We start from the raw sequence: 112,351 nt of genomic DNA on the forward strand, positions 1-112,351 counted from the left end.
ATCCACCGAAGTGGACGGGGTATCAACTTCTGGCGTTGATTTTTGGCACGCTGTTGAGTTCTCAAGGAACGGACGCTTCCTTTGTACTCACCCTCAGTAACACTTACTGGGGCTTTCCTCCGGGCTTTCGTTCTTCGTTCTTGCGTTTCCGACTCTATCAGATTCAGTTCCGCTTGCTTTCCAGGGTCTTCGCTTTCGCGTTTTCCCTTTCCGGCGGCTCCGACTCTATCAGGGCTTTTCCGGCTCCCTGACCACTCACTCGATTCACCGGGAAGGCAATACGAAGAGCAGCACGGATCAAGATCTGCACTGAAGAGGAGGAATCCCGTCCATCGGATGTTCGCGAGAAGTTCACGCGGCACGTCCTGGCGGGAGTCACGACAGTACAGGGCCCTTGGTGCCCAAGCAAATCGATTCAGGCGTATGGTCTAGTCCACTACGTCGTTGCGGTCGCGTGGCGTGCTCTCCCGCAGGGGTTGCACATCGGGCGAACCGGGACGTGTCATGACATACCCTTCTGAAAGTACGTCGCCACAGCACAGATTGTGACGACGACACGTTGAAGCCCCACCCCTGGGAGGCCCCCCATGACCAGCGTGACGTCCCCACTCGCCGGACGCGCCATCGGACTCGCGGCAGTGCCCGATCCGGTGTTCTCCGGCGCAATGGTGGGTCCGGGCACCGCTATTGACCCCGTGCGCGAGCCTTCGGAGGCGGTGGCCCCCGTCGACGGTGTGGTCGTCTCCCTGCACCCGCACGCGTACGTCGTCGTGGACGGCGAAGGGCACGGTGTGCTCACCCACCTCGGGATCGACACGGTCCAGCTCAACGGCGAGGGCTTCGAGCTGCTCGTCAACAAGGGCGACACCGTGACCCGTGGCCAGGCCGTCATCCGTTGGAACCCGCAGGCCGTCGAGGACGCCGGCAAGTCGCCGGTCTGCCCCGTCGTGGCGCTCGAGGCGACCCCGGACTCCCTGTCCGCCGTCGTCGAGTCCGGTGACGTGAAGACCGACGACGCCCTGTTCAGCTGGCAGTGACCTCGTCCGCCTGCACGGGCGGGTCGGACATCCACCGCGGCGGCTGGGCCCGCCGCTCAATCGGAGACGGGTGAAATGGAGACAACGCTGCGAGGCGTCGGCGTGAGCCACGGTGTGGCGATCGGCGAGGTCCGGCACATGGGCACGGCGGTTCTCGAGCCGCCGGCCAAGCAGATCACCGCGGACGAGGCGGAGCGCGAACAGGGGCGCGCCCGCAAGGCCGTGGAGGCCGTGTCCGCCGACCTGATCGCGCGCGGCCAGCTGGCGGGCGGCGAGGCCCAGCACGTGCTGGAGGCCCAGGCGATGATCGCCACGGACCCCGAGCTGATGGCGGACGTCGACCGGCGCATCGCCGTCGGCAGCACGGCCGAGCGCGGGGTGTACGACGCGTTCGCCTCGTACCGCGACCTGCTCGCGGGGGCCGGGGAGTACATGGCCGGCCGGGTGGCCGACCTGGACGACGTACGGAACCGCATCGTGGCGCGGCTGCTGGGCGTGCCGATGCCGGGTGTGCCGGACAGCGACGAGCCGTACGTGCTGATCGCGCGGGACCTGGCTCCGGCCGACACCGCGCTGCTCGACCCGGCGCTCGTCCTCGGCTTCGTCACCGAGGAGGGCGGCCCGACCAGCCACAGCGCGATCCTCGCGCGGGCGCTGGGCGTGCCGGCGATCGTGGCGCTGCCGGGTGCGGGTGAGATCGCCGAGGGTACGGTCATCGCCGTCGACGGCAGCACCGGTGACCTGTTCGTCGAGCCGACCGCGCAGAAGCGGGCCGAGCTGGAGGCGGCGGCCGCCGAGCGCAAGGCCTCTCTCGCGGCCTCGTCCGGTCCGGGTGCGACCTCCGACGGTCACAAGGTGCCGCTGCTGGCCAACGTGGGCGGTCCGGCGGACGTGCCGGCGGCCGTGGAGGCCGGGGCCGAGGGCGTGGGTCTGTTCCGCACCGAGTTCCTGTTCCTGGACGACAGCAAGAAGGCTCCGTCCGAGGAGAAGCAGATCGAGTCGTACCGCAAGGTGCTCGAGGCCTTCCCCGAGGGCCGTGTCGTCGTACGTGTCCTGGACGCCGGCGCCGACAAGCCGCTGGACTTCCTGACGCCGGCCGACGAGCCGAACCCGGCGCTGGGCGTGCGCGGTCTGCGTTCGCTGCTGGACCACCCGGACGTGCTGCGCACGCAGCTGACCGCGCTGGCCAAGGCGGCCGCGGGTCTGCCGGTGTACCTCGAGGTCATGGCCCCGATGGTGGCCGACCGGATCGACGCGAAGGCGTTCGCCGACGCGTGCCGTGAGGCCGGGCTGCAGGCGAAGTTCGGCGCGATGGTGGAGATCCCCTCCGCCGCGCTCCGGGCACGCTCGATCCTCCAGGAGGTCGAGTTCCTGTCGCTGGGCACCAACGACCTGGCGCAGTACACGTTCGCCGCGGACCGTCAGGTCGGTGCGGTGTCGCGGCTCCAGGACCCGTGGCAGCCGGCGCTGCTCGACCTGATCGCCCTGTCGGCGGACGCGGCCAGGGCGGAGGGCAAGAGCTGCGGCGTCTGTGGCGAGGCCGCTTCCGACCCGCTGCTGGCCTGTGTGCTGACGGGTCTGGGTGTCACCTCCCTGTCGATGGGTGCCGCTTCGATTCCCTACGTGCGGGCGACGCTCGCCAAGTACACGCTGGCCCAGTGCGAGCGTGCCGCGGCCGCGGCGCGTGCGGCGGACAGCGCCGAGGAGGCCCGCGTGGCCGCCCAGGCGGTGCTGTCCGGCGAGTAGCCGGGCCAGGTGGTGTCGATCGAGGGGCCTTCGCCGGTGGCGGGGGCCCCTCGGTCGTCTCCTCCCCCGGGGACTGGTCCTAGTGGTGCGGGGTCGGGTCGTCCACCTCGTAGCCGGGGCAGTAGTCGACTCCGGATTCGGGGGCCACGGGGTCACCGGTGTCGGCATCCGTGCAGTAGGCGTTGAACACGGCCGCCGCGGAGAGCGGGACCAGGCGGCCGCGGTCCAGGCGCCAGCCGTGGACCCGGTCGCCGGATCCCTCGGTGGTGCTGCGCAGCACCAGTCCTCCGGGGCCGCCGAGGGCGAGGCCCGCGGCCAGGACGGTCACGAAGTCGAGGCTTTCGCGGCCCTCGATGCGTGGTGGGCCGTCCCGGTCCGCGGCGACCTCGGCGTGCAGGACGGCGACGAGCTGTTCGTCCTGGGCGGGGACGCTGCAGACGAGGTGGTGGTGTCCCGGCCCGGCTCCCTCGACGAGGCGGGTGAGGGCTTCGGTGGCCCGGGTGAATGAGGCGCGGCCGATGTCCTCGCCGCAGTCGGCGCAGCTGCCGACGCCGGCGAGCAGGGTGGTGGCGTACTCCCAGGTGGCCTGGCGGACGGCCTCGTCGACGAGGAGCGGGACGAGCTCGTCGATGGGCTGGCCGGTGTAGGGAAGTACGGTGCCGGCGCCGGCCAGCTCGGCGGTGAAGCGGGTACGGGCCCGGGCGCTGTCCGGGTCGATGCCGTGTTCCCTGCAGAACTCGGCGTACTCGTCGGGGTCGAAGAGGGCGACGGTGGTGTGGATGCCCTGGGCCGCGAGGGACCGGAGCAGGCCGTCGACGTGGCGGAGGTAGTCGGCGTAGTCGTCGTGGCGGCCGAAGGTGAAGCTGCGGTAGCCGCGCATGGCCGCGAAGTCCCCGGCGTCGGCCAGGAGGCCGACGGTGCCGGGGACTTCGCGGCGCAGCATGCGGCGCCGGGTGGTGCGGCCACCGGCCCGGGCGGTCCGGCCGGTGGTTTGACTGGTGTCGTGGCGTGTCCGTGGCATGGCTCCCCCTGAGTGGCGCATTCGATTGCTCACTCACGGTAACCGTGGCCACTGACAGTGACCTCAGCCGCGGGTGCGGGTGCGGGCCAGCTCCTCGTAGAAGTGCAGGAGTTCGAGGTTGTCGACCGAGCCCGGGTTGACCGCCTTCGCCATCGGGGTGCCCTGGAGCAGGCGCTTGACCGGGACCTCGATGCGCTTGCCCGTCAGGGTGTGCGGGATGGCCGGGACCTCGATGACCTCGTCGGGGACGTGGCGCGGGGAGAGCTCCTCGCGGATCGTCGCCTTGATCCGGCCCCGGAGGTCGTCGTCGAGCGTCGCGCCGGGCGCGAGGTGGACGAACAGCGGCATCCAGTAGCCCCCGTTCGGCTCCTCCAGGCCGATGACCAGGGACTCCTTGATTTCGGGGAGGCGTTCGACGGCCTCGTAGATGTCGGCGGACCCCATCCGGACGCCCTGCCGGTTCAGCGTGGAGTCGGAGCGACCGTGGATGACGACGGAACCGCGGTCGGTGATCGTGATCCAGTCCCCGTGGCGCCAGACGCCGGGGAACATCTCGAAGTAGCTGTCGCGGTAGCGGCTGCCGTCCGGGTCGTTCCAGAAGTGGATCGGCATGGAGGGCATCGGGTTGGTGACGACGAGCTCGCCCACCTCGCCGGTCAGCGGCTTGCCGGACGGGTCCCAGGCCTGGAGGTCGGTGCCGAGGCAGGCGGCCTGGAGCTCGCCGATGTGGACGGGGAGGGTGGGGACGGCTCCGGCGAAGCAGCTGCAGACGTCGGTGCCGCCGCTGACGGAGGCGATCCAGAGGTCTTCCGCCACCTCGTCGTGCAGCCAGCGGAACCCGTCGGGCGGGAGCGGCGAACCCGTGGTGGCCACGCACTTCACGGCGGAGAGGTCGAAGTCCCGGCCGGGGTGCACCCCCGCCTTGCGGCAGGCCATGACGTACGCGGCGGAGGTCCCGTACAGGGTGGCCCCGGTCCGCTCGGCGATCCGCCACTGGGCCCCGGTGTCGGGGTAGCCGGGGCTGCCGTCGTACAGGACGACCGTCGTCCCGGTGAGCAGGCCGGAGACGAGGAAGTTCCACATCATCCAGCCGGTGGAGGTGTACCAGAAGAACCGGTCCTCGGGGCCGAGGTCGCAGTGGAGGCCGAGCTGCTTCAGGTGCTCCAGCAGGATGCCGCCCTGGGACTGCACGATCGCCTTGGGCAGGCCCGTCGTACCGGAGGAGTAGAGCACCCACAGCGGGTGGTCGAACGGGACCGGCTCGAAGACGGGCTCGGCGGTGCCGGAGACCAGGTCCGACCAGACGACGGCGCCTTCGGGGGCCGGCGTGCCGAGCAGCGGGATGTGCACGACGGCGCGCAGCGAGGGGAGCTCGGCGCGCAGCTCGGCGACGGTGTCGCGGCGGTCGTGCTCCTTGCCGCCGTAGCGGTATCCGTCGACGGTGAACAGGACCACGGGCTCGACCTGCTGGAAGCGGTCGAGGACGCTGCGGGCGCCGAAGTCGGGGGCGCAGGAGGTCCACACGGCGCCCACGGCGGCGGTGGCGAGGAGCGCGGCGACGGCCTCGGGGATGTTGGGGAGGTAGCCGCTCACCCGGTCGCCGGGGCGTACGCCGAGGGCGCGCAGCTCGGCGGCGAGTGCGCCGACCTGGCGGCGGAGCTCGGCCCAGGTGACGGGGGTCGCCTCGTGGGTCTCGTCCACGTGGAGGAGTGCGGCGTCGTCCGCGCGCGCCGGGTCCTCGGCGGCGCGCAGGGCGTGCTCGGCGTAGTTGAGGGTGGCGCCCGGGAACCAGTGCGCGCCGGGCATCGAGCGGTCTGCGAGGACGGATTCGTACGGGGTGGTGAACCGGACGTCGAACCACTCGGCGACGGCCTGCCAGAAGATGTCGAGCTCGTCGACGGACCAGCGGTGCAGGGCGGGGTAGCCGCCGTCCGCGGGGGCGCCGAACCGGTCCGCCGCCCAGGCCTGGAAGGCGGTGATGCGGGCCGCGGCGATCCGGTCGGGGCCCGGGGACCAGAGGGCTTCCGGCGGGGTGGCTGAGGTCATGGGTCGGCTCCCGGTCAAGTCTGCGGCTCGCGCGTCGTGTGCGTGATGTGTGCGGGGGGGGGTGCGTTCGGCGCCGTCGTGCGGTGGGTGTGCGCGGCGGCCCACAGGGACGATGCCACGTGATCCACCTCCGCACCAGGGGCCTCTTGGACGAGTGAACGGAAGTTGAACGCCGCCCGCTCGCCGGGCGGCCGGTGGCAGGGTGAGCAGCATGAACGGTCGTGAGCTGGCGCGTGCGGTGAAGGAACTCGGTACGGAGCGCGGGCGGCGCGCGTGGCGCTCGGCCTGGCGCCACCGGCGCGCGGACGCGCTGGGGCTCCCGCGCCGGGGCGCGGAGCGGGCCCGCGTGCCGGGTCTGCTGACCGGTACGGAGCCGCGGCCAGGCGGTGGGGTGCTGCGGTTCGCCCGCTCGGAGCTGCTCGTGCGGGTCACGGTCGGCGGCGCGGTGTTCTGGGGCTGGGACGGGGCCGGGCCGACGCCCTCGTACGCGCTGGTCGGCAACGGCCCCGAGCCCGATCCGCGGGCCGCCCTGGAACCGGACACCGGCGGCGGCTGGCGGGTGGTCTCCGAGCGGGTGACGGTGGCGGTGTCCCGGCACGGGGCGATCGAGGTCCGCACGCCCGGCGGGACGGTGCTGCGCAGGGAGCTGCCGCCGCGCTGGTGGGAGCCGGTGGAGCCGGTCGCCGGGGAGCCGGTGGAGTCGCGCTGGCTGCAGCGGTCGGAGGTGCCGGCGGACGCCCGGTTCTTCGGGCTGGGCGGGCGGGCCGGCGGGCCGCGGCTGCGGGACGGGGTGTACCGGCTGTGGAACACGGACCCCAAGGGCGGCTTCGGGCCGGGCGACGACCCGCTGTACATCACGATGCCGGTGCAGATGGTGGTCGCGGACGCGGGGACCCACCTGGTGTTCCACGACAACCCGTGGGACGGGCGGGTGGCGCTGCGCGAGGGCGAGGAGGGCGCCGGCTCGGGCGCGGACCGGCCGGGGACGGGTGAGCTGCGCATGGAGGGCGGGCCGCTGCGGTGCTGGGTGCTGGTGGGGACGCCGGCCCGGGTGCTGCAGGGCTGGTCGGGGCTGACCGGCGGGGCCGCCGTACCGCCCGAGTGGGCGCTCGGGTACCAGCACGCGCGCTGGGGGTTCGGGAGTGCGCAGGAGGTGCGGCGGGTGGTGTCGGGCTACACCGCGCGCGGGCTCCCGCTGTCGGCCGTGCACCTGGACATCGACCACTACGACGGGCACCGCGTGTTCACGGTGGACAAGGAGCGGTTCCCCGACCTGCCGGGGCTGGCGCGGGAGCTGGCGGACCAGGGCGTACGGCTGGTGTCGATCGTCGACCCGGCGGTGAAGGCGGGCGACGCCGTCCACGCGTCGGGCCTGGCGGTGGGGGCGGGCGGGGCCTTCGTACGGGACGCCCGGGGGCAGGAGGTGCGGGGCGAGGTCTGGCCCGGCGAGTGCGCGTACCCGGACTTCACGGATCCGGCGGTGCGCACCTGGTGGGGCGGGCTGTACCGGGAGCGGCTGGAGCAGGGCTTCGCCGGGGTGTGGCACGACATGAACGAGCCGGTGTCCTTTGCTCCGTTCGGGGACATGACGCTGCCCCGTTCGGCGCGGCACGCGATGGACGGGGCGGGCGGGGACCACCGCTGCGCGCACAACGTGTACGCGCTCGGGATGGCGCGGGCGGGCTGGGAGGGGCTGGTCCGGCTGCGACCGGCCGAGCGGCCGTTCCTCTTCTCCCGGTCGGGGTGGGCGGGGATGCAGAGGTACGGGGGCACCTGGTCGGGGGATGTGGAGACGGGCTGGGAGGGGCTGCGGGCCTCGCTGGCGCTGGTGCTGGGGCTCGGTCTGTGCGGGGTGCCGTACTCGGGGCCGGACGTCGGCGGTTTCGGGGGTTCGCCCTCGCCGGAGCTGTATCTGCGGTGGCTGCAGCTGGGCTCGTACCTGCCGCTGTTCCGGACCCACTCGGCGATCTGGGCGGGGCGTCGGGAGCCGTGGGAGTTCGGGCCGGAGGTGGAGGAGCGGGCCCGGGAGGTGCTGGCGGAGCGGGAGCGGCTGCGGCCGTACTTCCTGACGCTGGCCCAGCTGGCGCGGCGGACGGGGGCCCCGTACGTGCGGCCGCTGTGGTGGGGGGCGCCGGAGGACCGGGCGCTGCGGGACTGCGGGGACGCGTTCCTGCTCGGGGACGCGCTGCTGGTGGCACCGGTGCTGGAGTGCGGGGCGGACCGGCGGGCGGTGCGGCTGCCGCGGGGGCGCTGGTACGACACCGCGACGGGGCAGGCGTACGAGGGCCCCGGGCAGGTCCTGCTGGACGCGCCGCCGGGCCGGATCCCGGTGCTGGCCCGCGCCGGGGCGGTGCTGCCGGTGCGCTCCGCCGGCGGCGGGGTCGGCTTGGAGGCGTGGGCTCCGGCGCGGGGGCGCACCGGCGGCGGGGTGGTGATCCGGGATCCGGGGCCGGGGTTCGAGCCGGGCGGGGTCGAGCGGTACGCGGTGCGGTGGGCGGGGGACGCGGTGGTGGTGGAGACGGAGGCCGGGGATCCGGTGGAGGGGGTGGAGGTACGGGGACTCGGACCCGGCCGCGGGGGCCCTTCCGGGGCGGCTCCCGAAGAGGCTTCCGGTCCCTCAGGTCCTTCCGGTCCCTCAGGTCCTTCCGGTCCTTCCGGTCCTTCCGGTCCTTCCGGGTCCGGCGAACGCCTTCCGGGGCGGCTCTAGTTCCGCCCTAGGCCGCCGGAAGATCCTGCTCCTGTGCGGCGCACCTGCCGTGCTGCCGTTGGAGCCGTTCGGTCGGGGGGTCTGTGATGGTCTTGGCGAGCCCGGCGAGGCCCGCGCGGACGCACGTGTCCGGGCTGCGGGCGTTGCGCCGTCCACGCCGATGGGACGTCGCACCGGGAGCCGAAGTCGTGGGCGCCTGCCAGTTGCTCCTGGCGTGGGGGCTGCTCGTCGCGAGCCGGCGGGAACTCCCGGCCGGATCCCTGGTGGTGTTCGGGATCGGGTCGGTCGCCGCGGTGGCGGTGGGATTCCTGCACGGATGGCTGCTCGTCAAGCCGGCCGCGGTACTGGGACGCCTGACGGCCCGTCTGACGGCGTGGCCGCAGCCGGTCGCGGTCCTCGTCCTGCTGGTGCCGGTCTCGGCGCCGCCTGCCCTGCTGGTCCGCGGGTGGCTGAGCGACCACGTGGCGGCGGCTCCCGGATTCGGTTTGCTCTGGTCGGCCGCGGTGGCGAGCGCGCTGCTCCCGATGGCCGCCGGGGCGTGCCTGCGGGTCCGGCCGGTGCCGTTGAAGGCGTTGTGGGGGCGGGGTCTGGCGGTGACGGCGGTCGCCCTGGCGGTGGTGGCGCTGACGGGGCTCGTGCGGGGCCTCGGAGGGTGACCGGCAGGCGGGCTCCCGGATGGATTCCCGCCGTCAGCCGCCGTCAGCCGCCGTAGCGTCCCGCGAACCAGGCCGCCGTGGCCCGGGTGTGGAGGGGGAAGGCCAGTTCCGCCGGCGTGCGCAGGACGTGCCAGCCCGAGGTCTCGTCCGTCGGGGCCGAGGGCGGGAGGGAGGCCGTCGGACGGGGCGGCAGCAGGCCGAAGAGCAGCAGGTGGCCCGCCGGGGAGCTCATGGCGTCGGCCAGGGTGACCTCCGAGGCCGGGGCGTGGATGCCCGTCTCCTCGCGCAGCTCGCGGACGACCGCCTCGCGCCAGTCCTCGCCGAAGTCCATGAAGCCGCCGGGCAGGGCGATGCCCCCGAGGGCCGGCTCGATGGTGCGGGTGATCACCACCAGTCCGGTGCCCGCCTCGTCCTCGACCGGGAGCAGCGTGACGGCCACCGGAAGCGGGTTGCGGTAGGTGACGGCCCCGCAGGAGGCGCAGATGCGGGGCCAGGCGGTCGTGTCGAACGGTGCTCCGCAGGTGGAGCAGTGCGAGTCCCTCTGCTGTGCCGGCATGGGGCGATCGTATGCCAAGGGGTGTGCGGACGAGCGCGGTTGCAGCGCAGGTCCTCGGGCTTCGCGGTCCCTGTCGCCCCGGGCCCCCCGTGAGTACCGTGCCCGCATGACTTTCGCTTCGTACGAGGAGTTCTGGCCCTACTACGTCGCCCAGCACTCCCGCGCCGCCACCCGCTGGATCCACCTCACCGGCACCCTGACGGGGCTCGCCCTGACCGCGTACGGCTTGGCGCGGGGCCGGAGGCGGTTCCTCGCCGCGCTGCCCGTGATCGGGTACGGGACGGCCTGGCCGGCCCATTTCCTGATCGAGGGGAACAACCCGGCCACCTTCGGACATCCGGCGTGGTCGCTGCGCGGGGACGCGCAGATGATCCGGATGATGCTGGCCGGGCGCGACGCGGAGCTGGGCGAGATCGCGCAGAAGTGGCTTGCCGAGAACCCGTGCCAGGACTGCCCGCCCGTGACAGACTTCTGACGATCCGTCAGATGACTGGACCGGCTGGGGAGGGGTTCCCTTGGGACGTACACGCACACCCGTCGTGAGCGGGTGGTTCACCGAGCACGGACCGGAGGGCGGCGGCTTCCGGCTGCTCGGCACCCGGTGTTCCGCCTGCACCGCGGTGTTCTTCCCGCGCGAGGACGCGTACTGCCGCAATCCGCACTGCCCCGGCGGCGGACAGCTCGCCGAGGTGCCGCTGTCCCCGCGCGGCCGGGTGTGGTCGTACACCGACGGGCGGTACCGGCCGCCCGCGCCCTACGCCTCCGATCCGGACGCGCCCTGGGAGCCGTACACCCTCGTCGCGGTGGAGCTGGAGGCCGAGGGGATGGTCGTGCTCGGGCAGACGGCTCCCGGGGTGACGGTCGCCGATCTGGCGGTCGGGATGGAGGTCGAGGTGGTCGGCGGCGTGCTGAACGAGGACGCCGAGACCGGGACCGTGTGGACCACTTGGCGGTTCAGGCCGACGGGAGGCACCGCGTGAGCGCCGACATCGCCGTCCTCGGGGCCGGAATGCACCCCTGGGGCAAATGGGGCCGCAGCTTCGTCGAGTACGGGCGGGCCGCGGCCCGCACCGCGCTGGCCGACGCCGGGCTGGAATGGGCCGACGTCCAGTCGATCGTCGGCGCCGACACCGTGCGCTCCGGCTACCCCGGCTACGTGGCAGGCGCGACCTTCGCCCGGGCCCTGGGCTGGCAGGGCGCACGGGTGACCAGCGTGTACGCGGCCTGCGCCTCCGGCGCCCAGGCCATCGGGGCGGCGCGGGCGCAGATCCTGGCCGGGCTGGCCGACGTCGTCCTGGTGGTCGGCGCGGACGCGGCGCCCAAGGGGTTCTTCGCCCCGGCGGGCGGGGACCGGCCGGACGATCCGGACTGGCTGCGCTTCCGCGTGCTGGGCGCCACGAACCCGGCGTACTTCGCCCTCTACGCGCGCCGCCGGATGGCCGTGTACGGGGACACGCAGGAGGACTTCGCGCAGGTGAAGGTGAAGAACGCCGCGGCCGGCGCCCTGAACCCGCTCGCCCGGTACCGCAAGCCGGTCACGGCCGAGGAGGTCGCGCGGTCGGCGACCGTCGCCGATCCGCTGCGGCTGCTCGACATCTGCGCCACCTCGGACGGGGGCGCGGCGCTGGTCCTGAGCAGCATGGACTTCGCGCGCTCGCGCGGGGTCGGCGATCCGGTGCGGATCCGGGCGGTGTCGACGGTGACGCCGACGTATCCGCGTACGGTCCTCGACCTCCCGGACATCGCCACCGACTCGGTGACCGCCGTACGGCCGGCGCCGGGCTCGTTCCGCTCGTCGATCGCGCGGGCCGCGTACGAGGAGGCCGGGCTCGGGCCGGGAGACCTCTCGCTCGCCGAGGTGTACGACCTCTCCACCGCCCTGGAGCTGGAGTGGTACGAGGACATCGGCCTGTGCGCCGAGGGCGAGGGGGCCAAGCTGGTACGGGAGGGCGCGACGTCGCTCGGCGGGCGGGTCCCGGTCAACGCCAGCGGCGGCCTGGCCTCGTTCGGCGAGGCGGTGCCGGCGCAGGCCATCGCCCAGGTGTGCGAGCTGACCTGGCAGCTGCGCGGCACGGCCGGGGACCGGCAGGTGCCGGGGGCCCGGGCGGGGATCACCGCGAACCAGGGGCTGTTCGGGCACGGATCGGCCGTCGTCGCGGTGCGGTGACGGGAGTCGGCGGAGGGGCCGTCCCGTGACGCCGGCGGCCACGCCGGGGTGACGGCTGCCGCCGGGCGGCGACCCTGAACAGGTGCTGTTGTCGGAACGCTTGACGGCCCCGGGAGGCGGGTTCACACTCGCTCCACAGCCTCCCGGCCGCGCACGACGCCCCGGAGGCCCTCCATCCCCCCATGAGAGCCGCGGCCCGTACCCCAGTCGGCGGGGGTACGGGCCGCCTCCCGTGCGCCGGGGGGCTCAGGTCCCCGCGGTCAGGCTCCGGCGGCGGGCCCGCGCCAGCGACATCGCGTGTTCCACGACCCCCACCAGCACGTCCTTGACGGACTCGCGGTCCCGGGCGTCGCACAGCAGCACCGGTACCTCGGGGTCGAGGTCCAGCGCCTCCCGCACGGTCACCACCGGATGGCGTTCGGCGCCGTCGAAGCAGTTGACGGCGACCGTGAAGGGGATCCCCCGCCGCTCGAAGTAGTCGACGGCGGCGAAGCAGTCGGCGAGGCGGCGGGTGTCGGCGAGGACCACGGCGCCGAGCGCGCCCTGGGCGAGCTCGTCCCACAGGAACCAGAAGCGGTCCTGTCCGGGCGTGCCGAACAGGTACAGCACCAGGTCCTCGCGCAGCGTGATGCGGCCGAAGTCCATCGCCACGGTCGTGGTGCTCTTGCCCTCGACTCCCCCGGTGTCGTCGATGCCGATGCCGGGCTCCGACAGCACTTCCTCGGTCCGCAGCGGTCTGATCTCGCTCACCGCACTGACCAGGGTGGTCTTTCCCACCCCGAAGCCGCCCGCGACCAGGATCTTCAGGGTCAGCGGCTCGACCGGTGACACGGCATGCATGGCACCGGTGCGGCTAGAGCGCCCGAAGGCCATCGATCACCTCACGCAGAATGGATTCATCGGGCAGTTCGGCCGGGGGTACCGGCCGGTTCACATGGATCAGTTCCTCGTCGGCCAGGTCGCCGATCAGGACGCGTACGACCCCGACCGCGAGGTCGAGTTCGGCCGCGAGTTCGGCGACCGACTGCGGCCGCTCCCGGCACAGCCCGAGGATGTGGGAGTGCTCGGGGGACAGGGTCAGGTCCCAGACCGGATCGTCGGCCGCCGGTTCGGCGACGACGAGCGCGATCAGGTCCAGTCGGTGCTGGCCGGCGTGGCTGGTCCGGCCGCGGGTCATGGCGTACGGGCGTACGACGGGGCCGGCCTCGTCGTCGAACCAGTGAGGGTGGGCGGGGTCGTGCGACCGGCCTGGATCGTTCTCGGCCGGATCGTTCTGGCCTGGATCGCTCATACCGTCCGCCTCACCCTCCGGCTGGCAGCCCGGAGCGGGGAGCGGTCGCCAGGTGGTCGCCTACCCGCTTGACCATGAGGGTCATCTCGTACGCGACCTGCCCGACGTCGGAGTCGGCGTCGGAGAGCACGGCCAGGCAGCTGCCGTCGCCGGCGGCCATGACGAAGAGGAAGGCCTCGTCCAGCTCGACCACGGTCTGGCGGACGCTGCCGGACTCGAAGTGGCGGCCGACGCCCTTGGCCAGGCTGTGGAACCCGGAGGCCACGGCGGCCAGGTGCTCGCTGTCCTCGCGGGTCAGGTCCTTCGAGCTGCCGGTGGGCAGGCCGTCGCCGGAGAGGACCACGGCCTTGCGGATGCTGGCGACCCGGTCGACGAGCTCGTCGAGGAGCCAGTTGAGCGGACCGGAGCCGCGGCCCCGGGTGTCGTTGCCGGTCTGCGGTGCGGTCATCGACCGTCCCCCTCGTTCTCGTATCCGGGACCTGTGGCGGCGGAAGTGCCCTCCCCGGTTCCGGACTGCTGCTGTGCCTGCTGGGTGCGGCCCGCCGTCCAGCCGCGCTGGAGTGCGGACATGCGCGTACGTACCTCTTCCGCGTCGCGGTGGACCATCTGGTCCGCGGCGGCTTCGGCGGGCGCGGAGGCCTGGGCGTTCTTCAGTTGGGGCGCCAGGTTGGCCTGGCGGACTCGCTTGGGCAGCCCGCCGGGCCCCTGGGCGGGCGGCTCGGGCTCCGCCGCGGGCTGCGGGACCGCGGTGACCGGGCGGGGCTCCACGCGGCGCCCGTGCTCGGCGACCAGCGTGGGGGCGGGCCTGCGGCGCGGCAGCGGCACCGCGCCCGCGGACCGCGGCCCGTCGGGGCGGGCGCCGCGGACCGGGTCGGGCCGGTGGCTGTCCAGCCGGACCGGGCCGGTGGGGGCCAGCGGCTCCCGCTCCGGGCCGCCCTTGCGGTCGCTGTGCGTCCGGTCGGCCGGGCGCAGGCCCAGCAGGGCGCTGCGCGGGGTGCCGTTCGGCGGGGTCTCGTCGTCGAGGGTGGCCATGGCGGGTCGGCCGCCGATGCCGGTGAGCCCGGCGATCCCGGTGGTGATCTCGTCGAGGGTGGCCGGGTCGTCGAGGCCGAGCACGCCGAGCGGGGCCTCCAGCTCGACCGGGCCGCGCAGTTCCGGGGCGGCCAGCGAACGGCCGGCCGGAGCGCGCTCCACCGCCGCCGGGGCGGGCCGGGCGGGGCCGCGCCCGTTCTTGGCGCCCTGGCCGGCCGCCCGGCCGCCCTTGCCGTCACCGAGGCGCAGGCCGGTGCCGTTGGTCTCGGGTGCCTCGGTGAGCAGGGCCGCCGGAAGGAACACCACGGCGGTGGTGCCCCCGTACGGGCTGGGCTGGAGGACGACCTTGACGCCGTGGCGCTGGGCGAGGCGGCTGACGACGAACAGGCCGAGGCGGTCGGTGTCGGAGAGCTCGAACTCGGGGGTCTCGGCGAGCCGGAGGTTCGCGTCGAGCAGCGCCTCCGGGTTCATGCCGAGGCCGCGGTCGTGGATTTCGAGGGTGAAGCCGTTGGCGACGCGCTCGCCGAGCACCTGGACGGCGGTGTGCGGCGGGGAGAACACCGTGGCGTTCTCCAGGAGTTCGGCGACGAGGTGGGTGACGTCGGCGACGGCGGGGCCGGCTATGCCGAGCCGCGGCAGCCTCCGCACCTCGATGCGCTCGTAGTCCTCGACCTCGGCGACGGCGGCCCGTACGACGTCCATGAGCTGGACGGGCTTGCGCCACTGGCGGGAGGGGGCCGCGCCGGAGAGGATCACGAGGCCCTCGGCGTGGCGGCGCATGCGGGTGGTCATGTGGTCGAGGCGGAAGAGGTCGGCGAGCTCCTCGGCGTCCTCGGTGCGCCGTTCCATGGTGTCGAGCAGGGTCAGCTGGCGGTGGAGCAGGACCTGGTTGCGGCGGGCCAGGTTGACGAACACCTCGGACACACCGCGGCGCAGCTCGGCCTGTTTGACGGCGGCCTCGACGGCGGCGCGCTGGAGGGTGTTGAGGGCCTGGCCGACCTGGCCGACCTCGTCCTTCTCGTACTCCAGGCGCGGGGCCTCGGTCTCGATGTCCACGTGCTCGCCGGCGGCGAGACGGCGCATGACGGCGGGCAGCCGGACGCCGGAGACCTCGTGGGCCTCCTTGCGCAGCCGGGACAGGTCGCGGACCAGGTCGCGGCCGATGCGCACGGACAGGACGACGGAGAAGACGAGGGCGATGAAGCCGAGGACACCGGCGATGGCCGCCTGGACGAGGACGTCCATGGCGACGGGCTGGACGCGCTTCTGGTAGCGGTCGCCGGCGGCGGTGCCCATGGTGGCGAGGTCGTCGAGGACCTTGTTCGCGGCCTCGTCCCACTGCGCGGCGGTGATGCGCGGGTTCTTCCCGGAGCCGCCGCCGATGAACCGCTCTTCGGCGTCGCGCAGCGGCTTGGTCTCGGCGCCGCCCCAGTACTGCTCGAACTGCTCGCGGTCGTCCGCCGGGAGGATGGCCAGGTTGAAGTCGTAGAGCAGGGCGCGGTTGGCGGCGAAGTCGGAGACGTGCCGGACGTCCGCGGGGGTGACGTTGCGCGCGGCGAGGGCGGCGGCGACGACGGCGTCCTCGCGGGAGAGCGTCTCGCGGGCCCGGGTGACGCCGACGAGGGCGCGGCCCTGCTTGTCCATCTCGACGTTCTCGAGGGCGTGGAGGTTCAGCAGGAAGTCGTAGCAGGGGTCCACGAGTCGGCTGTAGAGCTCGAGCGCCTGGTTCGGGTCGAGGGTGTTCTGGTCGACGGAGCGGCGCAGGGCGCCGATGCCGTGGAAGGCGTCGAGGATGGAATCGAGGCGCTGGGCGGCTTCCGGGGCGAGCTCGTCGGAGACCTCGGGGTCCTTGGCGTTCTTGCTGATGCGGTCGACGAGCTCGTCGGTGGCGGCGCGGCGCTTGACGAGTTCGGCGGTGGCGGTGGAGGCGCGGGGGTCGCCGAGGACGACGAGGGTCTGGCGCCGTTCCTTCTGGATGACGCGGACGACGTCCTCGACGGGGTAGCCGACCTTGTCGATGACGTAGGCGACGTCCAGGAGTTCGAGGGCCTGACGGCCGGTCAGCACGGTCGCGAAGCCCCAGAGGGCGGTGAGGGAGACGAGCGGCACAAGGAGCAACGCCACGATCTTCCGGCGGATGGACTTCCCGCGAAAGCGCATGGCCTCCCCAGCCTCCCCCAGCTCAACCCCGTTGTCGGGGGTCGGTGTTCCGTCATTTAAACGGCGTGAGCCTACTACTGCCGGGAAGCGGCTTCGAAGGCGTGTCCGGACGTTTTCGGCCGGGCCTCAGGGCGTAGATCACCCGTTGTCCGACACATCCGGTCAAGTGCGGTCCGTTATGTGGCAGATGACACTTGGTGGGGTGTCAGTTCCCGCAATCGAATGGATGGCTGGAATTCTTCGTTCCGGGATGGGCAGGTGCTGGGGAGAAGTCCGGTGGATACGGGAATCCCTGGGCGGTTTCGAACGTCTAGCTGGTTGAGGGGACGGGCAGGGGGAGCAGGCGATGGGGATGTACGAGGACGACGGGCTCACGGCGGGCGCGCGGGGGCGGTCGCTGTGGGAGGAGGAACCGGCCCGCACGCGGCGGATGCCGGACCCGGTGCGGGACTCGGCGGTGCGGGCGGTGCTGATCGTGGCCGTCACGCTGACGGTGGCGACGGTCACCTTCTTCCTGGTGGTGACCGGCTCCTGGCTGGCCCTCCCGATGTCGCTCTGCGCGATAGCGGGGACGGTGGTGGCCACCTGGGGCGTGCTGGACGTGCTGATCACCCGGCAGATGTGGAACCAGCGGTACGGGGTGGTGTCCGAGCCGAGCAGTACGGCGCGGGGGCGGCGGCGCGAGCGGCGCCGGGCCCGCCGGGAGGCCCGCCCGGAGCCGCGCGGCGGGGCGGGCGGCGGGGCGGGCCGAATACCGCGGGGCGGCGCCGAGGCCGCGGGCCCCCGGCCCGCCGCATGGCCGCCGCCGGGTGCGGACCGGCGCTACCGGGCGAGCTAGCGCGTGTCCGCGAAGTGGCGCCGACCACCCGGAGGGGGCGCCGCGTACCGGGGCGTCGGGGCTTCGGTCAGGAGACGGTCGCGGAGCGGCGGAACATGCGGGTGGCCGTGATCTCGCCGTGGATGGTCTCCTCTTCCGGGGACTGCTGGGGCAGGCCCGGGCGCAGGTGCTCCTCGACGCTGATGTACTTCAGGCCCGCCCGCAGGTCCGCGTCGTTGCGCAGCCGGATGACCAGCGGGAACTCGGCGAGGGCCGTGGTGTCGAACAGGCCCGTGGTGTAGAGGAGTTGTACGCCGAGCGCATCCGAGACGGCCCGCTGGAGCTCCAGCAGGTACGTGGCGTTCGCGCGCCCGATCGGGTTGTCGAGGAACAGCGTGCCCGCGTGGCGGTGCTTGTCGCGGCCGCGGTCGTTGCTGCGCAGCGCCGCCATCGTGCAGTACAGCGCGATCGCGGCGGTGAGCAGCTGGCCGCCGGAGAACACGTCGCCCATCTGGCCCACCGGGACGCGCTCCGCGCGCAGCACCGCGTCCGGCTTCAGGATCTCGACCGAGATGCCCTTGGGCTCCAGGGCCGCCTGCACTCCGCGGAGCAGCAGGGACATGCCGTCGCGGCGGCCCTCGCCGAAGGAGGCGCTGCTGTTCTTCTTCACGGCCGCGCGGGTCGCCTCGTCGATGACCTCGCCGAGGCGTTCCGTGAGGGTGGCCTGGTCCGGCTCCTCGAAGCGGATGCGCAGGAACTCCTGGCCCGACCACTCCCCCAGGCCCTCGGGGAGCTGGGAGAGCCGCTGGGCGGAGCGCAGGGTGGCCAGGGCGGACTCCACCAGTCCGCGCAGCCGGTCGACGATGCTGTCGCGGTTGCGCTCCAGCTGGGCCAGCTCGTCGGTGAGGACGCGCAGCCGCGGTGCGAAGGCCGCCGCCCAGGCCGCGGCGTGCTCGGGCAGGGCGGAGGCGGGCAGTTCGCGGATCTGCTGGCGCGCGGGGGTGCGTACCTGCTCGTAGCGGTTGGAGTTGGCGTGGCGGACCAGAATGTCGCTCGCCTCGCGCACCGCCGCCTCGGCGGCCGAGAGGTCGGCGGCGCAGCCGCGCAGGGAGCGGCGGGCCTCGGCGGCGGACTGCCGGGCTTCCTCCAGCGTGCCCGGGTGGGCCGCCGGTTCCTGCTCGTCGTCGGGGTGGGTGTGGTCGCGCAGCAGGTCCCGCAGCATCGCCGCGGTCTCGTCGAAGCCTCCGGCGCCGTCCTCGGCGGTGCGGTGGGCGCGCAGCAGGTCGGCGTGGGCGGCCCGGGCGGTCTCCACGGCCGCGGTGTGCGCGGCGAGCTGGGCGGTGGCGGTGCGCAGGAGGGCCTGCGCCTGTTCCACGTCCCCGGGGATCAGCTCCTCGGGCAGGTCGGTGTGAGCCTCGCCCTCGGTGGGGGCGTGCCGTTCGGCTTCGCCCCGGAGCCGGCCGAGCTGCTCGCTGGCGACCTGCGCGCGGGTCTCCAGCATCTGTACGAGGGACTCGGCGCGTGCGGCGGCCGCCTGCCGGGAGGGCCCGTCGGCGCCGTCGGTGCCTTCGAGGAGCTGGGCGGCGCGGGTGCGGACCTTGTTGGTGAGCCGGTCGAGTTCGGCGAGGGCGGCGCTCTCGTCGCTCTCGGCGCGGGCCTGTTCGGCGCGCAGGTCGGCGCCGACGCCGACCTTCTCGTAGAGCCGGGAGGCGGCCCGGTAGGCCTCGCGCAGGTCGGGCAGGGGCGCCTTGGCGGCGCCGTCGTCCTCGGGCAGCGGCTCGGGGGCGCCGGCGATCTCGGCGCGCTCGGCGCGCAGCGCGCGGGCGGTGCGGCGGGCGTCGTCGGCGGCGCGCTGGGCGGCGCGGCGGTCCTCGTCGGCGGCGCGGGCGCGGTCCAGGCAGACCTCGGCGCGGGCCTCGGACTCGGCGGCTTCGTCGGCGAGTTCGCGGACCTTCACCTGCCAGCCGGCGCGCTCGCGCAGCCGGAAGGCGAGCCCGGCGAGCGCGTCGGCGGCGCGGCGGGCCCGCTGGGCGGCGTCCTGGCGCTCGTCGCGGACGCGGGCGGCGTCGGCGGCGGCCTCGTCCGCCTCGGCGCGTACGGTACGGGCCTCCGCGAGCTCGGCGTCGGCCTCCTCGGCGAACGCGCGGGCGGCCTCCGCGTGCTGCGCGAGCTCGGCGAGACGGCCCGGCGGGCAGCCGGTGCGCCAGGAGGCGAGACGGGCGGCGAGTTCGCGGTCTCCGGCGAGGCGGGCGGCCAGGTCCCGGATCTCGGTGTCGCGGGCGGTGGCGCGGGTGCGCAGCGCCTGGCGCTCCTCGTCGGCGGCGTGCTCGTCGTGCATGGCCGGGTTCGGCGGCACCAGGAACACCCCGGTGTCGGAGTGGTCGGCGGGCGGCACGGGGGCCAGCAGGGCGGCGGCCGTGCCGACGGCGACGGTCGAGCGGGGCAGCAGCGCGGCCGCGGAGAGGACCTCGCGGGCCCGGGCGTGGGTGTCGGGGTCGGTGATGACCACGCCGTCGACGAGCTCGGGGCGGGCCGCGAGGACGGCCGCGTGGTCGGCCGGGTCCACGGACTGGGCGAGGTAGCGCCAGCCGGGCAGGGCCGGGATGCCGTGTTCGCCGAGGTACTCGACGGTGGCGAGGACGTCCGGGCCGGGGGGCAGCAGCCCGCCGTCGCCGAGCGCTCCGAGGATGCGGGCGTCGTCGGCGGCGGCGGTGCGCAGCTCGAACAGCTGTCGCTCGGCCGCCCCGACTCCGCGGGTGAGCATCTCGCGCAGCTCGTCGGCGTTCCGGTCGAGGTCCGCGACGGTGAGCCCGCCGCCCGCGGCGGTACGGGAGCCGGCCGGGTCCTGCGCCGGCGCGGGGGCGGCCGCGGGCGAGCCCGTCGCGGCGGACGGGCCGGCGGGCGTGCCCGGTTCCGTCGGGGTGCCGGTACGCGGGTGGGGAAGGAAGGTTTCGGGGACCGGCGGGAGGCCCAGGAGCTCCGCCAGGCGGGGGGAGGCGGCCAGGGAGGCGGCCGCCCGGTGCTCGGCGTCGTGCGCGGCCCCGGCCGCGTCGGCGGCGTCCGCGGCGCGGGCGGCGGTGAGTTCGGCGCGGGACTCCGCGGCGGCGGCCTCGCGGGCGGCGTCGGCGGTGGTGCGGGCGGCCTCGCGGGACTCGTCCCAGGCGGCGACGGTGGTCTTCTCGGCGTCACTCGCGGCCAGGGCGGCCCGCGCCGGGTCCGCGTCGGGCGCCGAGTCGTCGAGCCAGCCGGCCCGTACGGCCTCGGCGGTCTCCTGCTGGACCTCCGCGAGCCGGGCGCGCAGGTGCTCGGCCTCGCTGCGGGCCCGCTGGGCCGCCGTCGCGGCGGCGGTGGCGTCGCGGTGCGCGGCCTCGCCCGCCTCCTGGAGGGCGGCGGACCGCTCCTCCTCCTCGTTGGCGACGCGTTCGCCGTTCTCGGCGGCCGTGTGCAGGGCCCGTACGAGCGCGGCGGCGGCCGTCGCGCGGGCGGCGAGCGCCGGGGCGGCGTCGCGCTCGGCCTCCAGGATCGCGGCGGCGACCCGGGCGGAGCGGTCGGACGCGGCGCGGTGGCGCAGCACGATCTCGGCGGCCTGCCACGCGGAGTGCAGGGTGCGGGCTTCGAGGAGCTCGCGGCGCTGGGCGGCGGCGGCCTTGTCGGCGACGGTCAGCGCCAGCGAGGCGTGCCGGTAGGCGAGTTCGGCGGAGACGGCGGCGCTGCGGGTCCGCGCGGACTCGGCGGAGGTGACCGCGTGGGCGGCGCCGGTGACCCGCTGCGCGAGGTCGGCGGCGCGGCCGCGCTCCTCGGCGGCGCGGGCCGACAGCCGCCGGGCGAGGGTGCGCGTACGGCGCTCGGCGCCCGCGTGGACGTCGCGGAGCCGGGAGCGGGTCTCGGCGGCCTCGACGATCTTGGTCAGCAGGTCCACCGAGCCGGCGGTGAAGTCCCGTTCGGCCATCAGCTCGGCACGGCGGCCGAGCTTGTTGCCGAAGCCGTGGACCAGGTCGGCGAGGCCGTCGGTGTCACGGGTGTCGGTGACGGCGCGCAGCAGCAGGTCGGTGAAGTCGGAGTCCTTCTTGACCGCGAAGAGGCCGGCCGCCTCGCCCTCGTCGGCGTTCATCTCACGCTGGTAGCGGAAGAGTTCGGGGTCGAGGCCGAGCTCGGTGAGGTGCTCGTTCCAGCGGTCGTGGATCTCCTCGAAGTACACCTCCAGGTGCGGGTACGCCTTGCCGGCCTCGGTGAGGGCGTCACGGAAGCCCTTCATCGTGCGGCGCCGGCCCCGGGCGCCGGAGGCGCCTTCGACGGGCGGGCGGACGGCGGTGGCCTCGGCGACGGGGAGGTTGTCCAGGCTCAGGCCCGGGCCGGGGCGGAAGGAGTACCAGGCCTCGGCGAACTTGCGCGGGTCGTTGGAGACCTGGCGGCCGCGCCATTCGCTGACCTTGCCGACGACCACGCACTCGCCGGTCTGGGTGTGCTGCCATTCGAGGGCCACGTGGCCGCAGTCGTCGGCGAGCAGGAACTTGCGCAGGACGCCGGAGCTGGCGCCGCCGAGGGTGTTGCGGTGACCGGGGAGCATCACCGAGAAGATCAGCTTGAGCAGGACGGACTTGCCGCCGCCGTTCTCCAGGAAGAGCACGCCCGCGGGCGCCGGGCGGCGCGGCGGGCCGGTGGGCTCGTCCTCGAAGAACTCCGCCTGCGCGGGCGCCGGGTGGGGCACCGGCTCGCCGACTCCGCGCAGGTCGAGCACGGTGTCGGCGTAGCGCGCACCGGCGGGCCCGATGGAGTAGAGGCGGATCCGGGACAGCTCGTACATGGCGGCGGACTCTCGTGAATTCTCGGTACGGAGGGGTACGGAGGGCAGGTCGGGCGGCGGGACTCAGGCGTGGAAGGGCAGGCCGGCGTCGGCGGCGAGCTCCAGGTCGTCGCCCTCGGGCGGCGGCAGGAGGCTGGCGGAGCCGTCGCTGACGGGGACCACGCCGAGTTCCAGGAGCTCGGCCATGGCCGCGCTGCCCGCCATGTCGCGGACTTGGAGCTGGTAGCGGGGGGTGGTGCGGTACGTACCGCCGGCGTCGTCGCCGGTGCGCTGCAGGAACCCGGAGTCCGTGAGGAAGGCGGCGGCCTTGCCCACGATGCCGGTGGTGGAGCCGGCCAGGCGGCGGGCGTCCTTGGTGGCGCCGGTCGCGCTGCGGCGGGCGTAGACCCGCCAGGCGGCCTCGAGGCCGGGGGCGTCGGTGGCCGGGTCGGTGTTCTCGCCGAGCTCCTCGGCGCGCTCCTCCAGCCGGCGGCAGGTCTGCCGGACGAAGGCGTCGACCCCGTTGACGGTGATCCGGCCGATGTAGCCGTCGTCGGCGAGGTCCTCGGGGCGGGGGTAGGCGAGGGCGGCGACGGCGAGGTGGGCGAGGCCGTGCAGGAACCGGTCGGCGGAGTCGGCGGTCGTACGGCGGGCGTAGTCGCCCATCCGGACGGCGAACACGGAGTCCTCGCCGGCGGCGACGGCCATGCCGGCGCGCGGGGACACCTCCAGGACGACGAGGCCGAGGCCGGTGGCGACGGCGTCGGCGAGCCGGCCGAAGGCGGGCTCCTCCCGGTAGCGGCGCAGCAGTTCGGCGTATTCGGCGTCGCGGGCGGGGAGGAGCTTGGGCTGGAGTCCGAACGCGACGAGCCGGGCCGCGTCCGCGGCGTCGGCGGGCGTGACGACCCCTTGGGGGGTCTGCGCGGCGGGGGCGGGCGCGACGGGGGCCGGCGGCGCGTCGGCCTCGCTCCACGCGGGGTGTTCGGCGTGGTGGTCGCTCACGGGTACTGCCTCTCGTGGTGTGCGGTGGTTGCGACGGCGGGCGGATTCGCTCCCCCGCGCCGCTCCTTCCCGCTGTGCTGGATCATGCGGCTCGGCCGTGCGGCGCGGGCGGGCTCCTGCGCCGGGGCGGCGCTCATGCCGCCTCCGTACGGTCCGCGGTCATCGCGGCCGCGTCCAGGAGGGCCGTGCCGACGATCAGGTCCGCGCCGCCGAACTCGGGGTCTTCGAGCTGCGTGCCGTCGTCCACGGCGAAGAGCAGCCGCTCCTCGCCCTGGCGGTAGGCCGTGCCGACGGCCGGGCTCGCCGCGTGGACGGCCAGCAGGGCCACCAGGTACGGCAGGTCGGGGTCGCTGCGCCGGGCCTCGGCGAGCAGGCCCGACAGCCGGCGCGGGGCGTCGTGCGGCAGGTCCAGGAGCTCCATCGCGGCGGCGAGCTGCTCCTCGCTGAACCGGCTGTCGTCCGGGGTCGCGATGAGGTCCGGCTCCGGCATCTCCGCGCCGAGGTGCTCGCGCTCCACCGGCGGTGTCAGCAGTATCTCGACGAGGTCGCAGACGCGCACCGAGACCGGGGTCCGCAGTCCGACCGCCGATGCGAAGAAGGCGTCCGTGACCCGGGAGGCCTGTGCGAGCGGCAGCGGCAGCACGGGCGCCACGAGCTGCCCGTACAGGTCGATCCCGGAGCGCGGCGCGGGGGCCGCGAAGGCCTGCCGGTCCTGCTCGGCGCGGAACAGCGGTCCCGCGTCGAGCAGCCTCGACTGGAGCTGGGTGTGGCGGCGGATGCAGTCCTTGACGATGTCGACGAGCTCGGCGGCGCGCCGCTTGTTGTCGGGCTCCTCGGCCTCGTCGCGGGCCCGCCGGATGTTCGTGAGGATCGCGTTCTCGTGCCGGTAGCGGTCGGCGACGTGGTCGAGGGCCTCCTCGATCATGTCCGGCACGGACTCGAGCCAGTCCACCGCCCGGACGTTGCGCCGGGTCGCGTCCAGCGTGCGGCGCAGGGTCTCCGCGTACTGCACCGTGCGGTAGCGGGCCTGCTCGGCGGCCAGCTGGGCGTCGGCCAGCCTGCCGCGGCTGATCAGGACCTCCAGCTTCACCTCGGCGGCGATCTGAGCGCTGGTGACGTCCGTGTCGAGGGCGCCGACCAGTACGTTGACGGCCTCGTCCGTCGTACGGAGGTAGACCGCCCCGCCGTAGCCGGGGACCTCTTCGATCAGCTTGAAGTCGTAGTCCCGGCGGACGTACACCCCGTCCGGGCCGAAGGTGCCGTAGATCGCGCGGAAGCCCCGGTCGACGCTGCCGACGTTGATGAGGTTCTCCAGCACCCAGCGGGCCACCCGCTCGTGCTCGGCCGCCGGGCGGTCCGGTGCCTGCGCGGCGACGCGCGGCAGCAGCCGGGCCACTATCTGCTCGTGGTCCGCGCCGGTGTCGAAGTCCATGTTGAGCGTGACCAGGTCGATCGCGGCGAGCGCGACCTCCGCCATCGCGTAGATCCCGTACTCGCCGGCGAGATTGGCCTTGCGTACGTCGAGGTCGTGCAGCGGGGCGGTGCAGGCGAGCGCGCGCAGCCGCCGTGCCAGGCCCTCGTCGGCGGCCGGGCCCGGCGCCGGGGAGGGAAGGGGCTTCGGCGGGGCGGGGAGAGTCACGGACAAAGACTAGGCGCTGACACCGACAACATCCCAAACGGCATGGTTCGGCCGGATCGGTCCCGGCAGGCGCCGCCGGTTCCGCCGCTTCCGCCGGTCGGGCCGGACGCGCACTGTTGCGCGCCGCCACGTTCTACGCTCACGGCATGGTTTCCATGATCGCACCTTTGATCGACCTCAACGCCGATCTGGGCGAGGGCTTCGGGCGCTGGACCCTGACCGACGACGAGGCCCTGCTGTCCGTGGTCACGAGCGCCAACGTGGCCTGCGGCTTCCACGCCGGGGACCCGTCCATCATGCGCCGGGTCTGCGAGCTGGCCGCGGAGCGGGGCGTACGGATCGGCGCGCAGGTCTCGTACCGGGATCTGGCGGGCTTCGGGCGGCGCTCGATGGACGTGCCGGCGGGAGAGCTCGCCGACGAGGTGGCGTACCAGATCGGGGCGCTGGAGGTCTTCGCCCGGGCGGCAGGCTCCAAGGTGTCGTACGTGAAACCGCACGGTGCGCTCTACAACCGGACGGTCCACGACGCCGACCAGGCGGGCGCGGTGATCGCCGGCGTCCGGCTGGCGGCCGGGGCCGCGGGCCTGCCCGTCCTGGGCCTGCCGGGCTCGCTGCTGCTCGCCGCCGCCCGGGCGGCGGGGCTCACGGCCGTGCCGGAGGCCTTCGCCGACCGGGCGTACACACCGGCCGGGACGCTGGTGCCGCGCGGCGAGCCGGGGGCGGTGCTGCACGACCCGGAGGCCGTGGTCGCCCGGGCGGTCGCGATGGCGGCCGAGGGGGCGGTGACGGCCGCCGACGGCTCCTCGGTGGCGCTGCGGGCGCGCTCACTGTGCCTGCACGGGGACACCCCGGGGGCGGCCGGGCTCGCGCAGCGCGTCCGCGGGGCGCTGGGCGCCGCCGGGGTCCGGGTGGAGGCCTTCGCGTGAGGCCGCTGGTCGTGGGCGGCGAGGCGCTGCTGATCGAGCTGGACTCGGCGGCGGAGGTCGCGGCGCTCCACGCGGAGCTGCTCCGGCGGCGGGACGCGGGCGAGCTGGGCGCCGTACGGGACCTCGTGCCGGCCGCGCGGACCGTGCTGCTGGACGGTGTGCGCGAGCCGGGCGCGCTGGCGGAGCGGATCGCGCGCTGGGAGGTGCCGCCGCTCGCGGAGACCGAGGGGCCGCTGGTCACCGTCCCGGTGCGGTACGACGGGCCGGACCTGGCGGAGGTGGCCCGGCTGTGGGGGGTCGCCGAGCGGGAGGTGGCCGAGGTCGTGGGGGACACCGTGTTCCGGGTGGCCTTCTGCGGGTTCGCACCGGGATTCGGCTACCTGACCGGGCTGCCGGAGCGCTTCCACCTGCCCCGGCGGGCCACGCCCCGTACGGCCGTCCCGGCGGGCTCGCTGGCGCTGGCCGGCGAGTACGCGGGGGTGTACCCGCGCTCCTCCCCCGGCGGCTGGCAGCTGGTGGGGACGGCGGAGGCGGTGCTGTGGGATCCGGAGCGGGAGCCGGCGGCGCTGTTCGCGCCCGGGGTACGGGTGCGGTTCGAGGAGGTGGCGGGGTGAGCGGCGCGGCGCTGCGGGTGCTCAGGGCGGGGGCGCTGACGACCGTCCAGGACCTGGGGCGACCCGGATACGCGCACCTGGGGGTGGCGAGATCGGGCGCGCTGGACGCGGGGGCGCACGCGCTGGCCAACCGCCTGCTGGGCAACCCGGCGGACGCGGCCGCCCTGGAGACCACGCTGGACGGGGTCGCCCTGCTCGCGCTGGCCCCGGTGACCGTGGCGGTCACGGGAGCGCCGTGCTCCGTACGGGTGTCGGGCCGCGCGGTGGCCTGGGGGGCGCCGGTACGGCTTCGGGCCGGGGCGGAGCTGGAGGTCGGCCGGGCGGAGTCGGGGGTGCGCGGCTACGTCGCGGTGCGGGGTGGTTTCCGCGTGCAGCCGGTCCTGGGCAGCCGCTCGACGGACCTGCTGTCGGGGCTGGGACCGCCCGTCCTGACGGCCGGGACGGTGCTGCCGGTGGGCCCGGCCGGTCCGGATCCGGTCCGCTGGACCGACGTGCCGGCCCTGCCGGGGGCGCCGGGCGAGCTGGTGCTGCCGCTGCGGACGGGGCCGCGTGCGGACTGGTTCGAGCCGGCTTCGATCGCGGCCCTGTGGCGTGCGGAGTTCCGGGTCTCGCCGGCGTCGAACCGCATCGGCCTGCGCACCGAGGCCGGGACCCGGCTGGTCCGCGCCCGCGGCGGTGAACTCCCGAGCGAGGGCATGGTCCTGGGCGCGGTGCAGGTCCCGCCGGACGGCCTCCCGGTGGTCTTCCTGGCGGACCACCCGGTGACGGGCGGCTACCCGGTGGTGGGCGTGGTCCCCGCGGGTCCGGCCCTCGACGCGGCGGCCCAGGCCCGGCCGGGGGTGCCGGTGAGGTTCGTGAGGGCCCGATGACACGTTCGCGGGGGCTCCGGCCGCGTACCGGGTGAGGGGGGGCCGGCCGGGTCCCCGGACGCGGGAGGCGGAGCGCGCGCGCGAGCGGAACCGGCGCGGGGGGCACCGGGCGCACGGCCCGGGCGCGGGAGCCCTGACGCGGCCGGACGGACTCCGGCCCGGCCCCCTCTCGTCAGGGGGCCGGGCCGGGTGTGTGCACGAAGGGCGGCTACACGGCCGATTCCGGGGCGATCCGGCTGCGTACCGCGGACTGGACGTCCTCTTCCTCGGCGGGGTCGGCCGCCAGGCGGCGCAGGCGCGGGGCGACCCGGGCGTCCGCGGTCTCCGCGTGGTGGGCGGCCACCTCGCGGGTGGTCTCCTCGCAGTCCCAGAGGCATTCCACGGCGAAGCCGGCCGCGAAGGAGGGGTCCGTGCTGGCCAGGGCGCGGGCCGCGCGCCCGCGCAGGTGGGAGGAGGCCGTCTCGCGGTAGATGTGGCGCAGCACCGGTGCCGCGCAGCCGATGGACAGCCGGCCGGCCCCGTCGACCAGGGTGAACAGCCGCTGGGCGTCCGGTCCCGAGCCGCGGACCGTCGAGCGCAGGGCGCCCAGTACGAGTGCGGTGTCCTCGGCTCCGCCCCGGGCGGCCAGGAGGGCGGCGGCGGCCGCGCCCAGGGCGTCGGGGCGGTGGACCCACTGGCGGGCCCGGTCCACGGCCGCGGGGCCGCACATGCGCTCGTAGGCGGCCACGGCGGGCTCGTCCCCGGCGGCTTCGATGAGGTCCAGTACGGCCGGGTTCTCCGGCTCGGCGAGGACCAGGTGGTGCAGGGCGGTGGCCCGGGCGGCCTCGCCGCCCGCCCCGGCGGCGGCCGCGAGGATCGCGGAGCGGTCCTCGGGCGCCGCGACGGCGGCGAGGCAGCGGGCGGCGGGTACGTGCAGCGGGGTGCCGCGGCGCAAGCCGTCGGCGGCCCAGTCGAAGACGGCCTGGACCCCCCAGCCGGGGCGGGGCCCGTTCGGGGTGAGCTGGCGCTGCCAGCGGTCGAAGGAGCCCTGTTGGCGGGCCGCGCGCAGGCGGTCGCCGTACTCGGGTGACTCTTCCCACAGACACCAGGGCCGGGGCTCGTAGGCGTCGCGGACGGCGGCGGCCAGCCGCGCCCCGCCCTCGGCGTCGTCCGGGAACCTGGCGAGCACGGGCGCGGCGAGGCCGCGCAGCCCCTCGTCGTCGTCGCGCAGGGCGAGCTCGTCGAGGGCCCAGGCCCAGTTGGACCCCGAGGCGGCGTAGCGGCGCAGCAGCATGAGCGCGTCGTCGCGGCCGTACGAGGCCAGGTGGCCCAGGACGGACAGGGCGAGGCCGGTCCGGTGGTCCGTGTCGTCGACGAGGTCGTCGGCGCTGAAGAGGTGGCTCTCGATCGTGCCGAGGGGGCCGTCGAGATCCAAGTACAGGCGCGCGTAGTACAGCGAGCGGTTCTCGACCTGCCAGTCCTGGCGCGGGTCGCTGACCACGCACTGGTTGAGGGCCGTGAGGGCCTCCGCCCGGGGCGCCGCGAGGGCGTGCAGCGTGCCGTCGCCGCGACCCCGCTGGAGGAGCCCGAGCAGGGTGCCGCTTGGCGCTATGACTGGTTCGAACATGGGAATGGCCTCAAATCAAGCTGGGGACGCAACCGGGAATCGGGATTCACAGGGCCGCGTAACAGCATGTGAGGACGTCCGCCGTCATGTTCCGCTCGATGTAGACCATTGCCTTCTCACTCTCGTCGGTGCTCCGCGACCACGTCGGCCGGGTTTGTGCAGGGGGTGGGTCCGGACACCCGACGTGTCCTGCCCGCTCCTGCCCGTCCGCCGTGTCCGCGAATCGAATCCGTCGCCATGATGACCCAGCCGGTTTGTGCACCGCGACCACATTTACGGCCGCCGTGACCATTCCGTGAGGTGGCGGACCGATCGGACCCTGCCAGGTCACGGGCAAAAACGGACTACTCGGCTCCGAAGAGTTCCAGCAGGTCGGCCTTGGCGAACATGCGGGCGGTGTCCACGGCGGAGGGTGTTCCGGCGGTCGGATCCGCGCCGCCGGCCAGCAGCGCGCGGATGACGGTCTCCTCGCCCTTGAAGACGGCGCCGGCGAGCGGCGTCTGGCCGCGGTCGTTGGCACGGTCGGCCTCCGCGCCGCGGGCGAGCAGGGCCGTGACGGTGGCCGCGTGGCCGTGGTAGGCGGCGAGCATGACGAGGGTGTCGCCGCGGTCGTTCGTCAGGTTGGCCGGCACTCCGGCGTCCAGGTACGCGGTGAGCGTCTCGGTCTCGCCCTGCCGGGCGAGGTCGAAGATCTTGGTGGCCAGCTCGATGACGTCCTCGTCGGGAGCGCCCTGGGAGCCGCCCTGGGTGGGCCCGTGCTCGCTCATCTGTCGTACCGCCTTCCACTCGCTGTTGACGTGAGATTCCCCGGGCCGGGCGGGCAGGGGGGCGTACGGGAACTGCGACCGTACGGGTGAATCGCCAGGGTAGCGCCCGGACCTGCACATACGGGGGCCGGACCGAGGCAAGGATCACGGTCGGCCCCGGTTCGCGGCGGACGCGCCAGCCGGACTGCGCCGGGCAAGTGAAAAAAGCCTGGATTCACCCGTATGCACCTTTTATCGCATTGATACTTCCTGTGAGCCTGGAACAACTGTTGGTGACCGTCCCCACCCACCAGGAGAACTTCTCATGATCCTGTCCATCTCGGGCGTCGTCCTGCTCGGCATCATCGCCTTCCTCTTCTTCAAGAAGGACGGGATGAAGCTGTCGCACGCGTTCGTCTGCGCGCTGTTCGGCTTCTTCCTCGCCGGCTCCGCCATCGCCCCCAGCATCACGGCGAGCACCGCGAGCCTCGCGAGCCTCCTCGGCGGGATCAAGCTCTAGCGCCGCCCCCACGACACCGTCCGCACTACACGACTCCAGGAGACGACCGTGGCCCGGCGCCCGCTCCCCCGCATCCTCGGCAACGGCACCACGTCGCTGGCACGGGGCCGCGACCTTGCTCGCACGGCCGCCGACAGCGCCACGGACGTCCTCCATCCGCTCCTCGTCATCGGGCGCGGCCTGCGCATCCTGGCCGCGGCCGGGCGGCGCAAATGGGCCGACACCCCCAAGGACAAGCGTGGTCCCGCGCTTTTCCTGGGCGCCGCCTGCGTCCTCGTGGTCGCGCTCGCCCCGTACGGCCCGCTGCTCGCCCTGATCACCCTGATGGCGGCGGCGGCCTGGCGGGGACGCGACCGGACCCCGGTGAAGACCGGGCCCAGCGAGGCCGAGACCGAGCGGCTCGGCGCCCTCTACGAGGCGCTCGTGCCGTACTTCTCCATCGCCGAGGACCCCAACCCGCTCTTCGCCCACGGCGGGGAGTGGGACAAGGCCTTCAGCGGCTACGCCTTCGACGAGGCGGGCCGCGTCACCCGGCTCCGGATCCGCTACCCCGCCTACTTCACCGACGGCGAGCCCGCCTCGCGGGCCCGCATCGAGACCCTGCTCCACGCCAAGTCCGGGCGCGGCAGGGAGTACCTCTTCGACTGGGACGAGGAGGGCAACCAGCTCGACCTGACGGTGCTCTCGCCGCTGCCGACCGGCATCGCCGCCCAGCCGTTCGTCACCTCTCCCGGGGAGACCGTGCTCGGCTTCACCGACGCCGGCACCGTGCAGCGCACCCTGCCGGTCCTGGAGGACGACGAGGCCCGCGACGTGCCGCCGGTCATCTGGCGCACCGGCCCCCGCTCCACCGAGCCGCACCTGCTTGCGGTCGGCCGGCCCGGCAGCGGCACCTCCTCCCTGCTGCGCTCGATCGCCCTGCAGGCGCTGCACCACGGGGGCGAGGTACTGATCGTGGAGGGCGGCGGCAGCGGGGAGTTCGCCTGCCTGACGGGGCGTACGGGCGTGCTGGCCGTCGAGTGCGGTCCGGCCGGGGCCCTGGCCACGCTGGAATGGGCCGCCCGCGAGACCGAGCGGCGGCTGATCGCCACGCACCGCGCCCGCGAAGCGGGCAGGCCGGCGCCCGAGGACACCCGGCGGCCGCTGTGGATCCTGCTGGACCGGCCCAGCGTGCTCGCGCACCTCGCGACGGCCGAGGGGGGTCCCGACCCCCTCTCCCAGCTCCAGGTACCGCTGCGGCACGGGCGGGCCGCGCACGTCACGGTCGTGGTGGCCGAGCAGTTCGACCACCTGGAGCTGCTGAACGACGCCGTCTGGCAGCACACCCGGGCCCGGATCGTGCTCGGCCCGGCCGCGACCCAGCAGATCACCGACGTACTGGGGCTGCCCCCGCACACCACGCCGACGGCGCACGTGCCGCCGGGGCGCGGCTACGCGCGGCTCGGCACGGGTCCCGTGCACCGGCTGCAGGTGCCCGCCACGCCGGACCCGTACGACGACGCCACGCACCCGGGACACCGCCAGGCGGTGCTGGAGCTGCTGCCGGGGCGGCAGCTGCCGGGCCCGGGCGGCCCGGGGCGGGTGGCGCCGGCCAAGGCGCTGCACATCGTCCAGCCGCCGGCCCGGGCACAGGGCCCGGCGATCGACGCCGAGGAGCTAGCGGAGTTCGAGCAGTTCGACGACGCCGAGGAGACGCCGGCCGAGACACCGCCGGCCCGCGGCCCCTGGCCGGTGGGTCCCTGAGCCGCTGGACGCCTGGGCCGGTGGGCCCCTGAGGCCCTGGTCCCAGGTCCCCGGGGCTACGCCACGAACGTGCGCGGGGGTTCCGCGGCGCTGCCGGCCGCGCCCGTGCCGACCAGGCGGGCGGCGGCCGCAAGGCGGATCGCGGCCTCCTCCGCCACCGGACCGCCCACGGTGAACGGCAGCCGCACGTAGCCCTCGAAGGCGCCGTCGACGCCGAACCGCGGCCCCGAGGGGACCCGTACGCCGACCCGCTCCCCCACTTCGGCCAGCCGGGAGCCGGACAGCCCGCCCGCGCGGGCCCACAGGGTCAGCCCGCCCCGCGGCACCTCGAACTCCCAGTCCGGCAGCTCCCGGCGGATCGCGGCGACCAGCGCGTCCCGGTTCTCCCGGGCCTGGTCGCGGCGGATCTGCACGGCCTCCTCCCAGCCGCCGGTCCGCATCAGCCAGTTCACCGCGAGCTGCTCCAGCACCGGCGTGCCCAGGTCGGCGTACGCGCGGGCCGCGACGAGGCTGCGGATGACGTCGGGCGCCGCGCGGACCCAGCCGATCCGCATGCCGGCCCAGAAGGCCTTGCTGGCGGAGCCGACGGTGATCACGGAGGATCCGGCCGGGTCGAAGGAGCAGACCGGCCGCGGCATCTCCACCTCCGGGTCCAGCCGGAGCTCGGCCATGGTCTCGTCGACGACGAGCACGGTGCCGGCCGAGCGGGCCGCCTCCACCATGGCGCGGCGCTGGTCGTCCGAGGCGAGCGCCCCGGTCGGGTTGTGGAAGTCGGCGACGACGTACGCGAGGCGCGGCGCGGCGTCGCGCAGCACCTGCCGCCACACGGTCATGTCCCAGCCGGCCAGTCCGTCGGCCATCGCGACGGGCACGAGCCGCACTCCGGCGGCGCGCATGAGCTGGAGGATGTTGGCGTAGGAGGGGGATTCGACGGCGATCCGCTCCCCGCGCCCGGCGAAGAGGCTGCAGATGGCGTCGATGGCGCCCATCGCCCCGGTGGTGACCATGATCTGCTCGGGCATGGTGGGGATGCCGCGCTCGGTGTAGCGGTCGGCGAGCATCCGCCGCAGCGCGGGGAGCCCGGCGGGGTAGTCCCCGTGGGTGTGCGCGTACGGCGGGAGCTCCTCCAGCGCGCCCTGTACGGCCTTGGTGAGCCAGGGCTCGGGGGCCGGGAGCGCGGCGCAGCCGAGGTCGATCATCGAGCCGAGGGACTCCGGCGGCAGCGGCTCCAGGCCCCGGGCGGGCAGCGGGTTCCCGGCCGGCACGGAGGTCCAGCTGCCGGCGCCGCGGCGGGACTCCAGGAAGCCCTCCCCGCGCAGCGCCTCGTACGCGGCGGCGACGGTGGTGCGGGAGAGGGACAGGGAGACGGCCAGCTCCCGCTCGGCGGGCAGGCGCGCGGCGACGGGGACGCGGCCTTCGAGGACGAGCAGCCGGATGCCGTCGGCCAGGGTGCGGTACGCGGGCGGTTTGCGCGTCCCGGGGACGCCGGGGCGCTCCTGCTGGGAGGTGATGAGACGGGCGAGCTGTGCGGCACCCACCGCCGAAGTCCACTCTGCCATGCTGTCCGGTCCACCTTCGTCGAATTGGCCCCGTCCGAACCGCTGTGGGGCCGGTATTGGCTTGCCTGCGCCCCCACAGCCTGTCATGCCGGGGTCCACCCGGACCAGGGGGTGCCACGGCGTTCACCGTGTGGCCACCGCGTCGCCGCCCGGCCGCTCACTCCCCACGGGGCACACCGTGCATACTGCGGCGGGTGACGCACGTACGCCTTCGCCATCCGTATCTGGACCACCCGGCTCCGATCCCCTTCGCGCACCGGGGAGGTGCCGCGGACGGGCTGGAGAACACCGCCGCGGCCTTCCGGCGGGCGGCCGACGCGGGGTACCGGTACTTCGAGACCGATGTGCACGCCACCGCCGACGGGAAGCTCGTCGCCTTCCACGACTCCACCCTCGACCGGGTCACCGACGGGCAGGGCCGGATCGCGGAGCTGACGTGGAGCAGGGTCCGCGAGGCGCGGGTGGCCGGCACCGAGCCGCTGCCGCTGTTCGAGGAGCTCCTGGAGGAGTTCCCCGAGGCCCGCTGGAACATCGACGTCAAGGCCGAGTCGGCCCTGCACCCGCTGGTCAACCTGATCGCGCGGGCGGGCGTCTGGGACCGGGTGTGCGTGGGCTCGTTCTCGGAGAGCCGGGTGGCCCGGGCCCAGAAGATCGCCGGTCCGCGGCTGGCGACTTCCTACGGGGTCCGCGGCGTGCTCGGCCTGCGGCTGCGTTCGTACGCGATCCCGGCCGCGCTGCGGGTCGGGGCGGTGGCGGCGCAGGTCCCGGAGACCCAGGCGGGCATCCGCGTGGTCGACCGCCGGTTCGTGAAGACGGCCCACGAACGGGGCCTGCAGGTCCACGTGTGGACCGTGAACGAACCGCAACGTATGGAGGCTCTCCTCGACCTGGGTGTGGATGGCATCATGACCGACCGGATCGACATCTTGCGCACGGTGCTGGACCAGCGCGGAGCCTGGGCCTGACCTGCCGGGACCGCCGCGTCCGCCCTTCACCTGCCGGACGGGAACGAGGGGGCACCGGTGAGTGCGGAGACCACTGAACAGGGCGCGGGGACCGCGCCGGAGGAGCCGGCGCCGAGCGCGGCCGAACGAAAGCGCCAGCAGCACGGCTGGTACTTCTACGACTTCGCGTGCTCGGTCTACTCCTCGACCGTGCTGACGGTGTTCATCGGCCCGTACCTGACGACGATGGCCGAGGCCGCCCAGGACGCGCAGGGCTATGTCCACCCGCTGGGCATTCCGGTGCGGTCCGGCTCGTTCTTCGCGTACGCCGTCTCGGTGTCGGTGATCGTCGCGGTGCTGGTGATGCCGCTGGTGGGCGCGGCCGCGGACCGTACGGGCCGCAAGAAGCCGCTGCTCGCCGCGGCGGCGTACACCGGCGCGGCGGCGACCACCGCGATGTTCCTGCTGGGCGGCGACCGCTACCTGCTCGGCGGGGTCCTGCTGATCGTGGCGAACGCCGCGATGTCGGTGTCGATGGTGCTCTACAACTCCTACCTGCCGCAGATCGCGGAGCCGCACGAGCGGGACACCGTCTCCTCGCGCGGCTGGGCGTTCGGCTACACGGCGGGTGCGTTCGTCCTGATCCTGAACCTGGTCCTGTTCCAGTCGCACGAGTCGTTCGGGATCTCCAAGGACGCGGCGGTGCGGATCTGCCTGGCCTCGGCGGGCCTGTGGTGGGGGGCGTTCGCGATCATCCCGCTGCGCCGGCTGCGGGACCGGGCGGTGATCCGCCCGGGTGCCGACCATGCGGCGGCCGCCGGGTCGGGGTGGAAGCAGCTCGTCGCCACGTTGAAGGACATGCGGCGCCACCCGCTGACGCTGTCGTTCCTGCTGGCCTACCTGGTCTACAACGACGGGATCCAGACCGTGATCTCGCAGGCCTCCGTCTACGGCAAGCAGGAGCTGGGGCTGGAGGACTCGACGCTGATCACGGCGGTGCTGCTCGTGCAGATCCTCGCCGTGGCGGGCGCGATGGCCATGGGCCGGCTCGCCGTGTCGTACGGCGCGAAGAGGACGATCCTCGGGTCGCTGGTGGCCTGGACCGTGACCCTGGCCGCCGGCTACTTCCTGCCGGCGGGCGCGCCGGTGTGGTTCTTCGCCCTCGCGTCGATGATCGGACTGGTTCTGGGCGGCAGCCAGGCGCTGTCGCGCTCGCTGTTCTCGCACCTGGTGCCGGCCGGCAAGGAGGCGGAGTACTTCTCCGCGTACGAGATGAGCGACCGCGGGGTGAGCTGGGTCGGGCCGCTGGTGTTCGGGATCACGTACCAGGTCACGGGCAGCTACCGGGACGCGATCATCTCGTTGGTGGTCTTCTTCGCACTGGGTTTCGTGCTGCTGGCGCGAGTGCCGGTGCGGCGCGCGGTGGAGGCGGCGGGGAATCCTGTTCCCGAGCGGATCTGAGCGGATCCGGCGGACGGGTCGGCGGGAGGTTCGGAGGCGGGCACGACCCGGATCTTCATACGAATTCCGAACGGATTTCGACGTTGAAGCGAAGGGCCGGTAGTGTACGCCTTTGGCCTGCCAGCCGGACCGTTACTGCGCGCTAAAGAACTGAAGACGTTGGGTGACATCTGCTGCCAGATGTGACAAAACGGGCACTGGTGGGTACAACAAGGGGCGGCACGACGGGCGACGCATCACCCGGAGCGGGAATCTATACCGCCGACCGGACGTTGACCGGATGACGACGACAGCGACACCTGTCCTGTGGGCGACAAGCCCGGGAGGCACGATTCATGAGTGAGCGAGCTCTCCGCGGTACGCGGCTCGTGGTTACCAGCTACGAGACGGACCGCGGCATCGATCTGGCCCCGCGCCAGGCGGTGGAGTACGCATGCCAGAACGGACATCGATTTGAGATGCCGTTCTCGGTTGAGGCAGAGATTCCGCCGGAGTGGGAGTGCAAGGCGTGCGGCGCCATGGCACTCCTGGTTGACGGGGACGGGCCCGAAGAGAAGAAGGGCAAGCCTGCGCGAACGCACTGGGACATGCTCATGGAGCGGCGCACCCGCGAGGAACTGGAGGAAGTGCTGGCCGAGAGGCTGGCGGTCCTGCGTTCCGGCGCCATGAACATTGCCGTGCATCCGCGGGACAGCCGCAAGTCCGCCTGACAGCCGGACGTCCAGTAGAACGAACCCGAGGGCCCCCGCCACGAACTGTGGCGGGGGCCCTCGGCTTGTTCCGTGCGCGGGCTTGTTCCGGTACGCGGGCTTGTTCCGTACGTGGCTCAGGGGGCCAGCGGCGGCCGGTACCCGGCGTCGGGGCCCGGCTGCGGCGGCTGCTGCGGCCCGTCCTCGCGGATGACCTCGCCCTGGACGACCTTGCCGTCGGGGTGGTGGATGCGGGCCTGCTGGAAGGCATCGCCGAAGCTGCCCGCCGGGGCGGCGGCCATCTGGCGCTCCAGGGAGCCGGCCACGCGGCGGCCCGTCCACGCCCGGACGGGCGGCAGCAGGAGGAGCAGGCCGGCCACATCGGACAGCAGGCCCGGCAGCATCAGGAGCAGGCCGGCCAGCATCGTGAGGCCGTTGCCGCTGCCCCGCTGCTGCTTCGCCCCGGGCGCGGGCTGCTGCCCCTGCTGGGCCTGCTGGAAGGTGTCCGCGAGGTTCTTGAAGGCGCGCCGCCCGGCCCGCTTGATGACCACGGCACCGAGCACGATCCCGCCCAGGAGCAGCGCGGCGACGGTCAGACCGCCGGCCGCGCCTGCGACCAGGCTCAGCAGCCAGATCTCCAGGATCAGCCAGGCGGCGACCGCCAGCGGAAGGAAGGTGCGGCCGCGCGAGCGCCGCCGCGGGGCCGTCGAAAGGGGAACGCCGGTCGTCATACCATCCAGTGTGCCTGGGGTGGCGTAAAAGCGGCCTCAGCCGGAGGTACCGGACATCCCCTAGGGGGTTTACGGGGTCCTGGTCGGGCCGGCGTCCGTGCCCTTGGGCTTGTCCTGGCCGGTCAGCTTCGCCGCGTGGGCCTTGAGCCCCCACTGGGTGACCCGCCACAGGGCCTCCACCACGATGTCCTTGCTCATCTTGCTGTCGCCGAACTCACGCTCGACGAAGGTGATGGGCACCTCGACGACGCGGAATCCCTGGCGTACGGCCCGGCGGGCCAGGTCGACCTGGAAGCAGTAGCCCGCGGAGGCCACCTGGTCCAGGCCCAGCCCCTCCAGGGTCTCGCGCCGGAAGGCCCGGTAGCCGCCCGTCACGTCGCGGATCGGGACGTCCAGCATCAGACGGGAGTACACCGAGCCGCCGCGGGAGAGGAACTCGCGGCTCTTGGGCCAGTTGACCACCCGGCCGCCGGGCACCCAGCGCGAGCCCAGGACCAGGTCCGCCCCGGCCAGCGCGGTGAGCAGCCGGGGCAGCTCCTCCGGCTGGTGGGAGCCGTCGGCGTCCATCTCGACGAGGACGCCGTAGTCGCGCTCCAGGCCCCAGGCGAAGCCCGCCAGGTAGGCGGCGCCGAGCCCCTCCTTGCCCTTGCGGTGCAGCACGTGCACGTGGTCGTCGGCGGCCGCCAGCTCGTCGGCGAGCTTGCCGGTGCCGTCGGGGCTGTTGTCGTCCGCGACCAGGATGTGGGCCTCGGGCACCGCGGCGCGCACACGCCCGACGATCGGTCCGATGTTCTCGGCCTCGTTGAAGGTCGGAATGATCACCAAGGCCGTGCCGAGCGGTCCGTGCCCTCGCTGTCCGCCGTCGCTCACTGGGTCCGCCTTCGTGTTCTTGTACGTCCTGTCTCAGAGGATGACTTTAGAACAGTGGCCGGGGCCCGCGGTCCTTCGGGCCGGTCGGACTCCCGCTGGCTGCGGGTCGCCGTGACCGTTGTCTACTGGACCGCGGGCCCCGGCCGGGCCACCTTCCCCCGGGCTCCTGCGGAGCAGGGGGGACCCCCGTCCCGGCGAAACCTTCCCTCGCCCCCGAGGCGCGGGCGCGCTGAGCAGACGGCGCCGCCCGGTACGGACGTCCGGTGGTGGACCCGGCCGAACCTATCCGGGTCCGAGCGCCCGTACCGAACCGAGGCCGACCGGATCACCCCTGTGGCCGTACGAATACCTCCCGCCCGCCGACGACCGTGGCGAGGCACACCGGCAGATCGCGGCCGGGGGTCAGGTCGGGCAGTCCGGGGGTCCCGGAGCGGGGGTCCGTGGACCAGCGGGCGACCCGGTCGTCGGGGGCCTGGACCACCAGTTCGGCTGTCTCCCACAGCGCGTAGTCGGCCGGGGCTCCGGGCACCAGCACGCCCGCGCCGTCCCGGCCGAGGGCCCGCCAGCCGCCCCGGGTGTGGGCCGTGAAGGCGGCCCGTACGGAGATCCGGTGCTCGGGGGTGCGGTGGAAGGCGGCCGCCCGCACGGTGCCCCAGGGGTCGAAGGGGGTCACGGGGGCGTCGGAGCCGAAGGCGAGCGGTACACCGGCCTTGAGCAGGGCGGCGAAGGGGTTGAGCGTACGGGCGCGCTCCGCGCCCAGCCGGTCGGCGTACATGCCCTCCTCGCCGCCCCAGGCCGCGTCGAAGGCGGGCTGTACGGAGGCGGTGAGGCCGAGGTCCGCGAAGGCGGCGATGGTGGCGGGGGTCATCATCTCGGCGTGCTCGACGCGGTGCCGGGCGGCGCGGACGCGGGCGAGGCCGACCTTCTCGGCGGCGGCCCGCACGCCCTCCACGACGGCGGTGAGGGCGGCGTCGCCGATGGCGTGGAAGCCGGCCTGCAGGCCCGCCTCGGTGCAGGCGGCGACGTGCTCGGCCACCTCGGCGGCGTCGAGGTAGCCGGTTCCGGTGTGCCCCGCGTCGGCGTACGGGGCGTGCAGGCAGGCGGTGTGGGAGCCGAGGGCGCCGTCCACGAAGAGGTCGCCGGCGGCGCCGATGGCGCCGAGCGCCTTGGCCTGTTCGAGGTCCCGGTCGGCCCAGTAGCCGAAGACCCGGGGGCCGGGGCGCTCGTGGGCGAGGTTCAGGAGGTCCGCGAAGTCCTCGGCGGAGGAGATGTCGGGGCCGCCGCACTCGTGGACGGAGCCGATGCCGAGGGAGGCGGCCCGGTCGAGGGCGGCCCGCTGGGCCTCGGCGCGCTGGGCGGGGGTGACGGCGGCGAGCGCGGCGCGGCGGACGGCGTGGTGGTCCTCGCGGGTCAGCGGCTCGTCGCCGCGGACGGAGACGGCCGGTACGAGGTCGAGCAGGGCGGTGGTGACCACGGCGGAGTGGACGTCGATGCGGCTGAGGTAGAGCGGTCGGCCGCCGGCGGCCTCGTCGAGCTCCTCGCGGCGGGGCGCGCGGCGCTCGGGCCAGCGGGAGGCGTCCCAGCCGTGGCCGAGGAGCACCCGGTCGGCGGGACGGCGCCCGGCGTACGCGCGGACGAGGCGCAGGGCGTCGGCGAGGGAGGCGGCGCCGGTGAGGTCCAGGCCGGTGAGGGCGAGGCCGGCGGAGGTGGTGTGGACGTGCGCGTCGGTGAAGGCGGGGGTGACGAGCGCCCCGCCGAGGTCGACGACCTCGTCGACGCCCTGTGCGAAGGCGTCGGCGGCGCCTTCGGAGCCCACCCAGGCGATGTGTCCGCGCTCGACGACCATCGCGGTGGCGAAGGGGTCGGCGGGGCTGTGTACCTCGCCCCCGCGCAGGAGTACGGTCCGTTCGGATGCGGGGGCTCCGGCGGCGTCGGCGGAACTGGCGGTGCGGTCGGTCATGCAGTCAGTTTCGCGGGTCCGCGGACCCGCCTCGACCGCGCCCCCGGATACCCGGCGCGAAAGGCGTCACACCCGGGGCGGGCGGGCCTCGTACGGGGTGGAGAGGACGACCGTGGTGCGGGTCGAGACGTGGGCCAGGGCGCGCAGGCGGCTCAGCAGGTCCTCCAGCTCCAGCGGGGTCGCGACCCGGACCTTCAGGATGTAGTTCTCGTCGCCGGCGACGCTGTGGCAGGCCTCGATCTCCGGTACTCCGGCCAGCCGGTCGGCGATGTCGTCCGGCGCGCTCGGGTCGAAGGGCTTCACCGAGATGAAGGCCGTCAGCGGCAGGCCGACGGCTTCGGGGTCGACGACGGCCGCGTACCCGCGGATCACTCCGCGCTGCTCCAGACGGCGTACTCGCTGGTGGACGGCCGATGTGGACAGTCCCGTGGCCTTGCCCAGATCCGTGTAGCTCATCCGCCCGTCCCGTACGAGCAGATCCACGATCTGGCGGTCCAGCTCCTCCATTGCGCTCATAGCCGCTCAACCTAAGGCCCAAGGGCACTCCAGGCACAGTGCTGTCCGCCCACAAGTGGCACCTGCGGCGGGCATGTGACCAAGGCCACAGGGGTATGCAGGCGTACGGCGGGATGTTGTGGTTACTCGTGCCGCGCGGCGGGAAGTGCTTGCTGTGGCCGAGGCCGTGGAAACTGCCCGCCCGGCCCACCCAAGGGGGAGTACATCCATGCTGAACACCAAGCGCGCCGGTCGCACCGAACCGGAGCCCCTCGATTTCGTCGACGCCGAGGACGGTGAGTACCTCGAAGACGCCGACGGGTTCGACGGCTTCGAGATCCACCACGCGATCTGCCCCGACTGCGGCCAGTCGATCGCCCTCGTCGCGGACGAGGAGTACCTGCCGGAGCACGCGCTCTGCCTGACCCCGTGGAACCCGTTCGGGCTCACGGTGTGCGCGGGTACGGGCCGCCCGGCCTCGGACGCGCTGCCGACGGTGGGCACGGGCCAGGGCGAGCCCCAGGAGCTGGAGGTCGTGCTGCTGGACCTGCCGCAGGGCCTGGACTGGCGGACGCAGCCCTTCTCGCACGTCGGCGGCCCCGGTTCGCGTCCCGTGCGGATGCCGGCGCCGACGCTGCTGCCGCAGATGCGGCAGCACGCGCAGGCCGCCTGACGGCCTTCCCGGCCGCGCCCGCCGGATCTACCAGTACGTTCCCCGCACCATCGCCCGGAGGCTGGCGTGGTGCAGGATCAGGCCGTCCGGATCCGCGGGGATCTCGACCTCGCCGAAGTGCGCCTGCCGGTAGGCGATGCGCAGCATCACGATCCCGTGCCGCAGGGCCGCGTACAGGGTGTGGAACTCCATGTCGCGCGGGGTGTGCCCGGTGAGTTCGGCGTACCGGCGCTCCAGGTCGTCGCGGCGCAGGAAGTCCGGCAGGCCGCTCTGGCCGAAGCCGACGGTCAGGTCCTGGAAGAAGCGGTGGAGGTACACGGTCCAGCCGAGGTCGACCTCGCGCGGGGCGTACGCGGCCATCTCCCAGTCCAGGACGGCCACGGGTTCGAATCCGCCGGCCTCGTAGACGACGTTGCCGATGCGTGCGTCGCCCCAGTTGAGGACGGCCGGGCCCTCGTCGTCGGGCCACAGCTCCTCCAGGCGTTCGAAGGCCCGCTCCAGCAGCGGGGACGGCGCGAGTCCGTCGACCACCCAGGCGTAGTAGGCGCGTTGGGCGTCCACGTGGCGGCGCAGCGGGCTTCCGGTTCCCTCGGGGAGGAGGAACTCGGCCTCCTTGGCGGGGAACTGGTCGTGCAGCCGGGCCAGCAGCGAGATGCTCGCCTCCTGGAGCGCGGCGCGTTCGGAGTCGCTCGCGGAGTGCAGCCAGTTGCCCTCGTACGTGTAGGGCATGACGTCGGGCGGGACCCGGCCCTCGGCGCGGGCCATGACGAAGAAGGGCGCGCCGAGCGGCCCGGGGTCCGTCTCCAGCCACAGCACGCGCGGGACGGGCAGGTCGGTGTGGGCGCCGACCAGGCTCATCACGCGGTGCTGGCGGGGCATGTCGTAGGTGGGGAACACCGTGTAGGCGGCCGGGTCGGCGGCGAGGCGCAGGGCGCAGGCGCGGACCGGGGTGTCGGGGTGCTCTATGTCGAAGAGCAGGGTCTCGCTGGACATGCCGTTGGACGCGGGGACGCGGATCCCCGTGACCTCGGCGCCGGGGAGCTCGGCGTGGAGCCAGGCGGCGAGGCGGCGGCCGAGTTCCTCGGGTTCGCGGGTGGAGGTGCGCGGGCGTGGTGCCGGTGCTGCCATGACTTCCCCTTCCTTCTTCTGACTCGGGTACGGGGCGCGCGCCTAGGGGGTGTCCGCGAAGTGGCGCCGCCCGGAGGGCGGTCCCGCGGCGTCCGGTGCGTGCTCTCGGCGTGCCGGGCGGAAGCCCTTGTACTGGACGCACTCGGGATTTCGCCCGGTGCGCCGAGAGCGCGTGCCGGGCGTCGCGGGACAGGCGGGACTTTGCGGACACGCCCTAGGGGGTGTCCGCAAAGTAGCGGCGGCCGCCCGGAGGGCGGTCCCGCGGCGTCCGGTGCGTGCTCTCGGCGTGCCGGGCGGAAGCCCTTGTACTGGACGTACTCGGGATTTCGCCCGGTGCGCCGAGAGCGCGTGCCGGGCGTCGCAGGCGGGACTTTGCGGACACGCCCTAGGGGGCGACGGAGCCGTAGTCGGCGAAGCCGCTCGGGTCGTGGCGGCCGAAGCTGCCGTGTTCGAAGATGCCGAAGCCGGTGCGGCCGTCGAGCGTGAAGCGGGCGGAGTGGTCGGTGACGCCGAAGGCGGCCATGGGGTGGGCGGCGGGGTCGGAGAGGTCGTAGACGCGGCGGTCGGTCCAGCCGCGGCCCTGCCAGGTGCCGTGCTGCCAGTCGGCGGCGGGCGGGTAGCCGGCGCCGACGGCGAGCGGGGAGGAGTTCAGGATCTCGACGCCGAGTTCGAGGGGTTTGCGGGCCGGGTCGGAGAGGTGGACGACGGCGCTCTCGGGGTGGCGGGTGCCGGGGCGGTAGCGGATCTCGGTCTGGGGCCAGCCGAGTTGTACGTCCCGCCGGCCGCTGTCCTCGGGGAAGACCTGGAGGGCCTCGCTGAGGGTGCGGTGGCCGTCGGCTTCCTCCTGGGCGATGACCATGAGGAAGCGGTCCTCGAAGCGGACGGGGATCCAGAGCCAGTGGAAGCCCTCGGGCCGGTGCTCCTCGGCGGCGCGGCCTCCCTCCTCGCCGGGGATGGGCCGCACGCCCCAGCTGCGGTCGCGGGTGCCGGTCCACTCTCCGGGGGTGAGGGTGTGTTCCTCGCCCTTGGCGCGGATGGTGCCGGTGACGTGGCCGGCCTGGACGAAGCGGCGGCCTTCGAGCATGAGGCGGTCGCCGCGCCGCTGGACGTGGTGGGGCTCCCAGACGGCGGGGAACCCGGCGGTCCAGGTGATGTCGTACGAGAGCCCGCCGGGGTCGGCGGGGTCGGGATCGCACCGGAGGGTGATCCGCTTCAGGGGTTCGTCGACGGTGATCCGCAGCGGGCCGACGGAGAGGTTCATCCGGTCGTCGGTGAGGGCGTCGGAGGCGCGGACGGCGAGGAGTTCGTCCCCGGTGCGCAGGGTGGCGTACGCGTCGATGACCCCGGCGTTGGGGTAGACGCCGAGGCCGAGGATGAGGACGGCGCGGCCGGCGTGGTCGAAGACGTGGAAGATGCAGCGGTCGTAGGCGTTCCGGTCGCCGGTGACGAGGTGCTTCATCGACAACGGGGCCTGGTGGACGGGGTATTCGTCGAGGGGTACGGGTCGGTCCGCGGGCATGGCAAACCTCCTGGGGCGGCGGGCTCCGGTGGATATGACGGTACGTCAGATACGGTGCCCGGGGCCAGACTTCTGGCACTCCCTGACAGCCCGGCACGTCTGGCCACGCCTGGCCACGTCGGACGCCGCGCTCCGGGTCCGCCTCGGGAGCTCCGCGGAAAGCCGCGCCGGGGACATCTCGAACGGATACCCGGAGGGCGGGGGCGGTTACCCGTGCGTCGGTGACGCGTTGGCCCGGTATGACGACGCTCGAGACCCCTGGGACACGAACGGGACGTCGGCGGCGTTCGGCGCCGCCCGGCTACGAAGAATCGGTTCCGCGCCAGGAAGAATCGGTTCCGCAGCGTCAGCCGGATCCGCCGATCTACCATGCGCTGCTGTCCCGTTGGGCCGCCGACGGGCGCACCCTGCCGGGCCGCCGCGATCCGGAGTGGTCCCGGGTCGCCGCCTCCCCGATCTGGCCGTCGGGACCGCTCTACGGGGGCGGCCGGTAGGCAGCGGCCCGGAAGGTGCCGCGGGGAGCGGCTGGTGGGGAGCGGCCCGGAGCGGGCGGCCCGCGGGAGCGGCCGGAAATGACCCGGCGCACTCCCTGTGCGCTCCCCGTGCCGCCTCGCTCGGACGGGGGCCCGGCCGCACCCTGGGCGCATGACGGACCCGAAGCGGCTCCTGGCCGAATACCGGCGCGACGGCTTTGTCGTCGTCCCCCCGTTGACCCCGCACGAGATATGGGCTCCCCTGACCGGGGAACTGCCCTCCGTACTCGCCGAGGAGGGCCCGCAGCGGTTCTTCGAGGAGGACGGGACCACCGTGCGCGCCGTCTACGGACTCCACCGCAGAGGCGGTCCCTGGCAGGCGCTGGCCGAGGCGTCACCGCTGACCGCGCTGGCCCGGCTGCTCCTCGGCGAGGACATGTACGTGTACCAGTGGAAGGTCAATCCGAAGGCGGCCCGGCACGGCGACCGCTGGCAGTGGCACCGGGACTTCGACTTCTGGCGGGCCGCCGACGGGATGCGGCGTCCGGCGGCGCTCACCGCCGCCGTCTTCATCGACGAGGTCACCGAGGAGAACGGGCCGCTGCGCCTGATCCCGGGCACGCACACCGACCGCCCGGCGACGGCCGCGCCCTCCGGAGACGACGGGAGCAGCGGCGGCGGGGCGGGCGACTGGGCCTGGATCACGTCGAACCGGAACGCCTACGCCCTCCCGGACCCCTCGACCGAGGAGCTCGCCCGCACCCGGTCCGTGCACGAGGCCACCGGCACGGCCGGCACGGTGGTCCTCTTCCACGGCAACCTGGTGCACAGCTCGGGCCCGAACCGCTCCTCGCGCACCCGCACCCTCGCCCTGATCAGCTACAACGCGGTGTCCAACGCCCCGCCGGCCGACCACCCCGCCGCGCGTCAGGACCTCTTCGTCAACCACGACGCGAAGCCACTGCCGCTCGGGGACGAGGGGTACTAGGGGGTGTCTTGTCGATCACGCCGGGCTCGCGACGCCCGGCACGCACTCTCGGCGCACCGGGCGACATCCCAGTACGTCCAGGACAAGGGCTTCCGCCCGCCGTCGCGACCCCGGCGTGATCGGGAAGACGCCCCCTAGAGCGGGAGGAGGCCTGCCGCGGTCGGGCGGAAGCCGCAGCGGGCGTAGAAGGGCTGCAGGTGGGGCTCGTAGTCCACGTGCAGCCACTGCGCCCCCGACGCACGGGCCGCGTCGGCGGCGGCCCGGACCAGCCGGACCCCGAGTCCGCGGCGGCGTTCGTCCGGGTGGACGGTGGTGTCCAGGATGAAGGCGTGCGCGCCGCCGTCGCCCGCGACGTTGACGTAGCCGACCAGACGTCCGCCGCGGCGGGCGGTGATCCAGGCGGTGCTGCGCTCCAGGACCGGCCCGAACGAGGCGGTCCGGTGGCCCGGCCAGGCCGCGCCGAACAGCTCGTTCAGTTCGGCGTCGGCCAGGGCCGGGCGCACCTCCAGGACGAGGTCCTCCGTCAACGCGACTCCGGGCCCGCCAGGTGGCGGGCGATGACCATGCGCTGGATCTGGTTGGTGCCCTCGACGATCTGGAGGACCTTGGCCTCGCGCATCAGGCGCTCCACCGGGAAGTCCGCCGTGTAGCCGTAGCCGCCGAGGACCTGCACCGCGTCCGTGGTGACGGCCATCGCGGCGTCCGTGCAGAAGAGCTTCGCCATCGCCGCCTGGCGGGAGAACGGCTTGCCCGCGTCGCGCAGCCGCGCCGCCGCCAGGTACAGCGCCCGGCCGGCCTCGATCTTGGTCGCCATGTCGGCGAGCATGAAGCGCAGGCCCTGGAAGTCCGCGATGGGGTGCCCGAACTGCTTGCGGTCCAGGGCGTACGCGAGGGCCTCGTCCAGGGCGGCCTGGGCGACGCCGATGGCGCAGGCGGCGATGCCCAGGCGGCCCGCGTCCAGGGCGGCCAGCGCGATGGTGAAGCCCTGGCCCTCTTCCCCGATGCGGCGGGTGTCCGGGACGCGGACCCCGTCGAAGTGCAGCTGGGCGGTGGGCGAGCCCTTCATGCCCATCTTCTTCTCGGGGACGGCGGCCGTCAGGCCCTCCGCGTCGCCGGGCACCAGGAAGGCGGTGATGCCCTTGGGGCCCTCGCCGCCGGTGCGCGCGAGGACGGTGTAGAAGTCGGCGACGCCGCCGTGGGTGATCCAGGCCTTGGTGCCGGTGATGACCCAGTCGTCGCCGTCGCGTACGGCCTTGGTGGTCAGCGAGGCGGCGTCGGAGCCCGAGGCGGGCTCGGAGAGGCAGTACGCGCCGAGCAGGCCGCCGCCGAGCATGGCGGGCAGGTGGGCCTTCTGCTGCTCCTCTGTGCCGTATCCGGCCAGTCCGTGACAGGACAGGGAGTGCACGCTGACGCCCAGCCCGACGGTCAGGCGGGCCGCCGCGAGCTCCTCCAGGACCTGGAGGTAGACCTCGTACGGCTGCTCGCCGCCGCCGTACTCGCCCGCGTACGGGAGACCGAGCAGGCCGGCTTCGGACAGGAGGGTGAAGATCGCGCGCGGGAAGGTGCCCGCGTCCTCCTCGTCGGCGGCTACGGGGCGGATCTCACGCTGGGCGATCTCGCGTACGAGCGCGAGGAGATCCCGGGACTCCTCGGTGGGCAGCTGACGGTCCACCGGCTGCGGGGCGCGGTCAGTCATGGCGGCGCTCTCCTCCCTCATCAGGCACGGCGGCGGCACGTGAGGTGTGGGACGGGCCGCCGGGTCTCGGTGCTTCTCACAGCCGATACTGCCCTCCCGGATCACGGAAGCGGCAGATCAGTGGCTGCGGGCGGCTTGAGTATGCCCGATCAGGGTCGTCCCGTCACTGGGTCAAGATCACCCGTTGTCCCGAACGCCTCTTCGGGCAGCGGTGGAGGCGGACACTCGGGGACGAACTCCCCGATCACGGTCAGCGTCGCGCGCAGCTGGCGGACGAGGAGGGCGCCGAGCCGGTCCCGGCCGGGCTGCCCCGCGGCGGATTCCGCATCACCGTCCGCCCCCGTTCCCACCTCGGCGTCCCGGGCGCCGATCCACTCCAGCGTGGTCCCCTCGACCCCGGACAGCCAGCCCACCAGCGCGAGCCGGGCGAGCGGCGGGACGGCGCGGCGCCCGTACGCGCCCTCGGCGATGGTGGCCACGAGTTCCTCGCGCACCGCGTCGCGGATGGCGAGCACCTCGGCGTCCGAGCCCACTCCCCCGGTGACGATGGTGCGGTAGGCGGCCTGGTGGTGCTCGGCGTAGTGGAGGTAGCCGTCGATGGTGCGGCGGACCCGCTCGGCCTTGGGCAGGTCCGGTTCCCCGGCGGCGCGGGCGACGAGCTCGGCCACCGAGTCCTCGACGATGGCGAGGTAGTAGCCGCGCTTGCTCTTGAAGTAGTAGTAGATCAGCCCCTTGGCGACGCCCGCCTGTTTGGCGATGTCGTCCATGGAGAGCGCGTCGTACGAGGTGTCGGCGAACAACTTGCGCCCGGTCGCGATGAGTTCGGCCCTGCGGACCTGCGAACGCTCGCTCGCGCCCCGCTGTTGACTATTATTCAAATTCGGCCCTAGCCTCGAACTGCCACAGGATGCCCGCAGTATGGCAGACCTGTCTCATGCACTTCCCCTGCGCACGGACGACGTACGGGAGGCACTTCCATGAGCACGTACAGGGACACGGACGAAGGTGCGGGCGGCGTCACGGACGCGGCCCGCGGACTCGAAGGACGGGTCAGCTGGCGGAAGTCGGCCGCCGTGGCGGTGCCCGCCGTCCTCGCGGTCGGGGCGATGGCCGTGGTCGTGGCGCAGGGCGCGCTCGCCGCGTCGTTCGCCGTCTCGGGGACGAGTTTCCAGGTCTCCTCCTCGAAGCTGAGCAGCAAGGGCCTGGCCTCGTACGTGCAGACGGACCGCTCCGTCGACGGCAAGGGGCATCCGGTCGCGCTGCTCGGCATCGGCGAGGCCACGCTCGCCGACATCTGCCAGGCCGCCGAGGTCGACACCCCGCTGGGCACGGTGGTCTTCAAGCTGACCGCCGGCGGTCCGGCGGGCCGGGTCACGGCGAGCAACCTCGTCATCGACGGCGAGGACCTCGACGGCGACGCGACCTTCGGCACGGCGCAGATCGGCCGGGACGCCTCGACCCTCGACCGGGTGGACGGGGTCAAGGGGGAGCCCGGGAAGTTCGGCCTCCAGGCCGGGGACATCGAGGTCGTCGGGGTGAAATCGCACGCCTGGTCCGCGACCGGCGGGAACTTCCGCCTCAAGGGCATGCGGGTGAGCGTCGGCCTGGACGGCGAGAAGTGCTTCTGAAGCGCCCCCGGATGCCGCCGCCGTTTGCGCGGCAGCGGCGGCGGCTGCGCGCCTGGCGCCGGACCCGGCCCTTCTGGGGCGGGCTGCTGGTCGTCCTGGGCGGGGTCGAGCTGCTGATGGTCCCGCTCTCCCCGCTGACCGTGCTGGTGAGCCTGGGCCTCGGCGGGATCGCGGCGATCGGGATCGGTGCCGCGCTCGTCGTGGCGGGCCTGTTCCTGTGGTTCCTGCCGCAGGCCCGGGCGTACGTCTCCGTCCACGCCCTGCTGCTGTCGGTGCTGTCGTTCCCGGCCACCAACCTGGGCGGGTTCCTGGTCGGCATGCTCCTCGGCATCGCCGGGAGCGCGCTGGCCTTCGGGTGGACGCCGCTGTCGGACGAGGCGGCACCCCGGGCCGCCGCCGGGCAGGACCCCGGCGAACGCGGGCCGCGCGGCACCGGTCCGAGGGCGCTCGCCGCCGTGCTGCCGGTGCTGCTGGCGGCCGCGCTGGCGACCGGGGCCCCGCCGGCCAGGGCGGCCGGCCTGCCCGACGGGCCGCCGACCGCCACCCGGACTCCCCCGACCGTCACGACCTCGCTGTTCGCCCCGCAGGGCTTCGCCTTCGCGGGGGTCACCGAGATCGCGACGGCCGACGGGCCGCTGAGGGTACTGGTGCTGAAGATGGGGGCGGCCTCGCTGGCCGACTACCGGCTGCGCACCCGTGACGGGCGCGAGGAGTACGGGCTGGCCGCCGCGTCCCTCGAACTACGGGGCGATGTGACCCTGTACCTGACGAAGTTCAGCGGCTGCATCGAAGGGCTGCTGTGCGTCACCTTCAGCCCGGACGGGCTGCCCGCTCCCCCGGTGATCCCGCCGTTCGTCTTCATGACCCGGGTCAGCGCGGAGCAGGCGCTGGTCACCTCGGACCTGATCGTCACGGACGGCCTGCGGCTGGAGGCCTCGTAGGCGCGGGTGCGCGGGCATCCGCCCCTTCGGGCCCGCAGGCCCGCGGCTCCGCGGATCAGCAGGTCAGAGCCAGCCCACCTGCGTGACGAACATGGCGACGACGACCACCAGCGTCCAGCCGAGCACGTGCTCGAGCCACTTGGAGTGGTCCTTGGGGCCGCCGGTCCGCACGAGGTTCCGGGCGCGGGCGGTGAGGGAGGCGCTGTATGCGGTCATGCCGTCCAATGTGACAGCGTTCGCGGCTTTCGCGGTAGAGACGAGCGTCACGCGTGGCACGCATCACGCGCCCCGGCGCGCCGCCGGGCCCCGGCCGGCTCGCGGTCGGGGCCCGGTGCGTACGGGGGTCAGGTGGTGCGGTCGCGGCCCGCCATGCCCGCCATGGAGAGCGCGAGCAACAGGGCGACGCCGCCGGTGATGACATTGCTGACGACGCTGCGGGTGGTGCTGACGTCACCGGCGATGACCCACGGAGCCACGATCGTCCAGGCTCCGATGGCGACCGCCGTCCAGGCCATCGCGTGGGTGCGCTCGTACGCGGAGCCGAGTCCGCTCATGCACAGGCAGTACGCCACGCCGGCGATCAGGTTGTTGATCGCCAGCGAGCCGAGTCCGCTGAACCCGGCGATCCAGGGCGAAGCCGCCAGGTACAGGCCCGTGATGAGGGCCAGTGCCTCCACGGCCTGGGCGGCGGGGGTGCTGGTGACCCGCTCGAACCGGGAGCGCATCTCGGCGAGGTCGGGGTGGTGTTCGATGCTGTGGGTGGTCATGGCGGGCCGCCTCCTGTAGAAGCCTTTATGTGCCCTTTACGACCTTATGTTGCGCTTATCTACCTCCACGGTCAACGGAAATTCACGGCAATTCGGTCACAGCACCCCGACCGCCCGCAGGGCCGCGAGTTGGACCACGCTCGGGCGGGCCGGGGCGTACAGATAGCAGACGCCCCCGGAGCCGGACGCCACCTTTCCTGCCGAGTTGTGCCGCTTCGTACGCAACCACGCGTTCTCCCACTCCCGGCGCTTGTACACGCGGCGGACCGCCGTGTCGTCGGGCGAGTTCGGGTCGTTGGCGACCACGTCCCCGGCGGCGGTGAAGCCGACCACGATCATGAGGTGTCCCGCGGTGCCGTAGCCCGCACCCGTCAGCTCCTCCGCCCGGAAGGACTGCGAGGTGATCACCGGGATGCCCGAGCGGACCAGGGCCTCCAGGTCGGCGAGGGAGCGGAGCCGGGTCACGACCCCGGCGAGGCCGGTGTACGTGGCGGCGTACGCGGCGTTGAAGGGCCAGTTGCCGCAGCCCTTGTACGCGCTGTCGTAGGTGGAGCGGGCCGCGTGGCAGACCTGCGGATCGGGGTAGCGGGAATCGACCCAGGCCAGGTCCCCCGCGGCGGGCTTGCGGCCCCAGTACTCGATGGCCATCTGGGAGGAGGTGGGGCTGCACCAGGCCTCGCCGCCGTTGTCGTACTGGGGGTAGCGGCCCTTGTGGACCTCCTGCGAGTAGCGGGGGACCTTCAGCTCGTGGGCCGTGCGCGAGGGGACGGAGGCGGGGACCGTGAACCGGTCCGGTACGTCGGAGACCATCGCTCCGGCCAGCCACACCGTCGGGCCCTGGGCGGCGCCGGGCTTGCGGTGGAGGGTCAGGCGCAGCTGCCAGTGCGCGATCCGCACCCCGTTCGCCTTCGCCGGGGCGTCGACGGCCAGGGTGTCGGTCCACACGGTGGTACTGCCGTCGGTCTGGCCGTCCACGGAGGTGCGGCGGATGTCGCCGTCGCCGGAGGCCCAGCGGCCCATCACGTACCAGGGGGTGGCGGCGCCGCTGCCGTACGTGGCGCGCAGCTCGATCTGGATCCAGGTGCCGGCCGGGGTGTGGGCGTTCCAGGAGGCGATGGCCTCGGTGCCGGGCACGGCGGAGCGGTGCACCGGGGAGGTCCAGACCGCGTACTCCCAGGTGCCCTTCTTCGCGGTGTGCGGGTCGGTGTACTCGGTGTGGCCGGCCGGTGCGTCGATCACCAGGCCGGGGCGGTCGCCGGCGCGGGCGGCGGTGCCGCGGTGGGTGCCGGCCCGCCAGTGCGCGTACGAGTACCAGAACCGGTTGTCGACGGTCGGGGCGGCGGCCGACGCCGCCGCGGCTTCCGCTTCCCGCGCCCCTGCCGGGCCGGGGCGGGCCGGGGGCGTCTCGCCCGCGGCCGAGGCGCGGCCGCCGGGGACGGTGGCCGCCGCGGCCGCCGCGAGCGCGACGGCCAGCAGGGCGCGGCGTGGTGTGGGTGCGGTCATCGGCGTGGCCCCCAGGGGTCGGTGCGGCGGTCGAAGGCTCCACCCTTCCAGTTCCCGCCCGCCGGACGGCGAAGCCACGGCACCGTGTCGGGGTGACGCGGCACCGGGACGGAGCAGGGACCTACTCTGGCCGGGTGGAGCCTCAGCAGTCACTTCAGTCACTCGCGCATGAACTCGCCGCACTGCCCCCGTCGCTGGGCCCGGTCCGGCTGATCGCCGTCGACGGGCACGCCGGGTCCGGGAAGAGCACCTTCGCCGGGCGGCTCGCCGAGGCGCTGGGCGGGGCACCCGTGCTGCACCTGGACGACGTGGCCACCCACGAGGAGCTCTTCGCGTGGCCGGAGCGGCTGCGCGCGCAGGTACTGGAGCCGCTCGCCGCCGGGCGGCCGGCCCACTGGGCCCCGTACGACTGGGTGGAGCGCCGGTTCGGCCCCGAGCGGGTGCTGGAGCCGGTTCCGCTTCTGCTGATCGAGGGGGTCGGGGCCGGGCGGCGGGCGCTGCGCCCGCATCTGGCGCGACTGCTGTGGATGGAGACCCCCCGCGCACAGTCCTGGGGGCGCGGGAGAAATCGGGACGGGCGTGAACTTTCCGACTTCTGGGACGGATGGGAGCGCGCGGAGCTCGCACACTTCGCGGATGATCCTTCGCGCCCCTTCGCCGACACTTTGGTACGCCAGAGCGGTACGGGATACGAGTGGACTTCCGGGGCGGATGCGACCTCCGGAAGGGCCTCTTCCGTTACGGAAGGTGACGGATTCCCCCAGGCCTGAACCCCTCGGGGAATCCGCTCGAGCGGGCCTGCACCGACTCGCTTGACCTGGGCCCCGCACCGGCCTTACGTTCTGAATGCGCGGTCTTTCCAGGCCGCAGCGGACGCGAAGCCCCCGATTGTTCCCCCGTGATCGGGGGCTTCGTTCTGCCCCGGGCCGTCTTTCCGACGGCTCCGCGCGGGCCAGGTCCCCCCGAAATCTTCACCCTGAGTCACCTCGTGCGCCCCTGGCACGCCTCCGACAGGTGTCCGCCGCACCCTACGTATGGTGCTTGGCCGCAGGTACGATGCACCCCTGATTTCATCGGCGCAGTGGACAACTCGCGGGCGCGACGCGGGGGTTGCTGTGCACCACGGGGGCAGGCTTGTGGGGGATGTGATGGATTTCGGCACGCCGGGCACGCACGCCCCGGCCGAACTCGCCTGGCTGCGCGGGGTGGACGCCTGCACCATGGGCGCCTATCCGCAGGCCGAGGAGGAGTTCCGGGCGGCCGTACGACTGGATCCCTCGATGGCCGACGCATGGCTGGGCCTGCACGCGCTCCGGGTGGACACCACGAACGCCTTATTGCGCATGTACGCCCACCGCGACCGCTTCGGCGAGCAGCGGGCCCGCCACCGGCGGACCCTGAACTCCTGGTACTGGCTCGGCTGGTGGGTACAGCCGGTACTGGAGAGCCGGCGGGACCTGCTGCTGGCGCACGCCTCGCACTGGCTGGACGGCCGGCACGTCCCCGAGCTGGACCAGGCGCTGGCCGCGCTGCCGCCGGTGGACACCGACGCGCAGGTGCGGTTCCTGCACGCCTGCCGCTCCTACCTGGTCAAGGACTGGGAGCAGCTGGTGCGGCACACCGAGCCGCTGGTGGACGATCCGCTGCTGGGCATCGAGGCGGGCCTGTTCGGCGGGATGGCCCGGGTCCGCCTGGAGATGTACGGGCAGGCCGAGCCGATGCTGTCGGCGGCGCTGATGCGGTGCCGCAGCGAGCAGCCGCAGCGCAAGGAGCTGCGGTACTGGCTGGCGCGGGCGCACGAGGGGACCGGGCGCAGCGCGGCGGCCCTGCCGCTGTACCGGGCGGTGCACCGGGTGGACCCGGCGTTCATGGACACGGCGGCCCGGCTGACGGCGATCGAGGACAGCGACTACGTGGACGGGGCCGAGGGGTACGCCGGATACGCCGCGTCCGGCTACGAGGGGTACGCGGGCCACGATCTCTCGCCGGTCGGCGGGGACTTCGCGGCGGTGGCCCTCGGCGGCGGCCCCGTCCAGGACGTGGCGGCGGACGGGCAGGCGGAGCAGGACCCGCTGATCTCGCCGGATCCGGACCCGCGGTTCGGGGCTCCGGGCGGTCCGGGCGGGGGCCGGCCGGAGGGCGTGCGCCGCAAGGTGGCGGTGCCTGCGCAGACCGCGCCCGGGGGGCTGCCGGCCGGGCCGGCCGATCCGGCGCTGCTCGCCGAGGCGCTGGCGGAGCTGGAGCGGATGGTGGGCCTGGAGCCGGTGAAACGGCAGGTGAAGGCGCTCTCCGCACAGCTGCACATGGCCCGGCTGCGGGCCGGGCAGGGGTTGCCGGTGCAGCCGCCGAAGCGGCATTTCGTCTTCTCCGGGCCGTCGGGCACGGGCAAGACGACGGTGGCGCGGATCCTGGGGCGGGTCTTCTACGCGCTCGGGCTGCTGGGCGGGGACCATCTGGTGGAGGCCCAGCGGGCGGACCTGGTGGGCGAGTTCCTCGGGCAGACCGCCGTGAAGGCGAACGAGCTGATCGATTCCGCGATCGGCGGGGTGCTGTTCGTGGACGAGGCGTACAGCCTCTCCAACACGGGGTACAGCAAGGGCGACGCGTACGGGGACGAGGCGCTCCAGGTGCTGCTGAAGCGGGCGGAGGACAACCGGGACCACCTGGTGGTGATCCTGGCCGGCTACCCGGCCGGGATGGACCGGCTGCTGGCGGCCAATCCGGGGCTGTCCTCGCGGTTCACGACCCGGGTGGACTTCCCGAGCTACCGGCCGCTGGAGCTGACCGCGATCGGCGGGGTGCTGGCGGACGCCAACGGCGACTGCTGGGACGAGGAGGCCCTGGACGAGCTGCGCAGCATCAGCGGGCACGTGGTGGAGCAGGGCTGGATCGACGAGCTGGGCAACGGCCGCTTCCTGCGCACCCTGTACGAGAAGAGCTGCGCGTACCGGGACCTGCGGCTGGCCGGCTTCCCGGGCGAGCCCTCGCGCGACGACCTGGCGACGCTGCGGCTGCCGGACCTGATGCAGGCGTACGGGGAAGTCCTGTCGGGCCGCGGCCCCCAGGACCGGGACCGGCCGGAGCCGCCGCCGATGTAGCGCTGCCGCCCCGCAGAGGTCCTGCGGGGCGGCAGCGGCTCACACCAGGGCTCTCAGACCCCGGCGGGGCTGTTCTGCCGGGTGCCCGGGCGGCGGGCCGGAACGCGGTGCGCGGGATCGCGCACCTCGCCGACCAGCATCTCCAGGACGTCCTCCAGGGCGACCAGGCCCAGCACCCGTCCGGCCGGGTCCGCGACCTGGGCCAGATGGGTTGCGTCCCGGCGCATGACGCTGAGCGCGTCGTCCAGCGGGAGGGTGGCGGACAGCGTGGTCATCCGCCGCCAGACCCGCTGGGGCACGGCCCGCTCCCGGTCCTCCAGGTCCAGTACGTCCTTCACGTGGACGTAGCCCATGAAGGCCCCGTTCTCGGAGCGGACCGGGAAGCGGGAGTAGCCGGTGCGGACCGTGAGCTGCTCGATCTGGCGCGGGGTCGCCGAGGGGCCGACCGTGACCAGCCGGTCCCGGGCGAGCAGCACGTCCGTGACCGGGCGGCTGCCCAGCTCCAGGGCGTCCTCCAGGCGCTCCTGCTCGCCCGGCTCCAGGAGCCCGGCCTGCTGGGAGTCCTCGACGAGCCGGCCGAGCTGGGCACTGGTGTAGACGGCCTCGACCTCGTCCTTGGGCTCCACCTTGAAGAGGCGGAGCACCAGGTGCGCGCAGGAGCCCAGCGCGCTGGTGACGGGGCCGCACAGCCGGGCGAAGGCCACCAGGCCCGGGCTGAACCAGAGGGAGGTCTTCTCGGGCGCGGCCATGGCGAGGTTCTTGGGCACCATCTCGCCGATGACCAGGTGGAGGAAGACGACGGCGGCGAGCGCCACCGCGTAGCCCAGCGGGTGGATCATGCCCTGCGGGACGTGCGCCGCGAGGAACAGCGGCTCCAGCAGGCGGGCCACCGTCGGCTCGGCGACCGCGCCGAGGGTCAGGGAGCAGACGGTGATGCCGAACTGGGCCGCCGCCATCATCCGCGGCAGGTTCTCCAGCCCGTACAGCACCTGGCGGGCCCGCTTGGACTCCTTGGCGAGCGGCTCGATCTGGCTGCGCCGTACGGAGACGAGCGCGAACTCGGCGCCGACGAAGAAACCATTGGCCAGGACCAGGAGCAGGGCGAACAGCAGTTGGAGGGCGTTCATCGGCCGGCGCCTTCCAGCTGGGCCGGCTGGGCCGGCTGCGGCGACCGGCCGTCCGGGGAGGCCTGCCGGCCGGGCCCGGTGCGCACGGCGCCCGTGTCGATCCGGACGGTGGCGCGGGCGGCCTCGGGGGCGCTCCCGTGCGCGGCGGCGGGGACGCTGCCCAGCCGGACCAGCCGGACGCGTTCGGCGCGGTTGCGGCCGACCTGGCGGACGGACAGCTTCCAGCCGGGCAGTTCGGCGCGGTCCCCGGGGGCGGGGATCCGGCCCAGCAGGTCCGCGACGAGACCGGCGACGGTCTCGTACGGGCCTTCGGGCACCTCCAGGCCTATCCGGCGCAGGGTCTGAACCCGGCAGCTGCCGTCGGCCTCCCAGGAGGGGCGGCCGTCCTCGGCGGGTACGGCGGCCAGTTCGGGGCTCTCGTCCTCGGCGAGGTCGTGCTCGTCGCGGACCTCGCCGACGAGCTCCTCCACGATGTCCTCCAGGGTGACCACCCCGGCGGTGCCGCCGTACTCGTCGACGACGACGGCCATCGGCTGCTCGCTGCGCAGCCGCTCCAGCAGCGGCTGCACCGGCAGGGAGCCGGGCACCAGCAGCGGGGCGACGCAGATCCGGCTCACGGTGGTGCGGGCGCGCTCGGACTCGGGCACGGCGAGGGCGTCCTTGAGGTGGACGACCCCGGTGACCTCGTCGATGCGCTCCCGGTAGACCGGGAAGCGGGACAGCCCGGTGGCGCGGGTCAGGTTCAGCACGTCGGCCGCGGTGGCCGTGTGCTGGAGGGCGCTGACCTTCACCCGGGGGGTCATGACGTGCTGGGCGGTGAGCTCGCCCAGCGAGAGGGTCCGTACGAAGAGGTCGGCGGTGTCCTGTTCGAGGGCGCCGGCCTGGGCCGAATGACGGACCAGGGAGACCAGTTCGCCGGGGGTGCGGGCGGAGGCCATCTCCTCGGCCGGCTCCACGCCGAGCATCCGTACGAGACGGTTGGCGACGGCGTTCAGGCCGGCGATGACCGGCCGGAAGGCGCGGGAGAAGACCTGCTGCGGGCCGGCCACGAAGCGGGCCACCTGCAGCGGCCGGGAGACCGCCCAGTTCTTCGGGACGAGCTCGCCGACGACCATCTGGACGGCGGAGGCGAGCAGCATGCCGATGAAGACGGCGATGCCGGAGACGGCCCCCGCGGGCAGGCCGGTGGCCGCGAGCGGCCCGGCCAGCAGTCCGGCGAGGGCCGGTTCGGCGAGCATGCCGACCACGAGGGAGGTGAGGGTGATGCCGAGCTGGGTGCCGGAGAGCTGGAAGGACAGCTCCCGCAGGGCTTCGACCACCGTGCGGGCACGGCGGTCGCCGTCGGCTGCGGCGCGTTCGGCCTCGGGCCGTTCCACGGTGACGAGGCCGAACTCGGCCGCCACGAAGAAGCCGTTGGCGAGGATCAGGGCGAATGCCGCCACGAGCAGAAGTAGCGGGATGGTCATGCCGCCGCCTCCGTGGGGAGGGCGGCGCGGGTACTACCGGACGATCCGTCCATTGCTGGAGGGAGTCACTCCTCAAGTCGCAGGTGCCCGCGGGCCTCGGGGTCCCGGGGCCGGTGGGAGGGCGTACGGGTGCGCCCCGCCACCAGGGTAGTCACTGAGATCGCCGCCGCAATGGGACGCAGCGGTCGGTTGCGGCTCCGGTGCTTCGCCCGAGAGCCGCTCGAGGCCCGCTCAGGCCCCGTGCGAGGCCCGTTCCACGGCTGTTCGCCGTTGGTTCGGGCTTCCGCTGTCCGGGGTGTGCGGGCCGGGCGTCGGCGCGGCGGGCGCTCAGTGGTGGTGCGGCCCGGTTCCCCGGGCTTCGGCGAGCGCGCGCAGCGCGCGGGCGTCGCCGATGGCCTGCTGCCTGGCCACGCCGGGCTGGATGCCGAGCGCGGGCAGGCTCGTACCGTCGCTGAGGTCCAGGAACACCCACGGGTCGCCCGGGCGGAGGTTGACGCGCAGGATCTGCGCCCACTCCAGGCGGCGGGTGTTGGTCAGGTTCACGACGGTGACGCCCGCCTCGTCCGCGACCACCTTGGGGCGGCTGAGCAGGACGAGTACGGACGAGAGCAGGACGGCGGTGAAGACGAAGCTGACCCGCTCCCCCGGACCGAGGTTCTCCAGCAGCAGGGCGATCGCCGTGATGGTGGCGAACATGGCGAGCCCGACGCCCAGCAGGACGGCCCGGGTACGGGTCGGCCGGAAGGTGACCGGCAGGGCGGGCGGTGCGGGCTGGGCGGCGGACTCGGCCATGATGCGGGAGATGCCTTCGGGAGGGGGCGTACGGGTCGGAAGGACGTACGGGTCAGAGACGGCAGGCGTGGATCGAGGTGGTGAGGATCGCGCGCGCGCCGAGCTCGTACAGGTCGTCCATGATCCGCTGCGCCTCCTTGGCCGGGACCATCGCGCGGACGGCGACCCAGCCCTCGTTGTGCAGCGGGGAGATGGTCGGCGACTCCAGGCCCGGGGTGAGGGCGACGGCCCGCTCCAGGTGCTCCGCGCGGCAGTCGTAGTCCATCATCACGTAGCTGCGGGCCACGAGGACGCCCTGGAGGCGCCGCAGGAACTGCTGGGCCTGCGGGTTCTCGGCGTCGGCGCCGTTGCGGCGGATGACCACGGCCTCGGAGGTGAGGATCGGCTCGCCGATGACCTCCAGGCCCGCGTTGCGCAGGCTGGTGCCGGTCTCGACGACGTCCGCGATGATCTGGGCGACGCCGAGCTGGATGGCGGTCTCGACCGCGCCGTCCAGGTGCACGACGGAGGCGTCGATGCCCTGCTCGGCGAGGTGCTTGGCGACGATTCCCTCGTACGAGGTCGCGATCGTCATCCCGGTGAAGTCCTCGGGGCCCTTCGCGGTGCCGGGCTTGGTGGCGTAGCGGAAGGTCGAGCGGCCGAAGTTCAGCGGGAGGATCTCCTCCGCGCTGGCGCCGGAGTCCAGCAGCAGGTCGCGGCCGGTGATGCCGATGTCGAGCTTGCCGGAGGCGACGTAGATCGCGATGTCCTTCGGGCGGAGGTAGAAGAACTCCACGCCGTTCTCGGGGTCGAGGACCACGAGTTCCTTGGACTCCTTGCGCTGGCGGTAGCCGGCCTCATGGAGCATCGCCGACGCCGCTCCGGAGAGTGAACCCTTGTTGGGGACGGCGATGCGCAGCATGGGGCTTCCTTCAGTGCGTGGATTGCGAAACATGTGGGTGAGCGGCGGGCGGGGGACCCGCGGGACGGGCTGCGGCCTAGAGGTGCGCGTAGACGTCGTCGAGGGAGATCCCGCGCGCGACCATCATCACCTGGACGTGGTACAGCAGCTGCGAGATCTCCTCGGCGGCGGCTTCCTTGCCCTCGTACTCGGCGGCCATCCAGACCTCGGCGGCCTCCTCGACGATCTTCTTGCCGATCGCATGGACGCCCTTGCCGACGAGTTCGGCGGTGCGGGAGGAGCCGGGGTCGCCGGTGGCGGCCTTGAGCTGAAGCTCGCTGAAGAGCTCTTCGAAACTCTTGGAGGGTGTGTTCGCCATGATGGTCCTCAGAATACGGGGTCCCCCGCCACCACTCAGTGCCAGGGTTCGCTGACGGACCGCAGGGTCACAGCGGTCGAGACGGCGGCGATGACCGCTTCGTGTCCCTTGTCCTCGTTCGACCCCTCGAGCCCGGCGCGGTCCAGCGCCTGCTCGTCGTTGTCGCAGGTCAGTACGCCGAAGCCGACGGGGACTCCGGTGTCGATCGACACCTGCACCAGGCCTTGGGTGACGCCCTGGCAGACGTATTCGAAGTGCGGGGTGCCGCCGCGGATGACGACTCCGAGGGCGACGATGGCATTGTAGCCGCGGCCTGCCAGCACCTTCGCCGCGACCGGGAGCTCGAAGCTGCCCGGGACGCGGAGCAGGGTCGGCTCGTCGATGCCCAGTTCGTGCAGGGCGCGCAGGGCGCCGTCGACGAGCCCGTCCATGACCTTCTCGTGCCACTGGGCCGCGATGACTGCGACCCGGAGGTCTCCGCAGTTCCTGACACTCAGTTCGGGTGCGCCCTTGCCGCTCACAGCTGTGCTCCTCGGTTCTTCGCGGTTCGTGGTTCGTGGTGTGTGGTGTGTGCTGCCGGTGGGGTGGTTCGTGCGTGCTTACTGGTTGCCGCAGGTGGTGGCGGTCACGGCCCGGTCCAGCCAGGGCAGGTCGTGGCCCATGCGGTCCCGCTTCGTGCGCAGGTACCGCAGATTGTGCTCCCCGGCCTCCGTGGGCATGGCCACCCGGTCGTTGACCGCGATGCCGTGCCGTACGAGGGCGGCGGACTTGTCGGGGTTGTTGGTCAGCAGCCGGACGCTCTTGACGCCGAGGTCGGCGAGGATCTGCGCGCCGGCGGCGTAGTCGCGCGCGTCGGCGGGCAGACCGAGCTCGAGGTTGGCGTCCAGGGTGTCGCGGCCGCGCTCCTGGAGTTCGTACGCGCGCAGCTTGGACACCAGTCCGATGCCGCGGCCCTCGTGACCGCGCAGGTAGACGACCACACCGCGGCCCTCCTCCTTGACGCGGGCCATGGAGGCGTGCAGCTGGGGGCCGCAGTCGCAGCGCAGGGAGTGGAAGATGTCGCCGGTCAGGCACTCGGAGTGGACCCTGACCACGACGTCCCGGCCGTCGCCGATGTCGCCGTGGACGAGGGCTACGTGCTCCACGCCGTCGACGGTGGAGCGGTAGCCGTACGCCGTGAAGTCGCCGTGGGCGGTCGGCAGGGTGACGGTGGCCTCGCGGCGCACGGTCGGCTCGGCGGAGCGGCGGTAGGCGATCAGGTCCTCGATGGAGATGATCGTCAGGCCGTGCTTGCGGGCGAAGGGGATCAGCTCGGGCAGGCGCAGCATGACGCCGTCCTCGCCGGCGATCTCCACGATCGCGCCGACGGGGCGCAGGCCCGCGAGGCGGGCGAGGTCGACGGCGGCCTCGGTGTGGCCGTTGCGGACCAGGACGCCGCCGGGCTTGGCGCGCAGCGGGAAGACGTGGCCGGGGCGGACGAAGTCCGAGGGCTCGGAGACCCCGTCGGCGAGCATCCTGAGGGTGGTGGAGCGGTCGGCGGCCGAGATGCCGGTGGTCACGCCGTGGGCGGCGCTCGCGTCGACGGAGACCGTGAAGGCGGTCTTCATCGACTCGGTGTTGTTCTGGACCATCTGGGGCAGCTCGAGCCGCTCCAGCTCCGGGCCCTCCATGGGGGCGCAGATCAGGCCGCGGCACTCGCTCATCATGAACGCGACGATCTCGGGGGTGGCCTTCTCGGCGGCGATGACGAGGTCGCCCTCGTTCTCGCGGTCCTCGTCGTCGACGACGACCACCGGCCGGCCGGCCGCGATGTCGCGGATGGCCTGCTCGACGGGGTCGAGCCGGAAGACGGCGTCGAGGACGGCGTCGATGTCGGGCACGGGCTTGAGGGAGGTCATGCCGTTGCTCCTTCCAGGGCCGGGGCGGGGGTGGTGCGCGAACGCTGGTACCAGTCGTGGGCGCCCCAGAGGACGAGCGCGAAGTAGACGACGTAGACGAGGCCGGAGAAGGCCAGTCCGTTGGTGAAGGCGAGGGGGACGCCGACCAGGTCGACGAGGAGCCAGGCGAACCAGAACTCGACGAGGCCGCGGGCCTGGGCGACCATCGCGACGATCGTGCCGACGAAGATGTAGGCGTCGGCCCACGGGCTCCAGGACAGGTTCGGGAAGAGCGTGAACAGCCCGCCGACGGCGAGGGTGCCGAGGGCCGCCCCGGCGAGGAGCAGTCCGCGCTCCGTCCAGGTGGCGGTCCGCACCGCGAGGGTGCCGTCCTGGGCCTCCCGGCGGCCGCGCTGCCAGGCGCGCCAGCCCCAGGCGGCCACTCCGATGACGAGGAGCTGCTTGCCGACGCCGCCGGCGAGGTGGGCGGAGGCGTAGGCGGCTATGAGGATCAGGCCGGACAGGAGCTGGGCGGGCCACGTCCATATGGAGCGGCGCCAGCCGAGGGCGAGGGCGGCCAGGCCCATCAGGTTGCCGATCATGTCGGACCAGATGACCTTCTGGCCGAAGACCGTGAAGGCCTCCGCGTTGAGCCAGGTCAGGGCGGTCACTGCTGATCCTCCTTGGCGGTCAGCGGGTCCACTCCGGCGGCGAGCAGGCGCTCGACGTACTTCGCGAGGACGTCGACTTCGAGGTTGACCGGGTCGCCGGGCTGCTTGAGGCCGAGGGTGGTCAGCGCGAGCGTGGTGGGGATGAGGCTGATGGTGAACCAGTCCGCGGCGGCCTCCACCACGGTGAGGCTGACGCCGTCCACGGTGATGGAACCCTTCTCCACGACGTACCGGGACAGGTTCTCCGGGAGCGAGACCTTGACGATCTCCCAGTGCTCGGAGGGCGTCCTGGACAGGATCTCGCCGGTTCCGTCCACGTGCCCCTGGACCAGGTGTCCGCCGAGCCGCCCGCCGAGGGCCATCGGGCGCTCCAGGTTGACCCGGGAGCCCGCGTGGAGGGCGCCGAGGCTGGAGCGCTTGAGGGTCTCCTGCATGACGTCGGCGGTGAACTCTCCGTCGCCGGTCTCCACGACGGTCAGGCAGACGCCGTTGACGGCGATGGAGTCGCCGTGCTTGGCGCCGTCGGTGACGACGGGGCCCCGCAGGCGGAAGCGGGAGGCCTCCGAGAGCTGCTCGACGGCGGTGACCTCGCCCAGTTCTTCGACGATTCCGGTGAACACTCAGTGCTCCTTGGGGGCGGTGGGGGTGGGGACGGCTTCGGACACGGGTACGGCGGTGATGCGCAGATCGGTGCCGACACGGACGGCCTCGGTGATGTCGAGGCGCACCGCGCGGGTGATGTCGGTGATGCCGGCGTCGGCGAGGGCGGCGGGGCCGGCGCCGAGGAGGGCCGGGGCGAGGTAGCCGATGACGCGGTCGACGGCTCCGGCTTCGAGGAAGGCGCCCGCGAGGGTGGGGCCGCCTTCCAGGAGGACGGAGCGCACGCCGCGGTCGTACAGCTGCGCGAGCAGGTCGTGGACGGCGACGCGGCCGTCGTGCAGGGGCAGCCGGAGCAGGTCGGCGCCGCCCGGCAGGTGCCGGGTGTCGGCGTCCTCGCCGACGACGAGCAGCGTGGGCGCGGCGTCGTCGAGGATGCGGGCGGTCGCCGGCAGGCCGGCGCGGGTGTCGAGGGCGACGCGCAGGGGCTGGGCGGCCCCGTCGATGCCGCGTACGGCCAGGTGCGGGTCGTCGGCGCGCAGGGTGCCGCCGCCGACGAGGACGGCGTCGACCTCGGCACGCAGCCGGTGGACGTCGGCGCGGGATTCGGGGCCGGTGATCCAGCGGCTGCTGCCGTCGGCGGCGGCGCTGCGGCCGTCGAGGGTGGCGGCGTACTTCCAGGTCACGTGCGGGCGGCCCAGGCGTACGGAGGTGAGCCAGGCGGCGTTGCCGGCTGCGGCCTCGGCCTCCAGGAACCCGCCCTCGGCCTTGATCCCGGCGGCACGCAGGGTGTCGGCGCCGCCGCTGGCCTGCGGGTTCGGGTCGGGGACGGCGTAGACCACGCGGGTGACGCCGGCCTCGACGAGGGCCTGGGCGCAGGGGCCCGTACGGCCGGTGTGGTTGCAGGGTTCGAGGGTGACGTACGCGGTGCCGCCGCGGGCGGCCCCGCCGGCGGCGTGCAGGGCGTGGACCTCGGCGTGCGGGCCGCCGGCCCGCCGGTGCCAGCCCTCGCCGACGACGGTGCCCGCGGCGTCGGTGATGACGCAGCCGACGACCGGGTTGGGGCTGGTGGAGCCGAGGCCGCGGGCGGCGAGCTCGATGGCGCGGCGCATGGCCTGTGCGTCGGCCGCGTCGACGGTGCGGGGGGCGTTCTCGCCCTCGCCGAAGGCGTCGTGCGGTGCGTGCGCGGCGTGGTTCGCCACCGGGTCCTCCTGCCTCTGTCGGGCACGGACTCCGGGGCCTGTCGGGATACGACAGATGAAGCGGTACAGCACACGCGGGGACGCCGAGGCCGAAAAAACGGTCCTCCCGGACACATCCGAAGGGATGCGCCGATGAACCGCCGACGGCGGCGTACCGGTGACTGGCCCGCCGCGCACTGCCTCCCATCCGGACTTTCACCGTCGGTCCAGGAATTTCACCTGGTCAACCGGCCGCTGGCTGCGGACGGGTCGCGGACTATACCGCCGGTTCGGAATTACACCGACCCCGGAGTGCGCTGCTTACTGGTACTGCTGCCAGTTTGCCACGGTCGATCGTCGGCCATGCGAGCGAGATGCTGTGGCCTGGGTCACAGGGGGGCGCCGGCGCGGGAATCCGTCAGGTCGGGCCGCCATTGGTCCAGACCTATTGACGGGGTGGTCTAGTCCTCTTAACGTTCCCTTCATCTTCCCCGGGAGACAGCCCGTCAGATGTGCGCACGTCACGGGCCAACACGCACCACCTCTCCGCCTGTTGTGTCCTTTGTGTCTGCCATCCTCCCCTCCCCAGGAGGCACCATGCCGTCCCCCACACGTATGAGAGCGATGCTCCTGGCATCCGGCGCGGCGATCGCCGGGCTGCTGGTCGGCGGGCTCTCCGCGGGCGTCTCGCACGCCGCCGACAACGAGAGCTGTCGCCCCGACGGGCTGTACAAGACGGCCGGCGTCGACGTCCCCTACTGCTCGGTCTACGACTCCGAGGGCCGCGAGAAGATGGGCGCCGACCACCAGCGCCGCGTCATCGGGTATTTCACCGGCTGGCGGACGGGCAAGGACGGCACCCCCGCCTACCTGGCCAACAACGTCCCGTGGTCCAAGGTCACCCACCTGAACTACGCCTTCGCCCACGTCGGCTCCGACAACAAGATCTCGGTCGGCGGCGACAGCCCGAACAACGCCGCCACCGGGATGACCTGGCCGGGCGTGGCGGGCGCCGAGATGGACCCGGCCCTGCCGTACAAGGGCCACTTCAACCTGCTCAACAAATTCAAGAAGCAGTACCCGAACGTCAAGACGCTGATCTCGGTCGGCGGCTGGGCCGAGACCGGCGGCTACTTCGGCGACGACGGCAACCGCGTCGCCTCCGGGGGCTTCTACTCGATGGCCACCAACGCCGACGGCTCGGTCAACCAGGCCGGCATCGACACCTTCGCGGACTCCTCGGTCGAGTTCATCCGCACGTACGGCTTCAACGGCGTCGACATCGACTACGAGTACCCGACCACCATGAAGGACGCGGGCAACCCGCTGGACTGGCAGCTCTCCAACGCCCGCCGGGCCGGCCTCGTCCAGGGCTACGCCGCGCTGATGAAGTCGCTGCGCGAGAAGCTCGACCGCGCGGGCGCCGCCGACGGCAAGCACTACCTGCTCTCCGTCGCCGCCCCCTCCTCCGGCTACCTGCTGCGCGGCATGGAGACGTTCCAGATGCAGAAGTACCTGGACTACGTCAACATCATGTCCTACGACCTGCACGGCGCCTGGAACGAGTACGTCGGCCCGAACGCCTCGCTCTTCGACGACGGCAAGGACGGCGAACTGGCCGCGGCCGGCGTCTACTCCACCTCCCAGTACGGCGGCATCGGCTACCTGAACTCCGACTGGGCCTACCACTACTTCCGCGGCTCCATGCCGGCGGGCCGCATCAACATGGGCCTGCCGTACTACACCCGCGGCTTCAAGAACGTGCAGGGGGGTACGGACGGCCTGTGGGGCAAGGCCCCCGCGACCACCTGCCCGGCCGGCGCGGGGCTGACCAAGTGCGGGGACGGCGCGGTCGGCATCGACAACCTGTGGCACGACCTGGACACCAACGGGGTCGAGTCCCCGGCGGGCTCCAACCCGATGTGGCACGCCAAGAACCTGGAGAAGGGCGTCGTCGGCGACTACGTCACCAAGTACGGGTTCCCCGCGAACACCACGCTGACCGGCACCTACGTCCGCAAGTACGACTCCGCGCTGGTGGCGCCGTGGCTGTGGAACGCCCAGAAGAAGGTCTTCCTGTCGACGGAGGACGAGCAGTCCGTCGCCGCCAAGGCCGACTACGTGGTGGACAAGGGCATCGGCGGCACCATGGTCTGGGAGCTGGCGGGCGACTACGGGTACAACGCCGCCAAGGGCCAGTACGAGATGGGCGACACGCTCACCACCCTGATGTACGAGAAGTTCAAGTCGGCCGCGCCGTACGGCTCGAAGAAGGCGGGGGCGACCGCCCCGCCGGCCCGGGCAGTGGACGTCAAGACGGAGTTCGGCGAGTTCAAGCTGGGCGACTCCAACTACCCGATCACCCCGAAGCTCAAGATCACCAACAACACGAAGAGCACGCTGCCCGGCGGTACGGAGTTCCAGTTCGACTACGGGACCTCCGCCCCGGCCAACGCCTCCGACCAGTCCGGTTTCGGCACCAAGGTGGTCTCCACCGGGCACAGCGGCACCAACGTCGGCGGTCTGAAGGGCGACTTCCAGCGGGTCTCGCTGAAGCTTCCGGCATGGCAGACGCTGGCTCCCGGCGCCTCGGTGGACCTGGCGTTCAACTACTACCTGCCGGTCTCCACGCCCTCCAACTGGACGGTGAACATCTCCGGCACCACCTACGCCCTCGCGGGGGACCTGGCGCGCGGTACGACGCTCGTCGAGCCGGGGGGCCCGACGATCCCGCCGACCACCCCTCCCACGACCCCGCCGACCACTCCCCCGACGACGCCGCCGACCACTCCCCCGACCACCCCGCCGACGACCCCGCCGGGCGGAACCTGCACGAACCCGGCGTACGTCGCGGGCAGCGTGTACACGGGCGGGCAGGTCGTCTCGCACAAGGGCCACAACTGGAAGGCCCAGTGGTGGACGCAGAACGAGGAGCCCGGCACCACCGGCGACTGGGGCGTCTGGAAGGACCAGGGCGCCTGCTGACAGCGCGCACCCGCCGCAGGTGAACGAACGTGAGGACCCGGTGGCCCGGCGGCCACCGGGTCCTCGCACGTGCGGCCGGGGGTGCCCCTCGTAGGCTGCCGCCGTGATCGCACAGGACCCCGCGGCGCTCGCGGACTTCGAGGAACACCGGCCCCGGATGTTCGGGATCGCCTACCGCATGCTCGGCTCCGCCGCCGAGGCGCAGGACACCGTCCAGGACGCCTGGCTGCGCTGGAGCTCCGCAGGGCGCGAGGGCATCGAGCACCCCGGGGCCTGGCTCGCCAAGGTGGTCGCGCACCTGTGCCTGAACCGGCTGGCCTCGGCCCGGGCGCGGCGCGAGGAGTACGTCGGCCCCTGGCTCCCGGAGCCGGTCCTCACCGGCGGCGGGGCGCTGGGTCCGCTGGAGTCGGCCGAGCAGCGGGACGGCGTCTCGATGGCGCTGCTGGTGCTGCTGGAGCGGCTGACTCCGGTGGAGCGGGCGGTGTACGTGCTGCGCGAGGCGTTCGCGTACGGCCACCGGGAGATCGCCGGGCTGCTCGACCTGACCGAGCCGAACTGCCGGCAGTTGTACCGCCGGGCGGCGGGTCGCGTGGAGGCGGGCCGGGCGGAGGCGGGGGCGGCCGCGCCGCGCCCGCGCTTCGAGCCGGACGCGGCGCGGTGGCAGGGCCTGGTGGAGACCTTCCTGGCGGCGGCGCGGGAAGGGGACCTGGCCCGGCTGGAGTCCATGCTGACCGCCGACGTGCGGTACGTGGCGGACGGCGGCGGGATCGTCTCCGCCGCCCGGCGGCCGATCCAGGGCCGGGAGAAGGTGGCGCGGTTCCTGGCGGGAGCGCTGCGCAGGTACGGGGCCGGGCGGCCGGTCCGCCTCGCGGAGGTCAACGGCGAGCCCGCCCTGCTGGTCGGCGGGGGCGCGGTCTTGCAGGTGGAGCTCGAGGACGGGCTGGTCCGCGGGGTGCGGAGCGTGGTGAATCCGGAGAAGCTGGAATTCCTCCAGCGGCAGCTGTCACATTCCCGGGGGCTGTCCGGTCCAGGCTGGTGAACGCATCCCTTCAGGGAAGGAACGGACACCATGAGCACGATCCTCGTCACCGGAGGCACCGGGAACCTCGGCAGGCGGGTCGTCACCCGGCTGCGGGCCGCGGGCCACGACGTACGGGTCCTGAGCCGCAGCGCGAAGGACCACCCGGTCGATCTGCGGGACGGCGGCGGGCTGGACGCGGCGATGGCCGGCGCGGAGGTGGTCGTGCACTGCGCGAGCACCCCGCGCGGCGGTGACGACGTGGCCGCCGGACACCTGATCGAGGCGGCCCGGCGGGCCGGAACGGTCACGAACGTCGTCTACATCTCGATCGTCGGCGTGGACGTGGTCCCGTTCGGCTACTACACGGTGAAGTACGAGGTCGAGCGGATGCTGGAGGCGTCGGGGCTGGGCTTCACGATCCTGCGCACGACGCAGTTCCACGACCTGGTGGCGATGGTGACGGACGCGCTGGCGAAGGTGCCGGTGGTGCCCGTGCCGCTGCCCAAGGGGGTCCGGGTGCAGCCGGTCGCCGTGGAGGAGGTCGCGGACCGGCTGGCGGAGCTGGCCGTCCCGGCGCCGGCGGGCCGGGTGACGGACATGGGCGGCCCGGAGATCCACACCCTGGTGGAGCTGGGCCGCTCGTACCTGGCGGCGACCGGGCGCCCGCGCAGGGTGTTCCCGCTGCCGCTGGCGGGGAAGGCGTACGCGGCCTTCCGCCGCGGCGGCAACCTGACCCCCTCGCACGCCGTCGGCAGGATCACCTTCGCCGAGTTCCTGGCGGCCCGGGCCGCGGGGGCGGCGGAGGCCGGGCGGTGAGCGTGATCGTTTCGGTGGTGTCCATGCCGGAGGGCATCGCGCGGCGCACCCCGGTGGCCGAGGCCCGTGACCGCCTCGCGCAGTCCCGCTTCCTGTTCGTGGACGCGGAACTGCCCGAGGAGGCGCCGCCGGGGGAGCAGCCGATCGCCCACCTGCTCGGTCTGGAGGCCGAGGACCTCGCGTGGCTCGGCCGCGCGAGGGAATCCGCCCGCGCCGAGTTCCTCGGTGACGCCGCCGCGTTCGTCGTCCCCGCGGTCGAGGCGGGCCGGATCGTCCACCTCCACGTCGTGGCCACCGAGCGGTACCTGGTCGCGGTGCACCGGGGGCCGGCCGGGCTGGTCGAGAACCTCGTCGCCCGGTTCCCGCACGAACGGCCCCCCGACGCCGTGGCCACGCTGTTCCTGCTCCTGGGCGAGGCCCTGGAGACCTTCCGGCGGTCCGCCGTCCAGGCCCTCCTGGAGGTGGAGGACCTGGAGGACGCGATGTTCCGGCACCGCAAGCCCGAGCAGCTCTACAGCCTGGCGCGGCTGCGCCGGACCTCGGCGCTCCTGCACCACACGCTGCTCCCCTACCACCAGGCGGCGGAGGAGGCCATCACGCGCCGGGTGCTCAACCGCAACTTCCCCGAGGAGCGCCAGCGGCTCGCCCGGGAGTACCAGCGCGTGTCGAGGCTGGTGCTGACGGACATCGAGGCGCTCCAGGAAGCGGCCCGGCGCGGCTTCGGCACCTACTCCTCGCTGGTGTCCGGCGAGCAGAACGGAGTGATCAACCGGCTCGCGATCGTCTCCACGATCTTTCTGCCGCTGACCTTCCTGACGGGGTTCTTCGGCATGAACTTCGCCTATCTGACGGACGAGCTGGAGAGCCGGAGCATCTTCTGGGCCCTCGCCGTCGGCCTCCAGGTGGTCTTCCTGGCAGGCGCGCTCTACGTGCTGCACCGCACCCGCATCTGGCGCCGGCTCCACGACGACGAGAGCATCGACGACGAGTAGGCCGCCGGACCGGGCCGGTGCGGGCCGCTGCGGCTCCGGCCGGGCCCGTACGGCGCGGCGCGGCGCGGTCAGGGGGCGAAGAGGTCGGCCTGCGCGGCTTCGCGGGCGGCCAGGCGCGCTCCGGTGAGGACCGCCGAGTCGCCCAGGGCCGTGGCCCGGACCTCCATCGGCACGGGGGTCAGCGTCGTCAGCCGGCGGGCCACCGCCGACGCGAGGGCGGTGCCGCCCGCGTGGCCGAGCTCCCCCGCCAGGACCAGGCACCCCGGGTCCAGGACCGCCGCGACCGCCGCCGCGCCCAGCGCCAGCCGTTCCGCCAGGGCGTCGAGGAAGGGCTCCCCCGCCGCCCCCGCCACCGCCTCGTCCACCGGGCCCGTCCAGCCGTGCTCCGCCGCCAGCGCCGCCACCGCGTCCCGGCCGACCAGGGCGTGGAACCCGCCCCCGCAGTCCGTGGCCGACGGGAGCCGTCCCGTACCCGGCACGGGCAGGAAGCCGATCTCGCCCGCTCCGCCGGAGGCCCCCCGACGCAGCCGCCCGTCCAGGACCACCGCCGCGCCGACGCCCGCGCCGAGCCACAGCAGTACGAAGGAGTCCAGGTCCCGGGCCGCGCCGACCCGCTGTTCGGCGAGGGCCGCCAGGTTGGTCTCGTTCTCCACCACCACCGCGGCCGGCAACCGCCGCTGCAGCGCCCCCACCAGGTCCCGGTGCCAGGCGGGCAGTCCGGCCGTACTGCGCAGTTCCCCGGCCGGGGCCACCAGGCCGGGGGCACCGACCACCACCGTGTGCAGTCCGTCCGCGCCCGCCTCCCGGCCGAGGGCCTCCAGCACGTCCACCGCCTCGTCCACCGCGTCCACCGGCAGCGCGGCCTGGGCCAGCGGGCGGCCGAGCAGATCCGCGACGACCGCCGTCGCGCTGTCCGTCCGTACGTCCAGGGCCGCCAGGTAGGCGCGGCGGGCGACGATCCCGTACACCCGGGCGTTGGGCCCGCGGCGCTGCTCCCCCGACTCCCCCACGACCTCGATCAGACCGGCGCCGGTGAGCCGCTCGACGAGATCGGCGACCGAGGGGCGGGACAGCCCGGTCATCGCCTTGAGCTGAGTGGCGGTCAGCGGCCCCTCCTCCTGCAGGAGTCTCAGGGCCAGGCGGTCGTTGATGGCCCGGGCCGTGCTCGGCGACGCGGGCGACGGGGCGGCGGGGGTCAGGGCCTTGGCAGGAGTCACGGCGCCCATCCTAGGTAGCTCCTCGCACCAACCATCAGGCAGGGTCCCTGATAGTTTAATTCCATGACAGGGGAAACAGACCTCAGCCCGGCGCGCCTGCGCCATGCCCGCTTCGCCATAGCCGCCGTCTTCTGCACCCACGGGGCCGTCACGGGCTCCTTCGCCACCCGCATCCCCTGGATCCAGGACCACGCCCAGCTCAGCGCGGGCACCCTGGGCCTCGCCCTCGCCTTCCCCGCACTGGGCGCGGCGGTCGCGATGCCGCTGGCCGGCCGGATCAACCACCGCTTCGGAGCCCGCCCCGCCCTGCGGGGGCTGCTGGTGCTGTGGACCCTCTCGCTGATCCTGCCGAGCCTCGCCCCCAACCTCGCGGCCCTGTGCTTCACCCTGTTCGTCTACGGGGCCACGGCCGGGATGGCGGACGTGGCGATGAACGCGCTGGGCGTCGAGACCGAGAACCGGCTCGGCCGCTCGATCATGTCCTCGCTGCACGGCATGTGGAGCGTGGGCGCGCTGATCGGCTCGGCGGCCGGCACCGTCGCCGCACACGCCGGGGCCGACGCCCGGCTGCACCACCTGGTCGCCGCGCTCGCCCTGACCGCCGCCGGGCTGGTCGCCGTACGGGGGGTGCTCGACCTGCGCAGCGCCCCGGGGGCCCAGGCGCCGCCGCACTTCGCGCTGCCCCCGAAGTCCGCGCTGCTGATCGGCGCGATCGGGTTCTGCGCGGTCTTCGCGGAGGGCGCGAGCATGGACTGGTCGGCGGTCTACCTGCGCGACGTACTGGACACGGACGCCGGCCTCGCAGCCGCCTGCACCACCGCGTTCGCGCTCACCATGTCCCTCGCCCGGCTCGTCGGGGACCGCGTGGTGGACCGGTTCGGGGCGGTGCGCACGGTCAGGGCGAGCGGGTTGCTCGCCACCGCGGGCGGGGTGCTCGTGGTGGCGGCCGGGAATCCGGCCGTGGCGATCGCGGGCTTCGGGCTGATCGGGCTCGGCATCGCGGTGGTCGTCCCGCTGGCCTTCGCGGCCGCGGCGCGCAGCGGGCCGGCGCCGGCCCAGGCCATCGCGGGCGTGGCGACGATCACGTACACCTCGGGGCTGATCGCACCGTCGGCGATCGGCGCGGTGGCGGACGCCACCTCGCTCGTGGTGTCCTTCGGGCTGGTCACTCTGCTCGCGTTCGCGCTGGTCGTGGGGGCGGCCGTACTGCGGCAGAAGCCGGTGGCGGCCGGGTCGGCGCCGGTGGACCGGGACGAACCAGCAGCTGTCCGGCCATAACATTGCGCAGGCTGCTCTGCGGCCCGGATGCTTGATCGGTTCGACGGAAGTGGTGGAGAGAATGGGCCTCGGCGTGGGCTGGACCCTGCACGGAGACGGGCGGACCCCCGCCCCCGGCGCGGTGGTACGGCCGGACGAGCGGCTGTCGTGGCCGCGGACCGCCGGGCTCGGCGCCCAGCACGTCGTGGCGATGTTCGGGGCGAGTTTCGTCGCGCCCGTCCTGATGGGCCTGGACCCGAACCTGGCCATCATGATGTCGGGTGTCGCGACGGCCGTCTTCCTGCTGGCCACGCGGGGGCGGGTGCCCTCGTACCTGGGCTGCTCCCTCTCCTTCGTGGGCGTCGCCGCGGCGATCCGGGCGAGCGGCGGGGACAGCGCGGTCGTCACGGGTGCGGTGTTCGTGGTCGGCGCGGCGCTGTTCCTGGCGGGGCTCGCCGTGCGGCGCTTCGGGGCGCGGATCATCCATGCCGCGATGCCGCCGGTGGTGACGGGCGCGGTGGTGATGCTGATCGGCTTCAACCTGGCGCCGGTGACGGCCTCCACGTACTGGCCGCAAGACCAGTGGACGGCGCTGCTCACCATGCTGGTCACGGGGGCGGCCGTGGTCTGCCTGCGCGGCTTCTGGTCGCGGATCGCGATCTTCCTCGGGCTGCTCTTCGGGTACGGGATCTCCTGGGTCTTCGACCTGCTCTTCGGCAAGATCCACTCGACGGTGGGCGGGGAGGCGGCCGTCGACCACTGGCGGCTCGACCTCTCGGGCGTCGGCGCAGCGGACTGGTTCGGCCTGCCGTCCTTCCACGCACCGCAGTTCGAGTGGTCGGCGATCCTCATCGCCCTGCCGGTGGTGATCGCGCTGATCGCCGAGAACGCCGGGCACATCAAGGCCGTCGGCGAGATGACCGGCGACCCGCTCGACGACGAGCTCGGCACGGCGATCGCGGCGGACGGCGCCGCGTCGATGCTGTCCACGGCGGTGGGCGGTCCGCCGAACACCACGTACTCCGAGAACATCGGCGTGATGGCGGCCACCCGCGTCTACTCGACGGCCGCCTACTGGGCGGCGGCCGGCTTCGCACTGCTCTTCGGCCTGTGCCCCAAGTTCGGCGCGGTCGTCGCCGCGATCCCCGGCGGTGTGCTGGGCGGGATCACCGTGATCCTGTACGGGATGATCGGCCTGCTCGGCGCGCAGATCTGGATCAACGGCGGGGTGGACCTGCGCAATCCGCTGAACCTGGTGCCGGCCGCGGCGGGCATCATCATCGGCATCGGCGGGGTGGAGCTGCGGTTCACGGACAGCTTCGAGCTGGGCGGCATCGCGCTCGGCACGATCGTGGTGATCACGGGCTACCACGCGCTGCGGTACTTCGCCCCCGCGCACCTGAAGCAGCAGGAGCCGCTGCTCGACGCGGGCACGTCGGCGTACGACGGGAACGGCGCGGGCGACGGGGACCAGGGCGGGGCCGGCCGGGCCGGCCGCCCCTGACGGGACCGGCGAGCGGGCGGGTTCGCCCGAACCGGCGAAGCACACGGCCAAGTTCCCCGGATCCGGACCCGGGGCTGCCACGCTGCCCTCCATGGAAGCGGTACTCGCGCGGATGCGCGCCCTGGACGAGCGGCTCCCCGCACAGGACGGTGTGGCCGTCTTCAACCGGGTGTACCTGACGGTGACGGAGACGCTGCACGCGCGCATCTCCCACGGGGAGTTCCCGGCGCCGCGGCGGGCGGAGACGCTGAGCGTGCGGTTCGCGGAGCGGTACCTGGCGGCGGTGGAGGCGGACCGGGCCCCGGCCTGCTGGCGCCCGCTGCTCCAGTACCGCCGCCACCCGGGGGTCCGGCCGCTCCAGCACGCCCTGGCCGGGATCAACGCGCACATCGGGCACGACCTGGCGCTGGCGGTGGTGGCCACCTGCCGGGCCCTGGACTGCGAACCGCGCGCACTGGAGGCGGACTTCGACCGGGTCGGCGACACCCTGGTCTCCCTGGAGGAGCACATCCGGGAGGACCTGATGCCGGGCCCGGACCTGCTGGAGATCGCCGACCCGCTGACGCACCTCCTCGGCTCGTGGAGCCTGGACCGCGCCCGCGGCGCCGCCTGGTCGGCGGCCCGCCTCCTGTGGACCCTGCGCCGCTCCCCCGACCTGGCCGAGGAGTTCACGGACTCCCTTGACGCCGGGGTGGGCCTGGTGGGCCGCTGTCTCCTCACCCCCACCTCCTGAGCGGGGCATGAGAACGGGCCGCCGCCGCGCTCGTGGCGCGGGGGCGGCCCGTGGTCATGGGCGGAGGGACCGGGTGGGTCAGTCCTCCGGGAGTTCGACCGGGGCTATCTCGTCGTAGACGTCGCCCGGGCCGGGGTTGGTGGCGTCGGTGGAGCCGCCGAGGTGGTGCATGACGCCCCAGACCGCGTTCAGCGCCGTCTGGACCGCGCCCTCGGCCCAGCCCGCCGTCCAGGAGATGTCGTCGCCCGCGAGGAAGATGCCGCGCTTGTCCTCGGGGAGGCGGTCCTGCATGAAGTGGGTGAACAGGCGCCGCTGGTAGCGGTAGTGGCCCGGCAGGTTGGCCTTGAACGCGCCCATGAAGTAGGGCTCGTTCTCCCAGGACACGGTCACCGGGTTGCCGATGATGTGGCGGCGGATGTCGACCTTCGGGTAGATCTCGCCGAGGGACTTCAGCATGACCTCCATCCGCTCGTTCGCGGACAGCGGCAGCCACTTCAGGCTGTCGTCGCACCAGGTGTACGAGAGGCAGATGACGGCCGGCGCGTCCGGGCCGTTGTCCAGGAGGTACGTGCCGCGGGTCATGCGGTCCGTCAGGGTCATCGACATGACGTCGCGGCCCGTCTCCTCGTCCTTGTCCAGCCAGAACGGCCGGTCGACGGGGATGAAGAGCTTGGACGACTCCATGTAGTGGGTGCGCTCGATCGCCGTCCAGTGGTCGATCGGGAACAGCGTGTCGTCGCAGGCGATCTTCGACAGGAGCATCCAGGACTGCGCCGTGAAGATCGCGGCGCGGTACGTGCGGATGTCGCCGTCGGCGTCGGTGACCGTGATGCGGTTGCCGGCCGTGCGGTGCAGGCGGGTCACGGCCGGACGCGGGGTGCCGTCGTGCAGGGAGGACAGCGAGGTGCCCTGGGCCCAGTGGACGATCTTCTCGGGCTCGCGCTCCCACAGGCGCAGCGGCAGCTGCTGCGAGCCGCCGACGATGCCGCGGTGGTGGTCGTCCGCCTCGGTGTAGACGACGCGCAGGATCTCCAGGATGGAGTTCGGGAAGTCGGTGTCCCAGCCGCCCGTGCCGAAGCCGACCTGGCCGAAGATCTCCCGCTTGCGGAAGGACTGGAAGGCCTCGGACTTGCAGAGGAAGCCGTAGAAGGTCTCGTCGTCGAGCTTCTCGACGAGCTTCGCCCAGATCTCGCGGATGCGCGGGACGTCCCGCTCGCGCATCGCCTGGTTCATGTCGGAGAAGTCGGCGCCCTCGTCGAGGCAGGCGTTCCACGCGGCCGACACGTCGCGGTAGACCTGCGGGAGGTCGGCGATGGTCTCGGCGTAGTGGGTCTCGCCCTTGAGGTCCACGACCGTCGAGGGGGTGGCCTCGGCGAGCGGGTTCGGGAAGGGCTCGGTGACCAGGCCCACGAGGTCGATGTAGTGCTGGAGCGCGGTGGAGGACGGCGGGAAGCGCATGGCGCCCATCTCCGCGGTCAGGCCCTCGGTGCCGGCGCCCTCGAAGCCCACGGTCCGCAGCCGGCCGCCGATCTGGTCCGCCTCGTAGACGACGGGCTTGAGGCCCATCTTCATCAGCTCGTAGGCGGAGATGATGCCGGAGAGCCCGCCGCCGATGACGGCGACCTCGGTCCCGAGCTCGGTCGCCGGGATCTGGCCCAGGCCGGCGGGGTGGGCGAGGAAGTCGTCGTACGCGTACGGGAAGTCCGGGCCGAACATGGTGATCGGCGGCTGTCCGTCGCTGTGCGGGACGGCGGTGGTGGGCACCGTGGACGTCATGGGGTACGGCTCCTTGCGGGGGTGGGGCAGGGGGGAGGGCGCTGGCGGGGCTCAGACGAGGGAGTCGTAGAGCCCGGGGCGGCGGTCGCGCAGGTACGGGTTGGTCTCGCGCGACGCGCGCAGCAGCTCGGGATCGGCCTCGCCGACCACCAGCTCCTCGCCGCGCCCGGCCCGGGTGCGGGTCACCCCGTCGGGGCTCGCCAGGCAGCTGAGTCCGACGAACTCGAACTCGCCTTCCGGACCGGTGCGGTTGACGTACGCGATGTACATCTGGTTCTCGAAGGCCCGTACGGGGACGAGCTGTTCGGCGACGAACTGGAACGGGTGCATCTGCGCGGTCGGCACCAGGAGGAGGTCGGTGCCGGCCAGGGCGTGGGCGCGGACGTTCTCGGGGAACTCCACGTCGTAGCAGATCATGATGCCGATGCGGAGCCCGTTCAGGTCCGCCTGGACGACGGGGGTGTCGCCGGGGGTGAAGGCGTCCTGCTCGAAGCAGCCGAAGAGGTGGGTCTTGCGGTAGTTCGCGAGCCTGACCCCGTCGGGCCCGATGAGCTGGGCCGCGTTGTACACGGTGTCGCCGTCGCGCTCCGGGTAGCCGTACAGGACGGCCAGGCCGTGGCGGCGGGCGATCTCGCCGATGGCGCGGGCCGACATGCCGTCGGCGGCCTCGGCGAGGTCGGCGACCTCCCGGACCTCCAGCGCGTAGCCGGTCAGGAACATCTCCGAGGTCACGAGCAGCCCGGCACCCGCCTGTGCGGCGCGCTGCGCGGCCTCGTCGAGCGCCTTCAGGTTCTCGGCGGTGTCGCCGAGCCGTCCGGAGCTCTGGAGGAGGGCGGTGCGCAGCGGGGGCATGGGCGTACCTCTGTGGCAGGAGGGGAGTGGGTCCTATTGAAGGTACGTTCACCCGTTCGACGTCGACAAGCCATGACTGTTGCGCTCCGCGCATCGATTCGTTGCGCGTTTTGGGGAGTGGACGGCGATTCGTTGCGCGGGCTCGTGGGTTCCCCTCCTGCCAGGGGCTATGTCTCGGCGCGGAAGGCCGGGTGGGCGCGCAGTCGCCACAGGTCCTCGAGGATATCGTCCGTGTCGTTGCCGATGACGCGGCCGCTCCAGGTGTCGCACAGGGCGGGGACGGCCAGCGCGCCGTCGTAGTGGTGTCCGACGGCCTCGTAGGCCCGGCGCAGTGCGGCGTACGAGGCGGGCGTGGAGAGCACGGTGGTGGCGACGGAGCCCTCCAGGCCGAGCCGGGCGAGGGCGTCCGCGACGCGCACGGAGTCCGGACAGTCGGCGCAGAGGTAGATGCGGTAGCGGTGCGGCACCGGCGAGAAGCCGGCGCCGATGCGGCCGCGCAGGGCGAGGGCCGGACCGGTTCGGGGCAGGACCATGGGCAGCATGACTCTCCTGGGGACGGCGCGGGGGCGTGGCGGACCTCCCGGCGGCGCGGCGCGCGCCGGGTTCACGGAGTCGGTGCGGGGATGCGTACGCGGCGCGGGGAGCCGTGGAACGCACGGTCGCCCTCGCGGGTCGGGCGGGGCCGTCGGGAGGCCGCGCGCGGCGTACGGAGGAGGAGGCTCAGGCGCTCGCGCGGAAGGCGCTGCGCACGCGCAGCAGGTCGATGTGCAGGCGCCGGGTCAGCCACCAGCGACGGAGGATCCGCGTCCGTGCGCGAGCCGTCCTGGCCATGTCCACCGACTCCGTCCCGCCCCTGGGGCATAAACGCGCCCGCGACGGACGCTGACTCTCGTGACCGTCGTCACCAGCAGTCTCGTGGCGGTCCGCGGGGCCGTCAAGAAGGTGGTGGACGGTCACTGCGGCCGTTCCCGAGGGAAGGAGTTCCCGACCCCATGGCGCCCGAAACCGATACGGCCACACCCGTGCACGTCCTCGACAACCCTGTCTGGGCCGCGCTGACCGGCCCGAGCAGTGCCTTCGCCGAGGCCGGGCCGGCAGGGCTCGCGGCCCGGTACGTCGCCGACACCTCGCCGTTCGTCGCGCTCGCCGACCCCGAGGACCCGGCGGCCTGGGCGGATCTGGCCGCGCTGGCCGGCCCGGGTACGACGGTCTGGATCACGGGCCTGCCGACCCCGCCCGCGGGGTGGTCGACGGAGGACTCGATACCGGGCGTCCAGCTGGACGGCGGGGCGGTACAGGCCGGTGCCGCGCCCGAGGCGGTCCGGCTGGGGCCGGCCGACGTGCCGGAGATGCTGGAGCTGGTCGGCCTCACGAAGCCGGGGCCGTTCGCCCGGCGCACCGTCGAGCTGGGCACGTACCTCGGGATCCGGCACGAGGGCCGGCTCGTCGCGATGGCGGGGGAACGGATGCGCCCGCCCGGCTGGTCGGAGATCAGCGCGGTGTGCACGCACCCCGACCACCGGGGCAAGGGGCTCGCGGGCCGGCTGATCAGGGCGGTGGCCGCCGACATCCGCGAGCGCGGCGACCGCCCGTTCCTGCACGCGGCGGCCGCCAACACGGGGGCCGTCGCCCTGTACGAGTCGATGGGCTTCACGCTGCGCCGCCGCCCGCTCTTCATGGGCGTCCGCACCCCGGACGGGGCTGCCTGACGCGCGAGTTCGCGGAGCGGGGCACCGGGGCAGGAGAGCGGGGAAGGGGACGGTCACACGGGCGGGCAGGGGGCCTGGGGCGGGCCCGGCAGGTTTCGCGGGGCGCGCAGCGGTCACACGCGGGGAATCCCATGGAAGCGAAAGGAACCGAGAGGACCTGCGATGAACGACGTCTCACGCCTGCCCGGCACCGCGCAGCACCACTGGCAGTGGCAGCTGCGCGCCGCCTGCCGGAATCTGGGGCCGGGCCGCTTCTACCATCCGGCCGGTGAGCGGGGCGAGGAGCGCGATGACCGCGACGAGGCCGCGAAGCGGGTCTGCGCGGTGTGCCCGGTGCGCGAGGCGTGCCTGGAGCACGCGCTGCGGACCCGCGAGCCCTTCGGCGTCTGGGGCGGGCTGACGGAGGAGGAGCGCCGGGCCCTGCCGGAGCAGACCGGCCGCCGTACCGCCCGCGCCCGCGCGGGCGCGGGGCACCGCTGAACGCCGCCCGCACGACCCCGGACGCGACTGCGCCCCGGCATGGACCATGCCGGGGCGCAGCGGTGTTCGAGGGGGGGCGGCGGTCAGGCCGGTGCGCCCGAGGTGAAGCGGCGCAGCAGCGGGGAGAGGACCAGGACGGACTTGGTCCGCTCCACGAACGGCTCGCCCGCGATGCGCTCCAGCACCCGCTCGAAGTGCCGCATGTCGGAGGCGAAGACCTGGACGACGGCGTCCGCGTCGCCGGTGACGGTCGACGCGGACACCACCTCCGGGTACCGCTCCAGCCCCCGCCGGATGTCGTCCGGCGAGGTGTTGTGGCGGCAGTAGATCTCTATGAAGCCCTCGGTCTCCCAGCCCATGGCGGCGGGGTCCACGCGGACGGTGAAGCCGGTGATGGCCCCCTCGGCCCGCAGCCGGTCCACGCGACGCTTCACGGCCGGGGCCGAGAGGCCGACCTCGGAGCCGATGTCGGCGTAGGAGCGGCGGGCGTCCTCGGCGAGGGCGTGCACGATGCGTTCGTCGAGATCGTTCAGTCGCACTGCGGGTGGATCACTTTTCTGCTGTGGCCACTTCTGCCGTGGCCAGTCGGGAGCGGCGAATGCCGTACAGGAAGTAGACCACGAGGCCGACCGCCATCCAGACACCGAAAGCGATCCACGTCGCCGTCGGCAGGCTGTACATCATGTAGCCGCAGGCGAGGAAACCGAGGATCGGCGTGACCGGGAAGAGCGCCACCTTGAAGGTGCGCGGCATGTCGGGCTTGGTGCGGCGCAGGATCACCACGGCGACGTTGACGAGGGCGAAGGCGAAGAGGGTGCCGATGCTCGTCGCGTTGGCCAGCTCACCCAGGGGGATGAACGCGGCGAGCGCGCCGCAGAAGAGGGAGACGATCACCACGTTGGCGCGGGGGGCGCCGGTCTTCTCGTCGACCTTGGCGAAGACCTTGGGGACGAGGCCGTCGCGGGACATCGCGAAGAGGATGCGGGTCTGGCCGTAGAGGACGGCGAAGACGACGGAGGCGATGGCGACGACGGCGCCGGCGGCGAGGACGACGCCCCAGAAGCTGTCACCGGTGACGTTGGTCATGATCTGGGCCAGCGCGGCCTCGGTGCCCTCGAAGTCCTTCCAGGGCAGTGCGCCGACGGCGACGAAGGCGACGAGGCAGTACAGGACGGTGACGATGCCCAGCGAGAGCATGATCGCGCGGGGCAGGTCCTTCTTCGGGTTCTTGGCTTCCTCACCGGCGGTGGAGGCGGCGTCGAAGCCGATGTACGAGAAGAAGAGCGTGGAGGCGGCGGCGCTGATGCCGGTGATGCCCAGCGGGGCCAGCGGGGCGTAGTTGCCGGACTTGATGCCCATGACGCCGATGCCGATGAAGAGCACCAGGGTGACGATCTTCACCGCGACCATGATCGTGTTGATCCGGGCGCTCTCCTTGGCGCCGCGCATCAGGAAGACCATGGCGAGCAGGACGACGACCAGCGACGGCAGGTTGATGAAACCGCCCTCGCCCAGCGGCGCGGACACGGCGTCGGGGATCGTGACGCCTATGGTCCCGTCGAGCAGCTCGTTGAGGTACTGGCCCCAGCCGACGGCGACCGCCGCGACGGACACGGCGTACTCCAGGACCAGGCACCAGCCGCAGACCCAGGCGATGAACTCGCCCATGGTGGCGTACGAGTACGAGTACGAGGAGCCGGAGACCGGCACCGATCCGGCCAGCTCCGCGTAGGAGAGCGCCGAGAAGAGGGCGGTCAGGCCCGCGATGACGAAGGAGATCGTGACGGCGGGGCCGGCCTTGGGGGCCGCCTCGCCGAGGACCACGAAGATGCCGGTGCCCAGGGTGGCGCCGATGCTGATCATGGTCAGCTGCCACATGGTGAGCGAGCGGCGCAGGGTGCCGCCCTCGCCCTGGCCGCCCTCGGCGACCATCTGCTCGACCGGCTTGCGGCGCAGCAGAGGGTTCACAGGCTTGCGGGGCTCGGAGGTGAGCGGTGGCGCCTGGCCGGTTTCGAGCACGAGGGACTCCTTTGACACTGCGGATGGGGACTGTGGCATCGACCGCAGCGGTCCGGGGCAGGACACAGACAAGGAAGCCTGGGCATGGGGGACCGCCGAGCAGGCGGTCCGCGCCACTCCACGTACAGCGAGTGAGCCTACGAGCAGAGTGATACCGCCCGTAATGCACCATCCTTGCACATTGCCGCACGATCGTTGCGCGGATCTGTCCTGGATGGTCCTTTGTTGCGCACGGATGATCGATCAGTGCGTACGCCCCCTTTGTCTCCTTCGTTGACTCCTCATCAGAACTCCCGCAGCATGCCCGCCGGGACCGACGAACGGAGGCGCGCCGTGAACGCCGAGAACGCCGAGAACACGAAGCACACCGGGAGCACCGGGAGCACCGGGAGCACCGACAGCTCCGGTACGCACTGGCTGGACCCGGGTCCCTTCCTGCGCGGGGTCGCCTGGCTCGACAAGGGACGACCGGTCCGGGCCGACCCGCAGGACGGCATGCGACTGCCGTGGGACACCGGGGAGCGGGCCACCCTGCCGATAGGGGTGCGTCTGGAGTTCACGGCGCACGCCGCCCACGCCGTGGAGGTCCGCTACCGGGCGACCGTGCCCGGCCCCACCGACGCGCTGCGCGACCTCGCGCACGCCTTCGCACTGTGGGACCGGCACGGGGTGGTCCGCGAGGTCTGGAGCGAACCGGCCGCGGAGGCCGTCGTACGGATCGAACTGCCCGGCGGGACCGGCCCGTTCACCCTGCACCCGCCGGAGGGGCAGTCCCCGCTCGTCCTCGGCCTGCGCGGGATCGGCGGCGCCGTCGCCCCGGCCCCGGCCGGCCCGCGCTGGGTGGTGCACGGCGATTCGATCACCGAGGGCTGGTGGGCGACCCGGCCCGCCCACGGCTGGCCCGCGGTCGCCGGGCGGGCGCTGGGCTGGGACACGGTCAACCTCGGGTACGCGGGCGCCGCCCGCGGGGAACTCGCCACCGCCGAGCAGATCGCCGCTCTGCCCGCCGATGTCATCACCCTCGCGTTCGGCACCAACTGCTGGTCCCGCGTGCCCTTCTCGGCGCCACTGCTGTACGAGACCACCCGCGCCTTCCTCGAACTGGTCCGCCAGGGGCATCCGCGGACCCCGCTGCTGCTGGTCTCCCCCGTACTGCGGCCCGACGCCGAGCGCACCCCGAACCGGCTCGGCGCCACCCTGGGCGCCCTGCGCGACGCGATGGAGCGGGCCGCCCGCGAGCGGATCACCGCCGGGGACGACCGTCTCGCCCTGCTTCCGGGCCGTGACCTGCTGGGTCCCGAGCACCTGGCGGACGGGCTGCACCCCAACGACTCCGGACACCAGGTCCTCGGCCTCGCTGTGGTCACGGCTCTGCGGCGCTCCGGGTTCGGTCCGGGGTGAGTGAAACAGCCCACAGGAATCCGCTTGAACAGATCGACCCCGACAGGGCGTGTCCTGAGCACAGTTGCCGACGCACCGGAGACGGGCGGCGGACACGGAGACACCACACGTGGGAGAGATCAAGATGGGCATCAAGCGCGGAACCACCCTGGCCGCCGTCGCAGTCGTCGTCGCCCTGACGGCCACCGCCTGCGGCGGGGACGACACGGCGGGCAACGCCAAGCCGGCCGGGGCCGCGTCCCAGGCTCCCGCCGCCGCTTCCGGCGCCGGCTCCGGCGCCTACGGCGCCGACTACGGTTCCGACTCCGGTGCGGGAGCCGCCGCCGGCGCGGACGCCAAGGGAGCCGGACAGCTGGCGGTCGCCCAGAACGAGCAGATCGGCGCCCTCCTCACCGACAGCGCCGGTTTCACCCTCTACCGCTTCGACAAGGACACCGCCAAGCCGCCGAAGTCCAACTGCGACGGCGACTGCGCGAAGGCCTGGCCCGCCGTCGCGGCCGGCGACGCCACCGCCGCCGCGGGCATGGACGCGGCGCTGCTGGGCGAGGTCGTGCGCACCGACGGCAGCAAGCAGCTGACGGTCGCCGGCTGGCCGGTCTACCGGTACAGCAAGGACACCAAGGCGGGCGAGACCAACGGGCAGGGCGTCGGCGGCACCTGGTTCGCCCTGGCCCCCGACGGCAAGAAGGCCGCGAAGGCGGCCGCCGCCGCACCGGCCGCACCGGCCGGAGCGGGCGAGGCCGCGGGCGCGCTGACCGTGGCCAAGGACCCCAAGCTCGGCGAGCACATCGTCGACGGCAACGGGATGACGGTCTACCGCTTCAAGAAGGACACCGCCTGGCCGATGGCCTCCAACTGCACCGGCGACTGCGTGGCCAAGTGGCCCGTGGTGCCCCCGGTGGACAAGGCCAACGCCAAGGGCATCGTGGAGAAGGGCTACTCGGTCCTGGACCGCCCCGACGGCAAGAAGCAGCAGGCCATCGACTGCTGGCCCGTCTACACCTTCACCGGTGACAAGAAGGCCGGCGACATCAACGGCCAGGGCGTCGGCGGCACGTGGTACGCGGTGGCCCCCGACGGCAAGCTGATCACCACCTCCTGACCACCGGCTCCTGACCGCCGGCTCCCGACCGCTCCCCCCGCCCCCTCCCCCACATCCGGAACCGCGCGGCCCCCTGCCCACTCCCCCCGGCAGGCGGGCCGCGCACCCGTTCCGCCGCGCACCGTTCCGCCTTGGCGCGCTCCTCCATACACTCCACCGCATGCTGCGCGTACTGGCCGTCGACGACGAGAAGCCGCTCCTCGAGGAGCTCCTCTACCTGCTGGGCTCCGACCCCCGGGTGCTCAGCGCCGAGGGCGCCTCGGACGCCACGCAGGCCCTGCGGCGGATCACCAGGGCCCTGGAGACCGGCCCCGAAGGGCCCGACGGCATCGACGTCGTCTTCCTCGACATCCACATGGCGGGACTGACCGGCCTGGACATCGCCCGGCTGCTGGCCGGGTTCGCGCAGCCGCCGCTGATCGTGTTCGTCACCGCCCACGAGGGCTTCGCCGTCCAGGCCTTCGACCTCAAGGCCGTGGACTACGTGCTCAAGCCCGTCCGCCCGGAGCGGCTGGCCGAGGCCGTCCGCCGGGCCTGCGCCCAGCTGGGCCGGACCGCGGCCGCGCAGCCGCCCGAGCCCGCGGGACCCCCGGCCGCTCCCGTCGCCCCGTCCGGTGCGGGCGTCCCGCCGCAGTGCCGCCCCGCCCCCGAGGTCACCGTCGCCGACCGCGGCGCGGACCAGATCGCCGTCGAGCTGGGCGGCGTCACCCGGTTCGTGGCGATCGCCGACATCGCGTACGTCGAGGCCCAGGGCGACTACGCCCGCCTGCACACCGACGAGGGCAGCCACCTGGTCCGCATCCCGCTCTCCACGCTGGAGGAGCGCTGGGCGGCCCGCGGGTTCGTCCGCATCCACCGCCGCCACCTGGTGGCCCTCGGCCGGATCGACGAGCTCCGGCTGGACGCGGGGACCACCAGCGTCCGCGTCGGCTCCGCCGAGCTCCAGGTCAGCCGCCGCCACTCCCGCCAGCTGCGCGACCTGCTCATGCGCCAGGCGACCGGCTAGGGGGTGAGGCACGCCCTGCGGACCACCGACCGTCCGGCGTGCGCGGGCGCCGTTCGTCGCACCGAACGGGACGTACGGCGCCCCAGCGCTGCCGTCGGTCGCACCGCGGCCCCCGCCGCCCGCCGACGACCGGCCCCGGACCTATGGTGGAGCCCGCCGGGAACGAGCTGGGGGGTGCGCATGGCCGAGATCCAGGCGCTGCTCGACGCGCTGGCCGTACTGCCCCGGACCCCGCCCGCCGGCCCCGCCGAGGCCGAACTGCTGCTCGCCCGCCTGCGCAGCGCCGCCGCCCGCTGGGCCGACGTCCTGTACGAGGCCAACGAGGGCGTCCGCCGGCAGCTCCCGCCCCGCGCCGAAGCCGCCCTGACGCTGGCCTTCCGCCGCGCCGAAGACTCGTACGTGGAACTGGAGATCGCCCTGCGCGACTGCGCCGAGCATCGCGACCCCGCGCTCTGACACCCCTTTTCGGCCGGTGGGAGGGGTGGGGATCGGCCCGGTTCGCGCCTGTTGCGGGCTCCGCGGGCCTGCGTAGACTCCGGTATCCCCTCCCCCGGGCGATGAGGACCGAGCCGTGAACCAGACGTACGCGCTGACCGCGGTCACCGTCGTCGTCCTGGTCACCGTGCTGGTGGGCGCGCTGGGCCTGCGGATCTCGCGGACCACCTCCGACTTCTACGTCGCCTCGCGGACGGTGGGGCCCCGGCTCAACGCGGCGGCGATCAGCGGGGAGTACCTCTCCGCGGCCTCCTTCCTCGGGGTGGCCGGGCTGGTGCTCCTGCAGGGGCCCGAGATGCTCTGGTACCCGGTCGGGTACACCGCCGGATACCTGGTGCTGCTGGCGCTGGTGGCGGCCCCGCTGCGCCGATCGGGGGCGTACACGCTGCCCGACTTCGCCGAGGCGCGGCTGGAGTCGCAGGCGGTGCGCCGGGTCGCCGTGCTGTTCGTGGTCGGGGTGGGCTGGCTGTACCTGCTGCCGCAGCTCCAGGGCGCGGGGCTCACCCTGGAGATCCTGACCGGGGCCCCGCACTGGGTGGGCGGGGTGGTCGTCGCGTTCGTGGTGACCGCGGCCGTCGCGGCCGGCGGGATGCGGAGCATCACCTTCGTCCAGGCCTTCCAGTACTGGCTCAAGCTCACCGCGCTGCTGGTGCCCGCCTTCTTCCTGCTCGCCGCCTGGGCCTGGGACGGGGCGCCGCGCGCCTCCTTCGACGCGCCGGCGGTCTTCCGCGAGCACACCGCCGTCACGCTCGCCGAGGACGTACGGCTGACCCTGGACGCGCCGCTCGCGCTGAAGGTCACGGGGCAGGTGGACGGGCGCGGCCACACGGCCGCTCCGCTGACGCTGGCGCCCGGGCAGCACTCCGTACGGGCCGGGGCGCGGCTGGAGTTCGCCGCGGACACCCCGGTTCCGCAGACCCGCGCGACGTCCGGGCGCAGCACTCCCCGCTGGTCCCGGCCGATGGACGGGGGCCGGCCGGCGCTCGGCCTGTACGCGACGTACGGGCTGGTCCTGGCCACCTTCCTCGGCACGATGGGCCTGCCCCACGTCGCGGTGCGCTTCTACACGAGCCCGAACGGCCGCGACGCGCGCCGCACCACGCTGGTGGTGCTCGGGCTGCTCGGCTTCTTCTACCTGCTGCCTCCCGTGTACGGGGTGCTCGGGCGGACCTACGCCCCGGAACTCGCCCTGACCGGGGACGCGGACGCGGCGGTGCTGGTGCTGCCGGAGCGGATGGTGGGCGGAGTGCTCGGCGACCTGCTGGGGGCGCTGGTGGCCGGGGGCGCGTTCGCGGCGTTCCTCTCGACCGCTTCGGGGCTGACCATGGCGGTGGCCGGGGTGCTGCACCAGGACGTCCTGGCGTCGCGCGGGGTGCGGACGTTCCGGATCGCGGTGCTGGTGGCGATGCTGGTGCCGCTGGGCGGGAGCGTGCTGCTGACGGACGTGCCGGTGGCGGACGCGGTGGGGCTGGCCTTCGCGGTGTCGGCCTCGTCCTTCTGCCCGCTGCTGGTGCTGGGCATCTGGTGGCGCGGGCTGACCCCGCCGGGTGCGGTGGCGGGGCTGGTCATCGGGGGCGGGGCGGCGCTGGGCGCGGTGCTGGCGACCCGGGCGGGGCTGCCCCCGGCGGGATGGGTGCACACGCTGATGGCGTGGCCTGCGGCGTGGTCGGTACCGCTGGGATTCCTGACGATGGTGCTCGTGTCGCTGGCCACCCGGTCGCGGATCCCGGCGGGGACGGCGGCGACGCTGGCCCGGCTGCACCTGCCGGAGAGCGTGACGGGTGCGGGGGCGGTGGCGGATCCCGCGGCGGGCGCCGTCTCCGCGGCCGGTCCCGGCGCGGGCCCCGGTCCCGGCGCCCGCGCGGGCGGTGCTCCGTGACCGGAGCGGTGCTCGCGGTCTTGGCCGCGGCCGGTGCGGTGCTGCTGCTGGGCCTGGGCTGGGCCGGCGGCCGGCGGCAGGCCCGGCGCGGCGACCGGGCCGGCGGCCTGGACCTCGGCACGCCGGTGGAGCGGGCCACCTTCCACACCCTGCACACCGCCTCGCTGGCCGCTCCCCCGCTGCGCGCCGGGCTCACCGAGGACGCCGCCCGCAAGGCCGCGAAGCGGCTGCGCTCTCTGCTGGGCACGGAGGCCCTGTGCCTCACCGACCGGCAGTCCGTGCTGGCCTGGGACGGGCCGGGGGCCGACCACCACGAGCGGCGGGCGATGGCCCGGGTCGCCGTCATGCTGGACTCCGGCCGCAGCATGAGCGTGCGGACGGAGTGCACCCGACCCGACTGCCCGCTGAAATGGGCGGTGTTCGCCCCGCTGACCGGCGAGGACGGGGTGCTCGGCGCGCTCGTGGCCTACGGTTCGCGGGAGTCGGCGGTGCTCGTGCGGGCCGCGACGGAGGTGGCCCGCTGGGTCTCCGTCCAGCTGGAGCTCTCGGAGCTGGACCGCTCCCGCACCCGTCTGATGGAGGCGGAGATCAAGGCGCTGCGCGCGCAGATCTCCCCGCACTTCATCTTCAACTCCCTCGCCGCGATCGCCTCGTTCGTCCGCACCGACCCCGAGCGGGCCCGGGACCTGCTGCTGGAGTTCGCCGACTTCACGCGCTACTCCTTCCGCCGGCACGGCGAGTTCACCACGCTCGCCGAGGAGCTGCGCTCCATCGAGCAGTACCTGGCCCTGGCCGGGGCCAGGTTCGGGGACCGGCTGAAGGTGACCCTCCAGGTGGCCCCCGAGGTGCTTCCGGTGGCGCTGCCGTTCCTGTGCCTGCAGCCGCTGGTGGAGAACGCCGTCAAGCACGGGCTGGAGGACTCCACCGAGGAGTGCCTGATCACCATCGCCGCCCGGGACGCGGGCGCGGAGGCGCTGATCACCATCGAGGACAACGGGGTCGGCATGGACCCGGCGGTGCTGCGGCGGATCCTGGCCGGGGAGCACGGCGGCTCCTCGTCGGGCATCGGGCTGACGAACGTGGACGAGCGGATCCGGCAGGTGTACGGGGACGCGTACGGCCCGGTGATGGAGACGGGGGTCGGCGCGGGCATGAAGATCTCGCTGCGCATACCCAAATACCGTGCGGGCGTGCACAGTTCGGGGCCGGGGCCGCAGCCGCCCCGGTACTGAACGGGCCCGCGGCGTGCCATCCTGGCAGCGGCGCGGACCGACTGCCGGGGCTCCCCCCGGCGGCAGCCGGGGAACAGTCTGGGAGGTTCGCCGACGTGCGGGTCGGGCGGGAACAGCGGCGCGAGGAGTTGCGGGACTGGGTGCGCGCCGGTGCGCGGGGCCGCGGCGGCCGGCTGATCGTGGAGGGCGAGCCCGGTGCGGGCCGGACGGCGTACGTGCGCGAGGCGCTGGCCGAGGCGGCCGCGCTGGGCTGCCGGGTGCGCTACGGGGCCGCCGAGCCGTTCGCGGCGGAGCTGCCGCTGCGGGCCGCGCTGGACTGCCTGCACCCCGGGGGCGCCGGCCGGGCGGCCGTGATCTCCCTGCTCCGCGAGGCCCGGCGGGACGGGCAGGGCGGCGGGGCGTGGCTCGCGGCCACGGACCTGCTGGTGTCCGGGGTCGAGGAGTGGTGCGCGCGGGGCCCGCTGCTGCTGGTCCTGGACGACCTCCACCGGGCGGACCCGGCCAGCCTGCTGCTGTGGCGGCGCCTGGGCCGCTCGGCCGACCGGCTGCCCCTGCTGCTCGCGGGGACCCGGAGGCCGCTGCCCCGGCGCCCCGAGGTGGAGCAGCTCTGCGCCGACCTGGGCGCGGGCCCGGGCGGGCACACCGTACGGCTGGAGCCGCTGACCGGGCCGGAGTCGGCCGGGGCACTGCGCCGGATGCTGGGCGCGGAGCCGGGACCGCGGCTGCGGGAGGCCGCCCTGCAGGCCGGCGGCAATCCCGGGCTGCTGCGGGAGCTGACCGCGCGGTGGGCCGGGTTCATCGAGATCACCCGCGACGGCCGGGAAGCCGGCCGGGGCGACGGTACGGGAGACCCCCGCGGGGACGGCTGCGGAGACCGGCCGGCCGACGGCCCGGGAGGCCGGCCGGGGCGGCCCGGACCACCACACGAAGGCCCGGGAGGCCCGGAAGGCCCGCCGGGCGACGACCCCGAGTTCGGTGGCCTCGCCGAACTCACCGTTCCCGAAGCGGAGCTGCCCGAGCCCCCCGACTCCCTTCCCCGGGGTCTCGGCTACCTCTCCCGCGCCGCCTACGCCACCCTGCGGCACGCCGCCCTGCTCGGGCCGGCCTTCACGCCGCGCGAGCTGGCCCTCGTACAGGCCAGGCCCGCCCGCGAGGTGCTGGCCGAACTGGAGGAGCCGCTGCTCGCCGGGCTGTTGGAGGACGCCGGCGAGCAGCTGCGCTTCCGGCAGCCCGCGCTGCGCCGGGCCCTGTACCGCGAGCTGCCCCGGCCCGCCCGCGCCGCCCTGCACCAGGAGGCGGCCCGCGCCCTCGCCGGGGCCGGGCACGATCCGGCCCGGACCGCCGAACAGCTTCTCGCCGACGGGGCGTTGGACCGCTGGGCGGTGCGCTGGGTGGCGGATGCGGCGCAGGCCCTGATCGCGGCGGCGCCCGCGGCCGCCGCCGAACTGCTGGAGCGGGCCGCCGGCCAGGCCGGCCGCGCGGACCGGGAGGCCCTGGAGGGGAGCCTCGCGGACGCCGCGCTGATGCTGCGCCGACCCGAGTCGGCGCAGCTGCTGGCCGCCCTGCACGGCCGGGCCGAGGACCCGGGGGCCCGGGCGGCCCTGGCCTTCAAGCTGGTGTCGGCGCTGATGATCGAGGGGGACATGGCCCGGGCGCTGGCCGTCACCGAGGACGCGCTGGCGGAGCAGGTCCCCTCCCCCGCGCTCCGGCTGCGGCTGGAGGCCTGCCGGGTCCTGGCCCTGGCCGAACGGGGCTCCCCGGCGCAGGCCCGCGTCCTGGCCGTCCCGGTGGTGGCGGAGGCGGCCCGGCTGGGCGATCCGCTGTGCGGGGCGGAGGCCCATCACGCGATGGCCTTCGCCCTGTTCCACCTGGGCCGCGGCCGGGAGTCGCTGCGCCATGTCGCCGAGGGGATCGCCTGGGCCCGGCGCGGCCCCGAGGCCAACGACATGCGACTGCTGCTCCTCGCCAACCAGGCGGAGGGCCATGAGCGGTTCGACGAGCCGGAGCCCGTGGCGGCGGCGCTGCGCGAGGCGAGGGAACTGGCGCTCGCCACCCGCTCGACGGGGCGGCTGGTGGTGACCGAGGCCCTGCAGGCCGAGTTCCACTACCGGCTCGGCGACTGGGACGCGGCGCTCGCCGGGGTGGCCCGGGCGGACGGGCCGCCGGTCTCGGACGGCTGGCTTCCGGTGGTGGTGCACGGTCTGCGGGCGCTCGTACGGGGCCACCGGGACGAGCGCGAGGCGGCGCGGGCCGAGCTGGCGCTGCTCCCGCCGGACGCCTTCGCGGGCCCGGCGGCGCGCCGCTACGGCGGGCACGTCCAGCTGGCCCGGGCCCTGCTGGCGGAGCGGGCGGGCCGCCCGGACGAGGCGGTGCGCGAGCTGCTGCCGGCACTGGCGGACGGCCCGGACGGGGCGAGGGCGTACGAGCGCTCCTGGATGCTGTCGGAGATCGTCCGGCTGGCCCTGGAGTGCGGGGACACGGCGACGGCCCGGGCGGCCGTGGCGGCCTGCCGGCGGACGGCGGCGGCGCTGGCCGAGTACCCGGGTCCGGCGCTGGCGCTGCTGCGCTGCGAGGGCCTGTTCGCCCAGGATCCGCGGCTGCTGGCGAAGGCGCTGGAACGGGCGGAGCGCGGCGGGCGTCCGCTGGTGCTGGGCCACGCGTGGGAGGACCTGGCGGTGGCCCGGGCCTGGCACGGCGAGCTGGCGGCGGCGCGGTCGGCGCTGACGCACGCGGTGGCGGCGTACGAGGTGCCGGGCGCGCGGTGGGACATCGCGCGGGCGGACGCCCGGCTGCGGAGTCTGGGGGTGCGGCGCGGCAGCCGCTCGGCGCGGCGGCGGGCGGCCAGCGGGTGGGAGGCGCTCACCCCGGCGGAGCTGAAGGTGGCCCTGCTCGTCGCGCAGGGCCGCTCGAACCCGGAGATCGCGAGCGCCCTGTTCCTGTCCGCGCGGACGGTCCAGACGCACGTCTCGCACATCCTGGCGAAGCTCCAGGTCCGCTCGCGGGCGGCGGTGGCGGCTCAGGCGGCGGCGCGCCGGCCGGGGCCGCAGGCGCCGCCGGGCCCGGCGGCGGGGCCCGGACCGTAGCCGGGCAGGGCTTCGCGCAGGGCCCGCAGGGCGTAGTACGTACGGGACTTGACGGTCCCGGCGGGGACTCCGAGCGCCTGGGCGGCCTCGCAGACCGACGCCCCGCGGAAGTGGATCTGCACGAGCACCGCCCGGTGCTCGGGGCTGAGTGATCTCAGCGCGTCGCGGACGTCGAGGACGGTGACGGCCCGCTCGGTGCCGTCGTCGGCGACCGGTGCGTGGCTGTCGAGGGCGTCGGGGGCGACCTCGGCGGGGCGGACCAGACGGGCCCGCCGGGCGTCGATGGCGAGGCGCCGGCCGACGGTGTAGAGCCAGGGGCGCAGGGAGGCGTGGCCGCTCTCCAGTACCTCGGGGTGTTTCCAGGCGCGGAAGAACGTCTCCTGGAGGAGGTCCTCGGCGCGGTGCCGGTCGCCGAAGGTGAGGCGGAGGAGGAAACCGTAGAGGGAGGCGCCGTGTTCGCGGTGCAGTCGCGCGAGGGCGAGGGCGTGGGCGTCGGTGCGGCGGCAGAGGGTCGCGGTCACGGGGTGCCCCTTACGGGTCGTTCCGGCTCGGATGACCCGAGCGTGGCGGACCCGGCGCCCGGAGTTATCCGCCGCATGGCGTATCCGCCCGCCGCCTGCGCCGACCGGTCGAACGGTTCGCCGAACGGTCCCCGGACACGCCGGTGGCCCCGGGCCACGTCCGCGGAGGACGGGCCCGGGGCCACCGGGAAAAGCGGGAACTAGCTCCAGCTGGCGTGCAGGGGCTTGCCCTCGGCGTAGCCGGCCGCCGACTGGACGCCGACCACCGCATTCTCCTCGAACTCCGCGAGGGAGCCCGCGCCCGCGTAGGTGCAGGAGGAGCGGACGCCCGCGATGATCGAGTCGATCAGGTCCTCGACGCCCGGACGGGCCGGGTCGAGGAACATCCGCGAGGTGGAGATGCCCTCCTCGAACAGGCCCTTGCGGGCCCGGTCGTACGCGGACTCCTCGGAGGTGCGGTTCTGCACGGCGCGTGCCGACGCCATGCCGAAGGACTCCTTGTAGAAGCGCCCGTCGGCGGACTGCTGCAGGTCGCCGGGGGACTCGTACGTCCCCGCGAACCAGGAGCCGATCATCACGTTCGACGCGCCGGCGGCCAGCGCCATCGCCACGTCGCGCGGGTGGCGTACGCCGCCGTCGGCCCACACGTGCTTGCCGTGCTTCTTCGCCTCCGCCGCGCACTCCAGCACCGCGGAGAACTGCGGGCGGCCCACGCCGGTCATCATGCGGGTGGTGCACATGGCGCCGGGGCCCACACCGACCTTGATGATGTCCGCGCCGGCCTCGATGAGGTCCTTGACGCCCTCGGCGGCCACGATGTTGCCCGCCACGATCGGGACCTGCGGGTCCAGCGCGCGCACGGCCTTGATCGCGTTGATCATCGACTCCTGGTGGCCGTGGGCCGTGTCGATGACGAGCGTGTCCACGCCCGCGTCGAGCAGCTGCTTGGCCTTCTGCACGAAGTCGCCGTTGATGCCGACGGCGGCGGCGATGCGCAGCTTGCCCTCGGCGTCGGTGGCCGGGGTGTACAGGGTCGCGCGCAGCGCGCCCTTGCGGGTGAGGAGGCCGACGAGCTTGCCGTCCTTGTCGACGGCCGGGGCCAGCTTGCGGTGGCCGGCGTCGAGCTTGTTGAAGGCCTCGCGGGGGTCGATGTCGGCGTCGATGAGCAGGAGCTCCTTCGACATGACCTCGGAGAGCTGGGTGAAGCGGTCCACGCCGGTCAGGTCGTGGTCGGTGACGACACCGACCGGGCGGCCGTCGGCGTCGACGACGACACCGGCGCCGTGGGCCCGCTTGGGCAGCAGGGACAGCGCGTCGGCGACGGTCTGGGTGGGCGCCAGCGTGATCGGGGTGTCGAGCACGTGGTGGCGGGTCTTCACCCAGGAGATGACGTCGGTGACGACCTCGATCGGGATGTCCTGCGGGATGACCACGATGCCGCCGCGGCGGGCGACCGTCTCGGCCATGCGGCGGCCCGCGATGGCGGTCATGTTCGCCACGACGAGCGGAATGGTGGTGCCGGTGCCGTCGGGCGAGGAGAGGTCCACGCCCTGGCGGGAACCGACCGCGGAGCGGCTCGGCACCATGAACACATCGTCGTACGTCAGGTCGTACGGCGGCTTCTGGTCATTGAGGAAACGCACGTGCTGAACATCCCAGTCGATCGAAGGATCCGGCTGCGGCCCCGACGGGCGGCCGGGGAAACGCACGTACTTCATTCTCCCACGGCCCGGTGTCGATGCCGCCCCGGCTGATCGTCCAGGACATACCGGGCCGCGTGGTCTGTTCCTACGGGACGGTCCGCCGTTGTCAGGGGACCTTGGTCCTCTCACGATGCACCGGTCCGGGCCGGTGCGCCAGGGGCAGGACCGATCCTCCGTACCGGGCCGCGGTGAACTCGGCGGCGATCGACAGGGCCGTCTCCTCGGGCGTGGCGCCGCCGAGATCCAGTCCTATGGGCGAGCGCAACCGGGCGAGCGCGGCCTGTGGCACCCCCTCCTCGCGCAGCCGCTGCTCGCGCGCGGCGTGCGTGCGCCGCGATCCCATGGCCCCGACGTAGCCGAGGGGCATCCGCAGGGCGAGGGCCAGCAGGGGTACGTCGAACTTGGCGTCGTGGGTCAGGACGCAGACCGCCGTACGGGAGTCCACCCGGCCCGCCTCCCATTCCGCGGCCAGGTGCCGGTGCGGCCAGTCCACGACCACCTCGTCGGCGTCGGGGAAGCGGGCGGGCGTCGCGAAGACCGGCCGGGCGTCGCAGACGGTGACCCGGTGGCCCAGGAAGGCCCCGATCCGGGCGAGGGCCGCGGCGAAGTCGATGGCCCCGTAGACGATCAGCCGGGGCGGTTCGGCGGCGGATTCGACCAGCAGCGTCAGCGGCTGCCCGCACAGCCCGCCCGCGGTGCCCAGTTCGGCGGTGCCGGTCCGCCCGGCCAGCAGCAGGTCCCGTACGTGCACGGCGGCGGCCCGGTCCAGGGCCGCGCCCCCGCCCAGGCAGCCCTCGTACGATCCGTCCGGGTGGACGGCGAGGGCCCGGCCGAGCTGCGGCGGCGGGCCGGAGACCACCCGGGCCAGCGCGGCCCGGGCCCCGCCGGCGGCGGCTTCCAGGACGGATCCGAGGACGGGCCGGACCGGGTCGTGCCCGCGCACCGGGGTGACGAGCACGTCGAGCACTCCCCCGCAGGTCAGGCCGATGGCGAAGGCGTCGTCGTCGCTGTATCCGAAGCGGTGGACCCCGCCTTCGCCGGAGGTGATGGCGTCGAGGCAGAGCTCGTGCACGGCGGACTCCACGCAGCCGCCGGATACGGAGCCCAGGGCGGTGCCGCCCGCGTCGACGGCGAGCGAGGCGCCCGGTCCGCGCGGCGCGCTCCCGGTGACGGCGACCACGGTGGCCAGGGCGAATTCCCGGTGCGCGGCACACCACGCGCGTAGTTCCTCGGCGATGTCGAGCATCAGCGGATGTACTCGCGTCTCGCGCTCTGGCCGGGGATCAGCGGCCGCGGCGGCAGCACGGGCGGCCCGGTCCGCGGGACGGGACCGGGCGCCGCGGCGCGCGGGCGGGGAGCCGGAGCCCCGCCGATGGCGGGCCGGCCGGGGCCGGGGAATCCGTCGGGGACCCGGGCGCGGGCGCTGAGCAGCTTCGACGCGTGGGCGACGCTCGCGAGCGTGGCGTGGTGGTGCCAGCCACGGAAGGAGCGGCCCTCGAAATCACGGATGCCTACGGGTTCGCAGGTCTCGGTGAAATCGAGGGAAACCCGGTCGGTGAGTTTGGCGAGCAGGAAGAGCTGGGCCAGCGGCCGGTCCCCGATGTTGGTGATCCAGAACTCGGAGGGCAGCAGGGCGGCCTCGGTCCAGGCGCCGACGAGCAGCAGCGGGGTGGGCGGCATCGGCACGGGGCGGTCCTCGCCGGGGGTCGCGAGGATGGCGGCCGAGGTCAGCAGGGTCACCGCCCCTTCGGCCCGGCCGTGCCGGGTCCATTCGACGACGCGCCGCTGGGAGCGCAGGGAGTCGATGAGTTCGCGGGCGGGGGCGGTGTGAGGTCCGGGCTTGTGCCGGCCGGCGCCGCCGAAGGAGACGGGCAGCGAGCCGTCGACCTTGAAGACGAAGGGGATGTCCTGCAGGGCGAAGGACTCGATGCTCTGCGGGATGTCGGTGTTGGCGACCTCCATCACCACGGGCCGGCGCTGGAGTTGCCAGGTGGCGGCCATCCGCTGGACGGCGTGTACGGCGTCCTGGGCGGGGGTGAGGGAGCGGGCGGTGTCGGGGATGCCGGCCCGGCGGCGGCGCATCAGCTCGTTCGTCCAGGGCCCCGGGAGGGTGAGGGTCCATTCGACGGGAAAGCTGGCTTCGCTGGAGGCCAGCCAGATGCCGCTGGCCTGCTGGCAGTTGGCGGTGCGGCCGAGCTGGGGGACGAACTGGCGGCCGACGCCGACGGAGCGGTCTCCGGCCTTCTCGATGACCATGGGCTGGACCACCCAGGCCAGCGGGCGCTGGGCGGTGCGCTCGAGGTACTGGGCGAGGGAGCGGCGCACCGGGGTCCAGTCCCAGGGGGACTTGCTGATGAACTGCTGGAGGCTCTGCTCGACGGAACTGGCGCCCGTTCCGGCGATGTTACGGATTGTTTTCTTCCCACTGGTCCGCACCAGGCCGTTGAGATAAACGCGGGCCCAGTTTCGCTGGTCCCGCCGGGGTAAGGACTCGAAGAAAAGAGAGATCAGGACGTCGATCAATTCGGAGATTTCCTTCGTGGAATCCTCCGGCGTGACTACGCGAGCCATCTGGGCCTCCCCCGCGACCACTAGATCCAATACCCTACTTGACCGTACAGAACGGCCGTAGGCCCCGGCGGCTACTTCCTGAGGTCGCTCACAGATTCGAGCCGCTCTTCCTCTACCACGAGGGGGATGGGGATCTGGTTCGCCGCATAGTAGAGAGCGATCAGGAAGTGTGCGGCGAGAGTGAGGGGAGCGGAGAAGAAGGACAGGAGAACGGTCAAGGGGTAGGCCACGGCGCCGAGACCGAAGCGCATGCGGGTGGCCCGGGCGCCGTCCTTGTCCACCCGCTCGTGGAACAGGTGGCCGACCCGCGTGACGTACCACCAGAAGGCCAGGAACGCCAGCGCGTAGGCGACGGTGACCGAACTGTAGAGGACCGCGGCGGCGTTGGCGGAGCCCCCCTCCTCGACGAGGTGCTCGGCCAGCACGGTGGTCGTGTAGGGAATCACCGACACCACCATCAGCACCAGGAGATTCAGGAACAACAGCGGCCGGTCGACCCGCTTCAGGTGGCTGAAGATGGTGTGGTGATTCACCCACATCACGCCGATGATGAGGAAACTCACCACGTATGCGGCATAGTGCGGCCACTGTTCCGCCACCCCGTGCCAGAAGTCCGATCCCTTTTCCTCCGGAACCTTTAGTTCCAGAACAAGAATCGTGATGACGATGGCGAATACACCGTCACTGAATGCCTCGACACGCCCGGTTTCGCGTTCCATGACCTCCCCTTTGCCATTTCACAACCCAAGCCTTCCCGCCGGCGCCGTCCCAGTCTCCGGAGGGGCTTGTACATGCGGGGAGGGCGCTGCCTTCGCCCTCCCCGCACACGCTACCCAGATATCGTTGGTCAGCTGCCGAAACCGGCGGTCTGGCGCCAGATCCGGCCATCGCGGACCACGAGTGTCCCGAACGCGTGCTCCGGCTCCCCGTTCAGGTTCATGATCGCGCGGTAGAAGATCGTGTCCTCGGTCTCGATGTACTCCTGGAGCTCCACCAGGGTCGGCTTCACGGTCAGGTAGCCCGTGAAGGTCTCGCGCACGGCTTCGATGCCGACGGAGGCGCCCTCGAACCGCAACAGCACCGCGTCGTCGGTGTAGTTCTTCATGACCGCCTCGATGTCCAGCGCGGCCAGCGCCTCCATCTGGCGGACGAACACCGGGTGGAGCTTGGAGAGGTCGTACGTGGCCATGTCGACTCCGTTTCAGTGGGTGGAGGTGGGTTCATCAGGTGTTTCGGCGCAGGCGGCGGCCGCGGTGAGCGGCAGCCGGACGACCATCCGGGTCTCGCCGGGACGCGAGCGGGCGGTGAGCGATCCGTGGTGGCGCTGGGTCACGATGCGGTAGCTGAGGTGCAGTCCGAGGCCCGTGCCCTTCCCCACGTCCTTGGTCGTGTAGAAGGGCTCGAAGATCCGCGGCAGGGATTCCTCGGGGATGCCCCGCCCGGTGTCGGCGACCTCCACGACCAGGCACACGCCCTCGGCGCGCACCCGCAGGGTGAGGGTGCCGGCGCCCTCCATGGCCTCGGCCGCGTTGTCGACCAGGTTGGTCCACACCTGGTTCAACTCGCTCGGATAGCCCGTCAGTTCGGGCAGGTCCGGTTCGTACGCGCGCACGATGGTGATCCCGGCGAGCTTGGCACGCAGGACGACCAGCGTGTTCTCGATCCCGTCGGCCACCGCGAAGCGCTGTTCGGGTGCCCGGTCGAGATTGGCGTAATCCCGGGTGGCGGCGACGAGTTGGGAGATCCTGGGACCCGCCGCGCGCAGCTCCGCGGCGAGCGAGCGGATCTCCAGCAGGGCCGCCAGATGGTCCAGGGCGGCGGGCAGGGCCGGCTCGCCGACCCCTTCCAGCCGCTCCAGCAGCCAGCCCAGCTCCAGCCCGAGGTCCGAGATCCCCGAGCCGAGCAGCCCGGGCCGCTCGGTGCCCGCCTCCTCGGCCCAGTCGGCGATCTCCTCCTCGGCGTCGGCCTGGGCGAACGGGTCGGTGGTGACCGGCGGCGGCAGCTTGTCGAGCTCCTCGGCCAGCCGGTCGAGGACGGAGCGCTCCGCGCCCGTCGCCGCGGCGCCCCAGGCCTGTGCGGTCCTCGTGAGGCCCTCCAGGGCCGGCGCCAGCTCCTGCGCGGCCCGGGCCACGGCGGCCGCAGGGTTGTTCAGCTCGTGGGCGAGGCCGGCGGCCAGGGTGCCGAGCGCCTCGACGGTGGCCCGCTTGCGGGCCTGCACCTCCGAGGACTTGATCCGCCAGGCCAGTACGGGGATCAGGACGGCCGCCACCCCGTGGCAGCGGGTCAGCATCTCGAAGAACACCGGTTTCGGGTACGCGACGACGGTGGTCGCCGGCCCGCTCGCCGCGGCGGTGGCCACGTAGGCCCCGTCCGTCAGCAGCGGCAGCTCGCCGGTGAAGCGGTGCGCGGCGGACGGCTTCCCGTCGTGCTCCTCGGCGGCGGCGCTCTCCTCCTCTGTGGAGTGCCGCGTCAGCACCTCCTCCCGGCCGTCGACGACCTTGGTGACGACCAGCCCGCCCTCGAGCAGGACGTGGAAGCCGGAAGCCTCCTCGCCGTCCCGGAACAAGACCTCCCCGTCGGCGAGGACCCGGGGCTCGGAGACCGAGACCAGCCAGTCCAGCTGGTCCTCGGTGAGCCCGGCGAAGATCTCCAGCCCGAGCAGGGCCGACCGCAGCTCGGCGGCGTCCATGTCGGCAGCCTTCATGTGGTGCTCCCTTCGGCCCGGGTGCGGGCGGCCAGCCGCAGCGTGACGAACAGGGCCAGCGCGCAGACCCCGGCGACGGCGGCCATGAAGCCGACCGAGGTGCGGTGCAGACCGTGGATGTTGGTGAGCATTCCGGCGAGCACCGCCGGCACGCTCATGGCGAGGTACGCGAAGACGTAGACGGCGGCGGTCAGTTCGCCGCGGTGCGCCGGCTCGGCGAGCGAGCTCAGGGCCCGGAAGGAGCCGAGGAACGCCGCCCCCCAGCCGCCGCCCAGGACGGCGGTCCCCACGAGGAACACCGGGGCCGAGCGCAGGCCCAGGGCGAGCAGGACCAGGCCCAGCCCGGCCAGCAGCCCGCACAGGCCGAGGACCGCGGTGCGCAGGGCCTCGACGTGGCCCAGCAGCAGCTGGGCCGCGGTGGCGGCACCCGCGAGGAGGGCCACGGTGGCCCCGCCGACCAGGTAGTTGGAGCTGCCGAGCAGCGAGAGGGCCAGGTGCGGCCCGAGCGAGAGGTAGAAGCCGCCGACCGACCAGACGGCGACGATGGTCAGGACCAGGACCGCGAACCGGCCCCGTACGGCGGGCGGGACGTGGATCCGACGGGCGCTGATGCGCATCCGGCCGCCGGCGCGGGCCTCGGGAGCGCTCTCACGCATCCTGAACACCCCCACCAACGTCACCGCGAAGGCGGCGACCAGCAGCAGGTAGCTGAGCACGGTCGGGGCGGGCGCGTACTGCACGAGCAGCCCGGCCCCGATCCCGCCCAGCCCGATGCCCACCGTCGGCCCCGCGCTGTTGACCTGTGCGCCGAGCGCCGGCCGCGAGCGGGGGGCCAGTTCGAGCAGGGCGGCGCCCATGGCCCCGGTGGCCAGGCCCACCGCGAGCCCCTGCACGGCGCGGGCGGCGAGCAGCAGCCCGAGCCCCTGGGCCCCGGCGAACAGTCCCATGGAGACGATCGCCAGGACCAGGCCGACGCCCAGCACGGGGCGCCGGCCCAGGGTGTCCGAGAGGGACCCGAACAGCAGGAGCCCGATCAGCACGGTGACCGCGTACAGGGCGAAGACCACCGTGATCATGCCGGAGGACAGGCCCCACCTCTCCTGGTAGAGCACGTAGAGGGCGGAGGGTACGGACGAGGAGAGCATCAGCAGGACGAGCACCGCCCCGACCACCCAGAAGCCGGAGCCTCTGGGGGCCGCGGCCGCCTGGGCGGCCGGCCCGGCCGGAACCCCCGTGGTCGTCCTGGACAATTCGGCCACTGCGTCAACTCCCCGTGATGGGCGGTCAGGCGAGGGCCTGGTCTGCCCTCTGCAGCGCGCGGGCGGCGAGCACCCCCGCGAGGTGGCCGAGGTACTCGGCCGAGGTGCCGCGCCCGGGGACGAACAGCTCCCTGGGCTCGGCGCGGAAGGCCGCGAGCACGGCCTCGGTCGTGTACGGGCCCCCGCGCAGCCGCTCTTCGACCCCGCGCAGCCGCAGCGGGTGTGCGGTGGCTCCGGTGACGGCGATGCGCGGCCCGCCGGGGGTGATCCGTACGGCGGTGGCGCACACCGGGTAGCGGGTGGCCCGGTCGGCGGCCTTCTCGAAGGCGGCGGCCCGCCCGGCGGCGGGCACCAGCAGTGCGGTGACCACGGTCGCGGCCGGCGCCCCGCTGACCGCGAACTCCTCGGCGGGTACGGTCCACCGCCCGCCGGGGCCGGCCAGTTCGACCTCGGCGTCCGCGGCGATGGCCGCGACCGGCAGGTCGGTGGCCCGCCCCTGGGCGGCGAGGTTCCCGCCGGCCGTGCCGAGGTTGCGGACCTGGGGGTCCCCGTTGGCCCGGGCGGCGGCCGCCACTTCCGGCGCCTCGGCGAGGACCACCGCGTGGGTGGCCAGCTCGGCGAGCGTGGTCAGCGCGCCGATCCGGATCCCGTCGGCCGTCCGCTCGATGCCGCGGAGCTCTTCGAGGTGGCGTACGTCGACGAGCAGCCGGGCGGTGTCCTGCCCGGTGCGCAGCCCGGGCAGGAGGCTCTGGCCGCCGGCCAGCACCCGGGAGCCCCGGGTGCCGCAGAGCAGGGTCAGGGCCTCTTCGAGGCCGACGGGACGGACGTAGTCGAACTCGGCGAGGATCACTGGGCTTCCCCTCTCAGGCGGCGCCAGACCTTCTCGGGGGTGAGCGGCATGTCGATGTGCTGCACGCCCAGGTCGGACAGGGCGTCGACGACCGCGTTGACGACGGCGGCGGCGGGCGGCACGGTGGCGATCTCCCCGGCGCCCTTGGCGCCCAGCGGGTTGTGCGGGGTGGGCGTGGTCGTCTTGTCGAGCGTGAAGAACGGCACGTCCGCGGCGCGCGGCAGGGCGTACTCCGTCAGGTCGGAGCTGAGCAGCCGGCCCTGTTCGTCGTATACGGCGGCCTCCATCAGCGCCTGGCCCAGGCCGTGCGTGATGCTGCCCTCGATCTGTCCGAGGACGATCTTCGGGTTGCCGATGTGGCCGGCGTCGTCGACCGCGGTGTACGCCACCACGGCGGTCTCGCCGGTGAGTTCGTCGACCTCGACGACCGCGACGTGCGTGCCGAAGGGGTAGTTGAAGTCCGGCGGGTCGAAGTGGGTGGTCTCGTCGATGGCGGGTTCGATCTCGTGGGGCAGACCCCAGCCGTACCACATGGCCATCGCCATCTCGGAGAAGGTCTTGGCGTTCTCCTCGTTGCCGTCCTCGTAGACCTTCCCGCCCGCGTAGACGACCGTCTCCTCGGGGACTCCGAGGAACACGGCCCCGGCCTTGACCAGTTTGGCCTTGACCTTCCGGGCCGTGAGGGCGACGGCGGGCGCGGCCATGCTGTAGGAGCGCGACCCGTACGTGCCCTGCCCGTACGGGGCCTTGAGCGTGTCGCCCTCGTACACCTGGACCAGGGCCGGGTCGATCTCGAGCTCGTCGGCCGCGACCTGTGCGAAGACGGTGTGGTGGCTCTGGCCGGTGGAGGCGGAGCCGACGGTGACGGCGACCTCGCCGGTCGGGTGGACGCGGATGTTCGCGCTCTCCCAGGTGCCGCCGAGCATGCCCTCCTGGGACATCCGGGTGGAGGGGCCGACCCCGCAGATCGCGACGTAGGTGGCGATGCCCACGCCGAGCCGCTTGCCGCGGGTGCGGGCCTCGGCCTTGCGGGCGGGCATGTCGGCGTAGCCGGACAGCTCGATCGCCCTGTCGAAGTTCAGCTGGTAGTCCCCGGAGTCGTAGGTCCAGCCGAGGCCGTTGTCGTACGGGAACTTCTCGTTCGGCACCAGGTTCTTGCGCCGGACGGCGGCCGGGTCCATGCCGATCTCGGAGGCGAAGCGGTCGACGAGCCGCTCCATCAGGAAGGCCGCCTCGGCGCGCCCGCTGCCGCGCTGGGCGCCGAGCGAGACGGTGTTGGTGAAGGCGGCGTACACCTCGCAGAAGGCCGCCGGGATGTCGTACATGCCGCTGATGGAGCGTCCCATCAGGGCGGTGGCGACACCGGGGCCGATGGTGGAGGGGTACGCGCCGAGGTTGGCGTAGCTGGTGGCCCACAGGCCGGTCATCCGGCCGTCGCGGGTGCCGGCGAGCACCACGTGCTGGCGGTGGTCGCGGCCCTGGACGGTGGAGTTCATCAGCCCGGTGCGGGTGTCCACCCACTTCACGGGCCGGCCGAGCGCCTTGGAGAGCAGCAGGACCAGCGCCATGTCGGGGTACAGGTACCCCTTGGTGCCGAAGCTGCCGCCGACGGTCGGGGCGATCACCCGGAGTTTGTTGAACGGGATGCCGAGGACCAGCGCGGCGAGCAGGAAGCGGTGGTTGTGCGGGCCCTGGGTGGAGGCGTAGAGCGTGTACTCGTCGGTGGCGGCGTTGTAGTCGCCGACGGCGCCGCGCGGCTCGATGGGGCTGTTGATCGTGCGCTGGTTGACCAGGTCCAGCTCCACCTTGACCTCGGCCTCGGCGAGGGCCGCTTCGGTGCGGTCCTTGTCGCCGCAGGTCCAGTAGGCGTTCAGGTTGCCCGGTACGGCCTCGTGCAGCTGGGGTGCGCCTTCGGCGAGTGCCGCGTCGGCCCGGGTGACCACGGGCAGCGGTTCGTACTCGACGGCGATGGCGGCCAGGGCGGCGGCGGCCTGGCGCGGGGTCTCGGCGACGACCACGGCGATCGGGTCGCCGACGTGCCGGACGGCGTCGCCGGTCAGGACCGGGCGGGCGCCGGGAAGTCCGTACGGGTGGGGCGGGAAGTGGCTCTCGACCCCGCCGGGGATCCAGATGCAGGGCAGCGGCATCACGTCGGTGAAGTCGGCCGCCGTGGCCACCTTCAGCACGCCGGGCATCTGCTCCGCGGCCTTGGTCTCGATGGAGAGGATCTTCGCGTGGGCCACCGGGCTGCCGAGGATCGCCATGTGGGCGGTGCCCGGCAGGTCGATGTCGGCCACGTACGTGGCCTCGCCGCGCAGCAGCTGCGGATCCTCGCGGGCGTCCAGCGGCTGCCCGAGCAGGCCCGATCCCTGGAGGGGTGCCTCCCCCGTCACTGCGGTCATCTCCCTCACCCCTCCTGGCCGGACGCGGAGACGGACACGGACGCCGGCTCGGACACGGACGACGCCGGCCCGGGCCCGGCGGACGCGGAGACGGCGGCGCTCCCGCTGATCTCCTCGGGTATCTCGGTCCGGGCGGCGGAGCAGGCGCGCTGCACGCCCCGTACGACGCTGTGGTAGCCGGTGCAGCGGCAGAGGTTGCCGGTGAGCCACTCGCGGATCTCGGGCTCGGTGGGTGCCTCGCGGTCCGCGGTGTTCTCGACGAGCTCGCCGAGGGCCATCACCATGCCGGGGGTGCAGAACCCGCACTGGGTCCCGTGTTCCTGGCGCAGGGCCTCCTGGAGGCCGCTGAGTTCGCCGCCGCGCGTGGTGACCCCCTCGATGGTGGTCACCCGGGAGCCGGCGGCCGACGCGGTCAGGATCAGGCAGCTCTTGACGGAGCGTCCGTCGAGCTGGACGACGCAGGTGCCGCACTGGCCGGTGTCGCAGCCGACCTTGGTGCCGGTCAGTCCGAGGCCGTCGCGGAGCCGTTCCACCAGCAGTTCGTTCGGCTCGGCCGAGAACTGCTCGGGTCTTCCGTTCACGTTCAGTGAGAGATCCATGCCAGCGCCTGCGCTTCCGTGAGCGGCCGGTTGAAAAGGGGCCCGCCGGGCTGCTGGAGAATTCCCCCGGAGTGCAGCGAGCCGGTGTCGACGGGCGCGAATCCCAAATCCGCGATGATTCCCGCGACGATTTCCTTCGCCTTCTCGTCGTCGCCGGCCGTGAAATGGGCCAGGCGTTCGCCCTGCGATGCGCCGGCGACGGCGAGTGTCTCGAAATGCATGGTGTTCAGGGATTTCACGACCCGGGCGCCGGGATACCACTCGGCGACCAGTTCGCTGGAGGCGCGGCCGCCCAGGTCCAGGGGCTTGCCGCCGCCGCTGAAGGCGTTCGCGGCGTCCACCAGCACCTTGTCCTGTACGGCCGCGGACGGCAGGAGCCCCTGGATGCTCGCGTACGGCACCATCAGCACCAGCAGTTCGGCCCGGTCGGCGGCCTCGGCGGGGTGCGCCGCCGAGGCCGCCTGGCCCAGTTCGGCCAGTAAGGGGCCGATCGAGCGGGGGCCGCGGGCATTGGCCAGTACGACCTCGTGCCCGGCCGCCACCAGGATCCGCGCGAGGGTGGAACCGATCCGCCCGGTGCCGATGATGCCTGTGCGCATTGCCGCTCCTACTCCGTCGGTCTGTCGGTCACCCGGTCACCCGGTCGGTCGGCCGTCCGGCCGGCCGGACGCTCAGTCCATGCCGATCCAGACCGACTTGGTCTGCGTGTAGCTCTCGAGGGATTCCGGTCCGCACTCGCGCCCGTATCCGGAGGCCTTGTAGCCGCCGTACGGCACGGAGGGGTCGTACTGGTTGTAGCAATTCACCCAGACCGTGCCGGCCTTGATCTGGGAGGCCACCCGGTGGGCACGCCGCAGGTCCTTGGTGTGGACTCCCGCGGCGAGCCCGTACGCACTGTCGTTGGCGATCCGGATCGCGTCTTCCTCGGTGTCGAAGGGGATGATCGACAGGACCGGGCCGAAGATCTCCTCCTGGGCGATCCGCATGCCGTTGTCGACTCCGGTGAAGATCGTCGGCAGGAAGTACAGGCCCTGGCTGGAGGCCCCTTCCGGGGTCCAGCCGGTGCCGCCGGTGCGCAGGATCGCGCCTTCCTTCTCGCCGACCTCGATGTACGAGCTGACCTTCTCGAACTGGCCGCGGTGGGCCAGCGGCCCGAACAGGGTCTCCGGGTCGCGCGGGTCGCCGGGCCTCAGGGCCGCGGCCCGGCTCACCAGGCGTTCGACCAGTTCGTCGTGGATGGGGCGCTGGAGCAGCAGGCGCGAGCCGGCGGTGCAGATCTCGCCCTTGTTGTAGTAGATGCCGAAGAAGGCGAGTTCCTCGGCGGCGTCCAGGTCGGCGTCGGCGAAGACGATGTTGGCGGACTTGCCGCCGAGCTCCATCGTCACCTTCTTCAGGGTGCCGGCCGACTTGCGGATGATCGTCTGGCCGACCGCGGTGGAGCCGGTGAAGGCGATCTTGTCGATGTCGGGGTGGCCGGTGAGGGTCTCGCCCAGTTCCACGCCCGGACCGGTGATGACGTTCAGCACGCCGTCCGGGATCTCCGCCTCCTGGAAGAGCTCGGCGATCTTCAGCGCGGTGAGCGGGGTGGCCGGGGAGGGTTTGTGGACGACCGTGTTTCCCGCCGCCAGCGCCGGTGCGATCTTCGTCATCGACAGCAGCAGCGGGAAGTTGAACGGGGTGATGGCGCAGACCACGCCCAGCGGCTCGCGCAGGGTGTACGCGAGCTGCCCGCCGGCCGGGGCCCGCGAGGAGCCGTCGACCCGGGTGACGGCGCCGGCGTAGTAGTGCATGAGCTGGGCGGCCATGGGGGCGTCGACCGTGCTGGAGAAGGCGAACGGCTTGCCCATGTCCACCGTCTCCAGCAGGGCGATCTCCTCCAGGTCGCGCTCGATGAGCTCGCCGACCCGGTTCAGCCGCAGCGCGCGCTCCTGGGCGGACAGTCTGCTCCAGGGACCTTCCTCGTACGCCTGGCGGGCGGCGGCCACGGCCGCGTCCGCGTCGGCGGCGGCGGCCTGGGCCACCGGTACGATCTCCTGTCCGTCCACGGGGCTGATGTCCGGTTCGGTACGGCCGTCCTGGGCCGAGACCCATGTGCCGCCGATGAACAGCTTCCCGGGGTTGGCCAAGGGCTGGTCGCTGAGCGCGCGCTTGGTCATGGCTGCCTTCCGGTGTCGGATGCGGGGCGGTCTATCCCTTGGCGAGCTGTGTCAGGAACGTCTCGGCAAGGGCCTTGGAGGAGTACGGGTTCTGGCCGGTGGTGAGCCTGCGGTCCACGACCACGTGGGAGTCCCAGATCTTCTCGGCCTTCTCGTAGCGCGCGCCGAGCCGGGTGAGCTCGGCCTCGAGGATCAGCGGGAGGCGGCCGGCCATGTTGGTGACCATCTCCTCGCTGTGCGAGAAGGCCGTCATCCGGTAGCCCTCGAACGGCCAGCGGCCTTCGCCGTCGCGCAGCGCGAGCAGCGAGGTGTGGCCGTGGCAGACGGTGGCGAGCGGCTTGTCCTGGGCGATGGCCCAGCGCAGGATCTGGGCGAGCTCGTCGGAGTGGGGCAGGTCCCCGATCGCGCCGTGCCCGCCGCTGACGTAGATGCCGTCGTACTCGGCGATGTCCTTCTCGCCCAGGGATTCCAGGGCGAGGGGGTTCTTGAGCTGGGGGGTGCTCTCGACGACTCTCACGTACTCGGCGGCGTTGGCCGCGTCCTCGTCGGGCGAGCCCTCGGGGCGGACCCACCGGATGAACTGGGGGTCGATGCTGGTCTGGTCGACCGTGGGGGCCCGGCCCCCGATCGTCGCCACGTCCACGGTGTGGCCTGCGGCCTTGAAGAGGGTGTAGGGAACCACGAATTCCTCGGCCCAGAAACCCGAGGGGTGCTGTTCCCCGTCCAACAGGTGGAGCGTTGCCTTGGCCGTCATGACGACGAGAATCTTCATGACTTCTCTCCTTGTTCTGGAATCGCTGCCGATTCAACACGCCCCCTGCAGGGGGCGTAAGGGGGGAGCGTCAGGCGCGCGATACTTCGTGAGGTGCGTCCAACGCGGAGATGATGGTGCGGAATTCACCGACCAGGGGGTGGTCGGGATGGGCTTCGGCGAATATGCGCTCGCCGTACAGGGCGGCCATTTCCGGCACATAAGGAAGGATTCCGGCCAGGGGGGCGCCGTACACCTCCTCGGCACGCCGGCGGATCCGTTCCCCGTCGATGCCCTCGGGGGCCATGCTCATGACCAGAGCACGCCGGCAGGCCAGCCGCCCGGCGAGGGAGATGGTCTCCTCGACCCCGGAGAGGTCGATCCGGTCGGCCCGAGCCATGATCATCAGTACGTCGGCGCTCGCCATGGCGGTCACCGACTCGTTGTTCAGCCCGGCGTGCGTGTCGAGCAGCAGCACGTCGAGCGCGTGGCACTCGACCAGCCGGTCGAAGCCCTCCGGAAGCAGCCCCACGTCGTACCCGGTGGTCATGAGCTCGCGCAGGGCCGCCGTCCCGTTCCGGGCCGGTACGACGTACAGCCCGGGCACGCCGACCTGCTGGGCCGTGGACTCGATCTCGCAGCGACCGAGCAGGTAGTCGGCCAGGGAGGGGCCCGGGCCGAGCCGGAAGAGCAGGTCCAGGGTGGGCGACTGGATGTCCGTGTCGACCACCCCCACCCGGCGCCCCTCGCCCGCGATGAGCAGGGCCAGGTTCGCCAGTACCGAGGACTTTCCGGTGCCCCCGCGGTGCGAGTGCACCACGATGGTCCGGGCCATCAGGCCACCGCCGTACGGCCCGCGGCCTTGGTCCGGTCCGCGTGCGGCCCCCGCGCCGCACGCGGTCGGTGCAGCGCCAGCATGGTGACGTCGTCGTGCTGTTCCGCCGTTCCGGTGTGCTCCCGTACCGCGGTGTCCATGAGGTCGACCACCTCCCTGCCGCTCACCGGGGGGCCGGCGAGCAGCTCCAGCATCCGCTCGTCACCGAGGAAGCTTCCGTCGGGGCAGCGGGCCTCCGGCACTCCGTCGGTGAACACGAACAGGGTGTCGCCGGGGTTCAGCTGGGCGTAGCCGAGCGTGTACACGCAGTCCGGCAGCACCCCGACGGCGGGTCCGGTGACCTCCAGGGCGAGCGGGTCGCCGCCGTCGGCGCGCAGCAGCAGCGGCGCGTTGTGGCCCCCGTTGATGTACACGAGGCTGCCGGTCACGGGGTCGAGCACACCGAAGAACAGGGTGGCGAAGTAGCCCTGTCTCAGGTGGTTGCGGGTCAGGTAGCCGTTGGTGGCGGTGACCGCGTTGAGCAGTGGCGTCGCGCCGACCACCGGGATCCGCCGGCTGCCGCCGGCGCGCCCGGCGGCCACCAGGTGCTGGAGCCCGCTGTTCTCCGCGGTGTGCCGCAGCAGCGAGCGGATCAGCGCCATGAACAGCGCTGCGCCGACCCCCTTGTCGCAGACGTCGGCGACGACGAAGGCGAGGCGGCGGCCGCGGGAGATCTCGAAGACGTCGTAGAAGTCCCCGGCGACCTGCCGGGCGGGCCGGAAGCGGACGTCGATCTCCCAGCCTTCGGGAACGGGCAGCGATTCGGGCAGGAAACCGGCCTGGATCTCCCGGCCGATCTCCAGCTCCTTCTCGTAGCCCATGAGTTCGGCGCGGGCGTCGGCCTCGCGCAGGGTGCGGCCGAGTCCGGCGCGCTCCGAGCAGCTGTGCAGCCGGGCCCCGACGAGGGCGGGCAGGAAGGGCGGTACGAGGTAGTCGTGGCCGAGCCGGACGTGCTCCTCCAGGGCGGCGAACTCCGTCACCGTCCAGACGACCACGATGGGGGCTCCGGCCCAGCGGCGCAGCCGCCGTACCGCGAGGCGCACCGAATCGCCGTCGGCCTCGGCCGGGGCGAGCAGGACGTCGGCGACGGGCAGCTCGTCGAGCGGGCCGCCGCGCAGCTCCGCCAGCGTGCGCGAGACGATCTCCGCGTCCATCGAGCGGATCGCGTCGAGCAGTTCGAGCGGCGGCGGCGGGTACTCGTCGAGGATGATCACGGTCGTGGAGGGCATGGGTCCGTCCCCTCAGCGTTCACAGTCAGCGTGCTGATGTTGCGGCCGTCCCTGCGTACGTAGCTGAATTCGTCCACGCTGGTCAGGGCCAGGTGGATGCCGAGACCGCCGATCCTGCGCCGCTCGGGGGGAACCCCGGGGGCGGGCGGCAGGCAGCCCTCGACGGGGTCGAACGCCGGCGCGGAGTCCGCTATGGAGATCTGCACCCGGCCGGGACCGGAGCGGCCGCGGACGGTGATCCGCCCGTCGCCGCCCCGGTACCCGTGCATCACGATGTTCGTGGCCAGCTCGTCCACGGCCAGCCGGATCCGGTACGCGGGCCCCTTGCCCAGGCCCGCCCGGCCGGCCAGCCGCAGGACGAACGAGGCGATGTCGCCCAGTGCCCCCAGCGTGGCCGGCACCTCCAGCTCCGCGGGCGTCCTCGCCAGTTCGACCATGTCACTCATGCGATTCACTCATCGGAGAGCACGATGCTGCGGTCCAGCCCGGCCGTCCGGATGGTCCGGGACACGGGCTCGATCGCGCCGACCACCTTGATGGTCACGTGGTTCGCCACCTTCTGCTGGGCGAAGACCAGGGACCGCAGTCCGGCGCTGGCCATGTAGCCGACACCGGCCATCCTGATCTCGACCGTTCCGGTGCCGTGCCCGGCGGCCTTCTCGATGGTCTGGTGGAAGTCCGGCGCGGTCTTGGCGTCCAGCTCGCCCGCCAGCTCGATCACGGTGGTGTCGCCCTCGATGCTCAGGGACACGGAAAGCGGCATGTGAGGTCTCCTTCGGCACTGCGGTTGGGCGTTCGGTGGGACCGGGCGGCGGGTGCGGCCGGGGCTACAGCTCGGGATCGGGCGTCCGGCCGACCAGGATCACGACCGAGCGCGGACCGATCAGGTACTTCCCGGCGTTCTCCAGCTCGGGCTCGCCGCCCGGGGTGCGGATGTCGTGCGGGGCCTCGGCCCCGGTGTCCGCGAACAGGTGCCAGCTGCGCCCGTGCGGCAGCGCGGGCAGTTCCAGGTCGTGCGCCTCCCAGTGCGAGTTCATGGCCACGTACACCACGTCGTCGTCCCCGGTGCCGCAGCGGGCCACCGCCAGCAGCCGGCTCTCCGCCGACCAGTCGGGCTGCCAGGCGCGTTCGCCGTGCCAGCTGATGTCCGGCAGTCCGAGGCTCTCGCGGACCTGGCCGGTGGGGTGGGAGGTGGAGCGCAGTTCGCGGTGGCGGCCGCGGAAGGCGATCATCTCCCGGGTGAACCGGAGCAGTTCGGCGTTCTCGTCGACCTGGTCCCAGTCGAACCAGGACAGCTCGTTGTCCTGGCAGTACGTGTTGTTGTTGCCCTGCTGGGTGCGGGCGACCTCGTCGCCCGACAGCAGCATCGGGATGCCCTGGCTGGTCATGAGGATGGCCAGGGCGTTCTTCATCTGGCGCGTGCGCAGCCGGTTGATCTCGGGGTCGTCGGTCGGCCCCTCGGCCCCGCAGTTCCAGCTGGCGTTGTCGTTGCCGCCGTCGTTGTTGCCCTCGCCGTTCGCCTCGTTGTGCTTGTCGTTGTACGAGACGAGGTCGGCCAGGGTGAAACCGTCGTGGGCGGTCAGGAAGTTGACCGAGGCGGAGGTGCCCCGGGTGGAGTACAGGTCGGGCGAGCCGGCGATCCGGGTGGCCAGCTCCCCGGTCACCCCGGGGTCGCCCTTGAGGAAGCTGCGCACGGTGTCGCGGTACTTCCCGTTCCACTCGGCCCAGCGGCCGTACGCCGGGAAGTTGCCGACCTCGTAGAGGCCGCCCGCGTCCCATGCCTCGGCGATGAGCTTGGTGTGCCGCAGGACGGGGTCGAAGGCGAGCAGCTCCAGCAGCGGCGGGTTGGGCAGCGGCGTGCCGTCCAGGGCCCGGCCGAGGATGGCCGCGAGGTCGAAGCGGAAGCCGTCGATGTGGTAGTCGGCGACCCAGTGGCGCAGGCAGTCGAGCACGAAGTTGCGCACGACGGGGTGGTTGCAGTTGACCGTGTTGCCCGTGCCGCTGAAGTTGAAGTAGTACCCCTCCGGCGTGAGCATGTAGTACGTGGAGTTGTCGAGCCCCTTGAAGGAGATCGTCGGCCCCTGCTCGTTGCCTTCGGCCGTGTGGTTGAAGACGACGTCGAGGATGACCTCGATGCCGGCCGCGTGGAGGTCCTTGATCAGGGTGCGGAACTCGTCGCCCTGCATCCCGTAGCGTCCGGTGGCCGCGTAGCCCGCCTTCGGCGCGAAGAACGAGACGGTGTTGTAGCCCCAGTAGTCGAAGAGGTGCTCGCCCGTCTCCGGGTTGGAGCGCATGTTGTCGCTCTCGTCGAACTCGAACACCGGCAGCAGCTCGATGCAGTTGACCCCGAGCTCCTTCAGGTACGGGATCTTCTCCCGCAGCCCCGCGAACGTGCCGGGGGCGGTGACCCGTGAGGAGGGGTGCCGGGTGAAGCCGCGCACATGGGTCTCGTACACGACGAGGTCCTCGGCGGGCAGCCCCAGCGGGGTGTCGTCGCCCCAGTCGAAGTCCTGGAGGCAGACCCGCGAGCGGTACTGGTAGCCGCGGCTGCGGTCCGGCTCCACGCCCCACACGTCTCGGCCGGAGATCAGCCGGGCGTAGGGGTCGGACAGGACCTGGCGGGCGTCGAAGCGGTGCCCGGAGACCGGGTCGTAGGGGCCGTCGGCCCGGTAGCCGTACTCGATGTTCTCGTGGTCGAGGCCGAAGACCGTCATGGCGAAGACGCTGCCGGTGCGGAACTCCTGGGGGAATTCCAGCTCGGCCATCGGCTCGGGCTCTCCGCGCTTGTAGATGACCAGGGTCATGGAGGTCGCCTGGTCGGAGTAGACGGAGAAACTGACCCCGCCGGGGACCACGTTGGCCCCGAAGGGGAACGGTTTGCCGGCGCGGACGCGGTACCCGCCCACTTCGTGGGTCGGGTACGCGTCGACGCGCAGCACCTGCTCGGACCGGGCCTCGCTCATCGCGCGACCGCTGTCTTGAGCGTCGACTTGGCCTTGGACTCGGCGGCCGCCGCCTCGCCGGTCTCGAAGAAGTCGAGGAACCCGGTGGCCGACATGACGAACCGGACTTCCTCGCTCACCCCGTAGAGGGTGACGGCGACACCGGCGTGCTGGGCCTCGCGGTAGACGACGAGCAGGGTGCGCAGGCCCGCGCTGGACACGTAGGTGACGGCCGTGAGGTCGATGCGCAGCGGCCGGCCCTCGCGGACCAGCGGCAGCAGGGACTGCAGCAGCCGGCCGGAGGTCTCACTGTTGATCTCGCCGGTGGCGACGAGGACGGTACCGCCCTTGTTGCGGCGTTCCTTGACGTTCAGAGACATTGCTTTCCCCTCTAGTCGGGGCGCCCCCCGTTGAGCGCTATGAAGTCACCGGGCGCAGCCGGACCTTGACCTTG

Annotated in this window: 102 protein-coding genes and 1 riboswitch (1 of these 103 cut by a window edge); of the genes, 39 read left to right on the plus strand and 63 right to left on the minus strand. The window is 73.4% G+C overall.

The features are described from left to right. The 3 genes from ACFY1T_RS11140 to ptsP form a co-directional block, all read left to right on the plus strand. On the plus strand, window positions 1-251 hold a 251-nt coding region (locus ACFY1T_RS11140), incomplete at its 5' end, for a hypothetical protein (protein WP_390787911.1). A 336-nt stretch (window positions 252-587) separates the two neighbouring features. Then, window positions 588-1,037, plus strand: a complete 450-nt coding sequence (locus tag ACFY1T_RS11145) for a PTS glucose transporter subunit IIA (RefSeq protein WP_390787912.1) — start codon at window positions 588-590, stop codon at window positions 1,035-1,037. Between the two features lie 75 nt (window positions 1,038-1,112). Next, a complete protein-coding gene (gene ptsP / locus ACFY1T_RS11150) occupies window positions 1,113-2,783 on the plus strand; it encodes a phosphoenolpyruvate--protein phosphotransferase (protein ID WP_390787913.1) in 1,671 nt (556 codons plus the stop codon). Between the two features lie 79 nt (window positions 2,784-2,862). Here the strand turns inward: ptsP and ACFY1T_RS11155 are convergent, their stop codons facing one another. Then, entirely contained in the window at window positions 2,863-3,804 is a 942-nt protein-coding gene (locus ACFY1T_RS11155; protein ID WP_390787914.1) for a hypothetical protein, read from the minus strand. Between the two features lie 63 nt (window positions 3,805-3,867). After that, entirely contained in the window at window positions 3,868-5,850 is a 1,983-nt protein-coding gene (locus tag ACFY1T_RS11160; RefSeq protein ID WP_390787915.1) for an acetoacetate--CoA ligase, read from the minus strand. A 211-nt stretch (window positions 5,851-6,061) separates the two neighbouring features. Here ACFY1T_RS11160 and ACFY1T_RS11165 point away from each other — a divergent pair, with 211 nt between their 5' ends. Next, the gene (locus tag ACFY1T_RS11165) at window positions 6,062-8,557 is read left to right on the plus strand and encodes a TIM-barrel domain-containing protein (RefSeq protein WP_390787916.1); all 2,496 of its coding nucleotides are present in this window, start codon (window positions 6,062-6,064) and stop codon (window positions 8,555-8,557) included. 188 nt (window positions 8,558-8,745) lie between these two features. Further along, complete coding sequence (locus ACFY1T_RS11170; RefSeq protein ID WP_390787917.1) at window positions 8,746-9,213, plus strand: hypothetical protein; 468 nt, start codon at window positions 8,746-8,748, stop codon at window positions 9,211-9,213. 43 nt (window positions 9,214-9,256) lie between these two features. Here the strand turns inward: ACFY1T_RS11170 and ACFY1T_RS11175 are convergent, their stop codons facing one another. Further along, window positions 9,257-9,769 (minus strand): NUDIX domain-containing protein, encoded by a 513-nt coding sequence (locus ACFY1T_RS11175; protein WP_390787918.1) that lies wholly within the window; start codon window positions 9,767-9,769, stop codon window positions 9,257-9,259. A gap of 106 nt (window positions 9,770-9,875) precedes the next feature. On the opposite strand from ACFY1T_RS11175, the gene ACFY1T_RS11180 reads away from it, so the two are divergent. From ACFY1T_RS11180 to ACFY1T_RS11190, 3 genes are read left to right on the plus strand one after another with little or no spacing between them, the layout of a single operon-like run. Continuing rightward, the gene (locus tag ACFY1T_RS11180; RefSeq protein ID WP_030871939.1) at window positions 9,876-10,244 is read left to right on the plus strand and encodes a DUF962 domain-containing protein; all 369 of its coding nucleotides are present in this window, start codon (window positions 9,876-9,878) and stop codon (window positions 10,242-10,244) included. A 40-nt stretch (window positions 10,245-10,284) separates the two neighbouring features. Then, on the plus strand, window positions 10,285-10,749 hold the full coding sequence (locus ACFY1T_RS11185; protein WP_390787919.1) for a Zn-ribbon domain-containing OB-fold protein: 465 nt from the start codon (window positions 10,285-10,287) through the stop codon (window positions 10,747-10,749). Beyond that, a complete protein-coding gene (locus ACFY1T_RS11190) occupies window positions 10,746-11,936 on the plus strand; it encodes a lipid-transfer protein (RefSeq protein ID WP_390787920.1) in 1,191 nt (396 codons plus the stop codon). The genes ACFY1T_RS11185 and ACFY1T_RS11190 overlap by 4 nt, the downstream gene beginning before the upstream one ends. Window positions 11,937-12,182: 246 nt before the next feature. On the opposite strand, the gene ACFY1T_RS11195 is transcribed toward ACFY1T_RS11190, so the two are convergent. Genes ACFY1T_RS11195 through ACFY1T_RS11210 form a run of 4 tightly spaced genes read right to left on the minus strand, consistent with a single transcriptional unit; the run spans window position 12,183 to window position 16,419 of the window. Further along, window positions 12,183-12,809 (minus strand): ATP/GTP-binding protein, encoded by a 627-nt coding sequence (locus tag ACFY1T_RS11195; RefSeq protein WP_030871931.1) that lies wholly within the window; start codon window positions 12,807-12,809, stop codon window positions 12,183-12,185. After that, window positions 12,790-13,227: a DUF742 domain-containing protein gene (locus ACFY1T_RS11200; RefSeq protein WP_030871927.1), complete on the minus strand. Its 438-nt coding sequence runs from the start codon at window positions 13,225-13,227 to the stop codon at window positions 12,790-12,792. Before ACFY1T_RS11200 ends, ACFY1T_RS11195 begins: the two co-directional genes overlap by 20 nt. 10 nt (window positions 13,228-13,237) lie before the next feature. Then, entirely contained in the window at window positions 13,238-13,675 is a 438-nt protein-coding gene (locus ACFY1T_RS11205) for a roadblock/LC7 domain-containing protein (RefSeq protein ID WP_030871925.1), read from the minus strand. Then, window positions 13,672-16,419: a nitrate- and nitrite sensing domain-containing protein gene (locus ACFY1T_RS11210; protein ID WP_390787921.1), complete on the minus strand. Its 2,748-nt coding sequence runs from the start codon at window positions 16,417-16,419 to the stop codon at window positions 13,672-13,674. The genes ACFY1T_RS11205 and ACFY1T_RS11210 overlap by 4 nt, the downstream gene beginning before the upstream one ends. Window positions 16,420-16,765: 346 nt before the next feature. On the opposite strand from ACFY1T_RS11210, the gene ACFY1T_RS11215 reads away from it, so the two are divergent. Next, a complete protein-coding gene (locus ACFY1T_RS11215) occupies window positions 16,766-17,257 on the plus strand; it encodes a hypothetical protein (RefSeq protein ID WP_390787922.1) in 492 nt (163 codons plus the stop codon). 67 nt (window positions 17,258-17,324) lie between these two features. On the opposite strand, the gene ACFY1T_RS11220 is transcribed toward ACFY1T_RS11215, so the two are convergent. The 4 genes from ACFY1T_RS11220 to ACFY1T_RS11235 form a co-directional block, all read right to left on the minus strand. After that, on the minus strand, window positions 17,325-22,040 hold the full coding sequence (locus ACFY1T_RS11220; protein WP_390787923.1) for a hypothetical protein: 4,716 nt from the start codon (window positions 22,038-22,040) through the stop codon (window positions 17,325-17,327). Window positions 22,041-22,103: 63 nt separating this feature from the next. Further along, entirely contained in the window at window positions 22,104-23,021 is a 918-nt protein-coding gene (locus tag ACFY1T_RS11225) for a hypothetical protein (protein WP_390787924.1), read from the minus strand. Beyond that, window positions 23,018-23,158 (minus strand): hypothetical protein, encoded by a 141-nt coding sequence (locus ACFY1T_RS11230; RefSeq protein ID WP_390787925.1) that lies wholly within the window; start codon window positions 23,156-23,158, stop codon window positions 23,018-23,020. The genes ACFY1T_RS11225 and ACFY1T_RS11230 overlap by 4 nt, the downstream gene beginning before the upstream one ends. Beyond that, complete coding sequence (locus ACFY1T_RS11235) at window positions 23,155-24,660, minus strand: hypothetical protein (protein WP_030871913.1); 1,506 nt, start codon at window positions 24,658-24,660, stop codon at window positions 23,155-23,157. Before ACFY1T_RS11235 ends, ACFY1T_RS11230 begins: the two co-directional genes overlap by 4 nt. 167 nt (window positions 24,661-24,827) lie before the next feature. On the opposite strand from ACFY1T_RS11235, the gene ACFY1T_RS11240 reads away from it, so the two are divergent. The 3 genes from ACFY1T_RS11240 to ACFY1T_RS11250 are packed head-to-tail and all read left to right on the plus strand — an operon-like array spanning window position 24,828 to window position 27,069. After that, on the plus strand, window positions 24,828-25,586 hold the full coding sequence (locus ACFY1T_RS11240) for a LamB/YcsF family protein (protein WP_390788288.1): 759 nt from the start codon (window positions 24,828-24,830) through the stop codon (window positions 25,584-25,586). Continuing rightward, entirely contained in the window at window positions 25,583-26,200 is a 618-nt protein-coding gene (locus ACFY1T_RS11245) for an allophanate hydrolase subunit 1 (RefSeq protein WP_390787926.1), read from the plus strand. The genes ACFY1T_RS11240 and ACFY1T_RS11245 overlap by 4 nt, the downstream gene beginning before the upstream one ends. Beyond that, window positions 26,197-27,069, plus strand: a complete 873-nt coding sequence (locus tag ACFY1T_RS11250) for a biotin-dependent carboxyltransferase family protein (RefSeq protein ID WP_390787927.1) — start codon at window positions 26,197-26,199, stop codon at window positions 27,067-27,069. Before ACFY1T_RS11245 ends, ACFY1T_RS11250 begins: the two co-directional genes overlap by 4 nt. A 208-nt stretch (window positions 27,070-27,277) precedes the next feature. Here ACFY1T_RS11250 and ACFY1T_RS11255 read toward each other — a convergent pair whose 3' ends face one another. After that, a complete protein-coding gene (locus ACFY1T_RS11255) occupies window positions 27,278-28,675 on the minus strand; it encodes a HEAT repeat domain-containing protein (RefSeq protein ID WP_390787928.1) in 1,398 nt (465 codons plus the stop codon). 344 nt (window positions 28,676-29,019) lie between these two features. Next, window positions 29,020-29,442, minus strand: a complete 423-nt coding sequence (locus ACFY1T_RS11260; protein ID WP_390787929.1) for an ankyrin repeat domain-containing protein — start codon at window positions 29,440-29,442, stop codon at window positions 29,020-29,022. A 304-nt stretch (window positions 29,443-29,746) separates the two neighbouring features. Between ACFY1T_RS11260 and ACFY1T_RS11265 the strand changes: the two genes are divergently transcribed. Together ACFY1T_RS11265 and ACFY1T_RS11270 are read left to right on the plus strand one after the other, a co-directional pair. Next, entirely contained in the window at window positions 29,747-29,941 is a 195-nt protein-coding gene (locus ACFY1T_RS11265) for a hypothetical protein (RefSeq protein WP_030162614.1), read from the plus strand. A 48-nt stretch (window positions 29,942-29,989) separates the two neighbouring features. Next, a complete protein-coding gene (locus ACFY1T_RS11270) occupies window positions 29,990-31,684 on the plus strand; it encodes a hypothetical protein (RefSeq protein WP_390787930.1) in 1,695 nt (564 codons plus the stop codon). Between the two features lie 56 nt (window positions 31,685-31,740). Here the strand turns inward: ACFY1T_RS11270 and ACFY1T_RS11275 are convergent, their stop codons facing one another. Further along, on the minus strand, window positions 31,741-33,243 hold the full coding sequence (locus ACFY1T_RS11275; RefSeq protein WP_390787931.1) for a PLP-dependent aminotransferase family protein: 1,503 nt from the start codon (window positions 33,241-33,243) through the stop codon (window positions 31,741-31,743). A gap of 194 nt (window positions 33,244-33,437) precedes the next feature. On the opposite strand from ACFY1T_RS11275, the gene ACFY1T_RS11280 reads away from it, so the two are divergent. The 3 genes from ACFY1T_RS11280 to ACFY1T_RS11290 all read left to right on the plus strand — a co-directional run bounded on the left by ACFY1T_RS11280 (window position 33,438) and on the right by ACFY1T_RS11290 (window position 36,358). Next, complete coding sequence (locus tag ACFY1T_RS11280) at window positions 33,438-34,208, plus strand: glycerophosphodiester phosphodiesterase family protein (protein WP_390787932.1); 771 nt, start codon at window positions 33,438-33,440, stop codon at window positions 34,206-34,208. A gap of 57 nt (window positions 34,209-34,265) precedes the next feature. Next, on the plus strand, window positions 34,266-35,648 hold the full coding sequence (locus ACFY1T_RS11285; protein ID WP_390787933.1) for an MFS transporter: 1,383 nt from the start codon (window positions 34,266-34,268) through the stop codon (window positions 35,646-35,648). Between the two features lie 335 nt (window positions 35,649-35,983). After that, window positions 35,984-36,358, plus strand: coding sequence for an RNA polymerase-binding protein RbpA (locus tag ACFY1T_RS11290; protein WP_007262928.1), 375 nt, complete (start codon window positions 35,984-35,986; stop codon window positions 36,356-36,358). 116 nt (window positions 36,359-36,474) lie between these two features. Here the strand turns inward: ACFY1T_RS11290 and fxsA are convergent, their stop codons facing one another. The 4 genes from fxsA to ACFY1T_RS11310 form a co-directional block, all read right to left on the minus strand. Beyond that, window positions 36,475-37,068: an FxsA family membrane protein gene (gene fxsA / locus ACFY1T_RS11295; protein ID WP_390787934.1), complete on the minus strand. Its 594-nt coding sequence runs from the start codon at window positions 37,066-37,068 to the stop codon at window positions 36,475-36,477. A gap of 69 nt (window positions 37,069-37,137) precedes the next feature. Further along, window positions 37,138-37,938 carry a polyprenol monophosphomannose synthase gene (locus ACFY1T_RS11300; protein ID WP_390787935.1) on the minus strand — a complete coding sequence of 267 codons (801 nt, stop codon included), beginning with the start codon at window positions 37,936-37,938 and terminating at the stop codon, window positions 37,138-37,140. 325 nt (window positions 37,939-38,263) lie between these two features. Beyond that, window positions 38,264-39,898 carry an amidohydrolase gene (locus ACFY1T_RS11305; RefSeq protein ID WP_390787936.1) on the minus strand — a complete coding sequence of 545 codons (1,635 nt, stop codon included), beginning with the start codon at window positions 39,896-39,898 and terminating at the stop codon, window positions 38,264-38,266. A gap of 66 nt (window positions 39,899-39,964) precedes the next feature. Next, window positions 39,965-40,405 carry an Lrp/AsnC family transcriptional regulator gene (locus ACFY1T_RS11310; RefSeq protein ID WP_030162595.1) on the minus strand — a complete coding sequence of 147 codons (441 nt, stop codon included), beginning with the start codon at window positions 40,403-40,405 and terminating at the stop codon, window positions 39,965-39,967. Between the two features lie 217 nt (window positions 40,406-40,622). Between ACFY1T_RS11310 and ACFY1T_RS11315 the strand changes: the two genes are divergently transcribed. Next, window positions 40,623-41,066, plus strand: coding sequence for a hypothetical protein (locus ACFY1T_RS11315; RefSeq protein WP_390787937.1), 444 nt, complete (start codon window positions 40,623-40,625; stop codon window positions 41,064-41,066). A 27-nt stretch (window positions 41,067-41,093) separates the two neighbouring features. On the opposite strand, the gene ACFY1T_RS11320 is transcribed toward ACFY1T_RS11315, so the two are convergent. Both ACFY1T_RS11320 and ACFY1T_RS11325 read right to left on the minus strand, forming a co-directional pair. Continuing rightward, window positions 41,094-42,194: a phosphotransferase family protein gene (locus ACFY1T_RS11320; RefSeq protein ID WP_390787938.1), complete on the minus strand. Its 1,101-nt coding sequence runs from the start codon at window positions 42,192-42,194 to the stop codon at window positions 41,094-41,096. A gap of 385 nt (window positions 42,195-42,579) precedes the next feature. Next, on the minus strand, window positions 42,580-43,713 hold the full coding sequence (locus ACFY1T_RS11325) for a hypothetical protein (RefSeq protein ID WP_390787939.1): 1,134 nt from the start codon (window positions 43,711-43,713) through the stop codon (window positions 42,580-42,582). Between the two features lie 645 nt (window positions 43,714-44,358). On the opposite strand from ACFY1T_RS11325, the gene ACFY1T_RS11330 reads away from it, so the two are divergent. Then, on the plus strand, window positions 44,359-45,174 hold the full coding sequence (locus tag ACFY1T_RS11330) for a phytanoyl-CoA dioxygenase family protein (RefSeq protein WP_390787940.1): 816 nt from the start codon (window positions 44,359-44,361) through the stop codon (window positions 45,172-45,174). A gap of 134 nt (window positions 45,175-45,308) precedes the next feature. On the opposite strand, the gene ACFY1T_RS11335 is transcribed toward ACFY1T_RS11330, so the two are convergent. The 3 genes from ACFY1T_RS11335 to ACFY1T_RS11345 all read right to left on the minus strand — a co-directional run bounded on the left by ACFY1T_RS11335 (window position 45,309) and on the right by ACFY1T_RS11345 (window position 47,748). Continuing rightward, a complete protein-coding gene (locus ACFY1T_RS11335) occupies window positions 45,309-45,701 on the minus strand; it encodes a GNAT family N-acetyltransferase (RefSeq protein WP_390787941.1) in 393 nt (130 codons plus the stop codon). Continuing rightward, on the minus strand, window positions 45,698-46,870 hold the full coding sequence (locus ACFY1T_RS11340; RefSeq protein ID WP_030871859.1) for an acyl-CoA dehydrogenase family protein: 1,173 nt from the start codon (window positions 46,868-46,870) through the stop codon (window positions 45,698-45,700). The genes ACFY1T_RS11335 and ACFY1T_RS11340 overlap by 4 nt, the downstream gene beginning before the upstream one ends. A 149-nt stretch (window positions 46,871-47,019) precedes the next feature. Further along, window positions 47,020-47,748 (minus strand): TetR/AcrR family transcriptional regulator, encoded by a 729-nt coding sequence (locus tag ACFY1T_RS11345; RefSeq protein WP_390787942.1) that lies wholly within the window; start codon window positions 47,746-47,748, stop codon window positions 47,020-47,022. A 99-nt stretch (window positions 47,749-47,847) separates the two neighbouring features. On the opposite strand from ACFY1T_RS11345, the gene ACFY1T_RS11350 reads away from it, so the two are divergent. Both ACFY1T_RS11350 and ACFY1T_RS11355 read left to right on the plus strand, forming a co-directional pair. Continuing rightward, complete coding sequence (locus ACFY1T_RS11350) at window positions 47,848-48,498, plus strand: DUF6230 family protein (protein ID WP_390787943.1); 651 nt, start codon at window positions 47,848-47,850, stop codon at window positions 48,496-48,498. A gap of 11 nt (window positions 48,499-48,509) precedes the next feature. Next, on the plus strand, window positions 48,510-49,439 hold the full coding sequence (locus ACFY1T_RS11355) for a DUF6114 domain-containing protein (protein WP_390787944.1): 930 nt from the start codon (window positions 48,510-48,512) through the stop codon (window positions 49,437-49,439). A gap of 63 nt (window positions 49,440-49,502) precedes the next feature. On the opposite strand, the gene ACFY1T_RS11360 is transcribed toward ACFY1T_RS11355, so the two are convergent. From ACFY1T_RS11360 to ACFY1T_RS11370, 3 genes are all read right to left on the minus strand, one after another. Further along, window positions 49,503-49,655 (minus strand): SCO1431 family membrane protein, encoded by a 153-nt coding sequence (locus ACFY1T_RS11360; protein WP_106977289.1) that lies wholly within the window; start codon window positions 49,653-49,655, stop codon window positions 49,503-49,505. Window positions 49,656-49,783: 128 nt separating this feature from the next. Further along, window positions 49,784-50,206, minus strand: coding sequence for an SPW repeat protein (locus ACFY1T_RS11365; RefSeq protein ID WP_229341812.1), 423 nt, complete (start codon window positions 50,204-50,206; stop codon window positions 49,784-49,786). A 96-nt stretch (window positions 50,207-50,302) separates the two neighbouring features. Next, the gene (locus ACFY1T_RS11370; protein ID WP_390787945.1) at window positions 50,303-51,709 is read right to left on the minus strand and encodes a peptidase C39 family protein; all 1,407 of its coding nucleotides are present in this window, start codon (window positions 51,707-51,709) and stop codon (window positions 50,303-50,305) included. Window positions 51,710-51,843: 134 nt separating this feature from the next. Between ACFY1T_RS11370 and ACFY1T_RS11375 the strand changes: the two genes are divergently transcribed. Continuing rightward, a complete protein-coding gene (locus tag ACFY1T_RS11375) occupies window positions 51,844-52,479 on the plus strand; it encodes a uridine kinase (protein ID WP_390787946.1) in 636 nt (211 codons plus the stop codon). 378 nt (window positions 52,480-52,857) lie between these two features. Further along, on the plus strand, window positions 52,858-54,807 hold the full coding sequence (locus ACFY1T_RS11380) for an AAA family ATPase (RefSeq protein WP_390787947.1): 1,950 nt from the start codon (window positions 52,858-52,860) through the stop codon (window positions 54,805-54,807). Between the two features lie 53 nt (window positions 54,808-54,860). Here ACFY1T_RS11380 and ACFY1T_RS11385 read toward each other — a convergent pair whose 3' ends face one another. The 10 genes from ACFY1T_RS11385 to ribD form a co-directional block, all read right to left on the minus strand. After that, a complete protein-coding gene (locus tag ACFY1T_RS11385) occupies window positions 54,861-55,934 on the minus strand; it encodes a hemolysin family protein (protein ID WP_390787948.1) in 1,074 nt (357 codons plus the stop codon). Beyond that, a complete protein-coding gene (locus ACFY1T_RS11390; RefSeq protein ID WP_390787949.1) occupies window positions 55,931-57,400 on the minus strand; it encodes a hemolysin family protein in 1,470 nt (489 codons plus the stop codon). The genes ACFY1T_RS11385 and ACFY1T_RS11390 overlap by 4 nt, the downstream gene beginning before the upstream one ends. A 327-nt stretch (window positions 57,401-57,727) precedes the next feature. Continuing rightward, window positions 57,728-58,192 (minus strand): PH domain-containing protein, encoded by a 465-nt coding sequence (locus ACFY1T_RS11395; RefSeq protein ID WP_030871831.1) that lies wholly within the window; start codon window positions 58,190-58,192, stop codon window positions 57,728-57,730. A 52-nt stretch (window positions 58,193-58,244) separates the two neighbouring features. After that, complete coding sequence (gene hisG, locus ACFY1T_RS11400) at window positions 58,245-59,093, minus strand: ATP phosphoribosyltransferase (RefSeq protein ID WP_030157592.1); 849 nt, start codon at window positions 59,091-59,093, stop codon at window positions 58,245-58,247. Between the two features lie 76 nt (window positions 59,094-59,169). Next, window positions 59,170-59,451, minus strand: a complete 282-nt coding sequence (locus ACFY1T_RS11405; RefSeq protein ID WP_030871828.1) for a phosphoribosyl-ATP diphosphatase — start codon at window positions 59,449-59,451, stop codon at window positions 59,170-59,172. Between the two features lie 35 nt (window positions 59,452-59,486). Continuing rightward, window positions 59,487-59,972, minus strand: coding sequence for a 6,7-dimethyl-8-ribityllumazine synthase (gene ribH / locus ACFY1T_RS11410; protein ID WP_030871826.1), 486 nt, complete (start codon window positions 59,970-59,972; stop codon window positions 59,487-59,489). Window positions 59,973-60,050: 78 nt separating this feature from the next. Further along, window positions 60,051-61,349 carry a bifunctional 3,4-dihydroxy-2-butanone-4-phosphate synthase/GTP cyclohydrolase II gene (locus tag ACFY1T_RS11415; RefSeq protein WP_030871824.1) on the minus strand — a complete coding sequence of 433 codons (1,299 nt, stop codon included), beginning with the start codon at window positions 61,347-61,349 and terminating at the stop codon, window positions 60,051-60,053. After that, a complete protein-coding gene (locus ACFY1T_RS11420) occupies window positions 61,346-61,999 on the minus strand; it encodes a nicotinamide mononucleotide transporter family protein (RefSeq protein WP_030871814.1) in 654 nt (217 codons plus the stop codon). The genes ACFY1T_RS11415 and ACFY1T_RS11420 overlap by 4 nt, the downstream gene beginning before the upstream one ends. Continuing rightward, complete coding sequence (locus tag ACFY1T_RS11425) at window positions 61,996-62,619, minus strand: riboflavin synthase (RefSeq protein ID WP_030871812.1); 624 nt, start codon at window positions 62,617-62,619, stop codon at window positions 61,996-61,998. The genes ACFY1T_RS11420 and ACFY1T_RS11425 overlap by 4 nt, the downstream gene beginning before the upstream one ends. Continuing rightward, window positions 62,620-63,708, minus strand: coding sequence for a bifunctional diaminohydroxyphosphoribosylaminopyrimidine deaminase/5-amino-6-(5-phosphoribosylamino)uracil reductase RibD (ribD, locus tag ACFY1T_RS11430; protein ID WP_390788289.1), 1,089 nt, complete (start codon window positions 63,706-63,708; stop codon window positions 62,620-62,622). It lies immediately after the preceding gene. Window positions 63,709-63,967: 259 nt separating this feature from the next. Then, window positions 63,968-64,097: riboswitch (FMN riboswitch) on the minus strand. A 277-nt stretch (window positions 64,098-64,374) separates the two neighbouring features. Between ribD and ACFY1T_RS11435 the strand changes: the two genes are divergently transcribed. From ACFY1T_RS11435 to ACFY1T_RS11450, 4 genes are all read left to right on the plus strand, one after another. Beyond that, on the plus strand, window positions 64,375-66,762 hold the full coding sequence (locus ACFY1T_RS11435; RefSeq protein WP_390787950.1) for a chitinase C-terminal domain-containing protein: 2,388 nt from the start codon (window positions 64,375-64,377) through the stop codon (window positions 66,760-66,762). A gap of 103 nt (window positions 66,763-66,865) precedes the next feature. Beyond that, window positions 66,866-67,801 (plus strand): RNA polymerase sigma factor SigJ, encoded by a 936-nt coding sequence (gene sigJ / locus ACFY1T_RS11440; protein WP_390787951.1) that lies wholly within the window; start codon window positions 66,866-66,868, stop codon window positions 67,799-67,801. A 30-nt stretch (window positions 67,802-67,831) separates the two neighbouring features. Next, entirely contained in the window at window positions 67,832-68,599 is a 768-nt protein-coding gene (locus ACFY1T_RS11445) for an SDR family oxidoreductase (RefSeq protein ID WP_390787952.1), read from the plus strand. After that, complete coding sequence (locus ACFY1T_RS11450) at window positions 68,596-69,591, plus strand: CorA family divalent cation transporter (RefSeq protein ID WP_390787953.1); 996 nt, start codon at window positions 68,596-68,598, stop codon at window positions 69,589-69,591. Before ACFY1T_RS11445 ends, ACFY1T_RS11450 begins: the two co-directional genes overlap by 4 nt. A 68-nt stretch (window positions 69,592-69,659) precedes the next feature. Here ACFY1T_RS11450 and ACFY1T_RS11455 read toward each other — a convergent pair whose 3' ends face one another. Then, a complete protein-coding gene (locus ACFY1T_RS11455; RefSeq protein ID WP_390787954.1) occupies window positions 69,660-70,817 on the minus strand; it encodes an ROK family transcriptional regulator in 1,158 nt (385 codons plus the stop codon). Between the two features lie 54 nt (window positions 70,818-70,871). Between ACFY1T_RS11455 and ACFY1T_RS11460 the strand changes: the two genes are divergently transcribed. From ACFY1T_RS11460 to ACFY1T_RS11470, 3 genes are all read left to right on the plus strand, one after another. After that, on the plus strand, window positions 70,872-72,086 hold the full coding sequence (locus tag ACFY1T_RS11460; protein ID WP_390787955.1) for an MFS transporter: 1,215 nt from the start codon (window positions 70,872-70,874) through the stop codon (window positions 72,084-72,086). A 61-nt stretch (window positions 72,087-72,147) separates the two neighbouring features. Beyond that, a complete protein-coding gene (locus ACFY1T_RS11465) occupies window positions 72,148-73,569 on the plus strand; it encodes a uracil-xanthine permease family protein (protein WP_390787956.1) in 1,422 nt (473 codons plus the stop codon). 91 nt (window positions 73,570-73,660) lie between these two features. After that, window positions 73,661-74,302: a DUF5995 family protein gene (locus tag ACFY1T_RS11470; protein WP_390787957.1), complete on the plus strand. Its 642-nt coding sequence runs from the start codon at window positions 73,661-73,663 to the stop codon at window positions 74,300-74,302. A 78-nt stretch (window positions 74,303-74,380) separates the two neighbouring features. On the opposite strand, the gene ACFY1T_RS11475 is transcribed toward ACFY1T_RS11470, so the two are convergent. From ACFY1T_RS11475 to ACFY1T_RS11485, 3 genes are all read right to left on the minus strand, one after another. Beyond that, window positions 74,381-76,078 (minus strand): NAD(P)/FAD-dependent oxidoreductase, encoded by a 1,698-nt coding sequence (locus ACFY1T_RS11475; protein ID WP_030871789.1) that lies wholly within the window; start codon window positions 76,076-76,078, stop codon window positions 74,381-74,383. 51 nt (window positions 76,079-76,129) lie between these two features. Continuing rightward, window positions 76,130-76,930: a carbon-nitrogen hydrolase family protein gene (locus ACFY1T_RS11480; RefSeq protein WP_384713309.1), complete on the minus strand. Its 801-nt coding sequence runs from the start codon at window positions 76,928-76,930 to the stop codon at window positions 76,130-76,132. Window positions 76,931-77,097: 167 nt separating this feature from the next. Beyond that, on the minus strand, window positions 77,098-77,472 hold the full coding sequence (locus tag ACFY1T_RS11485) for a hypothetical protein (RefSeq protein ID WP_390787958.1): 375 nt from the start codon (window positions 77,470-77,472) through the stop codon (window positions 77,098-77,100). A gap of 450 nt (window positions 77,473-77,922) precedes the next feature. Between ACFY1T_RS11485 and ACFY1T_RS11490 the strand changes: the two genes are divergently transcribed. Then, on the plus strand, window positions 77,923-78,639 hold the full coding sequence (locus tag ACFY1T_RS11490) for a GNAT family N-acetyltransferase (protein ID WP_390787959.1): 717 nt from the start codon (window positions 77,923-77,925) through the stop codon (window positions 78,637-78,639). Window positions 78,640-78,801: 162 nt separating this feature from the next. Then, on the plus strand, window positions 78,802-79,119 hold the full coding sequence (locus tag ACFY1T_RS11495; protein ID WP_390787960.1) for a WhiB family transcriptional regulator: 318 nt from the start codon (window positions 78,802-78,804) through the stop codon (window positions 79,117-79,119). 83 nt (window positions 79,120-79,202) lie between these two features. Here ACFY1T_RS11495 and ACFY1T_RS11500 read toward each other — a convergent pair whose 3' ends face one another. Next, on the minus strand, window positions 79,203-79,658 hold the full coding sequence (locus ACFY1T_RS11500) for an Lrp/AsnC family transcriptional regulator (protein WP_030871775.1): 456 nt from the start codon (window positions 79,656-79,658) through the stop codon (window positions 79,203-79,205). Between the two features lie 10 nt (window positions 79,659-79,668). Further along, the gene (locus ACFY1T_RS11505) at window positions 79,669-81,138 is read right to left on the minus strand and encodes an amino acid transporter (RefSeq protein WP_390787961.1); all 1,470 of its coding nucleotides are present in this window, start codon (window positions 81,136-81,138) and stop codon (window positions 79,669-79,671) included. Window positions 81,139-81,555: 417 nt separating this feature from the next. On the opposite strand from ACFY1T_RS11505, the gene ACFY1T_RS11510 reads away from it, so the two are divergent. From ACFY1T_RS11510 to ACFY1T_RS11540, 7 genes are all read left to right on the plus strand, one after another. Next, window positions 81,556-82,539, plus strand: a complete 984-nt coding sequence (locus ACFY1T_RS11510) for a GDSL-type esterase/lipase family protein (RefSeq protein WP_390788290.1) — start codon at window positions 81,556-81,558, stop codon at window positions 82,537-82,539. A 124-nt stretch (window positions 82,540-82,663) separates the two neighbouring features. Further along, a complete protein-coding gene (locus tag ACFY1T_RS11515; protein ID WP_390788291.1) occupies window positions 82,664-83,641 on the plus strand; it encodes an SCO0930 family lipoprotein in 978 nt (325 codons plus the stop codon). A gap of 160 nt (window positions 83,642-83,801) precedes the next feature. Beyond that, entirely contained in the window at window positions 83,802-84,647 is an 846-nt protein-coding gene (locus ACFY1T_RS11520) for a LytR/AlgR family response regulator transcription factor (protein WP_390787962.1), read from the plus strand. Between the two features lie 180 nt (window positions 84,648-84,827). Further along, a complete protein-coding gene (locus ACFY1T_RS11525) occupies window positions 84,828-85,103 on the plus strand; it encodes a hypothetical protein (protein ID WP_030871760.1) in 276 nt (91 codons plus the stop codon). A gap of 115 nt (window positions 85,104-85,218) precedes the next feature. Next, complete coding sequence (locus ACFY1T_RS11530) at window positions 85,219-87,021, plus strand: cation acetate symporter (RefSeq protein ID WP_390787963.1); 1,803 nt, start codon at window positions 85,219-85,221, stop codon at window positions 87,019-87,021. Continuing rightward, entirely contained in the window at window positions 87,018-88,253 is a 1,236-nt protein-coding gene (locus ACFY1T_RS11535) for a histidine kinase (RefSeq protein ID WP_390787964.1), read from the plus strand. The genes ACFY1T_RS11530 and ACFY1T_RS11535 overlap by 4 nt, the downstream gene beginning before the upstream one ends. A 95-nt stretch (window positions 88,254-88,348) precedes the next feature. Further along, entirely contained in the window at window positions 88,349-91,336 is a 2,988-nt protein-coding gene (locus ACFY1T_RS11540; protein WP_390787965.1) for a LuxR C-terminal-related transcriptional regulator, read from the plus strand. Here ACFY1T_RS11540 and ACFY1T_RS11545 read toward each other — a convergent pair. The 21 genes from ACFY1T_RS11545 to ACFY1T_RS11645 all read right to left on the minus strand — a co-directional run. Then, the gene (locus ACFY1T_RS11545; protein WP_390787966.1) at window positions 91,270-91,857 is read right to left on the minus strand and encodes a sigma-70 family RNA polymerase sigma factor; all 588 of its coding nucleotides are present in this window, start codon (window positions 91,855-91,857) and stop codon (window positions 91,270-91,272) included. The genes ACFY1T_RS11540 and ACFY1T_RS11545 overlap by 67 nt on opposite strands. 200 nt (window positions 91,858-92,057) lie before the next feature. Next, window positions 92,058-93,500 (minus strand): GuaB1 family IMP dehydrogenase-related protein, encoded by a 1,443-nt coding sequence (locus ACFY1T_RS11550; RefSeq protein WP_390787967.1) that lies wholly within the window; start codon window positions 93,498-93,500, stop codon window positions 92,058-92,060. Between the two features lie 166 nt (window positions 93,501-93,666). Beyond that, a complete protein-coding gene (locus tag ACFY1T_RS11555; RefSeq protein WP_390787968.1) occupies window positions 93,667-94,806 on the minus strand; it encodes an XdhC family protein in 1,140 nt (379 codons plus the stop codon). Then, complete coding sequence (locus ACFY1T_RS11560) at window positions 94,806-96,131, minus strand: IS701 family transposase (RefSeq protein ID WP_390787969.1); 1,326 nt, start codon at window positions 96,129-96,131, stop codon at window positions 94,806-94,808. Before ACFY1T_RS11560 ends, ACFY1T_RS11555 begins: the two co-directional genes overlap by 1 nt. Before the next feature lie 71 nt (window positions 96,132-96,202). Further along, window positions 96,203-96,850 carry a TMEM175 family protein gene (locus ACFY1T_RS11565; RefSeq protein ID WP_390787970.1) on the minus strand — a complete coding sequence of 216 codons (648 nt, stop codon included), beginning with the start codon at window positions 96,848-96,850 and terminating at the stop codon, window positions 96,203-96,205. A 128-nt stretch (window positions 96,851-96,978) separates the two neighbouring features. Next, window positions 96,979-97,320: a nuclear transport factor 2 family protein gene (locus tag ACFY1T_RS11570; RefSeq protein WP_229341699.1), complete on the minus strand. Its 342-nt coding sequence runs from the start codon at window positions 97,318-97,320 to the stop codon at window positions 96,979-96,981. A 12-nt stretch (window positions 97,321-97,332) separates the two neighbouring features. Further along, a complete protein-coding gene (locus ACFY1T_RS11575) occupies window positions 97,333-98,835 on the minus strand; it encodes an ATP-binding protein (protein ID WP_390787971.1) in 1,503 nt (500 codons plus the stop codon). Next, on the minus strand, window positions 98,832-100,094 hold the full coding sequence (locus ACFY1T_RS11580; RefSeq protein ID WP_390787972.1) for an MFS transporter: 1,263 nt from the start codon (window positions 100,092-100,094) through the stop codon (window positions 98,832-98,834). Before ACFY1T_RS11580 ends, ACFY1T_RS11575 begins: the two co-directional genes overlap by 4 nt. Before the next feature lie 25 nt (window positions 100,095-100,119). Then, entirely contained in the window at window positions 100,120-100,944 is an 825-nt protein-coding gene (locus ACFY1T_RS11585; protein ID WP_390787973.1) for an FAD binding domain-containing protein, read from the minus strand. Further along, complete coding sequence (locus ACFY1T_RS11590) at window positions 100,941-103,346, minus strand: xanthine dehydrogenase family protein molybdopterin-binding subunit (protein WP_390787974.1); 2,406 nt, start codon at window positions 103,344-103,346, stop codon at window positions 100,941-100,943. The genes ACFY1T_RS11585 and ACFY1T_RS11590 overlap by 4 nt, the downstream gene beginning before the upstream one ends. A 5-nt stretch (window positions 103,347-103,351) precedes the next feature. Beyond that, window positions 103,352-103,945 (minus strand): (2Fe-2S)-binding protein, encoded by a 594-nt coding sequence (locus tag ACFY1T_RS11595; RefSeq protein WP_390787975.1) that lies wholly within the window; start codon window positions 103,943-103,945, stop codon window positions 103,352-103,354. Beyond that, window positions 103,930-104,544, minus strand: coding sequence for an NADPH-dependent F420 reductase (locus ACFY1T_RS11600; protein WP_390787976.1), 615 nt, complete (start codon window positions 104,542-104,544; stop codon window positions 103,930-103,932). Before ACFY1T_RS11600 ends, ACFY1T_RS11595 begins: the two co-directional genes overlap by 16 nt. A gap of 72 nt (window positions 104,545-104,616) precedes the next feature. Then, complete coding sequence (locus ACFY1T_RS11605) at window positions 104,617-106,101, minus strand: aldehyde dehydrogenase family protein (RefSeq protein ID WP_390787977.1); 1,485 nt, start codon at window positions 106,099-106,101, stop codon at window positions 104,617-104,619. Window positions 106,102-106,132: 31 nt separating this feature from the next. Next, a complete protein-coding gene (locus tag ACFY1T_RS11610; protein WP_390787978.1) occupies window positions 106,133-106,873 on the minus strand; it encodes a type 1 glutamine amidotransferase domain-containing protein in 741 nt (246 codons plus the stop codon). A 70-nt stretch (window positions 106,874-106,943) separates the two neighbouring features. Further along, a complete protein-coding gene (locus ACFY1T_RS11615; RefSeq protein WP_390787979.1) occupies window positions 106,944-107,687 on the minus strand; it encodes a MinD/ParA family protein in 744 nt (247 codons plus the stop codon). Then, on the minus strand, window positions 107,687-108,955 hold the full coding sequence (locus ACFY1T_RS11620) for a PP2C family protein-serine/threonine phosphatase (RefSeq protein ID WP_390787980.1): 1,269 nt from the start codon (window positions 108,953-108,955) through the stop codon (window positions 107,687-107,689). Before ACFY1T_RS11620 ends, ACFY1T_RS11615 begins: the two co-directional genes overlap by 1 nt. Continuing rightward, on the minus strand, window positions 108,937-109,401 hold the full coding sequence (locus ACFY1T_RS11625; RefSeq protein ID WP_234318218.1) for an anti-sigma regulatory factor: 465 nt from the start codon (window positions 109,399-109,401) through the stop codon (window positions 108,937-108,939). Before ACFY1T_RS11625 ends, ACFY1T_RS11620 begins: the two co-directional genes overlap by 19 nt. 5 nt (window positions 109,402-109,406) lie before the next feature. Then, window positions 109,407-109,718, minus strand: coding sequence for an STAS domain-containing protein (locus ACFY1T_RS11630; protein WP_030157520.1), 312 nt, complete (start codon window positions 109,716-109,718; stop codon window positions 109,407-109,409). Window positions 109,719-109,782: 64 nt separating this feature from the next. Beyond that, a complete protein-coding gene (gene glgX, locus ACFY1T_RS11635; RefSeq protein ID WP_390787981.1) occupies window positions 109,783-111,918 on the minus strand; it encodes a glycogen debranching protein GlgX in 2,136 nt (711 codons plus the stop codon). Next, window positions 111,915-112,277: an STAS domain-containing protein gene (locus ACFY1T_RS11640; protein WP_390787982.1), complete on the minus strand. Its 363-nt coding sequence runs from the start codon at window positions 112,275-112,277 to the stop codon at window positions 111,915-111,917. The genes glgX and ACFY1T_RS11640 overlap by 4 nt, the downstream gene beginning before the upstream one ends. A 37-nt stretch (window positions 112,278-112,314) precedes the next feature. Further along, window positions 112,315-112,351, minus strand: the 3' portion of a protein-coding gene (locus ACFY1T_RS11645) for an AGE family epimerase/isomerase (protein ID WP_390787983.1). It continues 1,793 nt past the right edge of the window; only the last 37 of its 1,830 coding nucleotides appear in the window; the start codon falls outside the window, past its right edge; it ends in the stop codon at window positions 112,315-112,317.

The organism is Streptomyces sp. NPDC001194 (assembly GCF_042896985.1).
In the GTDB taxonomy this organism is placed as follows: domain Bacteria; phylum Actinomycetota; class Actinomycetes; order Streptomycetales; family Streptomycetaceae; genus Streptomyces.

What these genes read in the sequence shown, in the direction of transcription:
- ACFY1T_RS11145 (WP_390787912.1), top strand. Translation starts at nt 588, where the DNA reads ATGACCAGCGTGACGTCCCCACTCGCCGGACGCGCCATCGGACTCGCG.
- ptsP (WP_390787913.1), top strand. Translation starts at nt 1,113, where the DNA reads ATGGAGACAACGCTGCGAGGCGTCGGCGTGAGCCACGGTGTGGCGATC.
- ACFY1T_RS11155 (WP_390787914.1), bottom strand. Translation starts at nt 3,804, where the DNA reads ATGCCACGGACACGCCACGACACCAGTCAAACCACCGGCCGGACCGCC.
- ACFY1T_RS11160 (WP_390787915.1), bottom strand. Translation starts at nt 5,850, where the DNA reads ATGACCTCAGCCACCCCGCCGGAAGCCCTCTGGTCCCCGGGCCCCGAC.
- ACFY1T_RS11165 (WP_390787916.1), top strand. Translation starts at nt 6,062, where the DNA reads ATGAACGGTCGTGAGCTGGCGCGTGCGGTGAAGGAACTCGGTACGGAG.
- ACFY1T_RS11175 (WP_390787918.1), bottom strand. Translation starts at nt 9,769, where the DNA reads ATGCCGGCACAGCAGAGGGACTCGCACTGCTCCACCTGCGGAGCACCG.
- ACFY1T_RS11180 (WP_030871939.1), top strand. Translation starts at nt 9,876, where the DNA reads ATGACTTTCGCTTCGTACGAGGAGTTCTGGCCCTACTACGTCGCCCAG.
- ACFY1T_RS11195 (WP_030871931.1), bottom strand. Translation starts at nt 12,809, where the DNA reads ATGGCCTTCGGGCGCTCTAGCCGCACCGGTGCCATGCATGCCGTGTCA.
- ACFY1T_RS11200 (WP_030871927.1), bottom strand. Translation starts at nt 13,227, where the DNA reads ATGAGCGATCCAGGCCAGAACGATCCGGCCGAGAACGATCCAGGCCGG.
- ACFY1T_RS11205 (WP_030871925.1), bottom strand. Translation starts at nt 13,675, where the DNA reads ATGACCGCACCGCAGACCGGCAACGACACCCGGGGCCGCGGCTCCGGT.
- ACFY1T_RS11210 (WP_390787921.1), bottom strand. Translation starts at nt 16,419, where the DNA reads ATGCGCTTTCGCGGGAAGTCCATCCGCCGGAAGATCGTGGCGTTGCTC.
- ACFY1T_RS11215 (WP_390787922.1), top strand. Translation starts at nt 16,766, where the DNA reads ATGGGGATGTACGAGGACGACGGGCTCACGGCGGGCGCGCGGGGGCGG.
- ACFY1T_RS11220 (WP_390787923.1), bottom strand. Translation starts at nt 22,040, where the DNA reads ATGTACGAGCTGTCCCGGATCCGCCTCTACTCCATCGGGCCCGCCGGT.
- ACFY1T_RS11230 (WP_390787925.1), bottom strand. Translation starts at nt 23,158, where the DNA reads ATGAGCGCCGCCCCGGCGCAGGAGCCCGCCCGCGCCGCACGGCCGAGC.
- ACFY1T_RS11255 (WP_390787928.1), bottom strand. Translation starts at nt 28,675, where the DNA reads ATGTTCGAACCAGTCATAGCGCCAAGCGGCACCCTGCTCGGGCTCCTC.
- ACFY1T_RS11260 (WP_390787929.1), bottom strand. Translation starts at nt 29,442, where the DNA reads ATGAGCGAGCACGGGCCCACCCAGGGCGGCTCCCAGGGCGCTCCCGAC.
- ACFY1T_RS11265 (WP_030162614.1), top strand. Translation starts at nt 29,747, where the DNA reads ATGATCCTGTCCATCTCGGGCGTCGTCCTGCTCGGCATCATCGCCTTC.
- ACFY1T_RS11275 (WP_390787931.1), bottom strand. Translation starts at nt 33,243, where the DNA reads ATGGCAGAGTGGACTTCGGCGGTGGGTGCCGCACAGCTCGCCCGTCTC.
- ACFY1T_RS11290 (WP_007262928.1), top strand. Translation starts at nt 35,984, where the DNA reads ATGAGTGAGCGAGCTCTCCGCGGTACGCGGCTCGTGGTTACCAGCTAC.
- fxsA (WP_390787934.1), bottom strand. Translation starts at nt 37,068, where the DNA reads ATGACGACCGGCGTTCCCCTTTCGACGGCCCCGCGGCGGCGCTCGCGC.
- ACFY1T_RS11305 (WP_390787936.1), bottom strand. Translation starts at nt 39,898, where the DNA reads ATGACCGACCGCACCGCCAGTTCCGCCGACGCCGCCGGAGCCCCCGCA.
- ACFY1T_RS11310 (WP_030162595.1), bottom strand. Translation starts at nt 40,405, where the DNA reads ATGGAGGAGCTGGACCGCCAGATCGTGGATCTGCTCGTACGGGACGGG.
- ACFY1T_RS11315 (WP_390787937.1), top strand. Translation starts at nt 40,623, where the DNA reads ATGCTGAACACCAAGCGCGCCGGTCGCACCGAACCGGAGCCCCTCGAT.
- ACFY1T_RS11320 (WP_390787938.1), bottom strand. Translation starts at nt 42,194, where the DNA reads ATGGCAGCACCGGCACCACGCCCGCGCACCTCCACCCGCGAACCCGAG.
- ACFY1T_RS11325 (WP_390787939.1), bottom strand. Translation starts at nt 43,713, where the DNA reads ATGCCCGCGGACCGACCCGTACCCCTCGACGAATACCCCGTCCACCAG.
- ACFY1T_RS11330 (WP_390787940.1), top strand. Translation starts at nt 44,359, where the DNA reads ATGACGGACCCGAAGCGGCTCCTGGCCGAATACCGGCGCGACGGCTTT.
- ACFY1T_RS11340 (WP_030871859.1), bottom strand. Translation starts at nt 46,870, where the DNA reads ATGACTGACCGCGCCCCGCAGCCGGTGGACCGTCAGCTGCCCACCGAG.
- ACFY1T_RS11350 (WP_390787943.1), top strand. Translation starts at nt 47,848, where the DNA reads ATGAGCACGTACAGGGACACGGACGAAGGTGCGGGCGGCGTCACGGAC.
- ACFY1T_RS11355 (WP_390787944.1), top strand. Translation starts at nt 48,510, where the DNA reads ATGCCGCCGCCGTTTGCGCGGCAGCGGCGGCGGCTGCGCGCCTGGCGC.
- ACFY1T_RS11360 (WP_106977289.1), bottom strand. Translation starts at nt 49,655, where the DNA reads ATGACCGCATACAGCGCCTCCCTCACCGCCCGCGCCCGGAACCTCGTG.
- ACFY1T_RS11365 (WP_229341812.1), bottom strand. Translation starts at nt 50,206, where the DNA reads ATGACCACCCACAGCATCGAACACCACCCCGACCTCGCCGAGATGCGC.
- ACFY1T_RS11370 (WP_390787945.1), bottom strand. Translation starts at nt 51,709, where the DNA reads ATGACCGCACCCACACCACGCCGCGCCCTGCTGGCCGTCGCGCTCGCG.
- ACFY1T_RS11380 (WP_390787947.1), top strand. Translation starts at nt 52,858, where the DNA reads ATGGATTTCGGCACGCCGGGCACGCACGCCCCGGCCGAACTCGCCTGG.
- ACFY1T_RS11385 (WP_390787948.1), bottom strand. Translation starts at nt 55,934, where the DNA reads ATGAACGCCCTCCAACTGCTGTTCGCCCTGCTCCTGGTCCTGGCCAAT.
- ACFY1T_RS11390 (WP_390787949.1), bottom strand. Translation starts at nt 57,400, where the DNA reads ATGACCATCCCGCTACTTCTGCTCGTGGCGGCATTCGCCCTGATCCTC.
- ACFY1T_RS11395 (WP_030871831.1), bottom strand. Translation starts at nt 58,192, where the DNA reads ATGGCCGAGTCCGCCGCCCAGCCCGCACCGCCCGCCCTGCCGGTCACC.
- hisG (WP_030157592.1), bottom strand. Translation starts at nt 59,093, where the DNA reads ATGCTGCGCATCGCCGTCCCCAACAAGGGTTCACTCTCCGGAGCGGCG.
- ACFY1T_RS11405 (WP_030871828.1), bottom strand. Translation starts at nt 59,451, where the DNA reads ATGGCGAACACACCCTCCAAGAGTTTCGAAGAGCTCTTCAGCGAGCTT.
- ACFY1T_RS11415 (WP_030871824.1), bottom strand. Translation starts at nt 61,349, where the DNA reads ATGACCTCCCTCAAGCCCGTGCCCGACATCGACGCCGTCCTCGACGCC.
- ribD (WP_390788289.1), bottom strand. Translation starts at nt 63,708, where the DNA reads ATGCGCCGCGCCATCGAGCTCGCCGCCCGCGGCCTCGGCTCCACCAGC.
- ACFY1T_RS11435 (WP_390787950.1), top strand. Translation starts at nt 64,375, where the DNA reads ATGCCGTCCCCCACACGTATGAGAGCGATGCTCCTGGCATCCGGCGCG.
- ACFY1T_RS11445 (WP_390787952.1), top strand. Translation starts at nt 67,832, where the DNA reads ATGAGCACGATCCTCGTCACCGGAGGCACCGGGAACCTCGGCAGGCGG.
- ACFY1T_RS11455 (WP_390787954.1), bottom strand. Translation starts at nt 70,817, where the DNA reads ATGGGCGCCGTGACTCCTGCCAAGGCCCTGACCCCCGCCGCCCCGTCG.
- ACFY1T_RS11460 (WP_390787955.1), top strand. Translation starts at nt 70,872, where the DNA reads ATGACAGGGGAAACAGACCTCAGCCCGGCGCGCCTGCGCCATGCCCGC.
- ACFY1T_RS11465 (WP_390787956.1), top strand. Translation starts at nt 72,148, where the DNA reads ATGGGCCTCGGCGTGGGCTGGACCCTGCACGGAGACGGGCGGACCCCC.
- ACFY1T_RS11470 (WP_390787957.1), top strand. Translation starts at nt 73,661, where the DNA reads ATGGAAGCGGTACTCGCGCGGATGCGCGCCCTGGACGAGCGGCTCCCC.
- ACFY1T_RS11475 (WP_030871789.1), bottom strand. Translation starts at nt 76,078, where the DNA reads ATGACGTCCACGGTGCCCACCACCGCCGTCCCGCACAGCGACGGACAG.
- ACFY1T_RS11480 (WP_384713309.1), bottom strand. Translation starts at nt 76,930, where the DNA reads ATGCCCCCGCTGCGCACCGCCCTCCTCCAGAGCTCCGGACGGCTCGGC.
- ACFY1T_RS11485 (WP_390787958.1), bottom strand. Translation starts at nt 77,472, where the DNA reads ATGCTGCCCATGGTCCTGCCCCGAACCGGTCCGGCCCTCGCCCTGCGC.
- ACFY1T_RS11490 (WP_390787959.1), top strand. Translation starts at nt 77,923, where the DNA reads ATGGCGCCCGAAACCGATACGGCCACACCCGTGCACGTCCTCGACAAC.
- ACFY1T_RS11495 (WP_390787960.1), top strand. Translation starts at nt 78,802, where the DNA reads ATGAACGACGTCTCACGCCTGCCCGGCACCGCGCAGCACCACTGGCAG.
- ACFY1T_RS11515 (WP_390788291.1), top strand. Translation starts at nt 82,664, where the DNA reads ATGGGCATCAAGCGCGGAACCACCCTGGCCGCCGTCGCAGTCGTCGTC.
- ACFY1T_RS11520 (WP_390787962.1), top strand. Translation starts at nt 83,802, where the DNA reads ATGCTGCGCGTACTGGCCGTCGACGACGAGAAGCCGCTCCTCGAGGAG.
- ACFY1T_RS11525 (WP_030871760.1), top strand. Translation starts at nt 84,828, where the DNA reads ATGGCCGAGATCCAGGCGCTGCTCGACGCGCTGGCCGTACTGCCCCGG.
- ACFY1T_RS11555 (WP_390787968.1), bottom strand. Translation starts at nt 94,806, where the DNA reads ATGCTCGACATCGCCGAGGAACTACGCGCGTGGTGTGCCGCGCACCGG.
- ACFY1T_RS11560 (WP_390787969.1), bottom strand. Translation starts at nt 96,131, where the DNA reads ATGGCTCGCGTAGTCACGCCGGAGGATTCCACGAAGGAAATCTCCGAA.
- ACFY1T_RS11565 (WP_390787970.1), bottom strand. Translation starts at nt 96,850, where the DNA reads ATGGAACGCGAAACCGGGCGTGTCGAGGCATTCAGTGACGGTGTATTC.
- ACFY1T_RS11570 (WP_229341699.1), bottom strand. Translation starts at nt 97,320, where the DNA reads ATGGCCACGTACGACCTCTCCAAGCTCCACCCGGTGTTCGTCCGCCAG.
- ACFY1T_RS11575 (WP_390787971.1), bottom strand. Translation starts at nt 98,835, where the DNA reads ATGAAGGCTGCCGACATGGACGCCGCCGAGCTGCGGTCGGCCCTGCTC.
- ACFY1T_RS11590 (WP_390787974.1), bottom strand. Translation starts at nt 103,346, where the DNA reads ATGACCGCAGTGACGGGGGAGGCACCCCTCCAGGGATCGGGCCTGCTC.
- ACFY1T_RS11595 (WP_390787975.1), bottom strand. Translation starts at nt 103,945, where the DNA reads ATGGATCTCTCACTGAACGTGAACGGAAGACCCGAGCAGTTCTCGGCC.
- ACFY1T_RS11600 (WP_390787976.1), bottom strand. Translation starts at nt 104,544, where the DNA reads ATGCGCACAGGCATCATCGGCACCGGGCGGATCGGTTCCACCCTCGCG.
- ACFY1T_RS11605 (WP_390787977.1), bottom strand. Translation starts at nt 106,101, where the DNA reads ATGACCAAGCGCGCGCTCAGCGACCAGCCCTTGGCCAACCCCGGGAAG.
- ACFY1T_RS11610 (WP_390787978.1), bottom strand. Translation starts at nt 106,873, where the DNA reads ATGAAGATTCTCGTCGTCATGACGGCCAAGGCAACGCTCCACCTGTTG.
- ACFY1T_RS11615 (WP_390787979.1), bottom strand. Translation starts at nt 107,687, where the DNA reads ATGGCCCGGACCATCGTGGTGCACTCGCACCGCGGGGGCACCGGAAAG.
- ACFY1T_RS11620 (WP_390787980.1), bottom strand. Translation starts at nt 108,955, where the DNA reads ATGCCCTCCACGACCGTGATCATCCTCGACGAGTACCCGCCGCCGCCG.
- ACFY1T_RS11625 (WP_234318218.1), bottom strand. Translation starts at nt 109,401, where the DNA reads ATGAGTGACATGGTCGAACTGGCGAGGACGCCCGCGGAGCTGGAGGTG.
- ACFY1T_RS11630 (WP_030157520.1), bottom strand. Translation starts at nt 109,718, where the DNA reads ATGCCGCTTTCCGTGTCCCTGAGCATCGAGGGCGACACCACCGTGATC.
- glgX (WP_390787981.1), bottom strand. Translation starts at nt 111,918, where the DNA reads ATGAGCGAGGCCCGGTCCGAGCAGGTGCTGCGCGTCGACGCGTACCCG.
- ACFY1T_RS11640 (WP_390787982.1), bottom strand. Translation starts at nt 112,277, where the DNA reads ATGTCTCTGAACGTCAAGGAACGCCGCAACAAGGGCGGTACCGTCCTC.